105 protein-coding genes and 8 pseudogenes (2 of these 113 cut by a window edge) are annotated in these 115,343 nt (G+C 48.3%); 59 read left to right on the top strand and 54 right to left on the bottom strand.

What is annotated here, in order from left to right:
* Positions 1–81: the 5' portion of a type II toxin-antitoxin system RelE/ParE family toxin gene (locus PT300_10555; GenBank protein MDF7680995.1), read on the bottom strand. Its footprint begins 162 nt before the window's first position; the window shows 81 of its 243 coding nt (coding positions 1–81); the start codon lies at positions 79–81; its stop codon lies off the left edge, out of view.
* The gene (locus tag PT300_10550; protein MDF7680994.1) at positions 78–356 is read right to left on the bottom strand and encodes an antitoxin of toxin-antitoxin stability system; all 279 of its coding nucleotides are present in this window, start codon (positions 354–356) and stop codon (positions 78–80) included. The genes PT300_10555 and PT300_10550 overlap by 4 nt, the downstream gene beginning before the upstream one ends.
* A gap of 49 nt (positions 357–405) precedes the next feature.
* Here PT300_10550 and PT300_10545 point away from each other — a divergent pair, with 49 nt between their 5' ends.
* The 15 genes from PT300_10545 to PT300_10475 all read left to right on the top strand — a co-directional run bounded on the left by PT300_10545 (position 406) and on the right by PT300_10475 (position 18,417).
* On the top strand, positions 406–573 hold the full coding sequence (locus tag PT300_10545) for a hypothetical protein (protein ID MDF7680993.1): 168 nt from the start codon (positions 406–408) through the stop codon (positions 571–573).
* 1,253 nt (positions 574–1,826) lie between these two features.
* On the top strand, positions 1,827–2,378 hold the full coding sequence (locus PT300_10540; protein ID MDF7680992.1) for a type IV secretion protein Rhs: 552 nt from the start codon (positions 1,827–1,829) through the stop codon (positions 2,376–2,378).
* Entirely contained in the window at positions 2,372–2,872 is a 501-nt protein-coding gene (locus PT300_10535; GenBank protein MDF7680991.1) for a hypothetical protein, read from the top strand. The genes PT300_10540 and PT300_10535 overlap by 7 nt, the downstream gene beginning before the upstream one ends.
* A gap of 213 nt (positions 2,873–3,085) precedes the next feature.
* Complete coding sequence (gene vgrG, locus PT300_10530; protein MDF7680990.1) at positions 3,086–5,623, top strand: type VI secretion system tip protein VgrG; 2,538 nt, start codon at positions 3,086–3,088, stop codon at positions 5,621–5,623.
* A 5-nt stretch (positions 5,624–5,628) separates the two neighbouring features.
* On the top strand, positions 5,629–7,536 hold the full coding sequence (locus tag PT300_10525; protein ID MDF7680989.1) for a lipase family protein: 1,908 nt from the start codon (positions 5,629–5,631) through the stop codon (positions 7,534–7,536).
* Entirely contained in the window at positions 7,533–8,300 is a 768-nt protein-coding gene (locus PT300_10520) for a hypothetical protein (protein ID MDF7680988.1), read from the top strand. Before PT300_10525 ends, PT300_10520 begins: the two co-directional genes overlap by 4 nt.
* A gap of 67 nt (positions 8,301–8,367) precedes the next feature.
* Positions 8,368–8,571, top strand: coding sequence for a hypothetical protein (locus PT300_10515; GenBank protein ID MDF7680987.1), 204 nt, complete (start codon positions 8,368–8,370; stop codon positions 8,569–8,571).
* 309 nt (positions 8,572–8,880) lie between these two features.
* Positions 8,881–9,924 (top strand): lipase family protein, encoded by a 1,044-nt coding sequence (locus PT300_10510; protein ID MDF7680986.1) that lies wholly within the window; start codon positions 8,881–8,883, stop codon positions 9,922–9,924.
* Positions 9,917–10,495, top strand: coding sequence for a hypothetical protein (locus PT300_10505; protein ID MDF7680985.1), 579 nt, complete (start codon positions 9,917–9,919; stop codon positions 10,493–10,495). The genes PT300_10510 and PT300_10505 overlap by 8 nt, the downstream gene beginning before the upstream one ends.
* A gap of 240 nt (positions 10,496–10,735) precedes the next feature.
* Complete coding sequence (locus PT300_10500) at positions 10,736–11,542, top strand: hypothetical protein (GenBank protein ID MDF7680984.1); 807 nt, start codon at positions 10,736–10,738, stop codon at positions 11,540–11,542.
* Between the two features lie 497 nt (positions 11,543–12,039).
* Entirely contained in the window at positions 12,040–13,194 is a 1,155-nt protein-coding gene (locus PT300_10495) for a hypothetical protein (protein ID MDF7680983.1), read from the top strand.
* Positions 13,181–16,582, top strand: coding sequence for an ImcF-related family protein (locus PT300_10490; protein ID MDF7680982.1), 3,402 nt, complete (start codon positions 13,181–13,183; stop codon positions 16,580–16,582). The genes PT300_10495 and PT300_10490 overlap by 14 nt, the downstream gene beginning before the upstream one ends.
* A 275-nt stretch (positions 16,583–16,857) precedes the next feature.
* Positions 16,858–17,379 (top strand): DUF805 domain-containing protein, encoded by a 522-nt coding sequence (locus PT300_10485; GenBank protein MDF7680981.1) that lies wholly within the window; start codon positions 16,858–16,860, stop codon positions 17,377–17,379.
* Between the two features lie 505 nt (positions 17,380–17,884).
* Positions 17,885–18,142, top strand: coding sequence for a type II toxin-antitoxin system RelB/DinJ family antitoxin (locus tag PT300_10480; GenBank protein MDF7680980.1), 258 nt, complete (start codon positions 17,885–17,887; stop codon positions 18,140–18,142).
* The gene (locus tag PT300_10475) at positions 18,142–18,417 is read left to right on the top strand and encodes a type II toxin-antitoxin system YafQ family toxin (protein MDF7680979.1); all 276 of its coding nucleotides are present in this window, start codon (positions 18,142–18,144) and stop codon (positions 18,415–18,417) included. Before PT300_10480 ends, PT300_10475 begins: the two co-directional genes overlap by 1 nt.
* Before the next feature lie 282 nt (positions 18,418–18,699).
* Here PT300_10475 and PT300_10470 read toward each other — a convergent pair whose 3' ends face one another.
* Positions 18,700–18,924, bottom strand: coding sequence for a hypothetical protein (locus tag PT300_10470; GenBank protein MDF7680978.1), 225 nt, complete (start codon positions 18,922–18,924; stop codon positions 18,700–18,702).
* Between the two features lie 17 nt (positions 18,925–18,941).
* Between PT300_10470 and PT300_10465 the strand changes: the two are divergent.
* Positions 18,942–19,091 (top strand): annotated as a pseudogene (locus PT300_10465) (transposase).
* Between the two features lie 166 nt (positions 19,092–19,257).
* On the opposite strand, the gene PT300_10460 reads toward PT300_10465, so the two are convergent.
* Positions 19,258–20,099 (bottom strand): IS5 family transposase gene (locus PT300_10460; protein ID MDF7680977.1). Its coding sequence is split into 2 segments (ribosomal slippage): positions 19,258–19,778 and positions 19,778–20,099, totalling 843 coding nucleotides; the frame shifts between segments, so codons are not numbered across the junction.
* Between the two features lie 66 nt (positions 20,100–20,165).
* On the opposite strand from PT300_10460, the pseudogene PT300_10455 reads away from it, so the two are divergent.
* From PT300_10455 to PT300_10440, 4 genes and pseudogenes are all read left to right on the top strand, one after another.
* Positions 20,166–20,938: pseudogene (locus PT300_10455) on the top strand (IS5 family transposase).
* Between the two features lie 335 nt (positions 20,939–21,273).
* Positions 21,274–21,522 carry a hypothetical protein gene (locus tag PT300_10450; protein MDF7680976.1) on the top strand — a complete coding sequence of 83 codons (249 nt, stop codon included), beginning with the start codon at positions 21,274–21,276 and terminating at the stop codon, positions 21,520–21,522.
* 197 nt (positions 21,523–21,719) lie between these two features.
* Positions 21,720–21,919, top strand: a pseudogene (locus tag PT300_10445) (hypothetical protein).
* A gap of 170 nt (positions 21,920–22,089) precedes the next feature.
* On the top strand, positions 22,090–22,413 hold the full coding sequence (locus PT300_10440) for a PEP-utilizing enzyme (protein ID MDF7680975.1): 324 nt from the start codon (positions 22,090–22,092) through the stop codon (positions 22,411–22,413).
* 105 nt (positions 22,414–22,518) lie between these two features.
* Here the strand turns inward: PT300_10440 and PT300_10435 are convergent, their stop codons facing one another.
* Positions 22,519–23,397 carry a LysR substrate-binding domain-containing protein gene (locus tag PT300_10435; GenBank protein MDF7680974.1) on the bottom strand — a complete coding sequence of 293 codons (879 nt, stop codon included), beginning with the start codon at positions 23,395–23,397 and terminating at the stop codon, positions 22,519–22,521.
* A gap of 148 nt (positions 23,398–23,545) precedes the next feature.
* On the opposite strand from PT300_10435, the gene PT300_10430 reads away from it, so the two are divergent.
* Complete coding sequence (locus PT300_10430; protein MDF7680973.1) at positions 23,546–24,037, top strand: DUF4865 family protein; 492 nt, start codon at positions 23,546–23,548, stop codon at positions 24,035–24,037.
* 77 nt (positions 24,038–24,114) lie between these two features.
* Here the strand turns inward: PT300_10430 and PT300_10425 are convergent, their stop codons facing one another.
* Entirely contained in the window at positions 24,115–25,170 is a 1,056-nt protein-coding gene (locus tag PT300_10425) for an NAD(P)-dependent alcohol dehydrogenase (protein ID MDF7680972.1), read from the bottom strand.
* The gene (locus tag PT300_10420) at positions 25,161–25,412 is read right to left on the bottom strand and encodes a hypothetical protein (GenBank protein ID MDF7680971.1); all 252 of its coding nucleotides are present in this window, start codon (positions 25,410–25,412) and stop codon (positions 25,161–25,163) included. The genes PT300_10425 and PT300_10420 overlap by 10 nt, the downstream gene beginning before the upstream one ends.
* 143 nt (positions 25,413–25,555) lie before the next feature.
* On the opposite strand from PT300_10420, the gene PT300_10415 reads away from it, so the two are divergent.
* Together PT300_10415 and PT300_10410 are read left to right on the top strand one after the other, a co-directional pair.
* Positions 25,556–25,900 (top strand): nuclear transport factor 2 family protein, encoded by a 345-nt coding sequence (locus tag PT300_10415; GenBank protein ID MDF7680970.1) that lies wholly within the window; start codon positions 25,556–25,558, stop codon positions 25,898–25,900.
* 518 nt (positions 25,901–26,418) lie between these two features.
* Complete coding sequence (locus PT300_10410) at positions 26,419–26,652, top strand: Flp family type IVb pilin (protein ID MDF7680969.1); 234 nt, start codon at positions 26,419–26,421, stop codon at positions 26,650–26,652.
* 237 nt (positions 26,653–26,889) lie between these two features.
* On the opposite strand, the gene PT300_10405 is transcribed toward PT300_10410, so the two are convergent.
* From PT300_10405 to hrpA, 5 genes are all read right to left on the bottom strand, one after another.
* Positions 26,890–27,309 carry a hypothetical protein gene (locus PT300_10405; GenBank protein MDF7680968.1) on the bottom strand — a complete coding sequence of 140 codons (420 nt, stop codon included), beginning with the start codon at positions 27,307–27,309 and terminating at the stop codon, positions 26,890–26,892.
* 81 nt (positions 27,310–27,390) lie between these two features.
* Positions 27,391–29,544, bottom strand: coding sequence for a P-loop NTPase fold protein (locus PT300_10400; GenBank protein ID MDF7680967.1), 2,154 nt, complete (start codon positions 29,542–29,544; stop codon positions 27,391–27,393).
* A gap of 164 nt (positions 29,545–29,708) precedes the next feature.
* A complete protein-coding gene (locus PT300_10395) occupies positions 29,709–30,446 on the bottom strand; it encodes a carbonic anhydrase family protein (GenBank protein MDF7680966.1) in 738 nt (245 codons plus the stop codon).
* A 146-nt stretch (positions 30,447–30,592) separates the two neighbouring features.
* Positions 30,593–31,381: a YdcF family protein gene (locus PT300_10390; GenBank protein MDF7680965.1), complete on the bottom strand. Its 789-nt coding sequence runs from the start codon at positions 31,379–31,381 to the stop codon at positions 30,593–30,595.
* Positions 31,382–31,408: 27 nt separating this feature from the next.
* Positions 31,409–35,311 carry an ATP-dependent RNA helicase HrpA gene (gene hrpA / locus PT300_10385; GenBank protein ID MDF7680964.1) on the bottom strand — a complete coding sequence of 1,301 codons (3,903 nt, stop codon included), beginning with the start codon at positions 35,309–35,311 and terminating at the stop codon, positions 31,409–31,411.
* Between the two features lie 140 nt (positions 35,312–35,451).
* Between hrpA and PT300_10380 the strand changes: the two genes are divergently transcribed.
* A complete protein-coding gene (locus PT300_10380) occupies positions 35,452–36,057 on the top strand; it encodes an FMN-dependent NADH-azoreductase (protein ID MDF7680963.1) in 606 nt (201 codons plus the stop codon).
* A gap of 61 nt (positions 36,058–36,118) precedes the next feature.
* Here the strand turns inward: PT300_10380 and PT300_10375 are convergent, their stop codons facing one another.
* The 8 genes and pseudogenes from PT300_10375 to vgrG (PT300_10340) form a co-directional block, all read right to left on the bottom strand.
* Positions 36,119–36,442, bottom strand: coding sequence for a YdbL family protein (locus tag PT300_10375; GenBank protein MDF7680962.1), 324 nt, complete (start codon positions 36,440–36,442; stop codon positions 36,119–36,121).
* Between the two features lie 8 nt (positions 36,443–36,450).
* Positions 36,451–36,678: a YnbE family lipoprotein gene (locus PT300_10370; GenBank protein MDF7680961.1), complete on the bottom strand. Its 228-nt coding sequence runs from the start codon at positions 36,676–36,678 to the stop codon at positions 36,451–36,453.
* A pseudogene (locus PT300_10365) lies at positions 36,673–37,641 on the bottom strand (YdbH domain-containing protein). Before PT300_10365 ends, PT300_10370 begins: the two are co-directional and overlap by 6 nt.
* A gap of 205 nt (positions 37,642–37,846) precedes the next feature.
* Entirely contained in the window at positions 37,847–38,176 is a 330-nt protein-coding gene (locus tag PT300_10360; protein ID MDF7680960.1) for a hypothetical protein, read from the bottom strand.
* A 106-nt stretch (positions 38,177–38,282) separates the two neighbouring features.
* Complete coding sequence (locus PT300_10355) at positions 38,283–38,483, bottom strand: Tox-REase-5 domain-containing protein (GenBank protein MDF7680959.1); 201 nt, start codon at positions 38,481–38,483, stop codon at positions 38,283–38,285.
* 443 nt (positions 38,484–38,926) lie between these two features.
* Positions 38,927–39,793, bottom strand: a complete 867-nt coding sequence (locus PT300_10350; protein MDF7680958.1) for a DUF6402 family protein — start codon at positions 39,791–39,793, stop codon at positions 38,927–38,929.
* A 498-nt stretch (positions 39,794–40,291) separates the two neighbouring features.
* Positions 40,292–41,086: a hypothetical protein gene (locus PT300_10345; GenBank protein ID MDF7680957.1), complete on the bottom strand. Its 795-nt coding sequence runs from the start codon at positions 41,084–41,086 to the stop codon at positions 40,292–40,294.
* Positions 41,087–41,095: 9 nt separating this feature from the next.
* Positions 41,096–43,488: pseudogene (gene vgrG, locus PT300_10340) on the bottom strand (type VI secretion system tip protein VgrG).
* Between the two features lie 599 nt (positions 43,489–44,087).
* Here vgrG (PT300_10340) and sapA point away from each other — a divergent pair.
* The 8 genes from sapA (at position 44,088) to PT300_10300 (ending at position 52,930) form a co-directional block, all read left to right on the top strand.
* Positions 44,088–45,731, top strand: a complete 1,644-nt coding sequence (gene sapA, locus PT300_10335; protein MDF7680956.1) for a peptide ABC transporter substrate-binding protein SapA — start codon at positions 44,088–44,090, stop codon at positions 45,729–45,731.
* Complete coding sequence (sapB, locus tag PT300_10330; protein ID MDF7680955.1) at positions 45,728–46,693, top strand: putrescine ABC transporter permease SapB; 966 nt, start codon at positions 45,728–45,730, stop codon at positions 46,691–46,693. Before sapA ends, sapB begins: the two co-directional genes overlap by 4 nt.
* A gap of 97 nt (positions 46,694–46,790) precedes the next feature.
* The gene (gene sapC / locus PT300_10325; protein MDF7680954.1) at positions 46,791–47,681 is read left to right on the top strand and encodes a peptide ABC transporter permease SapC; all 891 of its coding nucleotides are present in this window, start codon (positions 46,791–46,793) and stop codon (positions 47,679–47,681) included.
* Positions 47,681–48,682 (top strand): peptide ABC transporter ATP-binding protein SapD, encoded by a 1,002-nt coding sequence (gene sapD, locus PT300_10320; GenBank protein MDF7680953.1) that lies wholly within the window; start codon positions 47,681–47,683, stop codon positions 48,680–48,682. The genes sapC and sapD overlap by 1 nt, the downstream gene beginning before the upstream one ends.
* The gene (sapF, locus tag PT300_10315; GenBank protein ID MDF7680952.1) at positions 48,675–49,484 is read left to right on the top strand and encodes a peptide ABC transporter ATP-binding protein SapF; all 810 of its coding nucleotides are present in this window, start codon (positions 48,675–48,677) and stop codon (positions 49,482–49,484) included. The genes sapD and sapF overlap by 8 nt, the downstream gene beginning before the upstream one ends.
* A 208-nt stretch (positions 49,485–49,692) precedes the next feature.
* Positions 49,693–50,481: an enoyl-ACP reductase FabI gene (fabI, locus tag PT300_10310; GenBank protein MDF7680951.1), complete on the top strand. Its 789-nt coding sequence runs from the start codon at positions 49,693–49,695 to the stop codon at positions 50,479–50,481.
* A 151-nt stretch (positions 50,482–50,632) separates the two neighbouring features.
* Positions 50,633–52,567: an exoribonuclease II gene (locus tag PT300_10305; GenBank protein MDF7680950.1), complete on the top strand. Its 1,935-nt coding sequence runs from the start codon at positions 50,633–50,635 to the stop codon at positions 52,565–52,567.
* Positions 52,568–52,774: 207 nt separating this feature from the next.
* Positions 52,775–52,930 (top strand): hypothetical protein, encoded by a 156-nt coding sequence (locus PT300_10300; GenBank protein ID MDF7680949.1) that lies wholly within the window; start codon positions 52,775–52,777, stop codon positions 52,928–52,930.
* On the opposite strand, the pseudogene PT300_10295 reads toward PT300_10300, so the two are convergent.
* Positions 52,927–53,259 (bottom strand): annotated as a pseudogene (locus PT300_10295) (integrase core domain-containing protein). The gene PT300_10300 and the pseudogene PT300_10295 overlap by 4 nt on opposite strands.
* 31 nt (positions 53,260–53,290) lie before the next feature.
* On the opposite strand from PT300_10295, the gene PT300_10290 reads away from it, so the two are divergent.
* Together PT300_10290 and PT300_10285 are read left to right on the top strand one after the other, a co-directional pair.
* Entirely contained in the window at positions 53,291–53,647 is a 357-nt protein-coding gene (locus PT300_10290) for an ABC transporter ATP-binding protein (protein MDF7680948.1), read from the top strand.
* Between the two features lie 284 nt (positions 53,648–53,931).
* Positions 53,932–55,482 (top strand): methyl-accepting chemotaxis protein, encoded by a 1,551-nt coding sequence (locus PT300_10285; protein MDF7680947.1) that lies wholly within the window; start codon positions 53,932–53,934, stop codon positions 55,480–55,482.
* A 156-nt stretch (positions 55,483–55,638) separates the two neighbouring features.
* On the opposite strand, the gene PT300_10280 is transcribed toward PT300_10285, so the two are convergent.
* A complete protein-coding gene (locus PT300_10280; protein MDF7680946.1) occupies positions 55,639–55,860 on the bottom strand; it encodes a hypothetical protein in 222 nt (73 codons plus the stop codon).
* A gap of 346 nt (positions 55,861–56,206) precedes the next feature.
* On the opposite strand from PT300_10280, the gene PT300_10275 reads away from it, so the two are divergent.
* Together PT300_10275 and PT300_10270 are read left to right on the top strand one after the other, a co-directional pair.
* Positions 56,207–56,350, top strand: a complete 144-nt coding sequence (locus PT300_10275; GenBank protein ID MDF7680945.1) for a hypothetical protein — start codon at positions 56,207–56,209, stop codon at positions 56,348–56,350.
* A gap of 87 nt (positions 56,351–56,437) precedes the next feature.
* Positions 56,438–57,055 (top strand): hypothetical protein, encoded by a 618-nt coding sequence (locus PT300_10270; protein MDF7680944.1) that lies wholly within the window; start codon positions 56,438–56,440, stop codon positions 57,053–57,055.
* A gap of 203 nt (positions 57,056–57,258) precedes the next feature.
* Here the strand turns inward: PT300_10270 and dcp are convergent, their stop codons facing one another.
* Positions 57,259–59,307 (bottom strand): peptidyl-dipeptidase Dcp, encoded by a 2,049-nt coding sequence (gene dcp, locus PT300_10265; GenBank protein MDF7680943.1) that lies wholly within the window; start codon positions 59,305–59,307, stop codon positions 57,259–57,261.
* A gap of 184 nt (positions 59,308–59,491) precedes the next feature.
* Between dcp and ydfG the strand changes: the two genes are divergently transcribed.
* Positions 59,492–60,241 (top strand): bifunctional NADP-dependent 3-hydroxy acid dehydrogenase/3-hydroxypropionate dehydrogenase YdfG, encoded by a 750-nt coding sequence (gene ydfG, locus PT300_10260; protein ID MDF7680942.1) that lies wholly within the window; start codon positions 59,492–59,494, stop codon positions 60,239–60,241.
* A gap of 165 nt (positions 60,242–60,406) precedes the next feature.
* A complete protein-coding gene (locus tag PT300_10255; GenBank protein ID MDF7680941.1) occupies positions 60,407–60,748 on the top strand; it encodes a DUF1283 family protein in 342 nt (113 codons plus the stop codon).
* A gap of 93 nt (positions 60,749–60,841) precedes the next feature.
* Here PT300_10255 and bioD read toward each other — a convergent pair whose 3' ends face one another.
* Both bioD and PT300_10245 read right to left on the bottom strand, forming a co-directional pair.
* Positions 60,842–61,537: a dethiobiotin synthase gene (gene bioD, locus PT300_10250; GenBank protein MDF7680940.1), complete on the bottom strand. Its 696-nt coding sequence runs from the start codon at positions 61,535–61,537 to the stop codon at positions 60,842–60,844.
* 110 nt (positions 61,538–61,647) lie between these two features.
* A complete protein-coding gene (locus PT300_10245) occupies positions 61,648–62,868 on the bottom strand; it encodes an ROK family transcriptional regulator (protein ID MDF7680939.1) in 1,221 nt (406 codons plus the stop codon).
* 476 nt (positions 62,869–63,344) lie between these two features.
* Between PT300_10245 and PT300_10240 the strand changes: the two genes are divergently transcribed.
* Both PT300_10240 and PT300_10235 read left to right on the top strand, forming a co-directional pair.
* Positions 63,345–64,595, top strand: a complete 1,251-nt coding sequence (locus PT300_10240; protein ID MDF7680938.1) for an MFS transporter — start codon at positions 63,345–63,347, stop codon at positions 64,593–64,595.
* Positions 64,596–64,729: 134 nt separating this feature from the next.
* Positions 64,730–64,969 carry an acid-shock protein gene (locus tag PT300_10235; GenBank protein ID MDF7680937.1) on the top strand — a complete coding sequence of 80 codons (240 nt, stop codon included), beginning with the start codon at positions 64,730–64,732 and terminating at the stop codon, positions 64,967–64,969.
* A gap of 134 nt (positions 64,970–65,103) precedes the next feature.
* On the opposite strand, the gene nhaA is transcribed toward PT300_10235, so the two are convergent.
* Entirely contained in the window at positions 65,104–66,486 is a 1,383-nt protein-coding gene (nhaA, locus tag PT300_10230) for a Na+/H+ antiporter NhaA (protein MDF7680936.1), read from the bottom strand.
* 272 nt (positions 66,487–66,758) lie between these two features.
* Between nhaA and PT300_10225 the strand changes: the two genes are divergently transcribed.
* A complete protein-coding gene (locus PT300_10225) occupies positions 66,759–67,568 on the top strand; it encodes a serine protease (protein ID MDF7680935.1) in 810 nt (269 codons plus the stop codon).
* Between the two features lie 4 nt (positions 67,569–67,572).
* Here the strand turns inward: PT300_10225 and PT300_10220 are convergent, their stop codons facing one another.
* The 5 genes from PT300_10220 to emtA form a co-directional block, all read right to left on the bottom strand.
* Positions 67,573–69,537 carry a U32 family peptidase gene (locus tag PT300_10220; protein ID MDF7680934.1) on the bottom strand — a complete coding sequence of 655 codons (1,965 nt, stop codon included), beginning with the start codon at positions 69,535–69,537 and terminating at the stop codon, positions 67,573–67,575.
* A 105-nt stretch (positions 69,538–69,642) separates the two neighbouring features.
* Positions 69,643–70,239 (bottom strand): tellurite resistance methyltransferase TehB, encoded by a 597-nt coding sequence (gene tehB / locus PT300_10215; GenBank protein ID MDF7680933.1) that lies wholly within the window; start codon positions 70,237–70,239, stop codon positions 69,643–69,645.
* A gap of 160 nt (positions 70,240–70,399) precedes the next feature.
* A complete protein-coding gene (locus tag PT300_10210; protein ID MDF7680932.1) occupies positions 70,400–72,052 on the bottom strand; it encodes a glucan biosynthesis protein in 1,653 nt (550 codons plus the stop codon).
* Between the two features lie 169 nt (positions 72,053–72,221).
* Positions 72,222–73,730 carry a carboxylesterase/lipase family protein gene (locus PT300_10205; GenBank protein ID MDF7680931.1) on the bottom strand — a complete coding sequence of 503 codons (1,509 nt, stop codon included), beginning with the start codon at positions 73,728–73,730 and terminating at the stop codon, positions 72,222–72,224.
* Between the two features lie 63 nt (positions 73,731–73,793).
* A complete protein-coding gene (gene emtA / locus PT300_10200) occupies positions 73,794–74,405 on the bottom strand; it encodes a membrane-bound lytic murein transglycosylase EmtA (protein MDF7680930.1) in 612 nt (203 codons plus the stop codon).
* Between the two features lie 107 nt (positions 74,406–74,512).
* Here emtA and ldcA point away from each other — a divergent pair, with 107 nt between their 5' ends.
* Positions 74,513–75,442: a muramoyltetrapeptide carboxypeptidase gene (ldcA, locus tag PT300_10195; protein MDF7680929.1), complete on the top strand. Its 930-nt coding sequence runs from the start codon at positions 74,513–74,515 to the stop codon at positions 75,440–75,442.
* Between the two features lie 14 nt (positions 75,443–75,456).
* Here the strand turns inward: ldcA and fadR are convergent, their stop codons facing one another.
* The gene (fadR, locus tag PT300_10190) at positions 75,457–76,158 is read right to left on the bottom strand and encodes a fatty acid metabolism transcriptional regulator FadR (GenBank protein ID MDF7680928.1); all 702 of its coding nucleotides are present in this window, start codon (positions 76,156–76,158) and stop codon (positions 75,457–75,459) included.
* A gap of 392 nt (positions 76,159–76,550) precedes the next feature.
* Between fadR and dsbB the strand changes: the two genes are divergently transcribed.
* On the top strand, positions 76,551–77,081 hold the full coding sequence (gene dsbB / locus PT300_10185) for a disulfide bond formation protein DsbB (GenBank protein ID MDF7680927.1): 531 nt from the start codon (positions 76,551–76,553) through the stop codon (positions 77,079–77,081).
* A gap of 4 nt (positions 77,082–77,085) precedes the next feature.
* Here dsbB and PT300_10180 read toward each other — a convergent pair whose 3' ends face one another.
* From PT300_10180 to PT300_10170, 3 genes are all read right to left on the bottom strand, one after another.
* The gene (locus PT300_10180) at positions 77,086–77,520 is read right to left on the bottom strand and encodes a YcgN family cysteine cluster protein (protein ID MDF7680926.1); all 435 of its coding nucleotides are present in this window, start codon (positions 77,518–77,520) and stop codon (positions 77,086–77,088) included.
* Between the two features lie 82 nt (positions 77,521–77,602).
* Complete coding sequence (locus PT300_10175; protein ID MDF7680925.1) at positions 77,603–78,262, bottom strand: fumarylacetoacetate hydrolase family protein; 660 nt, start codon at positions 78,260–78,262, stop codon at positions 77,603–77,605.
* Entirely contained in the window at positions 78,262–78,564 is a 303-nt protein-coding gene (locus tag PT300_10170; GenBank protein MDF7680924.1) for a YcgL domain-containing protein, read from the bottom strand. The genes PT300_10175 and PT300_10170 overlap by 1 nt, the downstream gene beginning before the upstream one ends.
* Positions 78,565–78,690: 126 nt before the next feature.
* Between PT300_10170 and minC the strand changes: the two genes are divergently transcribed.
* From minC to PT300_10145, 5 genes are all read left to right on the top strand, one after another.
* Positions 78,691–79,380, top strand: a complete 690-nt coding sequence (gene minC / locus PT300_10165; protein MDF7680923.1) for a septum site-determining protein MinC — start codon at positions 78,691–78,693, stop codon at positions 79,378–79,380.
* A 23-nt stretch (positions 79,381–79,403) separates the two neighbouring features.
* Positions 79,404–80,216: a septum site-determining protein MinD gene (gene minD / locus PT300_10160; protein ID MDF7680922.1), complete on the top strand. Its 813-nt coding sequence runs from the start codon at positions 79,404–79,406 to the stop codon at positions 80,214–80,216.
* A gap of 3 nt (positions 80,217–80,219) precedes the next feature.
* Entirely contained in the window at positions 80,220–80,489 is a 270-nt protein-coding gene (gene minE, locus PT300_10155; protein ID MDF7680921.1) for a cell division topological specificity factor MinE, read from the top strand.
* A gap of 224 nt (positions 80,490–80,713) precedes the next feature.
* Positions 80,714–81,256 carry a type IV secretion protein Rhs gene (locus PT300_10150; GenBank protein ID MDF7680920.1) on the top strand — a complete coding sequence of 181 codons (543 nt, stop codon included), beginning with the start codon at positions 80,714–80,716 and terminating at the stop codon, positions 81,254–81,256.
* A 462-nt stretch (positions 81,257–81,718) separates the two neighbouring features.
* Positions 81,719–82,099 (top strand): hypothetical protein, encoded by a 381-nt coding sequence (locus PT300_10145; GenBank protein MDF7680919.1) that lies wholly within the window; start codon positions 81,719–81,721, stop codon positions 82,097–82,099.
* Positions 82,100–82,132: 33 nt separating this feature from the next.
* Here PT300_10145 and rnd read toward each other — a convergent pair whose 3' ends face one another.
* The 4 genes from rnd to PT300_10125 form a co-directional block, all read right to left on the bottom strand.
* The gene (gene rnd / locus PT300_10140; GenBank protein ID MDF7680918.1) at positions 82,133–83,242 is read right to left on the bottom strand and encodes a ribonuclease D; all 1,110 of its coding nucleotides are present in this window, start codon (positions 83,240–83,242) and stop codon (positions 82,133–82,135) included.
* A gap of 216 nt (positions 83,243–83,458) precedes the next feature.
* The gene (locus PT300_10135) at positions 83,459–84,040 is read right to left on the bottom strand and encodes a Slp family lipoprotein (GenBank protein ID MDF7680917.1); all 582 of its coding nucleotides are present in this window, start codon (positions 84,038–84,040) and stop codon (positions 83,459–83,461) included.
* Between the two features lie 39 nt (positions 84,041–84,079).
* A complete protein-coding gene (gene tsaB / locus PT300_10130) occupies positions 84,080–84,772 on the bottom strand; it encodes a tRNA (adenosine(37)-N6)-threonylcarbamoyltransferase complex dimerization subunit type 1 TsaB (protein ID MDF7680916.1) in 693 nt (230 codons plus the stop codon).
* A gap of 58 nt (positions 84,773–84,830) precedes the next feature.
* A complete protein-coding gene (locus tag PT300_10125) occupies positions 84,831–86,750 on the bottom strand; it encodes an ATP-dependent DNA helicase (protein ID MDF7680915.1) in 1,920 nt (639 codons plus the stop codon).
* A gap of 136 nt (positions 86,751–86,886) precedes the next feature.
* On the opposite strand from PT300_10125, the gene PT300_10120 reads away from it, so the two are divergent.
* Positions 86,887–87,231: a RidA family protein gene (locus tag PT300_10120; protein MDF7680914.1), complete on the top strand. Its 345-nt coding sequence runs from the start codon at positions 86,887–86,889 to the stop codon at positions 87,229–87,231.
* On the opposite strand, the gene PT300_10115 is transcribed toward PT300_10120, so the two are convergent.
* Positions 87,232–87,414: a YoaH family protein gene (locus PT300_10115; protein ID MDF7680913.1), complete on the bottom strand. Its 183-nt coding sequence runs from the start codon at positions 87,412–87,414 to the stop codon at positions 87,232–87,234. It lies immediately after the preceding gene.
* A 273-nt stretch (positions 87,415–87,687) separates the two neighbouring features.
* Here PT300_10115 and PT300_10110 point away from each other — a divergent pair, with 273 nt between their 5' ends.
* Complete coding sequence (locus PT300_10110) at positions 87,688–89,052, top strand: L-serine ammonia-lyase (protein MDF7680912.1); 1,365 nt, start codon at positions 87,688–87,690, stop codon at positions 89,050–89,052.
* Positions 89,053–89,133: 81 nt separating this feature from the next.
* On the opposite strand, the gene PT300_10105 is transcribed toward PT300_10110, so the two are convergent.
* Positions 89,134–90,690 carry a TerC family protein gene (locus tag PT300_10105; protein MDF7680911.1) on the bottom strand — a complete coding sequence of 519 codons (1,557 nt, stop codon included), beginning with the start codon at positions 90,688–90,690 and terminating at the stop codon, positions 89,134–89,136.
* An 898-nt stretch (positions 90,691–91,588) separates the two neighbouring features.
* Here PT300_10105 and mntP point away from each other — a divergent pair.
* Positions 91,589–92,152 (top strand): manganese efflux pump MntP, encoded by a 564-nt coding sequence (gene mntP, locus PT300_10100; GenBank protein ID MDF7680910.1) that lies wholly within the window; start codon positions 91,589–91,591, stop codon positions 92,150–92,152.
* A gap of 53 nt (positions 92,153–92,205) precedes the next feature.
* Here mntP and rlmA read toward each other — a convergent pair whose 3' ends face one another.
* From rlmA to proQ, 7 genes and pseudogenes are all read right to left on the bottom strand, one after another.
* Positions 92,206–93,000, bottom strand: coding sequence for a 23S rRNA (guanine(745)-N(1))-methyltransferase (gene rlmA / locus PT300_10095; GenBank protein MDF7680909.1), 795 nt, complete (start codon positions 92,998–93,000; stop codon positions 92,206–92,208).
* 486 nt (positions 93,001–93,486) lie between these two features.
* Positions 93,487–93,696, bottom strand: coding sequence for a transcription antiterminator/RNA stability regulator CspE (gene cspE / locus PT300_10090; GenBank protein MDF7680908.1), 210 nt, complete (start codon positions 93,694–93,696; stop codon positions 93,487–93,489).
* 15 nt (positions 93,697–93,711) lie between these two features.
* Positions 93,712–93,841 (bottom strand): annotated as a pseudogene (locus tag PT300_10085) (DUF2627 domain-containing protein).
* Between the two features lie 710 nt (positions 93,842–94,551).
* A complete protein-coding gene (gene mgrB, locus PT300_10080) occupies positions 94,552–94,695 on the bottom strand; it encodes a PhoP/PhoQ regulator MgrB (GenBank protein ID MDF7680907.1) in 144 nt (47 codons plus the stop codon).
* Positions 94,696–94,995: 300 nt separating this feature from the next.
* Complete coding sequence (gene htpX / locus PT300_10075; protein MDF7680906.1) at positions 94,996–95,874, bottom strand: protease HtpX; 879 nt, start codon at positions 95,872–95,874, stop codon at positions 94,996–94,998.
* Positions 95,875–96,096: 222 nt separating this feature from the next.
* Positions 96,097–98,151, bottom strand: coding sequence for a carboxy terminal-processing peptidase (prc, locus tag PT300_10070; protein ID MDF7680905.1), 2,055 nt, complete (start codon positions 98,149–98,151; stop codon positions 96,097–96,099).
* Positions 98,152–98,170: 19 nt separating this feature from the next.
* Positions 98,171–98,851 (bottom strand): RNA chaperone ProQ, encoded by a 681-nt coding sequence (gene proQ, locus PT300_10065; protein MDF7680904.1) that lies wholly within the window; start codon positions 98,849–98,851, stop codon positions 98,171–98,173.
* Between the two features lie 558 nt (positions 98,852–99,409).
* Here proQ and rsmF point away from each other — a divergent pair.
* Together rsmF and PT300_10055 are read left to right on the top strand one after the other, a co-directional pair.
* Positions 99,410–100,843 (top strand): 16S rRNA (cytosine(1407)-C(5))-methyltransferase RsmF, encoded by a 1,434-nt coding sequence (gene rsmF / locus PT300_10060; GenBank protein MDF7680903.1) that lies wholly within the window; start codon positions 99,410–99,412, stop codon positions 100,841–100,843.
* Positions 100,844–101,107: 264 nt separating this feature from the next.
* Positions 101,108–102,058 carry a VirK/YbjX family protein gene (locus PT300_10055; protein MDF7680902.1) on the top strand — a complete coding sequence of 317 codons (951 nt, stop codon included), beginning with the start codon at positions 101,108–101,110 and terminating at the stop codon, positions 102,056–102,058.
* A 183-nt stretch (positions 102,059–102,241) separates the two neighbouring features.
* Here PT300_10055 and PT300_10050 read toward each other — a convergent pair.
* Positions 102,242–102,936 (bottom strand): IS1 family transposase gene (locus PT300_10050; GenBank protein MDF7680901.1). Its coding sequence is split into 2 segments (ribosomal slippage): positions 102,242–102,687 and positions 102,687–102,936, totalling 696 coding nucleotides; the frame shifts between segments, so codons are not numbered across the junction.
* Between the two features lie 64 nt (positions 102,937–103,000).
* On the opposite strand from PT300_10050, the pseudogene PT300_10045 reads away from it, so the two are divergent.
* The 3 genes and pseudogenes from PT300_10045 to purT all read left to right on the top strand — a co-directional run bounded on the left by PT300_10045 (position 103,001) and on the right by purT (position 106,511).
* Positions 103,001–104,481 (top strand): annotated as a pseudogene (locus PT300_10045) (IS3 family transposase).
* Positions 104,482–104,901: 420 nt separating this feature from the next.
* The gene (locus PT300_10040) at positions 104,902–105,132 is read left to right on the top strand and encodes a DNA polymerase III subunit theta (GenBank protein ID MDF7680900.1); all 231 of its coding nucleotides are present in this window, start codon (positions 104,902–104,904) and stop codon (positions 105,130–105,132) included.
* A gap of 200 nt (positions 105,133–105,332) precedes the next feature.
* Entirely contained in the window at positions 105,333–106,511 is a 1,179-nt protein-coding gene (gene purT, locus PT300_10035) for a formate-dependent phosphoribosylglycinamide formyltransferase (GenBank protein ID MDF7680899.1), read from the top strand.
* A 250-nt stretch (positions 106,512–106,761) separates the two neighbouring features.
* Here purT and zwf read toward each other — a convergent pair whose 3' ends face one another.
* Positions 106,762–108,237 carry a glucose-6-phosphate dehydrogenase gene (zwf, locus tag PT300_10030; protein MDF7680898.1) on the bottom strand — a complete coding sequence of 492 codons (1,476 nt, stop codon included), beginning with the start codon at positions 108,235–108,237 and terminating at the stop codon, positions 106,762–106,764.
* 491 nt (positions 108,238–108,728) lie between these two features.
* Between zwf and pyk the strand changes: the two genes are divergently transcribed.
* On the top strand, positions 108,729–110,171 hold the full coding sequence (gene pyk, locus PT300_10025) for a pyruvate kinase (protein MDF7680897.1): 1,443 nt from the start codon (positions 108,729–108,731) through the stop codon (positions 110,169–110,171).
* A gap of 72 nt (positions 110,172–110,243) precedes the next feature.
* On the opposite strand, the gene lpxM is transcribed toward pyk, so the two are convergent.
* The 3 genes from lpxM to znuA form a co-directional block, all read right to left on the bottom strand.
* Positions 110,244–111,218 carry a lauroyl-Kdo(2)-lipid IV(A) myristoyltransferase gene (lpxM, locus tag PT300_10020; protein MDF7680896.1) on the bottom strand — a complete coding sequence of 325 codons (975 nt, stop codon included), beginning with the start codon at positions 111,216–111,218 and terminating at the stop codon, positions 110,244–110,246.
* Positions 111,219–111,373: 155 nt separating this feature from the next.
* Positions 111,374–112,699: a murein DD-endopeptidase MepM gene (gene mepM, locus PT300_10015; protein MDF7680895.1), complete on the bottom strand. Its 1,326-nt coding sequence runs from the start codon at positions 112,697–112,699 to the stop codon at positions 111,374–111,376.
* Positions 112,700–112,714: 15 nt separating this feature from the next.
* Entirely contained in the window at positions 112,715–113,650 is a 936-nt protein-coding gene (znuA, locus tag PT300_10010) for a zinc ABC transporter substrate-binding protein ZnuA (GenBank protein ID MDF7680894.1), read from the bottom strand.
* Positions 113,651–113,729: 79 nt separating this feature from the next.
* Between znuA and znuC the strand changes: the two genes are divergently transcribed.
* Both znuC and znuB read left to right on the top strand, forming a co-directional pair.
* Positions 113,730–114,491: a zinc ABC transporter ATP-binding protein ZnuC gene (gene znuC / locus PT300_10005; protein MDF7680893.1), complete on the top strand. Its 762-nt coding sequence runs from the start codon at positions 113,730–113,732 to the stop codon at positions 114,489–114,491.
* A complete protein-coding gene (gene znuB, locus PT300_10000; GenBank protein ID MDF7680892.1) occupies positions 114,484–115,269 on the top strand; it encodes a zinc ABC transporter permease subunit ZnuB in 786 nt (261 codons plus the stop codon). Before znuC ends, znuB begins: the two co-directional genes overlap by 8 nt.
* A 38-nt stretch (positions 115,270–115,307) precedes the next feature.
* Here the strand turns inward: znuB and ruvB are convergent, their stop codons facing one another.
* On the bottom strand, positions 115,308–115,343 hold the 3' portion of the coding sequence (gene ruvB / locus PT300_09995; GenBank protein ID MDF7680891.1) for a Holliday junction branch migration DNA helicase RuvB. It continues 975 nt past the right edge of the window; the window shows 36 of its 1,011 coding nt (coding positions 976–1,011); its start codon lies beyond the right edge, outside the window; its stop codon occupies positions 115,308–115,310.

Below are 115,343 nucleotides of genomic sequence, written 5' to 3'. Positions count from 1 at the left end.
TGCAACCGGGTTTCTTTCTGCCAGGTAGTCCCATATGGCGGTACGATCCTCTATGACTTCTTTTGTCCAGATGACTCTCACATTTTACCTGCCAGCGCTGCCCGTCGTGCCGTGAATAGTTTTTCAACCTCGTCGTTGTCTGTACCTTCGCCTGAACGGACAGACTGCCGTCCTTTTTCCACTTTCTGCGCCACATACGCATCGTAAGCCTGAGCGTCGCTCTGACGCCGGATATACTCCCGCATCAGCTCACGCATCACCTGGGAGGCCGGTCTGTGACTGGCTTTTGCCGCCGCGATGAACCCTTCCCGCAGCGAGCTTTCCAGTTTCATCGTGAACACTGCTTCTTTCGGCATTACTTTTTCCTCGCATCTGCTTAAGTAATGACAAAATATATACCTTATTATGATGCTCTTCATAGTCAGTGGTACTGATACCGACCTCAAGGTGGATATCATTGTGCTGGCACCGCTGACCTTAATCACGGTGACAGCGTCACTTCTGAGCGCCACCTCGAAGATCTGGCCGGGGAGCAGCAGCACTGGCTTGCTCTGGCGGCATCTGAGCGGGTGAGTGGGGTGAGTTGATCATCCGGCTGGCTGAAGAATGATCTGCGGGTAAGAAGATCCCGGTGCCCAACATGATGGCCGATGATTTCAGCAATGTAAGGGGCGGCAGCCCCGGCAATGGCTCTGCGGTCACGCGACCACCATTTAGCCTCTGATGTAACGCTTTTAGATAATTTAAAAATAATTTCATTCTGGTAATGAATATCTTTTTTAAATTAATGGCGATGTCCGCTTAATATCGCAGCAAATCACCCATAAAAATAGCAGAGATAGCGTATGGGAAGGCGCGCTAATGGCTTAATGATGGCGGGCAGGACTTTATCGACCAGATGCCAGGTGAAGAGTTTCAAATATAAAATATCAGATCATTATTATTGGTATGATAGCAAAATATTTGTTGCGTGAATGTATTATACTAATATAGCAGATGCATCTGAACATGATGTCGATTGTGATTGCAACTTTCCCCTGCGGCTATGTAACGGATTATTCTTTAGTTTATAACCTTAACCTCTGTCATATCACGTTATTTAATTGTTATTTTTATGTATTTTTTGTTTTATGAAATCATCATTTTATTAACTTTTATGTACGACCACACAGATAAGAGCAGGCAGATCGGAAAAAAATGCTGAAAAACTCACAAAATTCGTTTTGTCTGTTTACAAAATAAAAAGGCGACTTAATAATAGCTGAGAAATTGTACGACCTGCCATTATATTATCTCTACGGGTAGAGCGTTCCGTAAGTCATCGAACTTAACGTGCTGGCAGATGCCGGAAATAAATAATTTATTACTGGAATAAATAACGGGAAATACTATTTATGCCTCTGTTAGTCAGTAACCAAATACAGGCACCAATATGGAAAGGTTCGCTGCATGATCCGCGGCTGTGCGAAAAGGTGAATTTCTATCAAAACGGCAATATGATTCATTCCGGTGCCAGGAGTGAACGAGCTACGACGTAAAAGCTAAACAGGCTGGCGGAAGCGAGCCTGTGAGGGCATTTCCGGCAACATCTGGGGCGGTGATGCCGGAAATGCTCTCTGCTATCTGACGATTTGCCCTTGTGCGCATGGAGACACCTGAATATCAGGAAATGGCGACGGGCGGTAGCGTACCCACAGGCTGAATGTGAGTATTTTGTTAAAAAAACAATCCATTACTGATCCTTGAAGTCGATGCCCAGTCAGTGTCGGGTATAACAGGGACGCTGGGCTGGAGTGATGACGAGGGGATAATCATGGAGTTCACTGATGACTGATACACAAAACACATTGCAGGATAAAGAAGGCGGATTGCGTTTACTGACGCCCGGCGAAATACGGCTGGCGGAGTCGGTTTTTTCCTCCACCATTGATTATCACAAAGTATGGATACACCACGGGAGCTATTTACCGTTAGGTCTACAAAATAAAGATACCGCGATGACACCCAATGGTGAACTCTGGTTTCGTAATCAGTATAAGGATGATTTTTCGCAGGCGCTATTCGATTATCAGCATCTGTTTATTCATGAAATGAGCCATGTCTGGCAGCGAGCGCGGGGAATGAATGTGATAGCCCGGGGACTGGTGAGCTGGCTGGTCAGTTATCGCTATACCCTGGATGGCAGGCTGTTAAGTGAATATCCAATGGAGCAGCAGGCACAGATAATTGCCGATAACTTTGTATTACAGACCTTTGACTATGATATCTGGCAACATCTGAAAACAAAAAAAAATCCTAATATTACTCTGGATGGTGATATCTCTGAGCCTGTTATTCGCCAGGGATATAAAAAAGCGCTGAGGGGGTTTCCATGGTAAAAACAATATCTTTCCGTATATCAGGAGCAATGCTTCTGACCAGTATCAGTCTGGTGGCGTTGACTGGCTGCCCAGGCCCCGGTGACAGAATGCGTTTTGATGAAACCACACAGGTTACTAAACAGGGAGAAAACGTCTGTTTTTATGTAAATAACGCTCAGGATTATCAACTAGCAGATATTGGCATTAATCCACGAGATTTACCGATAAAGGAAAGAGAATTTGATTTTTCGCCTGCTCTTCGTGTCGTTAATGGTATGTTATGCATTCCTCCTTCCTTTTATCATTTTCCGGAGAAAGGACAGTTTATTATTCAGTACATATTAAAATCCAAAAATCCCAAAAACGAACCCCGAAGTGTGGTTGTGACGGCAGAAGTCAGTGGTAAGTATATTTACAATGTCACACCAACCGAAATGGAAATTGCCCTGCCATATTGTCGTTTTATGGATAAACAATCTTCTCCGGTTATTACCGGAACCTGTCTGGAGTGATGGCAGTTACCTCCTGAATGATTAAGCGCCTGGCCCATCAGGGCAGTACCCGAAATTATGTGTCTGTTGCGGTTTCTCCGCGCTGTCCGTGCTGCGTCAATAACGAAGATGCTAAATATTCTCTGAATGAACGATTTCAATCACCTGAAAAAGCAGTGTAATGACTTTTTCAGACTTATCAGTTAAACCTGTTATTTCTGTGGGATCACTGTTATGAATCTACCCGGTATGATTAAAAATACCCTCTCCGCTATGACGGAGAATGGCCTGAACCGCTACCGGTTAACCATTCCTTCCTGCCCGTCGCTGCTGGATGTGGAGGAGTTCAGCGGTAAAGAGTTTCTGAGTGAGCTGTACCATTACACAATCCTGTTTACCAGCAGTGACCTGAATATCGATGCCCGCCAGATACTCAATAAATCGGCCACCCTGACGATGGGTACGGGCCTGCTGATGGCGCTCAGCGGGCATAAGCTGATTCACGGCGTGGTGACGCACTTCAGGCGCATCAGTGGTTCAGCCGACCAGGCGACTTACCAGATTATTCTCGAACCTTTTTTATCCCTGCTGGCTAATCAGTTCCGCACTCACCGCTTCTTTGTTAATAAATCGGTGCCGGAGGTGGTCAGGGAGGTGCTGAAAGACCACGGTCTGGAAGACTGGATGTTTACGTTCAGACTCCGGACGGAGTATCCGAAGCGCGAACAGATAAATCAGTACCGGGAGAGCGATCTGGCGTTTATTGAACGGCTGCTGGCGGAAGTGGGAATATTCTACTTCTTCACCCTGCAACCAAAGACGCAAACTGAAGTGATCAACTTCGCCGACGGGCAGTATGCCTGGACTCACGGCAAAACACTGCCACTGAACAGCCCGTCGGGAACCAGTGACAGCGGCATGGAATCGGTCTGGGGAGTCCATGTCCTGCACAACGTGGTGGAACGCTCGGTCACTGCCGATGATTACAACCACCGGGAAGCGCAAAACATTCTGACTTCCGTTTCGGCCGATATGACCCGTGGTGACGGCGAGGGCATCACCTACGGTGATGTCTACCACTATCGTGCACGCCACCTTGAGCTGGGAGACAAAATCAACCCGGCGGCAGAAACCGCTAACTTCTGGGCGCGGCTGGAGCATGAACGCTTTCTGACCCGCCAGACCACAGTGACCGGCAGCAGCAGTGACGCCGCTCTTGGCCCGGGACAGGTACTGACCATCACAGAAACAACGGTTCCGCCAACCCTGCCGCGGGAAACGGAAAACGGCCTGCTGATAACCTGTGCGAGCTACACCGCCAGCCGGAAGAATGCCCTGCGGGTGGAGTGGCTGGCGATGCCGTTTCGGGATAACCGCTGCTGGCGACCAGCGGCGAAAAAGCGCCCGGTGATAAGCGGCACCCTGACCGCCCGCATCACCAGTGCTAAACCGCAGGACATCTACGCCTGGCAGAATGAGGCGGGACTGTACCGGGTGCAGTTTGATGCCGACCGGGATGACAAATATAAAGGCATGGAAAGTATGCTGGTGCGGCTGGCGAAACCCTATGGTGGTGACAAATATGGCTTTCACTTTCCACTGGTTCAGGATACTGAAGTGGCAATCGCTTTCCACGAAGGGGATCTGGATCGACCCTATATTGCCCATGTTCTGCATGATTCGCGTCATATCGACCCGGTGACGGAACTCAACTCTACCCGCAATGTTCTGCGCACTGCCGGGCTGAACAAACTGCGGATGGAGGATAAACGTGGCGAGGAGCATATCAAACTCAGCACTGAATATGGCGGAAAAACGCAGCTGAATCTTGGTCATAATGTTGATGCTGAAAGGGTACTGCGCGGTGAAGGCGCAGAGCTGCGTACTGATGACTGGGTGTCAGTACGGGGCGGCAAAGGAATATTATTGAGTGCCGATATTCAGCCTGGTGCACAGGGTGTGATGCTGGATATGCATGAGGCTATCCAGCAGTTAGAACAGGCGCTTGATCTGGCCAAAAGCCTGAACCGGGCAGCTAAGATAGCAAAAGCTACGCCAGCAGAAACTGACAGCCAGTCGAGTCTGAACAGCGCTTTAATTGGTCTGCAAAAACCGGGCATATTAGCCCACTCTCCCAGCGGGATCGGTATTATCAGCCCGGAAGCTATAAGGATAGCGTCCGGACATCAGAGTGTAGGGATTGTATCGGGTCGCAATACGGATATCAGTGCGGCTCAGTCGGTGACGGTTGCCGCTGCGAATACGGTCAGCTTGTTTGCCCAGGGAGAAGGAATGCAACTGTTTGCTGGCCAGGGGAAAGTTGATTTACAGGCTCAGGGGGATGCACTCAATGTTCAGGCGCTGAAAGATGTCACGGTGACCAGTAATAACGGGAATGTGACAGTGAATGCCAGTCAGACGCTAACGCTGGTCTGCGGGGGTGCGTATATCAAAATCAGTGAAGGGAATATTGAGCTGGGATGTCCGGGAAATATTTTCCTTAAAGCAACAAATATACAAAAGATGGGAGCGGTAAATTTAAATCAACCTGCCCAGGAGCTCCCTTCAGGATTTAAAGGTGGATTTGATGTTACTGATAAGGAAACGGGTAAACCGCTGCCCTATACGCTTTATAAGATAACGACGGCTGAAGGTGAAGTGTATAGCGGAACAACGAATAAAGAGGGCAAAACAATGCCGATTTATACCGCAGTGCCATCATCAATCAAAATTGAATTTCCCTTCAGTAACACGGACAGTGAACAGGACTAACTATTATGGGTGAATCAAGAACATCGGCAGTAGGTGCTTTCGGCAAAGCTGAGGCGCAGGTACAACGAAAATGCTGGATTGAAATCCAGCTGGTTGATGAAAATAGTAAGCCGGTAGCTAATATGCCATGGCGGGTCGAAAATGAAGCGACCCGAGATAAATATCTCGAACCTTATCAGGGGATCACAGATTCAGAAGGGATATTACGGATTGATAATTTATATCATCCGGATCTGACACTTTTTGTTGCAGCTCAGCCACTGGCGGATGAAATGGAGCAGCGCCCTTTAAGTATTGAGAGAACAACGGTTTATGCCATGAAAATGGCATCGATGACGGTTGATAAGCAGACTAACTACATTTGTTACTATGTGGTTATTGGGCAATTATGTGATAAAGCGCCAGAAATACCTGACTGGGAAAGTGAAGCATTGCCTTTTTTTCATTTTCCTGATCCTGATTTTTCGGGGTTGACCATATCGAATATGCACTTTAATTCACGAGTAATAGTAAAAATTTGTCCGTTCAGAGCATGGAATCTGCTTCTTCATCATACAAAAGAGTATTCTATTATAAATGCATATAATTTAGGCTTATTAGCGGAATTTGCATATGAGTCTGAAGAAAAAATAACTAATTTTTTTAATAAAGAATGTCAGGATCTCTCCTGGGTGCCATCGTTACTGTATCAAACCATATCGGTTGATGTACCATTCAGACAGCGCTATATAGATCCAAGGTTTTTAGACACATCAGCAGGTTCTGCGGGTGAGGGGGGTACGCAACTTTTTTATGTACATAATAAAAAACAAATGATTATTAGCTGGCGGGGAACAGAACTCACAAAATGGAATGATATTAAGACCGACGTATCATTCAGGCCGGTTCCTTGTGGCGATATTATTTCTGGAGGTAGGGCGCATAAAGGATTTTTAGATGCTTATAGATTAGCAGTATATAAATTTAGTGTGAGATTTAATACGGATATACCAAGATTATGTAATGAACGTGAATTATTTATTTCCGGACATAGTTTGGGTGGGGCGTTATCATTAATCCAGGCAACAGTACTAAGAACTTATAACCCCCTGCTCTATACTTATGGCATGCCAAGGGTTTTTTGTGCCGCTACGATTGCACAATTAGATGATATTATCCATTTCAGGCATGTGAATGATTCTGATACAATAACGAGCGTTCCGCCAGAGAATGAACTGGAGAATAACCTGTACAATCTGTGGGGCCCTTTTGGTATCATCTGTGGTGTTAATATATCTGTTGCTGAATTAATCGCTCAGAATGTGGGCATTAAATTTGGTGATCCCTACTGGCATCATGGGAATATTGTTATTTTCTTTAAGGCAGAGCAATCTTTTGTAAAAAAAATAACATCTCTCCCTGCCGGATATAGTTTAGATGAAATGAATACAAATCCACTAGTCATTCGGAATATGTTTATTAAGAAAGCTAAGTTATTTGTTGTTCCTTTACTAAATGAACATGATTTTAAGGAGGCAACCAGACAGCAGGAGAGGTTTATTAAAAGAATAGATAAAAAAAGCCTGGAAAAGTACTTCCCTAAAAATACTAATCCTGAACTTGACTCATTCACAAACCTGCTTCATCATCTTATGACCGGCCAGTATATGCCATACTTGAAAAATCAATTGCTTGAGTTGGTTGATCCTGAGCGTAAAATGGAGCGAAAGCAAAAACGGCTTGAATTCGCTCAGCAAGTAGAGAAAGCTGCTACTACAGGAGAACACATATCAAAAGAAGAGGCCAGCAGGAATAAAATACTTCTGCTTCTTCAGGATATGTTACCGGAAACATTAGCTATCTCAAAATCAGCAGAGACATGGCAGAACTCTTTAATCAGGTTTAAAAATAGAGAGAAGGAAGAACATGAATGAAAATATCAGTTAAAATATTATGCCTGAGCGTCATTTTTGTTATTTCCGCATGCGATAGAGATAAATCCCTTTCTCCCCCCAGGGATACAAAACATATCACTATTAAAATACACTCGACTTCAGATATGGACATTCTGCCAGTTAATGTTATGTACCGCTCTGAGCCTTGCTCATTTAACCGACATGGTTCCGGAGGTAGAGAGTACAAAGTAGCTGGCCACAACTCAATGTTGTTACCGGTTGTAGAAAATAACAGTTTTTCTGTAGCATCAGTTCCTGTCGATGGCGGTGGTAGCTGTAACTGGAAGCTCAGTAATGTAACGGTTAAGTTTAAATATGATAAAAATAAATTTGATAAGTTGGTAGATGATAGTATTGAAAATGTGATCATTTTGATATTTGATGATCACTTACCTCAAGATTACAATGGTAATATTAAGAGCATTTTATCTGAACATGTTAATATTGTTCGGGAATATTTCCCATGGATACATACTGATTATTTTGGGAATCATGGAAAAAAAATTGACCTGAATGTGTTTGGAGATCTTCATTTATATAGTTATAGAGTTAAAACGGCCAGTTCTGTTACTGTCTGGCTAACTTCTAATTATGACAAAGTTATTTATTCCGAGGGACCGAAAGTAAGAAAGGAAATTGGTAGCAATCATATTATATTTAAATATCCAGATGGCTCTATTGATCCTAAAGGAAGAGATTTTCCTGATTTTAAAAAACTTCAGGCTATATCAAGAACGCAATGATTTTTAAAAGAAGCGGAGGGGTAATATGAAAAAAAGCGAAGCAGGTATTATTCCGGGAGATTAAGTAATGAAAAGATATCTGTCATTTTTTCTGTCGTTGCTGATCGCGATTGTTTATACAATTCTGCTGCTCTTCTCGTTCAATGGGTTTGCACGCAATAGTTTGCTGGAAAAGCTGATTACTGATCTCCATATTTCTCAGGTTGGTTTTTTTCTAGCGATCGTGTTGATTGTTTGTGCGCTGGTTAATATTTTCGTAATGATTTTTTAATAAAAAAGGGCTGGTACAGAACAGTAAATATTATTCTGTATCGCTCATTTATTTGCGGTTCTCTGATTATTCTGGTTATTACCTGCATTCCGGTTATTAATAGGGCTTGTTATAATGCCTACCTTAGTCTGTTTTATCATGGAATACTTTATCAAGGTGAGGATAAGTTTCAGCAGATTATCTCATATGTTGTCCGTCTGATGGCGTTCTGTTTTTTTACCGGCGCAGTGATGCCTGCTCTTTTTACCATAATGAAAAAAAGGAAATATTTTTCCTGTAACTGATACGTATCACATTAAATACCACTATATAGAGAGCTGTGATGAGAATAAAATGCAATGTACTACATTGCTTTCTACCGGGAAGGTGCATACCGGGTTCTGGAGTGGCTATTGTCGGGCTGAGAAGAAATTTAAAAAGGAATTAAGAGATCTTTCTAATTTATTCCAAGGTAGAAAATTATTTATTACTGGTCATAGCTTAGGTGGATCTTTAGCACTTATCCACTCAGCAAGTTTGAGAGAGTATAATCCTTTACTTTATACTTACGGTATGCCCAGAACCTTTACCCGTGATGCTATCGCTCAGTTAGCCGACATTCCCCATTTCCGTCATGTTAATGATAAAGATCTTGTGCCCGCAGTTCCTATGGATGCTAATCTTGATAACGAGTTATATCGCTTATGGGGAGTAATAGGTGGTACGCTGGGCTTTTTCTGGTCGGTGGGCGAGTATGTCGCTTATCAAGCGGTGCCGTGGGGGGATTGCTTCTGGCATCACGGTAATACCGTAGCCTTTCTTGCCACCTCCCAGCATCAGGAGTGGAAAGAGTGTAAAAGGGCATTGCCCGAACCCGCCAACTGTATTACAGTCAGAGCAAAACTGCCCATTAGCGTTAAACTTTATCTGGTGCCTGCTCTGGCCAAGCAGGAGATGCAGCAGGCAGGCCAGCAACAGCAGGAGTTTAAAGCATCATTAACGGCAGAGAATCTCAATGAATTTTTCCCGACAGGGAATAACCCGGCGCGCGGTTTTGTTTATTCGGTCTTTGATCACTCGATGACCGCCTATATCACCTTTATGAATAGCAAACTACTGGACTTGATTAATAGATCAGATATCGTGGCAGAACACGCAATCACCGAGTATCAACGCAAGCTTGGGGCATTCCAGGAGCAGATGACCAGAAATAGGGAGAGTATTCCGAAAAAAGAGTATGCCCGCAATGAACTGTTTCTCAAGGTGGAAAGTTTATTAAGCACCTCCCTGGCGCCCACTCTGGCAACTCAGCCGGGTAAAAATGCCCTACTGCGGTTTATGCAATTCAATAAAGAGGTAATGGCAGATGATTAAGCAATCAAAAATAGTGGTGCTTTCCCTGGTACTATTTTCAACAACGGGTTGCATTATAAATCGCCCTATTAATAGAACATTATCACCACCAGCAGATACGAAATGGGTTAATGTGGAAATCAAAAATCCCTCTCCCTATACCAGACCCATTCCACTGACAGCGAGGTATATTTCCTATGAATGTATGAAAACAGTGATCAGTGCGGCAAACGGCGAAATTGTTACCAGGCATACCTATAACCCAATAGCCATTGATATGGAACAAAAAGCGGGAGATATCTGGCAGACAAAAGTTGCCATGACCGGAGGGGGGGCTTGTAAATGGACATTAAGTGCAATTGAACTGGGTATTGAGTATACAGATGCCACGCATCTGGGTAAAGATTTAGTTTTAGGAACAGGTGTTGACGCACTGATTGCTTTTGATAATGCTGCCACAAGTAATGGGCAATTTAAATATTTTACCGGTGATTTAACTTTGTCACCTAACTATTATCCTTATATTATAGAAAGAAAAATTTCGGAGAAAAAAATCACTTTCTTTGTTTGGGGAAGATTATATCTCTTATAGAGTATATAATCTCAGTAATATCTATTATTATCCAAAACTTAATGAAGCTAAAATAGTTAGGTTTATAGAGCCAGAAAGAAAAATAAAAGGTGTGTACGCAAAAATAATCTACCCAGATGGCAGTATTGCCCCTGAAAAAACTCTTTTCCCTGATTTTAATGTGGTTGATAAGATGGAGATAAAGTAAGTCACATTATCTAATGATGGATTGCTTTGCTGTCTTTTGGGAGGGAGAAGAAAATGCGCTTATTCGTTTTAAATCGATCGCCAGAGAACTTATTGAATAATTTCATTAATGCTTTTATCGTGCTATTTTTCCTTAGTGGCTGTGCTGACTATGTTAATTACACACTGGAGCCACCGGAAAATACACAGTGGGTAAATGTGGCAATAAAGGTGCCGCCGGAAACCGAAATATTACCCTTGTCAGTATTGTACCGTTCAGAGCGCTGTCAGCGAAAAGAGTATGATCCGCTCAGTGAGTCACATGTGCGGATGGTGCGCTGGTTTAATCCCATGCAGATCTCACTCTCGCCATCTGACGGTGACGGGCTGCGCAGAGCGCGTATTGCACTGGATGGTGGTACACGTTGTCACTGGGTTCTCAGTGGTATTCGGGTTGGGCTGCAGGTGGCCAGCACATCCACGTTAGCAAGTGGAAAGGATATCATACCCGCAAATTATGTATTTGATTTTGATAATGAAGGGATGGGTAGTGGTTTTGGAAAAGGTAATCCCAGACCAGTCAGTGGCGATTTATTCTTTAAAACGGAATTTTTCCCGATGGAATACCTATATCATAATATTGATGAAATAGACTTGTATCTCTTTGCCGGAAATGAACGCTCCGAAAAGTGGAACAGATACTACCGGGTGAGCGGAATTAAAAATATAATTATAGCACCTGTTTTTTATCGGAATAAAGTTGTCAAAATAAAAGGATCTGGCTCATTATCAGAAAAGAAGACAATCATTTACCCAGATGGTAGCGAGGAAAAAACAAATGGAAAAATTCCTGACTATGATAAGTTGCTGCGGATGAAATAGCTGGCAGGTAAATATTTTAGCCCCGGATAGTGCTCAAAATCTCACGCACAGCTATATTCAGATGCTGATTGGGAGGCTCGTATGATTGCTGCTTTATTAAATTATAATTACGACAATGTTGTATATTCAAAAAGCTGAAAGTAAAAAAAGAGAAATCAGCAGTAGTTATGTTATATTTAAAAACTTTGGCGGCACTGCTGATCCTGGAACCAGGGATTTTCCTGATTTAAAAAATATCTGGTTTTGTCTGTGGCACAATAAACACCAATAGATCTGCATATGGCAAAAGAGCGTGTATCACCAGGTGATAAAATCACTCATAAGAACAACTTTATCACCTCGTTCGACAATGATAATAAGGGCGATTTGGTCAGGGATAATATCTGTTGTTCGCGGAATTGGCCTGATATTAATTCTCTTACGGTAAGACCGTGGAAGTGAATAATGCGGTTTATCAGGTTATCTCACATATACCAAAGTACACGACAGGATAAATCATGGTCTGGAAGCGTCAAAAATCATCAGTTACTCCGCTGCCGGAAGAGCCATCACTGCTGTTATGGCTTGTTGCTGGCTTTGCCGCACTGGTTGCGGGCGGTTTTATCTTTATCTTTCATGCCAATCAGTTACTGGGATCATGGCAACATCACAATATCTGGTTGTTATCAGCAGCACTCCCCGGTTTGTGGTTTGTTGCTATCTGTTTGCGCGGCTGGCGGTATAACAACAGGGTTGATAAGCATCAGTTTGAACTGAAAGAGGCCGATTATACCCAGCAGCAGTGGACGGCGTGGGGCGGACGTTATCTGGCCGTGCTGCACAGTGAAGTGATCCTGCCAGACTCCTTCACCGCTACCAGGCTGATCCCCGGTGATGCCAGTTTACCGATGTGCAGCGGACTGGTAAGACGGCTCCCCGCAGACAACGAGAAAACGTGGCTGTTAAAACAACTGGAGAGTGCCGAAGCTTCTCTGTTACAGCTGCCACCGGATATCACCCTGAATGTGTTTCTGCTGACGGATGCCGCGCAAGAAGCATCCCACTTGCAGGCCACTTTCAGAGAGTGCTGGCGTCAGGTCATGCCAGCAGAACGCCCGGCACCGGTTGCTGAAATTGTTCACTCATACTCTTTTGCGGCGGTTGAGCAGCGCATTAAAACAGCGGTCATCACCGCTGAACTGATTCTGGTGCAACAAATGAACGGGGGCGAACACTACAGCGATGCGGTGGCTACCTTATTGCTGACCACAGATGATGTCGCCAGCCGCTATGAGCTTAGTCATCCTGTGCGTCTGCTGCGCCCGATGGCGCTGGAAGAGGGCGATCTGAGTGATCAACTGGATCGCTATTTTTCCATTCAGCGCCAGGCCATTAATACGCAATACATTATCGCTGATACGGCGCAGTGGGGGCGCGCTTTCGCCGCACTCTATGGGGTCAGAGAACAATATCAGGCGCACCAGGAGACAACACAGCTTCATACGCTGGAGCGATATAGCGGGCTTTGTGGTCCCTTTTCTCCGTGGATAGTGACCGCGATGATCAGCGATGTCATCAAAATCCATCAGGCAGATTGTCTGATGTTATCGGAAAGTGAAGGGCAGCGTTTTATTAATACCATGACAACAGGGATTAACCATGAACACAGTTGAGAATTCAGTATGGCGTGGTGGCTTGTGGCGCACGGCCCTGTCTGCGGCGATAGTTGCGGGCGTCGGCTGGCTTATCTGGCAGTATGGTGATCGGCTGGGGCTGAATACGCCGGGTCTGAAGTGGCTGGGGATAGCCTGTGCGATAATGATTATTCTGTTACTCCGTTATGGTGGTAGCGTACAGCTGCTTATCCAGCAGAGCTGGCATCGCATACAGGCGAAACAGAAGAATGAAAATCCTGACGATGAAGCGCGCGTGGCAAAAATACCGCCTCGCCACATTACCGTTGGCGAAATCCGCGCTACCATGCGTCAGCTCTACCACTGGCGCTGGGGCAGCAAGGTGCGCATTCTGCTGATCATCGGGCAGGTCGCGGATGTTGAACAACTGACCCCAGGTCTCACTCGTCAGTTATGGCAAGAGGATGGAGGGACGCTGCTGTTATGGGGCGGCGACCCGGATATGCCCGCTGACCAGGCATGGCTGAAGGCGCTGCGCCAACTGCGCCACCGTCCGGCAGACGGGATCGTGTGGGTGACAGCCGCCTTTGATCAGCTTCCCAGTCTTGAACCGGCTCCCCCATCGCCGCCACCTTCTGCCGACAGGATGGACACGCTGGCGCAGGCGATTAATCAACGAATGGTGTTACTGGGCTGGCGTCTGCCGCTGTATGTCTGGTCGCAGCATCCCAGCGCCGGTTTGCCGCAGGGAAGGGTGGTGCAGGCGATTGGTTGCCTGTTGCCTGCCGGATGCCAGGAAGAAACGCTGATACAGCAGCTCGCCGCCCTTAGTGAAGAACTGATTGAACGTGGCGTACAGCAGATATGTGGCGATGTGAAACACCACTTTCTGCTGATGCTGGCTGACCAGTTATGCAGCAGTCCGCAGAGTATCAGCACGCCGCTGTCAATATTGCTCACTCCCTGCCGGGCACTACCACTGGCAGGGGTGATATTCAGCCAGCCCTCCGAAGGAACGGCTCGTCAGATCCCCCATCACTGGGGTATGGATCGGCGCTGGGAAATAATTCCGGATTCAGTACATATGCTGCCGGTGGCACTGCGTCCGCGTCAGCCAGGATTGCGTTGGCGTACAGCACTGGCACCGGCCTGTGCCACCCTGATGGTCGGCTGGGCGGTATGGATGGGATGTTCTTATTTCAGCAACCGCAACCAGATTATCGACAGTGGCACTGCCGTAGCCAGGGCGACACAGGTTAATCAGCCGCTGGCGGCGCGCTTACAGGCGCTGATGGAACTCCAGAAAACAGTCGCACAGTTACAGTACCGTGCAGAACACGGGGTGCCGTGGTATCAGCGCGCCGGGCTGAGTCACAATGATCGGCTGCTGGCCGCACTGTGGCCACAGTATCAGGCCAGCGCACAACCGCTGTTACGGGATGCGGCGCTGACCCATTTGCAGGTACAACTGAGAGCCTTTACCTCCCTGCCACCGGACAGCCCGTTACGGGATAAGCAGGCGAAAAACGCTTATGACCAACTGAAACTGTATCTGATGCTGACCCGTCCGGCACATATGAATGCTCCATGGTTCAGCAAAACCCTGCTGGCGGACTGGCCAGTGCGCGACGGCGTGAAGAATGGCGTGTGGCAGGGGGTAGCGACCTCGCTGCTGGCGTTTTATGGCGCGCAACTGGCCGCCCATCCTGGCTGGCAGGGGGCAGCAGATGAGGCGCTGATCAGCCAGACCCGGGCGCTGCTGGTGCGTCTGATAGGGATGCGCAACAGTGAAACAGGGCTGTATCAGAAGATGCTGGTGCGGGTGGCGAACCTGTACAGTGACCTGCGTCTGGAGGACATGACCGGCGATACCGATGCCAGGCGGCTGTTCAGCACCGATGAAGTGGTGCCAGGGATGTTTACCCGTCAGGCGTGGGAGCAGGCGGTTCAGCCCGCGATTGCCGAGGTGGTGAAAAACCGGCGCGATGAGCTGGACTGGGTGCTGACAGACAGCCAGCACCCACTTACCACCCAGGAGGATATCTCCCCCCAGGCGCTGCAACAGCGGCTGACCGAGCGCTATTTTGCTGACTTTGGTAATGCCTGGCTGGGATTTCTCAACAGCCTGCGCTGGCACCGGGCAGCTACCTTATCTGACGCTGTGGAGCAGTTAACCCTGATGGCCGATGTGCGCCAGTCGCCGCTGGTGGCGTTGATGAACACGGTCAGTGTGCAGGGACGCACCGGACAGCGTGGTGAAGCGATAGCGGATTCGCTGGTGAAGTCGGCGCAAAATCTGCTGCATAAACACCCGCAGCCGGTTATTGAGCAGAATGACGACGTACACGGGCCGCTGGACGCCACCTTTGGCCCGCTGCTGGCGCTGCTCGACCGCACCCGCACTGCCAGTGACGCGCAGAGTTTTCAGTCCTATCTGACCCGGGTGACCCAGGTGCGGCTGCGGCTCCAGCAGGTGACCAGTGCCGCCGATCCACAAGCGATGACCCGCACCCTGGCGCGTACGGTGTTTGAGGGCAAATCGGTAGACCTCACAGACACCCGGGACTACGGCAGTCTGCTGGCAGCGGGACTGGGGCAGGAGTGGGGCGGATTTGGCCGCACGGTATTTGTCGAACCGATGGAGCAGGCCTGGCAGCAGGTATTGGGCCCGGCGGCGGAGAGTCTCAATGTCCAGTGGCAGCAGGCGGTGGTTAGCGAATGGAATGCTGCTTTCGGCGGCCGTTATCCGTTTGCCGACAGTGCCAGCGACACCTCGCTGCCACTGCTGGCGCGTTATATCAGTAGCGACACCGGGCATATCAGCCGGTTTTTACAGACCCGGCTGAATGGTCTGTTGCACCGGGAGGGCAACCACTGGGTGCCGGACAGTATTAATGCTCAGGGACTGGAATTTAACCCGGCGTTTCTCAGCGCCATCAACACTCTGAGCCAGATAGCAGAAGAGGCTTTCATCGCAGGCAATGCCGGGATGAGTTTCGAACTGCGTCCGGGCACCGCTGAAGGGGTGATGCAGACGGATATGGTTATCGACAGCCAGAAGCTGCGTTACATGAACCAGATGCCGGAGTGGAAACGCTTCAACTGGCCGGGTGACAGCGAGGCTCCAGGAGCGGAATTAAGCTGGATAAGCACGAAAGCGGGAACCCGGCAGTATGCGGATATGCCAGGAAGCTGGGGCTGGATACGGCTGCTGGATCAGGCGCAGGTGAGCGCTTATCCCGGCGTGGAAAGCAGCTACCGCCTGAGCTGGCAGGCACCGGATGGAAGGTCGCTGAACTACATCCTGCGTACGGAAGCGGGTTCGGGGCCGCTGGCACTGCTGAAACTGCGTCACTTCCGGCTACCGGAGAAGATATTCAGTGGCACTACGCCGGTTGATGATATGATAGTCAGCGTCAATGAGTGATCTGACTCGTTACCAGTCAGAAATAGATTTTGTTCTGCATCAGAACGGTTATCGTTAATATTTTAACATAACAACCAGATTCGTTTCTTTGTAACCCACTATACTGGAGGATCGAATATTGATATTGAAAAACTGGCAACGAATATACTTATGAAACCTGTAACTCTGTCCGGGGATATTATATTGTTTCCGTTTTATCTGTTTACTATAGCTCATTAATAATACCTGTATATCATGACAGGAATTGTCCATCTATTTTTTATTCCGGAGGATATATGTCAGAGAGTTTTTGGCATTGTTACTGGCAGGGCTGGCGAAAGACCTTTGTTTACCGGGGGTGTGCTTCCCGGCAGGCGTTCTGGTCATTTATTATCATCAATATACTCATTATTCTCCTTCTTGCATCAGGTAGTTATCTGTGGCTGACCTCGCTCGCTGAACAGGGTGACGGCGGCATGGTGCTGGTGTGGGTTTATTATGTTTACTTACCGTTGCATGGACTGGCTCCGATGATTTTATTTCTGCCAATCCTTTCGCTGGGTATCCGGCGAATGCATGATATCGGTTATTCTGGCTGGTGGTTTGGCGGAATTGTATTAATCAATGTGCTGGTTATTCCAGTGGTTATGACGGGCTGTTTTTATCTGCTCCGTTCAATAACTGACGGGCAAACCGGGTATGAGATCATGTATAAAATCAGCAATATACTAAATATATTCTTCGCTGTGCCGCTTGTCTGGTTGTGCTGTAAACCCAGTAAATTAAAAGATAGCAAAACCCTCAGAAGCGTTGATTAAGAAGTTGAGCAGGGAAGAAAACCCTTGATCCGGCCAACGGTAAGCCATTGAACTAAAGCCAGGTGCGGAAATACCACACCTGGCTGACGACACCGGACAAAACAGACAAGATGTACCAGTTCACCATAGCATGCCCAACCAGAGCCTTCAGTGTCAGGATAGTTGTCACTCCCTCTGAAAAATCAGTCTAAGGGCATGGAGTGACAACTATCCTGATACTGAGAGCAGTGTAATTTGTTAAAAATTATTTTTATTTTTATTTCATTTTCGTATCAGGCAAAAACCCTTCTGGCTTGCTGAGGCATAAAAAATAACGCTTTTTTGTATATCAAAAACGGGCATGAGATGCAATTTTGATCGTTTGATGATTGAGTGGAGGTGGGGTAAAATTGATCAGGCGGTGAGCTGTTATGATTTTATAAAATCTTGACACGTGACCACAATGTATCCACATTCGATAACATGCAACCGTTGTCTACTTTTAATCGCTTCTGGAGTTATACAAATGAATGCAGATGCACTGGTAAAAGCCCGTATCCCTAAGGATACAAAGGAAAGAGCTGTCGCTGCACTTAATAAAATCGGTCTCAGCACATCAGACGTTATCCGGTTAGTCATGATACGCATCGCTGATGAGGGGCGATTACCTTTCGAGATAAATACACCAAACGCCATTACCCGTAAAGCTATTGAGGAGCTGGAAACAGGGCACGGTAAACGATTCGAATCTACTGAGGCTATGTTTAATGACCTGGAGATCTGATGCTAACACCGGTATATGCGAGTGCTTTCAAACGAGATGTAAAACGACTTAAAAAACGCGGTAAGGATATGGACAAGCTAAAGACGTTAATAACGTTACTTGTCGAAGAAAAGGAAATACCTCAGGAGTATGAAGATCACCTGCTACAAGGTGAGTGGCGGGGCTTCCGTGATGCCCATATAGAAGGCGACTGGATACTTATTTATAAAGTAGACGCTGAAGATCTCAAATTATCACGTACCGGAACGCATCAGGACATTTTCAGTAACTACTAATAATTGTACCTGACGGTGAATTTATGATATTCCTGCGGACATACTGGCCGCAGAAACCAGTGCTAACCAGAAGCTGGAAAGCACCACAACCGGAAATTCGGTAATGGATAACGCTGGGTTTAGCTGCATACTGAATCCAGCGTTTGTTAAAGATATTGACGCGATAGTTTTACTGTTATAATTTTAGTGCGCATAATGTACGACTCGTTATGTTGAAAATGCCGCTGCGAAAATCGAATCCCGCAGCGGCCTCTTTAGCATAACGTCATTGTGCGAACCAATTTATATAGAAACGAAAAACTCCTCTTCATTCCTTTTTTTATAATTATCATCCCATATGAGTTTTATTCGGTATTTTGTTTTACTTCCAAAACTTATCCCCGCTAAAATTTCAATTCCATGTTGCGGGTGTAATACCTCATATGGGAATTTATCTTCTACATCGTGCAGGCTTTGTTGAATAAATCGAACTTTCAGGTGACTGGCGGATCTGATAGCTACAGTCATTTCAATATCTGGTCACTATGGCAAAGCAAAAGTTTAAAATAACCAACTGGAATGCCTACAATAACGCACTCAGACAACGTGGCTCACTGACGATCTGGCTTGATGAGGCTGCCATTGCTGCATGGACTGACAGTGCAAAGCCTGAGGGGCGAGGCCGGCCACTTCACTAGGGTGTGTCCCGTAACTGTTTTTTGTACAATACAGCATCATTGTGAGGGTGAAAAATCGCCACAAAAAGTGCATTTATCAGCCAAAATTGCCTTTTTAGAGATAATTTTTGCTTTCAATTCTGACCTTCAAATAGGTTAAGGGACACAGCCTAGGCTGTGTCCCTTAACCTAACAACCGCCTTAAAAACAACCTGATTGCCCCCAGTTTTAGCATGCTCAGATAGTTTCTGGCTGTTTTTTCTGAGCGCGTGGCTATTCGACGGTTTTCTTTCAGTATTGCAAAGCAGCGTTCCACCACATTGCGCTTTTTATATAACTGACGATCCAGTGTTCGACGACCATCACGACTTGCTTTTTCGTTTGATTTGAAAGGAATAACTGCCTTTATTCCCTTCGTTTTTAAATAAATACGAAGATTACCGCCTGAGTATCCTTTATCCACCAGCACAGCTTTGGGGCGCGACTTCAGACAACCACTTTTTCGAATAACACCGATTTGTCTGAGTAAGGGTTTTGCGTACTGACTTTCGTGAGCCTGCCCACCGCTCAGGCAGAAACTTAAGGGTAATCCTGTACCATCTGTTGCCAGATGGATTTTGGTGCCAAAGCCGCCGCGTGAGCGACCCAGCCCATGGTCATCTGAGTCATCGGGATATTTTTTTGCACCCGCAGCCGCTTTCAGGCCCTGATGTTACTTCCGTCAAGTGCGATGACATCCCAGTCAATCAACGATTTTTCATCAAGTATCTGAAGTAATTTATTGAAAATACTGTTCATTACGCCACTTTTTGACCACCGGTTAAAACGGTTATATATCGTTTTCCAGCAGCCGTAACGTTCAGGTAAATCCCGCCATGGGGCACCGGAACAAAGGATCCAGAATATGCCATTCATGACGTGTCTGTGAGAAAAATAAGGGCGTCCCCCTCTGGAAGAGGCTTTTTCAGGTGGTAGCATGGGAGAAATCAGTGCCCACGCCTCATCCGGGAAATCGTAGCGAGCCATATCTAAAGGACTTTCTATAGTGAGACAGATACCAGATGGTACAAAAAATAGTTACGGGACACACCCTACACCGATATGGCAATTACCACGGTACTGATGATGAAACGCGTGTTCAACCTGTCGCTCCGGGCTTTACAGGGCTTCGTTGACTCGATTTTTAAGCTGATGGCTCTGCCGCTGCGCTGCCCGGACTACTCTCTGCTCAGCAAGCGGGACAGCACCGTTAACATCAGCATAAAAACGCCAGCCCGTGGCAAGATCTCACACCTCGTCATTGACAGTACGGGCCTGAAAGTCGCTGGTGAAGGTGAATGGAAAGTCCGGCAGCACGGGACTGACAAGCGCAGAGTGTGGCGCAAGCTTCATCTGGCCGCAGACAGTGCGACGCACGAGATAATCTGTGCTGACTTATCGCTCAGCGGAACGACGGATGCGCAGGCACTGGAGGGTTTGATAAACCAGACCCACAGGAAAACCAGGGAAGCTTCGGCAGACGGTGCTTACGACACGCATTACTGCCACGATGCCTTGTTGAGGAAAAAATCAGGCCACTGATCCCGCCACGAAGTGGCGCGCAATACTGGTCCGGGAAGTATCATGAACGTAACCATGCGGTGGCCAATCAGCCTCTGAGCGGCAGTAATGATGTCTGGAAAAAGAAAGTGGGCTATCACCGGCGTTCACTGGCAGAAACAGCGATGTACCGCGTCAAAACGTTGCTGGGTGGTCATCTGAGCCTGCGAGACTATGATGCGCAGGCGGGTGAAGCGATGGCGATGATCAAAGCGCTGAATCGAATGACGTCGTTGGGTATGCCGCATAGTGTCCGGATCGCATAACGGATGTATCCGAGGGAACCATAGACTCCATCGACTGCCTCTGATTTATTCAACAAAGCCCATAGTGGCCAGATATTGAAATGACTGTAGCTATCAGATCCGCCAGTCACCTGAAAGTTCGATTTATTCAACAAAGCCCAAGACTGATATTATGGTGATGCTTCAGGTCAGAAAGGTTGACCGGAGCAGGGCGACGCCCCGCAGCGCCGCGAGGGGCGGTGAACTGTTCCGGGACAACCTGAACTGATCGTATGGATTTTTATTATGGCGTTAACTTTTATGGGGTATGAACAGTACGACATCTTCTAGGTATTCAGTTACTTAGAGGATTTATTATGTCTGTAAAAAATAAGGCGCGTGACCGACTTCCCGGTGGTCGCCTTAAGTCTTATCGTCGTGTGGGTTCACATTTTGCCAGTTGTGCCAGATGGTTTGATAAATCGCCGTCCTGGTATCGCAATATGATGATGACCAGGCCTGAGCGCTGTGAAGTCAGAAGGCTTCTCAATCAGGTAATGCGTGGTCATGATGCTGACGGCATTGCTTTTCCGGTCAGTCATCGTCCGTTTGTTTATTGGTGGTGAATTTCGTACGCAGGAAATTTTACGCATAAACACCAGACAAAAAATCGTTAACTGTCTGTTTTGAAAGATAACGCCGGTCAGTGACAAAACTTGTTTTGTTGCTGTCCGGGGTTGGCCAAGCCGTACAGTTTCCATTTTCAGCGTTATGGCTGATTCGGCGCGGCAGCATTCATCGGGGGTTATTCATGAAAAAATTCATGACACATCAGGAGCTGAAAGTGATACTTCTCAAAGATCCAGCATTCCGGGCTGCTTATGAAGCTGAGAGGCAGAACCCGCAATCCGGTTACCAGATTGTCCGACATCATGGTGATGGCACTGAAGAAGTGGTGTTTGATTCTCGTGTATCAGGTACAGATTTACCAACTGCAACTGGATGAACAGGCCTGATTGGTGAGGTCAGGCCGTTCACTTACTGCTGACAGACATTTGATTCTGATTCGTTTGGAGAAACGGATGATTTTGAATCATTGTCGATAGTAGCCAGTTGACGGCAAGTGTCAACGATTCCCGCCAGATTCTGCCATCCTTGCCATTGGTGCGTATAATGTATATTATGTTAAATTAGTGCTGACAAAAGATGATGACCACCTCCCAATTGATGGCTTACTGGAAGGCTGGAAAGATCCGGTCATCCATGCTCCTGATCTTCCCCTTTTCCCTCAGGGGGCGATTCTCGTTGCCCGCACCACCAACCCGGCGTGGACGGCGCTGTTTTATCGCGCCAGCGGCGTTATCACTGAAAGTGGTAGGCCCCTTTCGCATGGTGCAGTGACCGCCAGGGAACTCGGCCTTCCTGCCGTCATGGGGATTCGTCGGGTAATGAGCAGGTTAAAAAATGGCCAGTGCGTTCGGGTTGATGGACAAAAAGGAACGATTGAGTTGCTTTAAAACGGCATTGCATGGGCCAGGTTGCGAACGCGCCTGGCCATCCGCCGATTTTGCTGGATGCACGATGCTGCAAAAAAAGGTGTCTGGACATGCACAAAAAAGCGCTTATTTTACACCTGATAACGCCTCTTCTATCAGTTGTCCCAGTCTTGCTTGAGCACTTTCATTCGTTGTGTTTCCCTGCGCAAGCATAATCCCAAGCTTCCCCGTAGAAGGCAGAATACTCCCCACCACGCGTAGGTTGTCGGGCATCCCGACACGCGTGCGCAGAGTGATGCCAAGCCCGGCCTGCACCGCCGCCCAGATACCGCTCAGACTCTGACTGACAAACATCACCCGCCAGGCAATGCCAGCCCGATTCAGGGAAGCGATGGCGCGTGACCTCATCAGACATGGGTTTTCAAACATCACCAGCGGCACCGGTTCCCCCTGCGTTAGCAGCCTGCTGATATCCAAATCCGGATGCTGTATCCACGCCAGCTGACACTGAGTGATAAGTTTCCCCTCGCGTGGATTGTTTTCCTGCTGCCACAGCAGTGCCATATCGAGCGTGTTGTCACCGAGCGCCGTGAGCAGCGCCTGATTGCGATCCACCCGGGCGATGATACCCAGTCCCGGATGCTGGCGCTTAAATTTGCCCAGAATACCGGGCATCAGCGACGCGCCAAAGTCCTCCTGCATGCCGAAGCGGATTTCTCCCTGTAACAGCTCGTCCTTCAGTGTCCGCAGCGCCTCATCATTCAGAGCCAGCAGACGATGGGCATAGCCCATCAGTATTTCGCCGTTTCGGGTCAGCGTCAGGTGTCGCCCTTTTTTCTCTACCAGTTCGGTCTCGCATTGTCGTTCCAGCTTTTTAAGCTGAGCACTCAATGCCGAGGTTGAGCGGCACAGGCGGGTCGCTGCATGTGTAAAGCTGCCAGATTCAATACCAGTCACAAAACCGCGAAGGGCATCAAGGTCGAGCGTCAGGGGAAGTTTGTTCATTATCATCCTGTAATACGGGATTGTTGATCGTAAATAATTTGATTTTCAGGATGAAACTATCGTAGCAGAATCATTTAACGGTTAATACGAAGACAGCAGCGCTCCGGAGCTGACTGAACATCACATTGGAGGAGATACTGTGATTGTCATGCAATACCGCTATACCCTACCCGCTGATTACGACATGGCGGTGATTGATACACGCATTCAGGAAAATGGTGCGAAGCTGGATGGTTTTCCGGGGCTGTTTTTTAAGACGTATCTCGTCTCCCGTAGTGATGATGCTTATTGCGCTGAGAATCGCTATGCACCGCTTTATCTCTGGAAAAATGCTAAAGCGATGGCAAATTTTTTACAGAGTCCCGGTTTTAAAAAGCTGACCCAGGATTTCGGATGGCCACAGATTGATACCTGGCTGGCGCTACGTCTGCCCGATATTGATGAAGTACGCAACGCAGCCTGGTTGTCGATGAGAAGGCGACCCATTGTCGCGCATAGTGTTCTTTCGGCCTTGCCACAGGAAGGACAACTTTGCGCGTGGGACGTAAGCCGCTGGCAGTTACTACAGGTGGATTTCGGCAGTGAGCCAGGCGCAGGACAAGAGAATTATCGTATTAAGTACGTGGCGAGTGGCGTGTAGTTAGCGCCTGGCCCATCAGGCGCTTAGTACCAACCGGGGTATCATAAAAAGGCGGTATATTCTACCGCCTTTTTTGATCACGCCTTCAGCGAAGCCATATCAATTACGAATCGATATTTAACATCGCTCTTCAGCATCCGCTGCCAGGCTGCGTTAATGTCCTGAATATTTATCAATTCAATATCAGACGTTATTTGATGCTCTGCACAGAAATCGATCATCTCCTGGGTCTCCGCAATCCCACCAATGACCGATCCGGCCACCGATTTTCGCCCTAAAATCAACGGCGCACTGTTCAACATCGGATTCAAATCCCCCAGATACCCCACAAGCACCAGTGTTCCGTTTAGCGCCAGCGTCGGAATATAGGGATTCAGGTCATGAACATAAGGCACCGTATCGATAATCAAATCAAACTGGTTATGCACGCTCTGCATCTGTTTTTCATCGGTTGAAATAACAATATGCGTGGCTCCCAGGCGGCGAGCATCGGCCTCTTTATTCGGCGAACGACTGAATAAAGTGACTTCCGCCCCCAGTGCCTTAGCGAATTTAATCGCCATATGCCCCAGGCCCCCTAACCCAACGACCGCCACTTTACTGCCTGGGCCAACATTCCAGTGGCGAAGCGGTGACCAGGTGGTGATACCCGCGCACAGCAAGGGTGCAGCGCCTTTCAGGTCCAGCGTATCAGGTACTTTGATGCCGAATTTTTCGGTGACCACAATCTTGTCCGAATAGCCGCCATAAGTTGGCATATGATCGTGTCTATCAACATCGTTATAGGTTAAGGTATTGCCCTCTTCACAGTACTGCTCCAGCCCTTGTTCACAGGGTTTACAATGCTGGCAGGAATCCACCATGCAGCCTACACCGGCATAGTCGCCTACGCGGAATTTGGTCACCGCCTTGCCAACCTGGGTGACACGACCAATGATTTCATGACCCGGCACCATTGGATATTTTGCGCCGCCCCAGTCATTAAATGCATTGTGGATATCTGAGTGACAAACACCACTGTATAAAATCTCGATAACTATATCGTTATCGCGTGGATCGCGACGGATAAAGCTGTGTGGCACTAAATCCTCTTTCGCGGCAAAAGCGGCATAACCTTTCACATTTAAAGCCATCTTTGAAACTCCGAATGAGAAGTGAAGCGACATGACGACCATACGGCAAGCATCATGTTGCGGAAAGAATAAATCCCGGCGCTGATAGAGTTAATTCGCCGACTGTCGTCGTGTTTACGAGAGGGATTATTTTCAGCATGCCGGCCATTTTCTGTTTTGATATCAGCCAGAAGAATATGTTTCCCGACGCTGACCCGTCGTGCGATAGCACCACTACCAATAGCAACAATAACATCTTTCATTTTTTTTATCTCTCTTTCATGATGCTAATGTCAAAAAACGAATCTTATTCATGATGAATTAAACCCTGGATTTTCCGGACTCAGCGCCTGATGCGTCCGGCGCTGAAGTAGACTTCCGACCATCACTCAGAAAGGAGAAGCAAATGCCGAGTGTTAAGCAAACAGTCATTGTAGCATTACAGACACTCATCACCGAGCCACTGCATGACGAGCATCAAATCGCAGCGTTTTTTGCGCCTGATTATCAACAGATCGTGGATGGTAAACAACTGGACTACTATGGCTTTATCGCCCATATGAAGGCCATCAAATCGCATACCAAACGGATGAGTATTTCTATTAAACGTGTCGTATCCGAAAATAATACGGTGTTCACGCATCACTATGTGAATGTGGAAAACCATCAAGGTGAGCAGAGCAGAGCGAGTTTGAAGTTTTCGCCTGCTTTACTTTGTCATCTGAAAAAATTATCCGCTGTGAAGAACTGACAAGAATGATTAACGGGCTACCCGGAGACAGCGATCTGGGGAGCAGAAGTTAACTTTTTGTTCAGTCTGTGATGTTCTGAATGGAGGCACTAAAGGTGACACTTGCGGGCACATTTGCCGCCAGCGTAGAAAGCAAGGCGCTGTCTTTTTGCCGTATACCATTAATCCATCATAAGCAATCCTGTTGCTGATAGTGAATATCGGATTATCACACTGGTGATGAACGCGCAGTGAACATCCGGCACAGACCATTCCTCTCTGCTCCCTCCGGAACGTGCCTGATATATTTTTATATAGCTGACATATTATAAAATTTTGTATTAAATTAACAATCTTTTATCACTTTAAAAATCTCCAAAATGGAAAGAGTCTCTTCGATAAAAAGGATATTGCTTTTATGTTAAATTCTGAAGTAAAATGCCACACAATAAATATAATATAAAAATATATCAGGCATATGTAGCCTGAAACTGAAGTATACGCATTTAACGCTGTTACTTTTTTGGTAAGGAGAAATAATGTTAACTAATGTTTATAATAAGTATCTGAAAGTTTGCACTAACCTTTCAATAAAGATTGATTTATTTAAAAAGAGTGAGCACGCTGTTACAACGATTGAATATGCAATCGTTGTTGCTGGTATCGCCTCTGTTGTTGCGTTTACCTTTGCTACAGATTCAGTTGTATACGATTTTTTTGATGATATCTATTATCCCATTTGGGATAAGATTGTTGATACCTTCTTCTCTTAATCAAAGATAAATTATCTATTATATTCAATGAATTAAGTGTGCAACAGTTGAGCTTCAAATTACATATTCATCTCGTGCCTGCACTGCTATTTTGATGTGTGGGCGATGGAGTGCCGTTACCAGTATACTATTCCAGAAGTATCTCCTCGCCATCAAACAGATGGCCGATTTCTCTTATCTTAAGCCAAAAATGATATCCCCTGGCTATCAGATAGCCGTATGATTGACCGATCAGGTTTAGTTCTGCCAGTTAATTATCTCGTTAAGACCGGACAGTAACGCCGGAAAGTAACTCTGGTCAAGGTAAAATATATCGGTGACGATAACGCTATCGGCATGATCCTCTGGCCGCAAGACTAAATTAACTTCGACATGTTCAGGATGTACTTTGCGCAAAGAAATACAGACCCTTCTTTCCATACTATCAAAGTTCGCCGGAGATGATTGACTGGATGAAATCATACTTTGATATATATTGGCAATGCCATTTTTTAATTCTGAAAGCTCCCAGCTTGTGAATGCTGTGTTAAACGCTGTTTTCAATTCTGGTAAAAAAAATTCAATCCAGACATGTATCCAGTCATCATAATCGAGATCACACTCTCTTTCGTAAGGTGTTAGTTGAAATTTTAGTACCCCCACTTCTATATCAATCATAATCACCCCTGAAATGTGTAATATCGTCCAGATTCTTTCTTTATCGTATATTCTTACCCCTATGATGATGCAGAATACCGTTTATACGTAATGTTTCCGTGTCTTATTATACTGGTCGATAGCGGATCGAATCGCTTTGATTTCGTCAGGGAAATGGCCATCCAGCTCAATGAGATCCAGCCTGTCCAGAAGCCTCTCCTCGCCATCAAACAGATGACCGATCTCTCTTATATTAAGGCACCAACGATATCCACTGGCTATCGTGTTCATCGGTGCACGGAGCCGTAGTAAGAATGCCAGGAAGTCTTTGTCACTTTCTGTATGCAGCTTTATCCAGTTCAGTAATGATTCCCGATCAGCAATATCCTGCCAGGCGCGGATTAATGCTCTCAAATCCCACTCGGCAGGAACAGGTGTACCCGCATGCATAAGGCGCTCGCAAAAATGCTGGCGAATGCTATTCAACTCATCATTACTGAGCATGTGCACCAGTCTCGATTCCGGACGATGGTTAAACTGAATGTTATGCCAGATCAGATAACGGATATAAAAAGCGATCCAGACGCAGGAGCGTCCAGCCTTTATGAGCAACAGCAGTATTTCCATCGCCCTTGTGCGATCATCCGCCAGGATTTTCTCCACCAGCCGATCAACCACACCGTTGACATCAAGATCATACCAGGCAACATAATGGCTTTTCTGTCGATAACGGGTGGTGATTTCATCGCCATGATTGAAAAAGAACATCAACATACCTTCACATTCCGCAAAGGTATGTTTATTTATCGTCGCTGGCGTTAACTGGCTCAGAATATGTTCAAACCAGGTATGTGAAGGGAGATTATGATTATTAATGGTACTCAGTAACGATTCTGCCAGCGCTGGTGCGGACTGTTTATCGGCAGCCGAATGGAACAGTTTGTTAATATAATCTGCCGGCAGAAGCTGTTGTGGCGCTGAGAAAGTGAAATAATAACGCCAGTAAGCAGTGCTGCCGAGACGACGATATTTTGTCATCAATGCTTTCACTTCATCCGTTATCGGATCGAACAGCATTAAATTATCGATTTTCTTGCCGGAGATACCGGGTATCCATAGACACAGCGCCGTTGCAGCCCTGGCCTCGGAAGCATGGAAACTGGACAGACACAGGCTCAGAGTATGAGTCCATTCGCTTTGCTCTTCTTCATGAAGATGGTCTTCCCCGGACACTATCATGGCGCGGGTGATCAGGTATTTTTCTATCCAGCTATACAGTGCCGGATTGAGCGTCTGGATTAACTGCAGAAAGAACAGATCCGGAAAATAGACATAATCACGAATACCTTCATATCGGAAGGTCAAATCATTGAGCACCATCTGTACTTCACGGAACACTTTTATCTCAGAGCCATAAGTTCCAACCACTCTCACCAGATCTTTTTTGATCTCTTCGTCAGGTTCGTTGCCATGGACGTCAGTAAACAACCGAATGACCCCGGCCAGTAACGTCTGACGTAAACGGGCGGATTCCGGGCGTGGCAGCGTGAAGGTAATCGGCACTATTCTGTGCAGATACTGTTCTCCATCGCTGATGGCAAACCCGGTTTCAATCGCCTGAACCAGTACAGCTTTGTCATAACACAGGATGTAGTGAAAACGAGGAAAACTGGCGACGGCGCTAATGATACGCATGACTTCGACGACCTGTTCCGGTTCCAGTCGGTCCAGATCGTCCAGCAGGATAATGAAATTCAGATCCAGTGCATCCATTTTTGCTGCCACTTCGCCGTATAGCTGTACGGTGGTTTTTGTTCGCGGCGCCTCAGATGTTCTTGCTGTCAATGGTGCTCTCGATGCTGGATGATGTGCCGTTGCCTGGATATATTCCATCATGACGCTGGTTGTTTTGCTGACATTTTTTTCGCGGTTTTGACTGACAGGCTTTTGAGGAAAAGAAGGACGCCCTTCTGCGCTGGAAATGATTCCGTCAACCGGCTGTAGCAACGATGCTACCAGACTGGTATCATTGCCATTGAGCCAGGGAGAAACACGTAATACAAAGGTTTTATCGCTTTTCTGTTTGATCAGAGCGAAATGTAGCAGATTGAGAAAATGGGTTTTACCCGTCCCCCATGCACCTTCGATACCTGTTACGGTACTTTCTTCACGTTTTGTTTTCAGAATAGATTGTGCAAGGTGGTTAGCAATATGGTGAAAGCCATAGCTGTCATTTTCTACATCAATGGTAGACATATTCTGGTTCATTGATTTATTTCGATTATATATTTAAAGGACAAAAATAATACTAAAACATAAGTCAGAATGAAAACAGAAATAATAATTGATATCATCACCATAGCGATAGCGCATTATTTACGATATCGCTATGGCATACTAATTATTAATGCGCAACTGATTTATTTAGCAATAATACGCCCATTTAATGGTTGTACCGGACGATTATTACTGTGTTTCAGTACACTCTGGAAGCGGGCAAGTTGTTCCGCCGATAATGTGACATTATCAGACATCACCAGCCAGCGAATACCTTCCGTGCAAGGTGGTGTAGTCAATGAGCCACTAAAACGATAGTAATCGAGTTTTTCCGGGAACAGGGTTCTCAGGTCAAGTTTCTTTTGTAAAGAGACCTCTTTATTCATTTGATCCGGAATCGCGTCCAGTATTGGATTCAGTGCACTATTTTCTTTACCCACTTCAAACATAACCGCTACAACGGCCACCGCGCCATCTTCCGCTGCATGAACGAAGTGTGCTTCCAGCGGATAAGATTTGCCATTAATATGGTTTTCACTGGGCGTATGGAAATGATACTGCATCAGCTGGAAAGTCTCGCCATCAAGTGTGAATTGATCTTCACTTTTGGCGCTGACCTGAATGGTATGACCATTGTTAACGACCGTTTCACTGGTATTTTTAAATACCAGATCGAGCGGTGGAAGTTGTGCCTGCAATACGTTATTAATATCGATGGGCGACTGAAATTTGCCATTATGGCAGGTGGCAAAATCAGTGCTAAGCTTTCCCCAGTTTTCCGGTGCGCCCTTACCTTCATAATCCCAGTGAGGTTGTGCAGGAGCTGCCTGAGTTAATGCCGGAATAACCATCAGTAGAGAAGCTAATAACGCTCGTTTCATAATAATTCCTGTGTTTCTGAAATAAAAAATAAACGATAGCAGGGGTATCATCCTCCTTATTATGGCAAATAGCTATTGAAATAATATATTATCAATTATGTTCACCCTGGCGCGTAGTACCCGGCTTTATTGTTACGTATTTGTTATTATCGCTGCACAATGTTTTTTAACAGCGGGTCTGTTATCAGCTGTTCGCCTGCCGCCATAATATCGGCGGGAATATCGACATGGGTAATAAAGTCTTTCCCGCGAGGGCCATAACCCTGCGGGTTATCCTGTAAGCGCGGTAGTTCACCCAGCAGTAAAGACAGATAGCGTTCCACCGGCCACAAACCGCCTGGGTTATCAACAAAAGTCAGTCCACTATCGGTATTAGCTAATTGTGGTGTGTAGCCAGGCAGACTGTACCAGCGTGGCGCAAAGGTTGCGTCTTGCCAGGCGCGGGCAAAGGTTGCCATCGTTCGCCGCTGCAGCGTCGGATCCTGGAGCACGACGCCACAACGCGGGATATCGCCCAGCGATGCCAGTTTTTCGCGCGTGAATCGCGCATTCTCGCCACAGTTCGTTGAGCGATCCTCAATCACAATTTTTTCTGCCGGTATCTGCCAGAACTGGCGGGCAATATCAGCGAGAATATGCGCTTCCGGGCGCATGGCGACCGCGAGCTGATGATAACGCGGATCATGGCGTACCGCATCATAGAGAAAGGGCGTTGAATGGCCAATACCGCCACTGATCAGCAGCGGCACAGCGCGCTCAGCCGCCAGTTGACAGGCGGCGTCAATCGTCGGGATCACCGCATTTCCTGCGAGGACGACAATATCTATCGGCGGTCGCGTGGCCTGGTCGCTAAAATCATCTTCGGCCAGCCACTGAGCTAACCGGTTAGCCGCATTGAGGCTGGCAATAGACAGCGCGGGAAAAGTGTTCTTCATCATTGTTTATCCTTAATTAGATGATGGTCAGGCCGTGATCTGCTCCATCGCCTGTAAAATACGTTTATCAGAGACCGGATAGGGCGTACCCAGTTGTTGGGCAAAATAGCTAACCCGCAGCTCTTCGATCATCCAGCGGATCGCCTGGATATCATCATCGTTACGGCGCTGAGGCGGCAGCTTGTTCAGCCATTGTCGCCAGGCTTGCTGGAGATGTTCAATCCTGAGCATCTGCGCGCGATCACGATGGGGGTCCACCGCCATTTTTTCCAGCCGTTTCTCAATCGCCTGCAGATAACGCTGGGTATCGGCCAGCCGCCGGAAGCCATTCGCGGTGACGAAACCACGATAGATCAGCCCGCTTATCTGCGCTTTAATATCAGCAAGCCCGAGCGCCATATTCATATCCACCCGCCCTTTCAGTCGTTTATTGATATTAAATACCCGCGTCAGGATCTGTTCAACCTGCTGAGCAATATCGACAACGGTATCGTTAAGTTCGCCGCGAACCTTGTTATGCAGCCGGGTAAAAGAGGCTTCACACCATACCGGGCCGCCTGCGTCAGCGATCAGTTTGTCCACGCCACAGGCGATGCAGTCATCAATCAGATCCAGCACCTTACCGTAAGGATTGAAATAGAGCCCCAGTTTCGCTTTGTTTGGCAGCTTCTCATGCAGATATTTAATCGGCGAGGGAATATTCAGTAACAACAGACGACGCAGCCCCTGCCACATCGCCTGTTGTTGTTCGGCTTGATTATCAAACAACTTAATAGCGACACTGTCACTTTCGTCAACCAGCGCGGGCCAGGCTTTTACCCGATAGCCGCCACGCTTTTGCTCATAACTTTGTGCCAGCTCACCGAAACTCCAGATATGCAGTCCCTGTTGTTCGATGCCATCATCCGCGATGGCCGACAGTGTCTCCTGTACCTTGTCCCTGAGCCGCTCTTTTAATGCTGCCAGTGAGCACCCTTCTGCCAGCTTGCGGTTATTCTCATCCACCACCCGAAAGGTGATCTTCAGGTGATCAGCGATCTGATCCCACTGCCAGCTTTCACGATCAACCGTGACTCCGGTCATCAGGCGCAGTTCGCGTTCCAGGGCATCGAGCAAGGGTAATGCCTGCGGGGTTGCCCGGCCGAGAAAGGCTTCGGCATAATTGGGTGCCGGGACAAAATTTCGCCGTACCGGTTTAGGTAATGATTTGATCAGTGCGATAATCAGTTCCCGGCGCAGGCCCGGGATTTGCCATTCAAATCCGTTTTCCGTGACCTGGTTAAGCAGTGGCAACGGAATATGTACCGTGACGCCATCTGCGTCGGTGCCGGGCTCAAACTGATAGGAGAGCGCTAACTTCAGATCGCCCTGATACCAGAAATTGGGGTAATCCAGCTTGTTGATTTGCTCTGCACCCTCTTTTATCAACATACTCTTTTCGAAGTTGAGCAAATCCGGTGTGTCATGGCGAGTTTGTTGCCACCATTTATCAAAGTGACGTGCAGATATAACTTCAGGGCTGATGCGCTGATCATAAAAAGCAAACAGCGTCTCATCATCGACCAGAATATCGCGACGACGCGATTTATGCTCCAGCGCTTCGATTTCGTTACGCAGATTAAGATTCTGGTGGAAAAAAGTGTGTCGTGTCTGCCAGTCACCTTCGACCAGCGCATGGCGGATAAACAGTTCCCGACACAGGGTCGGATCTATCTGACTGTAGTTGACCTTGCGCCCGCTGACGACAGGTAAGCCATATAGCGTCACCTTTTCGCTGGCCATGACCGCGCCTTGTTTTCGCTCCCAGTGGGGTTCACTGTATGACCGTTTGAGCAGGTGCAGAGCGATCGGTTCCACCCATTCCGGATCAATACGGGCGGCAATCCGCCCCCACAGGCGACGGGTTTCCACCAGTTCGGCGACCATGACCCATTTTGGCGGTTTTTTAAATAATCCCGAGCCCGGGAAGAGCGCAAAACGGGCATTGCGGGCTCCGCAATACTCCTGTTTTTCGCCCTCTTTATGACCTATATGCGATAACAAGCCGCTGAGCAGAGCGCTGTGAATTTCACGATATTCCGCGGGCTGGCTATTTACCGCTAATCCCAGTGCTTTCACTGCCTGGCGCAGTTGAGTATAGATATCCTGCCATTCACGGATCCGCAAATAGTTAAGGAAATCGCTGCGACACAAGCGACGAAATGCGTTTGTCGGTAATATTTTTTGTTGTTCATTCAGATAGTTCCATAAATTAATTATCGTCAGGAAATCCGAATCTTTATCAACAAAGCGGCGGTGTTTTTCATCCGATGCCTGTTGTTTATCCAGCGGTCGTTCGCGTGGGTCCTGAATAGACAACGCAGCGGCGATAATCATTGCTTCCCGCACACAACCCTGGGTTTGTGCCGCCAGTACCATCCGCGCCAGACGGGGATCGACTGGTAGCTGACTGAGCTGACGTCCCAGCGGAGTCAGGGCATAACCGGCCATGTTCCCGGCGTTGTGGATCGCTCCCAGTTCTTCCAGCAGCCGTATCCCATCCTGAATATGGCGTTTGTCCGGTGCTTCGACAAACGGGAATGCGGCGATATCACCGAGGCCAAGCGCCGTCATCTGCAAAATAACCGAGGCCAGATTGGTGCGCAGGATTTCCGGGTCAGTAAATTCGGGCCGTGACAGGAAATCCACTTCAGAATAGAGGCGGATGCAGATCCCCTGCGAGACGCGACCACAACGTCCTTTACGCTGATTAGCTGAGGCCTGGGATATGGGCTCAATCGGCAGACGCTGGACTTTGGTACGGTAGCTATAGCGACTGATCCGCGCCATACCGGGATCGATAACGTACTTGATACCAGGAACCGTCAGTGAGGTTTCCGCAACATTGGTGGCCAGCACAATACGTCGGCCGCTATGGGGCTGGAAGATACGATTTTGCTCACTGTTTGATAAGCGGGCATATAACGGCAACACTTCGGTATGGCGTAGTTCGCGTTTATTCAGGGCATCAGCGGTATCGCGAATTTCCCGTTCACCGCTCATGAAAATCAGAATATCGCCCGCACTCTCACGCTCCAGTTCATCGACCGCGTCAAAAATAGCCTGCAATTGATCGCGATCGCCATCATCCACCTCATCCACGATCGGACGGTAGCGCACTTCCACCGGCCAGGTACGGCCAGAGACTTCAATCACCGGTGCGTGATTAAAATGGCGTGAGAAACGCTGGGGATCGATCGTTGCCGAGGTAATAATGACTTTCAGATCCGGGCGTTCGGGGAGCAGTCGACGCAAATAACCGAGCAAAAAATCAATATTCAGGCTGCGTTCATGGGCTTCGTCGATAATGATGGTGTCATACTGGCTCAGTAAGCGATCCTGCTGGATTTCCGCCAGTAAAATACCGTCGGTCATCAGCTTGACCAGCGTCTGATCACTGACGTGATCGTTAAAACGCACTTTATAACCCACACAGCCACCCGGTTCACTGTTAAGCTCTTCGGCAATCCGGCTGGCAACAGTGCGCGCTGCGAGGCGACGCGGTTGCGTATGGCCGATAAGACCTTTTATTCCGCGTCCCAGTTCGAGACAGATTTTAGGTAGCTGCGTGGTTTTACCTGAACCGGTTTCCCCGGCGACAATCACCACCTGATGGTCACGAATCGCCTGCAATATTTGCTCTTTTTTCTGGCTGACGGGAAGGTTTTGCGGGTAGCTTATCGGCGGACACGCCGCTTCACGGCGGCGGACTTTTTCAGTCGCCTCTGCTATCTCTTGCGCCAGCTGCTGAAGAACGGCCTGCCGGGCGGCGGGATCTTTCACTTTTTTCGTCCCCTGCAGGCGGCGGGAAAAGCGTGTTTTATCACGCAGCATCAGGTCGTCAGTCGATTGAAATAGTTGCTGAAGAGTGAACTTTTGTTGTTCTGTCATAGCGTTATTGTATAAAGTGCTGCCTGAGAATATCTCTTCTGGTGTATGGATATTACCACATCTGCCTCACTGATGTTTCGGCAAAACGACATATCGTAGCCAAAGCAGTGTACTGTTCCTCACGTAAAAAGGAAAAAATGATGAGTCAAGTATTAGTGCTAAAATCGAGTATTCTGGCAGCGGATTCACAATCCGGGCAATTGTCGGACTATTTTGTTGCCCAATGGCGTAAACAACAACCAAACGACAATATCGTGGTCCGCGATCTGGCCGCCGATCCGATTCCGGTGCTGGATGGCGAACTGATGGGCGCACTGCGTCCCACTGGCGCACCATTAACGCCCCGCCAGCAGCAGGCACAGGCTTTGTCTGATGCGCTAATTGCAGAATTGCAGGCCAGTGATCTGATTGTGATCACCGCGCCAATGTATAACTTCAATATCCCCACACAACTGAAAAACTATTTCGACTTGATAGCGCGCGCTGGCGTGACTTTCCGTTATACCGAAAAAGGGCCTCAGGGGCTGATTACCGGCAAACGGGCGATTGTGCTGACCAGCCGTGGCGGTATTCATAAAGATACCGCTGCTGATCTGGTCACCCCTTTGCTAACCCTGTTCCTGGGTTTTATCGGCATTACGGATATGCAGTTTGTCTTCGCCGAAGGTATCGCCTACGGCGCAGAAGCGGCAGCGAAGGCGATATCGGCGGCAAAAGCTGAGATTGATACGATCGTCGCAGCCTGATCACATGGCAGATGGCGAGCGCGCTGATTAACGCTGTCGCCATCTGTTTTTGTATCGCAGGTTATTTACGTAACCACTGGCCGTCAACACCCTGGACATATTCCCCCGCCGGTGCCCGTGCCACCAGTTTTTGCCCGGCGATAGCGGCAATCTGCGCTAGCGGTAAATGATTTTTCTCCGCCAGCTGTTGATAGTCTGCGCGTCTGGCAGCATTGATTTGTGCGACCAGATCCCGTGTTTGCTGATCCTGCTGGCGCGCAGCGAGATAGCCGCTGAGCGTTTCCCTTGCCCGCCCCTGGCTGCGTGCTTCACCCAATGTTAATGACCATACGGATGAGCTGAACAGCGGCAGCAGCATTACTGCAACGATCTTCCATTTTTTCATTAATCACCTCAGAAGAGATCGCTACGCGATTTGAGTAACGCTTCGACATCCTTATCGACCGAAATATGAATTTCATGTTCGATTTTAACATTCATATTGATCGTAATCGGCTCCTTTGAGGCGGTGATTTCCAGCCTGGGTGGCAGCCTGTCAGTATGATCGCGGCCAGTATGGCCGTTAGCCCTTTTTTCATTCTTATTCCTTACCTGTTGCTTTTCCGCATGACCCGCAGGCAATCTGACATGTTGTTCAAACCAGGTCTGGACATTGTCGCCGAAACGCAAATTGCGCCATAGATCGAACATATTCTCCTGGTGAGCATAGTTAAGATGGACGGTGTTGCGCTTGTCGCCGAAACGACTGACCCCGCTGACATTGGCGTTGAGTGTCAGCCCGCCGCGATTGTCCATATTAATATGCGCCCATGAGCGGTTGATCTCCATATAGCGCAACCAGTTAATGGCGGCACCCGCGGCGATATTGTCGTTGACCAGCGCATCCGCCATATCTTTATCCAGACGTAAGGTCATCGGGCCGGGATTATTCAGCCAGCCATCCTGAATGATCCACTGATTATTATTCAGCCACAGTGGCAGCGCGCCGTTAAACGCACCGGACAGCGCAAATTGTTTAACATTGATGGCACTGATCAGTTCGCTACTGGAGAGCTGTTGCAGGCGCAGAAGTGCTGGCGTGTGCTGGGGCATACGCAGTTGCTGTATCATTACTTTGCCGCCCAGCACATCGACACTGACGTTACTCAGTTGCAGTGGTGACTGTTCGCTCCACGGCCAGGCCCCCTGTAAATCAGCGCTCAGATAACGGGCGGTAATTTGGTTGATGACTTCGTCAATCCGCAATGAAACCGGACGCCGGGTGCCCAGATGCCAGACCCCCTGACTGACGCGAAAGGGCAAAACGAAATTAACGCCATTGATTTGGTTATCTGGCATCCACGCTCTGCCACCGGCGAGTACCGCATGGCCACCCGCGGTAAATTCATGGGTCGTCGCCGAAAAAGCCACCTGTGCATGCAGCATTCCACTACGCAGCATCATTTTCCACGCCGGTGGGATCAGCGGCTGAAAAACCGTTAATGACTGTTTTGGCCACCAGGCTTTGCCACGTAAACGTTGATGATCGCGGCGGCCGGTGACCTGTACCGGCCCTATCTGCCCGGCATGAAGCGTGCCGCGAAAGGCTTTGTTGAATAATAGTGAACCATGCTGTTTTATCACACCTGTTTTGGTCATAAATGCTGGTCTCTACTGCGAGAAGCTTCCGACCCTGACCTTAACCTTCTGATTTTACGTCGAGGAAGACCGATGTTTTTGTAGGCACGCAGCATAATATCTATTTATTCAACAAAGCCGTGAAGATATCAAAAACAGGCAGATACACAATTTAAATTACAGGCTCCATTTTCCGGTAATCAATGGCATTACTATAATCACCTTTACCATCCCAGACACTTTCAACAAAAAGAGGATAGTCTCTCTTATATCTTTTTTCCCATTTTAGAAATGTATCGTTACTAATTTTATTGTTTTTAAACGCTATGTGTGATAATGCTTGCTTTTTTGAATAGCCAGTTTCAAACCATTCAAACTGATGGCCAAGTAAATTATTTAATTCCGAAACTAAAAACGATAACTGCTCAATGATTTCTGAAAATGGAATATCAGGCAAATGATTTCTAAAAGAGAAATTTACTGACATTTCAATATTCATCATTATAGCTCCCAACGTACAATAATATCCTTCATGTCCTGGAATATTACTGTAAAATATTTAGTACTGATTGGTTGCATGAAAATCCAAACGACTTTCAATGGTTGATTTACTGTTGCGACAGCCTGATGCCGGGCTGCCTGGTTAATCGCACTGTTATTGCCAGTCCACCAGTTTTTTTCTGGCCATCAGCCTTAAAAAACTGATCATACCGCGCCTTCGCCTCCTGGAACTGACATCGTTTATCTTTCCAGCTATCAAACGACACGCCGCAGTATTTAAACCCGAATTCTGAACACTCTCGTGCCATTCCTTTTTTAAGTATCTTACTGGAATGGCACAGAATTTATAGCATTCTCTGATAATCAGCTCAACTGTCTGTTAATAACCGTTATTTATCTAATTCATATGACTCGTAACCGCCGTCCTCCCCCGGGTAGAAAAGATAATGTTTTTCATTATAAACATATATAATTGCATCATATGCTGTAATATTCGCAGTGCCATAAAAAAATGATGGTCTGAATATAACACGCTGGTCTTTATCATACAAAATAAAATAATAATTTTCACCTTGTAGATATTTATAAAATGAATATGGAGATATAATTTTTGTACGATATATTACGGCTGTATATTTTTTGTCCGGACCAATATGTGAAGCTCTCTTATCACTATTACTCAGAAATAAAGTTGAGGGTAAAAAAAACCAGGCCACAAACAAGATAATCAGTATAATAACTGTTCTTATTTTCATAATTTTATTACCCTTTTTTTAGCTAATGGTTCCGTCCAGTATACATCCGAGAAAATCATAAAATCCCCTCCTGTGTTATGCTTGTTTTGCCATTTACGAAAATCAGCATTAAACACCGGAACAAAGCCTGAAAATTTACGGGCCAGATCGCCCCAGTCCGAATACAAGTAAGATGACATATATAATGTTGACTCCAGCTTGCTGAGAACTCGATCTTTACTCCAGATACCTAAAGGTTCTGGATATTCATCATCAGTAAAGTCGTAAGTATCTTTCAGATAATAGCCAACTGACTCAACATTAAAAAATGACTCTCCATTACGATTTTCAGTACTCCCACGAACGCAAATTTTTAGATTTGAAATGCCTATAGCTCCATACCATTCATTAACAGTATCTATTTTTGTTCCTATTTTTGTCACATTAACTTGCGCTGTATCTTCCAGTACTCGGATATCATCAGTATAACCAATTGATACATTATTTTTTAGATAATCACCTTGTTGTAAAAGCCGTTTTTTTAGCAAATCCCTGCCTTTTGGGCTATCCCATTTGCCACTCAGGTATTCGATTCCTTTAATGACCTGTTCAAACTGAATGGCCCAGGACATTTTTACAATATCACAATTAACTTCACCGTCAGGAATATCCAGCGCCTTTCCATTCTGATATTTATTTTTAGTCTCTTCAGTAAAAGCCAGTGCAGGTTTTGTGTTAAACCAATGCCTCATTAATTTTGCTGCAACAGGCCAGTTCATTTTATCCATCGCATCCGGGATCATATCAATATGAAAGAAGTCCACACTGACTTTCTTTTCCTGCTTTGCCTTATCTTTTGTCGTGGTTGTTGATGCAATTGCCATTATTTTGTCCCTGCTCAACCAAGTATAGCAGAATTTGCTGACATCCTGAATTAGCGATAATTTTCAGATAATAAAATCTTTAGTTTGAGGTTGAATGAGCATATATTGCGTTATTTTTGAGTAATGGGTGCACAGATCCATTAAATTTTAAATCATTCATTTTTGTTTTTTAACAATCTATAAAAAATAATTAATGTATATCCAGATAAACAAGAAACAAACATTAATATAACCCGGAGTGGATTGCTTTCATACCAACAATAAAACATAAATATAATGAATACACTAAGGATAGTTATTGAATACTTCACTCTTATAAAAGCTGAAAGGAATATAGCAGGGATCATAATATATCTCATGTATGCCATTATAAATCCCAGGGTAACTCCTTTACTTCGTGATGTAAAATGATCCATATACCAATCATGGCCAAAATCATGGACAATAACTACAAGGATGCAGCTAAGGATTGCAATTAATATATTTACTAAAGTGGCTTTATTTTTTCCAGATTCCATATTTTTCTAACTCGCTATTTTTTATTGGCTCGCCAAGAACTTCTGCTTTTATTAAATGATTTATTTCTTTCATGACAGCAGATGGATGTGATTTACCTGAAGGCTCTAATTTATATGTAAAACGCTTACTGGCAAATAATGCTCCTCTTAAAACGAAATAGTTATCATATTCATTAGAATAATCAACACCTCCTGTGAGCGTTCCATCCCACCAATCAATTCCAATTTGTACTGTCTTAGTTATACTATGATTGCTGCGGTAGGTATCGATGGCAAATGGAATCTGACCAACAGCATCTGTCCAGTAAGGGATTTCAGAGATTAATACCAAAAGATATCCCGCCCCTCCCTCTGGATTCTGCTTCCAGTCACCTTCCATATTTTTATAAAAGCTATAAAATGGCCTGTCAATTAAAGAAAATTTAACGACATCGTCCCATGTCAATATTTTATAAGCTTCTTTTACATAGCTTGCCTTGTTAATATATATCAACCTCCTATAATTATCAGCCAAAGGCTCAAACCATTGGTATTTTAATTTGTCATATAGATATTGAGCTGTCACTATTGCAAATTCATTCTCTTCGCCTCCTTGTAAAACAAACAAAACATCACCATTTCTTCTGGTTATAATTAAAATATTTGGCACTTCAACTTCATAAGGTGTAATGTCATGCTCTGGAGTTGTATTCCCTCTAATACCTAGTTCCGTTTTTCCATCTTTCGTCACAATAAGATAGGATTTCCTAGCGATCTCAATGTTAATTTCTTTCATTATTTATTCTCAACTTATAAAGATCCAATACTCAGATTCTGTTGTACTCTTGTCGATGTAACCACTGGTACCTGACCCAGAAAGTAATTCTTCTCCTTCCATTGATTCAACACGATAGTTAACATTAGAAGAAAATCTTATCTTTCTGTCAAAATACCGCGTAATCATTTCCATCTGTTTCAATGACTCAATTGGCAGGTCTCTTGCCCCGGCCGTCATCGACCTTTTCACCTTCCGCATATACGTTGCTGTCGTGCCGTACTCCACTTTCCCGGCCTCCAGCCGCAGATAACTGCCGCCGCCGATGAGCGTGATGCGCTTCTTTCCGGCAAAGGAGATGTCGCTCTCCGAGCTCAGCGTCAGCTTCTTTTCCGCAAACAACCGCAGGCTGTCATTTTGCGCCTGCATCTCCACCGGCCCTTCTCCGGATTTCAGGCTCAGCGGGCCGGTGTGGGCAAACAGTCCCGGCTTCTCCCCGGCCAGGGCCGTCATATTGCCCATCACTCCGATGCTGATATCCCCTCCGGCGTTGACAGCCACGTTTTGCGCGGCGGTCAGCTGCATATCTTCACCGCTGGTCAGCGCCACACCTTCCGGCGCCGAAAAAAGTATCGCCTCATTGAGCGGCTTCAGCCGCTGCTCAAACATCTGTATCTGACTGTCAATATCCGCTTTCAGCGCCTGTGCCTGTTCTGCTGCCTCTGTCAGCTGTTGCAGGTACTGACTGAGTCGTTCGATTTCCTTCAGCGCCGCATCCCTGTCCAGCGCTTCACCCTGTGCTTTCGCCTGAGCATCCGCACTGATAAACAGCCCTTTACCGGCGCGGATAACCCCGTGTTCATCGGTGCGCAGTTCACTCCCTGCGCCGCGGTATTTTCCCTGGCTGTCCACCAGGTGTCCGCTGTTGAGCTGGGTTTTGCCATATTCCGTGGTGAGTTTGATATGCTCCTCTCCGCGTTTGTCTTCCATCCGTAGTTTCGAATTAGCGGGCGTTCTGAGGATATTCCGGGTGTGGTTATGCCGGTTCACGGGGTCCGGATGTTCAGCATCGTGCAGGGCATACGCAATGTACGGCAGGTCAATATCACCATTGCTGTACGCAATCGCCACTTCAGTGCCGTCAGTCAGCGGTGTATGCCAGCCCAGGGTGTCACCGGCATACGGCTTCGCCATCCGCAGCCACAGATAACCAAATCCCCGCTCTGTTTCTTCGCGGTCGAAGTCCAGCTTTACCCGGTAGCGCCCCTGGTCATCCAGGTGGGCGTATATGTCGTTCTTTTCCCGGCTTTCAATCCGTGCTGGCAGCGTGCCCGCAATCACCGGACGCGGGATTTCCCCGGACGGTAACAGTAACGTTCGGTATAAGGCATACCCCATACCGAGACATGGAGACGGGAGTCACGGCTGCCCCGGAAGGTCACCAGCGTCAGAATGACTCCGTCCTTCAGCGCCCTGATGATGTTGCCCTGCGGCTCCAGCACCTGTCCCGGAGTAAGATGTGAGGCATTGCTGAACAGGTGTATCCGGGCGGTTTTGTTCAGCGCACGCTCATGGTGAAGCCGGGCGTAGAATGCCCCGCTTTCGGTTAACGGTTCTGGCTCAGTGTCATCTCCCGCCTCGCGATATGGCACAGCGTAGCGGTAATGCTCCCCGGTCGTTACTGCGTCATTACGTACACTGACCGCCGTATCCATCGGCGTGGAGGCGGTGCGATAGTTGTAGTCACGGCTCCTGACCGTGCCGGTGGCCAGATTATGCCAGCTGCGCACATCCCAGACTGACTCTGCTGCGCCATCAAACAGGCCAGATGGCTCGCAGTACGGCAGGCGCACATCAAACTGATAGTTGAGCGGGCTGTCGGCAAAAATATACGTATCCAGCTCGCGGGTGTGGTCCATCTCCGTGCGCCAGTAAATCCCCACCTCCGACAGAATGCGCTGGATGAACTGCAAATCCGTTTCCCGCCACTGGGTGATAACTTCACGCGCCGGGCAGGTGCGCTCCAGCCTGAATTCAAAATCTGGCCCCTCCAGCCCGTGTCTGCGCAACACCTGCTCCACCACCTCCGGCACCGACTGGTTCTGAAAAACAGCGCTCTGCCGGGTGTATTCCAGCAGCGCCAGGCGGGAGCTGAGCGTGACCCGGTAATGTGACTGCTCTTTTGAAGTGGAGAGCCATTCGAGGCAGGTGATAATGCCGTGAACATTTTTACCGCTGCGCATCCGGAAAGAGGCATATTTCATCAGCACCTGTTCCGGGGTGATATTCGCCTGCTGGCTTGTGAACTCAATCTCCCATCGGAACGGTTCGCTCAGGGCTTCCCGGCCGTGAAAGCGCAGAATATCCGGCTTTACCGGACTGTTATTAATATCCAGAAAGTAACGGCTCTGCCCGTTATGCATGATGTTACTCCTCTACCGGCTTCAGTAAGCCATACCGTAATAGCCTGGCCCATCAGGCTATTTTACTTGCCATTTTGGCCCTGGGCAGTGCTCGAAATCCTCACGTACTTCGTGTACGCTGCGGTTTCTCCGCGCTGTCCGTGTCCAGACTGGCTGCGCCAATAACGCCTGATGGGTCGGCTCTAAGTGCAAACCAACAGCAAAATAAAGAGATATCCGGTGGAACAAATTATCGGAATTGATCTGACAAAGCGAGTTTTTCAGATGCGTATCGTGTCCGGTAAGTGAGTACGCAAAACCCTTACTCAGACAAATCGGGCGCTCAATAGTAAAAATTCCATGTCTGGACACCCTGGATAACACCCGCTGCTGGAGAAAGCGACGAGAAAAAGATACCATACTTCATCTCTGTCATATTGCCTGCACAGGCTGAGAAGTGTGTAAAGTGATGGAATATACTCATCAGTCAGCATTTTGTTTTATCTCTCTGAGAACCCGATTTTACGGGCTATTCGGGCCGTGGGGAGCACCCGAAACTCTCACTGACGACAGGTTCGCTGCGATTTCGCACGCCTGGTGGGATGGACTCTAACTCTATTATGCGCTTGAAATTATCCTTGCTGTTAGCGACGGTATTATTCCTGTGCGATCAGGCTATCGCCACGGCACCATTACTGACCCATGCTGATATTCGTGATAGCGGATTTGTCTACTGTGTTAATGGCCAGGTCAATACCTTTAGTCCTCAGAAGGCCAGCAGTGGTCTGATCATCGATACCTTAGCTGCCCAGCTTTATGATCGTCTGCTTGATGTCGACCCTTATACTTATCGTCTGCGTCCCCAGCTGGCGGAACGCTGGGAGGTGTTGAATCATGGCGCGACATATCGCTTCCATCTGCGTGACCATGTCGCTTTCCATACCACTCCCTGGTTTAAACCCAGCCGAACCCTGAATGCTGACGATGTCATTTTCACCTTCAGCCGTATTATTCATCGCGATAACCCGTGGCATGAGGTTAACGGCAGTAGCTTCCCCTATTTCGATAGTTTGCAGTTCGCTGATAATGTGCAAAGCATACAGAAACTGGATAATAAAACCGTCGAATTTCGCCTGAAACAGCCGGATGCCTCATTCCTCTGGCACCTGGCCACCCATTATGCTTCCGTGATGTCTGCCGAATATGGTGAGCAACTTACCCGCCGTGATTATCAGCAATTGCTGGATCGTCAGCCGGTTGGCACCGGGCCGTTCTATCTCAGCGAATATCATGCGGGCCAGTATGTCCGTCTGCAACGCCATGGGGATTACTGGCGTGGTGTACCGAAGATGCCACAGGTTGTCGTTGATTTCGGCTCTGGCGGCATCGGGCGGTTGTCTAAATTATTAACCGGCGAGTGTGATGTTCTGGCGTGGCCGGCGGCCAGCCAGTTATCGATTTTGCGTGATGATCCGCGTCTGCGTTTAACATTGCGCCCGGGCATGAATATCGCCTGGCTGGCATTTAACACCGCCAGACCGCCACTGGATAACCCGGTGGTTCGCCATGCTCTGGCACTGACGATTAATAATCCACGCTTGATGAAATCCATTTATTACGGCACCGCAGAAACGGCGGCCTCCCTGTTACCCCGCGCCTCATGGGCTTACGATAACGAAGCGAAAGTTACCGAATATAATCCGGCACAGGCGCGTGAGGAGCTGAAAGCATTAGGACTGGAAAATCTGACCCTGAAGCTGTGGGTATCCACTCGCTCCCAGATGTGGAATCCCAGCCCGTTGAAAATGGCCGAGCTGATTCAGGCCGATATGGCACAGGCGGGGGTAAAAGTTATCATCGTGCCGATCGAGGGGCGCTTCCAGGAGGCCAGAATGATGGATATGAACCACGATCTGACGCTTTCGGGCTGGGCAACCGACAGTAACGATCCCGATAGCTTCCTGCGCCCGCAACTGAGTTGCGCCGCCATTGGTTCGCAAACCAATTTTGCCCACTGGTGTAATCCGGAGTTTGACGAAGTGCTCCAGAAGGCATTGCGTTCACAGCAATTAGCTTCCCGTATTGAGGCTTATAAAGAAGCACAACATATTCTTGCCCGTGAATTGCCGGTACTGCCGCTGGCTTCTTCATTACGTTTGCAGGCTTATCGCTACGATATCAAAGGGTTAGTGCTTAGTTCCTTCAGTAATACCTCTTTCGCCGGTGTCTGGCGAGAGAAACAGGATAAGGTGCCAGCACCATGATTATTTATACCCTGCGGCGTGTTTTGCTCCTGATCACCACGCTCTTTTTTCTGATGCTTATCGGCTTTAGCCTGAGTTACTTCACGCCCCATGCGCCGTTACAGGGAGCTTCATTGTGGAACGCCTGGCAATTCTGGATTATGGGTCTGCTACACGGGGATTTTGGCGTGTCCAGTATTAATGGCCAGATGATTTCCGCACAGTTAAAAGAAGTTTTTCCGGCCACGATGGAACTGTGTATTCTGGCGTTTAGCTTTGCCCTGTTGATCGGCATTCCCACCGGGATGCTGGCCGGGATGATGTATAATAAGTGGCCGGATACCCTGATCAGCGCGCTGGCATTGCTCGGTTTTTCCATCCCCGTATTCTGGCTGGCGCTGCTGTTGACGCTGCTTTTCTCCCTCACCCTCGGCTGGTTTCCCGTCGCCGGACGTTTCGATCTGCTGTATGAAGTGAAAACCGTCACCGGTTTCGCGCTGATCGATGCCTGGCTTTCCGATTCCCCCTGGCGTCATGAAATGATTATCAGCGCTGTCCGTCATATGGTGCTGCCGGTGCTCACTCTCGCTGTCGTACTGACGACCGAAGTCATTCGTTTAGTTCGTCTTAGCACCCATGAAGTGTATGATACCAATTACGTCAAAGCCGCTGCCACCCGTGGTGTTTCTCAGCGCAAAATTCTGTTTCGTCATGTTTTGCATAATGCACTGCCGCCGGTAATCCCTCGTCTTGGATTGCAGTTTTCCACCATGCTGACCCTGGCGATGATCACAGAAATTGTGTTTAACTGGCCCGGACTGGGACGCTGGTTGCTTAACGCGGTTCGTCAGCAGGATTATGCCGCTATCTCAGCGGTTGTGATGGTTATCGGCACACTGATTATTACCATCAACGTGATATCCGATATTTTAGGCGCCATGGCTAACCCACTGAAACACAGGGAATGGTATGCCCTGCGATAGCCGTTCTCCATCCGCGCCTCGTTGCGATTGATCATTCAGGCACGAGATACAACAAAAGGGATATCAGATATGATCAACAAAAATAAAATGAGCCCCTATGTTCGACGATAGCGTTTATCTTGAAAAACGACCGCCCGGCGCGCTGCGTATTGTATGGCGTAAGTTCTGTAGCGATACCACCGCGATGACAGGATTGTACGGTTGTGCCGGCCTGGCAATGTTGTGCCTTTTTGGTCACTGGCTGGCACCTTATAATATTAATCAGCAATTTCTGGGTTATCAGTTACTGCCGCCTTCATGGTCGCGTTACGGTGACGTGTTGTTCTTTCTCGGAACCGATGATCTGGGGCGCGATGAACTCAGCCGCCTGCTGAGTGGTGCGGCATCGACCATTGGCGGCGCGTTTATCGTCACCTGTGCGGCGGTCATCTGTGGTCTGATCATGGGGATTATCGCTGGTGCCAGTCATGGTCTGCGTTCTGCGTTGCTCAATCATATTCTCGATATTCTGTTATCGATTCCATCGCTTTTGCTGGCCATTGTGGTTTCCGCGTTCATCGGACCCAATCTGGGCCATGCGATGTTCGCGATCTGGCTGGCGCTGTTGCCGCGTATTGTGCGTTCAGTCTATGGCATGGTGCATGATGAGCTGGAAAAAGAGTACATCATTGCCACGCGCCTTGATGGTGCATCGACGCTAAATATTCTCTGGTTTGCGGTGTTGCCGAATATCGCCTCCGGCTTAGTGAACGAAATAACCCGCGTCCTGTCCATCGCCATACTCGATATTGCCGCGCTCGGTTTTCTCGGCCTGGGGGCCCAGCTCCCCTCGCCGGAATGGGGCGCGATGCTTGGCGATGCGCTGGAGCTGATTTATGTCGCCCCCTGGATGGTGATGTTGCCTGGGGTGGCGATTATGGTCAGTGTGCTGTTGATTAATTTACTGGGCGATGGTATCCGTCGCGCGATTATCGCCGGGGTGGCGTAATGCCATTACTTGATATCCGTAATTTAACCATAGAATTTAAAACCAATGATGGCTGGGTTAAGGCTGTCGACAGTATCAGCCTGATCCTCACCGAAGGTGAAATTCGTGGTCTGGTGGGTGAGTCCGGTTCGGGCAAAAGCATTATCGCGAAAGCGATTTGCGGTGTGACCAAAGATAACTGGCGGATAACGGCTGATCGTATGCGTTTTGATGATATCGAACTGCTGAATCTGTCCGCCCGTGAGCGACGTAAGTTGCTGGGTCATAACGTATCGATGATTTTTCAGGAGCCCCAGTCCTGCCTTGATCCTTCCGCGCGGATTGGTCAGCAATTAATGCAGAATATTCCACGCTGGACGTTTAAGGGTCGCTGGTGGCAACGTATTGGCTGGCGTAAACGGCGGGCGATTGAGCTGCTGCATCGCGTCGGAATTAAAGATCACCTGGCCATTATGCACTGCTTTCCCTATGAATTAACCGACGGGGAGTGCCAGAAAGTGATGATTGCCATTGCGCTGGCCAATCAGCCGCGGCTGTTGATCGCAGATGAACCCACCAACGCGATGGAACCGACGACGCAGGGACAAATTATTCGCCTGCTGTCACGGCTGAATCAAAATAATAACACCACGATTTTGCTGATCAGCCACGACCTGCAAATGCTTAGCCAGTGGGCAGATAAAATTAACGTGATGTATTGTGGCCAGACCGTAGAGACTGCCCCCAGCGCTGAGCTGATCACCACCCCTCACCATCCCTATACCCTGGCGTTAATTCGTGCTATCCCCGATTTTGGTAGCCCATTGCCTCATAAAAGTCGGCTGAATACACTACCGGGCGCCATTCCGTTACTGGAACAACTCCCGATCGGTTGTCGTCTTGGCCCACGCTGCCCCTACGCGCAACGTAAATGCATTGAGGCACCGGCGCTTATCGGCAGCAAAACCCATCTCTATGCCTGCCATTACCCACTGAACAGAGAGAAAGAGTGGCATGGTTGAAACACTGCTTGAAGTGCGCCAGTTGAGTAAAACCTTTCGCTACCGAACCGGGTGGTTTCGTCGCCAGACAGAAGAAGCGGTTAAACCGCTGAGTTTTACCCTGCGTGAACATCAGACCCTGGCGATCACGGGCGCAAATGGATCGGGAAAATCCACCCTGGTAAAAATGCTGGCCGGGATGATTGCGCCGACCTCTGGCGAATTGCTGATCGACGATCATCCGCTGCAATTCGGTGATTACTCTTTTCGCAGCCAGCGTATTCGCATGATCTTCCAGGATCCATCAAACTCACTCAATCCCCGGCAACGGATCGCTCAGATCCTCGATCTTCCGCTGCGTCTTAATACTGATCTTGCTCCCCAGGACCGCGAGAAACAAATTATTGAAACGTTACGTATGGTGGGATTGCTGCCCGATCATGTCAGCTATTATCCGCATATGCTGGCACCGGGGCAAAAACAGCGCCTTGGGCTGGCACGGGCGCTGATCCTGCGCCCTAAAGTGATTATCTGTGACGAAGCGCTGGCGGCGCTGGATATGTCGATGCGTTCACAATTGATCAATCTGATGCTGGAACTACAGGAAAAACAGGGGATTTCATATATCTATGTGACGCAGAATCTCGGTATGATCAAGCATATCAGCGATCAACTTCTGGTGATGCATCAGGGAGAGGTGGTGGAGCGCGGCAGCACTGCCGATGTGCTGGCGTCACCATTACACGACATTACCAAACGGCTCATTGCCGGCCATTTTGGCGAGGCACTGACGGCGGATGCCTGGCGTCAGGACAACAGATAGGGGTTGGTCTGGAAAGCGCAAAACAGCCTGTCCTGCGAGCAAAATCACCATTCCGGCTGTCTCCTGGCATCGTCAGATGAAAATAGCGTGACACAGAAGGCGGTCAGTGAGATATAATTCTCAGCCAAATCTGGGTTATTTTGAAACAACAAGCGTAACGCTATGATTGTTAAAGTAAAAATAAACAAAATGAATAAGGATTAAAACTATGGGTTTTCTTTCCGGCAAACGTATTCTGATTACTGGCGTGGCCAGTAAACTGTCGATCGCCTATGGCATTGCCCAGGCAATGCATCGTGAAGGGGCCGAACTGGCGTTCACCTATCAAACTGAAAAGCTAAAAGGTCGGGTAGCAGAATTTGCGACGGCGCTTGGATCAGATATTGTGCTGCCCTGTGATGTAGCAACTGATGAAAGCATTGCATCGCTGTTCACTGAGCTGGGTAAAGTCTGGCCGAAATTTGATGGTTTTGTTCACTCGATTGGCTTCGCCCCGGCTGATCAACTGGATGGCGATTATGTCAATGCCGTCAATCGTGAGGGTTTTCGTATCGCTCATGATATCAGTGCTTACAGCTTCGTCGCGATGGCGAAAGCCTGTCGTAGTATGTTAAATCCGGGTTCAGCCCTGCTGACACTCTCTTATCTGGGGGCCGAACGTGCAATCCCGAATTACAACGTTATGGGACTGGCCAAAGCGTCTCTGGAAGCTAACGTTCGCTATATGGCAAATGCGATGGGTCCGGAAGGTGTGCGTGTTAACGCTATTTCTGCTGGTCCCATCCGCACGCTTGCCGCATCCGGTATTAAAGATTTCCGTAAAATGCTGGCACATTGCGAAGCTGTTACACCGATTCGCCGGACTGTTACGATTGAAGATGTAGGCAATAGCGCGGCATTTCTGTGCTCGGATCTCTCGGCAGGGATTTCCGGTGAAGTGGTTCACGTTGATGGTGGTTTCAGCATCGCAGCAATGAACGAGCTGGAACTGAAATAAACGCTCTCCCCTCCTCGCGGCGGGTCAGGGGGGGAATTTCTGCCATGTATGCCATTCTTTAAATAACGAAAAAAGCCAAACTTCGCTTGCCGCCACTGACGGGATTGCGTAAAAATATCAGCCGATCTTTTAGCCACGAAAATACCTCATTATGTTTCAGGACAACCCGCTGCTAGCGCAGCTTAAACAGCAATTACATTCTCAGACTCCCCGCGTAGAGGGCGTCGTTAAAGCCACAGAGAAAGGTTTTGGCTTCCTCGAAGTTGATGCGCAGAAAAGCTACTTTATTCCGCCGCCACAAATGAAAAAGGTGATGCATGGCGATCGGATCAGTGCGGTTATCCACACAGAAAAAGATCGTGAAAGTGCGGAACCGGAAAGCCTGATTGAGCCTTTTCTGAGCCGTTTTGTCGGTAAGGTCCATAAAAAAGATGATCGTCTGTCTATCGTTCCCGATCATCCGTTGCTCAGAGAGGCTATCCCCTGCCGTGCGGAGCGCAACCTGAACCATAACTTTAGCGAAGGCGACTGGGCTGTTGCTGAAATGCGTCGTCATCCGCTGAAGGGAGATCGGGGATTTTATGCCGAACTGACCCGGTTTATCACTTTCAGTGATGACCATTTCTCGCCGTGGTGGGTCACGCTGGCACGTCACAATCTGGAAAAAGAAGCCCCTGATGGGGTGGCCAGCGAATTACTGGACGAAGAATTACAACGTCAGGACTTAACAGCCCTTGATTTTGTCACTATCGACAGTGCCAGCACGGAAGATATGGACGATGCCTTATACGTGGAAGCCGGGCCGGATAACAGCCTGTATCTGACGGTGGCGATCGCCGATCCCACCGCCTGGATTGCCCAGGGGAGCAAACTGGATGAGATAGCAAAAACCCGTGCTTTCACCAACTATCTGCCCGGTTTTAATATTCCGATGTTACCGCGCGAGCTGTCTGATGATTTATGCTCCCTGCGTGCTGGTGAAGTACGCCCGGCGCTGGTTTGCCGTATGATTCTGGCCAGTGATGGGGCGATTGCTGACGAAATCGAATTTTTTGCGGCAATGATTGAATCAAAGGCGAAACTGGCTTACGACAAGGTATCCGACTGGCTGGAAAATACCGGTAGCTGGCAACCTGAAAATGAAGCTATCGCGCAACAAATTAAGCGATTGCAGGATGTCTGCCTGCGCCGCAGCGAATGGCGTAATACCCATGCGCTGGTTTTCAGGGATCGCCCCGATTATCGTTTCGTCCTGGGTGAACAAGGCGAAGTGCTGGATATTGTTGCTGAACCACGGCGGATCGCTAACCGCATGGTTGAAGAGGCGATGATCGCCGCTAATATCTGTGCCGCTCGGGTTTTGCGCGATAAGCTCGGTTTTGGTATTTATAACGTGCATAGCGGGTTTGATCCGGCAAATACCGAGCAACTGGCGACATTACTGAAGAGTTACGATATTCATATCGATCCGGCAGAAGTCCTGACACTGGCCGGTTTCTGTAAGCTGCGTCGTCAACTGGATGCGCAGGATTTTGCGTTTCTCGATAGCCGCATCCGTCGTTTCCAGTCATTTGCCACGATCAGTATTGAGCCAGGCCCCCATTTTGGTCTTGGCCTCGAAACCTACGCAACATGGACTTCGCCGATTCGTAAATATGGCGATATGATTAACCATCGTTTACTGAAAGCAATAATCAAAAACGAAAGTGCCCCTCGCCCACAGGAGGAAGTAACGCTACAAATGGCCGAGCGCCGCCGCCTGAATCGTATGGCAGAACGTGATGTCGGAGATTGGTTGTATGCACGTTATCTGCATCCACATGCCGGTACAGATAACCGTTTTGTCGCTGAAATTATCGATATCAGTCGGGGTGGGATGCGTGTCCGTCTGATCGATAACGGCGCGATTGCCTTTATTCCGGCACCATTTCTGCACGCGGTGCGTGATGAGCTGATCTGTAGTCAGGAGAATGGCACAGTACAAATTAAAGGTGAGGTGGTTTACAAAATAACCAATGTGATTGATATTAAGATCGCTGAAGTCCGAATGGAAACACGCAGTATTATCGCGCGCCCGTTTGCCTGATGGCGTTATTGACACAACTCGTCTGGACATAGGCAGCACGGAGAAACCACTGCGTACAGGTAGTGTGTGAGGATTTCGAGCTCTGCCCAGGGCCAGAATGGCAAGCCAAATAGCCTGATGGGCCCGGCGCTTAGTCTCTTCTTATCCCTTTCCCGGCATAAGAAGGGATGTTTCTTTCACATTTCTTTTTATCCTCAGGATAATCTTATGCCCGATTTAGATGTTCGTTTGCTTGCGCAACGTATTGATACGATACTGGATATTCTGGTCGCTGGGGATTATCACTCAGCGATTCATAATCTGGAGATCCTGCAAACCGAACTCGGTAAGTGTCAAGGCAGTTGTCACCCCTGTTTAATTTAAACTGCCTGTTTTTCCCGTTCCGGATTTAATGTTACCGGACCCTCCGGCTGCCAGTTTCTTGTCTTCCCTGACCCGCGCTCCGGATGCGCTTTCTGTGCCTGACGATACAGTTCATCACGCTGTTTCAGCAGGGCCCTGTCTTCACCACGATGCCGTTCTGCTGGCGTGACATAGCGTATTCCACTGTGACGGTGCTCTTCGTTATACCACCGGGTAAATTTCTCCACCCAGGTACGGGCATCCTCCAGCGTCCTGAACCCCGATGATGGCCACTACGGCACATACTTCAGTGTCCGGAACAGCGATTCCACATACGCATTATCGTAACTATCCGGTATCGGCTATCCAGGTCGCCCGCTTTTGCACGATGTCTCTTTAACGTTACAGCGCGGCAAAGCCTATTGTCTGCTGGGAACCAATGGCAGTGGTAAAACCACGCTGATGCGCACGCTTTCCGGTCTTCTGCCCCTATTGGACGGCGATATGCAGTTCGATGGCCATGCTATTGTGACGTTGTCACCGGCTGAACGGGCGAAGCTGATTGCCTGGGTGCCGCAGGCGCATGAAGGAACGTTTGCCTTTACGGTGCTGGATATGGTGCTGATGGGGCTGAGCGCCAGTATGAACATTTTTATGTCACCTGCCGCCCGGCATCGTGAATGCGCACTTCTGCCACACGAGGATCTGAAGGGATATCGATTTCCATTCAGATCCTGATAATTAAGTAAACGTGTAAAATCATCATCTTATCAAACGATTAGCATCCATCTTACAACTGGCCGATCATTTAACCTGCCGTTTCTGACTCCGACCAGAAGCTGAAAAACACATGGATGCCGCGCTTTCTCTGCCCTGCCCGTTTCCAGGACGAGCTGAGCCTGATACACCGGGTAATTCAAATTCTAATTATCTGTTTCTTATTGATTTATATCAACGAAGATTAAGATTTATAGGTTAGTGCCGATAAATAAATTAATAACAAAACATAAAAAGAGGGAAAAATGAAATCGCTGACCAATAACTTATTGATGTTAATCTGTTGTTCACTGTTATTCACCGTATTTATTACTGCGGTTGCAATATACGGCGACAAACACAGCACGACACAAAACAATTTAGGGTTACAAGCGAAGGACTTAACGGCTGATATCATGCCGCCACCCATTTATCTGATTGAACTCCGGCTGGTGGTATCGCAACTGGTCGAGGGGTCTATCACGCTTGAGCAGGGAGAGGCTGATTTTATTCGCCTCAAGAGTCAGTGGTATGACCGGATCAATCACTGGCAAGGTATTCTTTCAGATGACCTGCTGGAGCACCTTAACGGCGAACAGTATCAGGCCGGCAAAAAAATGATTGATGATGCCGCCGCATTAATCAAGAAATTACACAGCGGGACGGCGATTTCTGGTAACGAGCTGGAGACCTTTAATCGGAATTACAATAGCCATCTTAACGGCATCCATGCTTTTGTTGGCAGTGCATCACAGTACGCCAATCAGGCTATCGAATCGGCGGAAGGCAGTTCTGAATTAGTCTTCAAGATCATGCTGCTCGCGGCGGCTATCTCCATTATCCTGCTGCTGGTGATCAGCGTCTGGATCCACCGTAATATCTTTCGTGCTTTGGGCGCGGAACCTGTCCAGGTTGCCGATATTGCCATCGCGGTGGCCAGTGGTGATCTCAGCCGCACCGTCTCTGTACGCCAGGATGATACCTCCAGCGTCATGGCCTCAATGAGCAACATGTGTAATAAACTGACGGAAATCATTCAAACCGTCAGCACCGCCAGTAATCAGATCTCCAGCAGTTCAGATGAAATCACCAGTAATAATCTCGCGCTGGCCGAACGTACCAGTCAACAGGCGAGCGCACTTGAGAAAACTGCTTCATCGATGGAAGAGATGACCGCCGCCGTTAAGCAGAATGCTGAAAACTCGTTGAGTGCCAGCCATCTGGCCAGCAAAGTGGCGTCCAGCGCTGAGCAAGGCGGGATGATGGTTTCTAAAGTGATGGAAACCATGGACGGTATATCCGCATCGTCGGATAAAATTACCAGTATCATTGGTGTGATTGACAGTATCGCTTTCCAGACCAATATTCTGGCGCTGAATGCGGCTGTCGAAGCCGCGAGGGCGGGTTCGGAAGGGCGCGGTTTTGCCGTGGTTGCCGGTGAAGTTCGCACTCTGGCAAGTCATTGTGCCAACGCGGCGAAAGAGATTAAAGGTCTGATTGAAGACTCTGCTAAGTTGATTTCCAGCGGTAACATGCAGGTCAACGACGCCGGGAAAACGATTGCCGAAGTTGTTGAGGATGTGAAGAAAGTGGCTGAGCTGATCGTGGAAATCACCGATGCCAGCAACCAACAAAGTATTGGTATCGAGCAGGTTAGCGTTGCCATCAGCCAGATTGACTCCGGTATTCAGCAAAATGGTGTTATGGTCAACCTCGCCACAGGCACTGCTGATTCGCTGCGCGCGCAAACGGATGGACTCAACGCCGCGATGTCACAGTTTAAGCTGAACAAACAGAGTGCGTTGCCACAGGCTTAAGCCACGTGGCTAAGTGCTCAGCTATACCCACAGTGCTGGAAACCGCAACATACAGGGTTTCTGGCACTGCCGGGGAGACAAGATTGGACAGGTATCCGACAAACAAGGCGTCAGAATCATCCGGGCAAGGCAAACAACCGCCCCGCCATGTTGTCATTACCGCGTCAGAGCAATAATGCCTAACGTCAGACCAGCGATAGCGGTCAGGCCGCCCGCGATGGCACCGGTGGTTTCCCAGTTATCCTGCGTGGTTCCTTTCATACAGGTATTGGTATGTACCAGTCGCCCTTGATCATCATAGACAGGAACACAGGGTGAATCCTGCGCACAACTTGCCAGTAAAGTTGCTAATATTGTGACGATAATAAAATTCTTCATCTTTTATCTTCTCATTAAAAATATACAGACCAGAAAAGTGAAATCAAAGTTATATTAATGTAGCATAGATTTTAAAAATCTCCGTGATAACATCAATGGCGATGGATCAGGTAATAAGCTACCGACGGTCGAACACAGGGTACTCTCCCGTAACAGGGGATACAAATATTTTTATTGTCCTCCAGGCAATATATTGTCACAGTGTTGCTGTTGATGAATTATCATGGCAGGAGATCCTTTTTATATTTCTGATCGCCTGCCCCCTTTCTGGGTAAATGAAATATAAAACAGATGATTGCTTATATAAAAAACATCAGTGCTGTTACTGCAATCAAGCACGCAGTAAATGCCAGCCTGTCAATATCAGCAAGTGGCATTGGCAATAATCGATCATCAGACCCGGTTAGTGCCGATGATCTTTGCGCCTGAGCGCTATGATGATGCCTTGTTATATAATTTTAATTATCAGTTATTGATCCTTAAGGAATGAATAAAACGGTTATTATATGATAATCTATTTTATTGTAGTATAGACTTATTGTCCTTAACAGGATAAGATAAAAAGGATTGTGACAGGATGCGTTTTATCTATTTATTAATGACAGGAGTCTATAATGAAATACAAATTATTCTTTTTTATCCTACTGTGTTTTCATCTTTCGGCATGTACAACTCTTTATTATCGGTAGGCTCTGTTTTGCAAAAATCATTATATCTGATAATTTTCCTGCTTTCTGGTTGTATTACGGTTTACGGCCCGGTGAAAACGGGAGGAGGAGCTGATAATACGCAACAAAGTGCTGCAGACGGTATGACGGAGAGCGCTCCGGTGCTTAAACTGACGAATCGAAAACCCGATGAGTTATTCAATGCTGTCGAGGTTTACTACCAGCGCAAGAGCTTGAACCCGACAGTCACCGATCAGGATAGTGGCATTATCGCTGCGACAGGTCATGATGACCAGCTGGCAGGACTGTTTCTGGACTGTTCAATGTTGCCACAGAAACAAAATATCCAGGAGCACTACCGTATTGTGACTCAGATATGGCCCGCTGAGGAAGGGAGCAATATCACTGTCTCTGTCTCAGGCATCGCCGGCGTTACGGCACCCGATGGCAACGATAAAGTGAAGCCCGTCGAGTGTAAAAGTAACGGTGTTTTTGAAAAAGATCTGTTTGCGTCTCTGCGGAAATAATCTTTTCTGCTGTTCGGGACGAGACTGAACACAGAGACTGCCACCCTCCCCTGACCAGCCGCCGCCAGCCGTGGACGGCTGAATACGGGTTCAATAGCGGTTGTCGTCAGTATCGCCCGATATCTCTTTTTCATTGGTGGCCGGGTAAAGGCGGGCTTATCAACCCCCTTTACCCGCTAACAGCCTGCCCTGACGTGCTATTCTTATCCTCGCGCTAAGCCACGATTTTTCAGCATCGGTGCAATGTGTGGATCTGCGCCGCGCCACTGACGGTAAAGCTCGGCCAAATCACAACTATTGCCGCGTGACAGGATCGCATCACGGAATCGCTGGCCATTTTCACGGCTTAATCCGCCCTGTTCAACAAACCACTGAAAACCATCATCTGCCAGCATTTGAGTCCACAGATAAGCGTAATAACCCGCACCATAACCACCGGCAAAAATATGGGCGAAATAGCTGCTACGATAACGCGGTGGTATCGCGGCCAGATGTAATTGTTCGGTTTTTAACGCCGCAGTTTCAAATGCATTGACATCCTCCACCGCTTCCCCGGCAGAGAGGCTATGCCAGTGCAGATCCAGCAACGCCGCCGCCAGCAGTTCGCTCATCTCATAGCCTTTATTGAACAGGGCGGCACGGCGCATTTTTGCCCGTAATGCTTCCGGCATGGCTTCGCCGGTCTGATAATGGCGGGCATAGTGGCTAAACACCTCGGGGTCACTGGCCCAGTGTTCATTGATTTGCGAGGGAAATTCCACAAAGTCACGGGGCGTATTGGTTCCCGACAGACTGGCATAACGCTGGCGGGCAAATAATCCATGTAACGCATGGCCAAACTCATGAAATAGCGTAATCACCTCATCCCATGACAACAGGGCACACTGCCCGGCACGCGGCTTCTGGATGTTACAGACGTTATAGATGGCCGGCCGTTGTGCCAGCAGCGTGGATTGCTCAACGAAAACGCCCATCCATGCACCGCCGCTTTTCGACTCCCGAGCGAAAAAATCACCGTAAAATAAGGCGATGCCTTCACCATTCGTATCAAAAATTTCCCATACCCGGACATCGGGGTGATAGACCGGAATATCGAAGCGCTCAACAAAGGCTAAACCAAACAGCTGAGTAGCACTCCAGAACACGCCATCGACCAGCACGCGCTCAAGTGCGAAATAGGGCCTGAGTTGCGTGTCATCAAGCGCAAATTTTTGCCGCCGTACCTGCTCGCTATAAAATAACCAGTCCCAGGAGGTAACAGTGGCTCCGCTCTCCTCTTCATCCATTCGTTGCTGGATCGCCCTTTGCTCCTCTTCTGCCCGCTGTTTTGCCGCCGGTACAATCTGGCGCATAAAGGTGAATGCCGTCTCTGGCGAGCCCGCCATCTGATCGGCCATCGCCCAGCTGGCATAACTGGTAAAGCCCAGTTGCTGTGCTTGCTGGGCGCGGATCGCGACCAGGCGCAGCAGTAAATCACAGGTATCGTTCGCGTCTCCCTGCTGGTTACGGTTCCAGCTCGCCGCGAATAACTGTTCCCGGCTCTGACGAAGCGATAATTCCTGTAAGGCAGGTTGTTGTGTGGTATTGACTAAAGATAACAGCCAGTGTCCGTCCAGCCCTTTGTCAGCCGCCATTTCAGCCGCTATCGCTATCTCATCTTCACTCAGTCCTGCCAGCTGTTGCCGGGTGTCAAACACCACCCCACCTGACTGGACGGCAGCCAGCAAACGATGCTGAAACTGACTCTGCAGCGCCGCCGCTTGTTTATTCAGCTCACGTAGCACCGTTTTTTGCTCTTCAGCAAGCTGCGCCCCGGCGAGCGTGAACCGTTGCCATGTGATGGTCAGCAAACGCTGCGCTTCGTCATCTAACGCCAGTGTTTCCCGTTGTTGCCAGACCTGTTTTACACGCTGAAATAGTGCGTCGTTTAGCCAGATCTGGTTTTCGTGTTCCGCCAGTTCAGCCGAGAATTGCTCATCCAGCGCCTGTAATTGCGGGTTGGTGTGTGCGTTCGTCATGGCAAAGAATACATGAGTCACGCGCGCCAGCAGTTGTCCGCTTTGCTCCAGCGCCTGTATCGTATTGGTAAAATCAGCGGGCTGCCGATGAGCAATGATCGCAGCGATCTCCTGACGTTGCTGTCGAATGCCTTCATCAAAAGCAGGCCGGTAATGGGCATCTTTGATGAGATCAAAACGAGGCGCCTGATAGGGCAGCGTGCTGGCACTTAAAAAAGGATTGTTTTCCATTATGATACTGTTTTCCTGGAACGGGCTGTCGTGTTAGCCTTGATAAGACCGTGATACAGATTAATCAACTCATTGATTAACAGCAATGACTTCCTTTTGCTGACGGTGACAGACTGAGAGCTTGATGAGCCAGGCCCATATTTATTCCGCTTCCATTTTTAATATCCAGAGAATAACAGGAGCCATCATGATTATTCTGGTGACCGGCGCAACAGCCGGCTTTGGGGAGTGTATCACTCGCCATTTTATTGCTCAGGGTCACAAAGTGATCGCTACCGGGCGTCGTGAGCAACGGTTAAAGGCATTAAAAGAGGAATTCGGTGATAATCTTTATCCCGCCGTCCTTGATGTGCGACATCGCCATGCGGTCGAAGAGATGGTAGCCGCTCTTCCTGCCGCGTGGCAGCAGATTGATATCCTGGTCAACAACGCCGGACTGGCGCTCGGTCTGGAGGTCGCCTGGCAGGCGGACCCTGACGACTGGGAAACGATGATTGATACCAATAATAAGGGGCTGGTCTACATGACCCATGCTGTACTACCGGGTATGGTCGCCCGTAACCGTGGTCATATTATCAATATCGGCTCTACCGCAGGTAGCTGGCCCTATACCGGTGGTAATGTTTATGGCGCAACCAAAGCCTTTGTTCATCAGTTCAGTCTGAACCTGCGTACTGATTTACAGGGCACCGCTATCCGGGTGACCAATATAGAACCGGGTCTGGTGGGCGGAACCGAGTTCTCTCATGTCCGTTTTAAAGGTGATGATGTGAAAGCCAGTAAAACCTATGAAAATAGCCAGCCACTGACGGCGGAAGATGTGACAGCCGCGGTATGGTGGGTGGCAACGCTGCCTGCGCATGTCAACATCAACACTCTGGAGATGATGCCGGTCTGCCAGAGCTTTGCTGGCCTGAGCGTGCAGCGCAAAAGTTAAAGTCGTGCGCCTGTACGCTTAATGTTACAGTATGGAAATAACATAATTTCATGATTCTAATAAAGAAAAATTAACATATTTCTGCATTTTTATTACCTGCAATTGCATCCAGGATCAAGTAGACTTGCAGTATTGAACGCAATGATTTTAAAAAAGGAAACAGTGATGAAGTTATTACCCCGGCAATATCGCTCTCTGGTTGCCTTATTCATGCTAAGTGCTATCGGTTTTTCCGCCCCTTCTGTTGCCAGAACAGAAAGATTAGTGATCGAATCTGGTGACAATACACTGAGCCGTCAGCAGGCGGCGATGGAAAAAGAACAGTGGGATGACACCCGATCTTTACGCCAGAAAATAAACCGGCGTAACGAAAAAGAGTGGGATAAAACGGATACCGCCTTTGATGCTAAAGATAATTGCCAGAAAAGCGCTGATCTTAACGCCTACTGGGAACCCAATACCCGACGCTGCCTGAACCGCCAGACCGGGCGCGTGATTACACCCTAGTGCCACGTCGGTTTATCGCGGGCAACAAACGGAAGGGCGGTCAGTGAAACTGACCGCCCTTTTTATCTTTGCGATCTGATCAAAACAGCGTGATTATGCCATGATCCGCTCAGCCGACATCACTTCATTCAGCATCGTTAATTTAATATAGTGACTCAATTCACGCTGTTCAGCGCGCGGTAAATAAGGCAGTTCGCCAATCAGCGGACAGGGGAGTTTTTTACTCAGAACATCAATAATTTCTGCGTAATGAGACAACCCCGGATTAATCCGGTTGGCGACCCAGCCAATCAGGGGCAGGCCGTCATTGGTGATCGCCTGAGCCGTCAGAAGAGCATGATTGATACACCCAGCCTGAATGCCCACCACCAGCAATACCGGTAGCTGCTCCTGAACAACCCATTCAGAGAGGGGGCGCAGATCATTCATCAGACTCCGCCATCCTCCGGTGCCTTCAATCACGACATAATCGACCTGAGCACTCAAATGCTGGAGTCCACCACTCAGCTTGCCATAATCAATCGGACAGCTATGCGCTATGCTGCTCTCATCTTCGCTAAAGGCGATGGGGTTAATTTCATCATAGGATAGCGCCAGCGTTGATACACTCTGTAATACCAGCGCATCTCTATTACGTAATCCTTCCGGGGTTTCCTTGCTGCCTTTGGCGACAGGTTTATACCCCGCTACGCTTTTACCGCTGGTTGCCAGCGCCTGTAACAGTGCGCGTGAAACGACTGTTTTACCAACCGCAGTATCAGTTCCTGTTATAAAGAAACGCTTAAACATTACTACTAACTCCACAGCTAATGAAACAGAATAATAAAAAGTAAAGTCTACGTGGTAGACGCGCAAACTAGCTTGCGATAACGCAATTTTTAGTACGACAATGAGAACGACTAACCTTGTAATAATCGAATAAGTAGCGAGCCGTTATAAAGGGCATCTTTAATCAGCGCTATTCCCATTGTCATTCCCGGATGAGCAAGTCGTGTCGCTGCAACAGGAATATGATTTCTGTAGTCCGGTAGTGCTTGTTGTCGAATACATGCTGAGATGGCCGGAAATAAGATCTCCGCCGCCTGGTTAAAAGGAGAACCCAGCAAAATTTTTTGTGGGTGAAATAAATTAACCATGATAGCCAGAATTCGTCCCATGTGCTGACCGATTCCATTGATAATATCCCGCGCCAGCTTATCCCCTTGTAGTGCCGCCTGGCAGAGCCATTCTACGCTTAATGGTTGCTGATGTAACACAGAATCCTGGGTCTGACGCATCTGTGCCTGCGCCCGTGCCAGAACCCGGTCAATACTAATGATCGTTTCAAGGCAGCCGTGATTGCCACAGTAGCAGCATTCGCCATCCGGATCGACCTGAATGTGACCTATCTCCAGCAGATTATGTCCCCCTGCCTGCAACAGATGACCGTTGGCGATAACCGATGCACCCACATGATGATTGATCACCACCTGAATGACATCCTGCGCACCTTTTGCGGCGCCAAATAATGACTCAGCCAGGGTCCAGGCACTAATATCATGCTGGATATAAACCGGTACACCAATATGGTTGGCTAAAAGCTCACCCAGTGGAAGATGGGTGACTTCAGCATAAAACGGCATACGGTGAATCGTCCCTTTTTTAGAATCAATCATTCCCGGTAATGTGATAGCAATCGCGGTCAGGCGTTCCAGTTTTTGCTGATGACGGATAAAAAACTGATCAATATGGTCGATGATCCGGGCAACAAAAGAAGGCTGGGGTTGCGATGTCAGATAACGGTGGTCTTCCGCTACCCGCTTACCGCTTAAATCACATAACGCGAGAACGATATGACCGGGGCGGACAGATATCGCTAAATAGTGCCAGGTTTCGGTTTCAATCATCAGCCCTGTCGCCGGACGCCCGCGACAAGCGGACTCCTGGATTTCGGTCTCCTGTACCAGATGCGCGTCCAGCATTTCACGCACAATCTTGGTGATACTGGCCGGAGCCAGATGGGCAAGCCGGGAGAGATCAATGCGCGATATCGGGCCATGTTGATCAATCAGACGATAGACTATCCTCGCGTTCATCTGTTTTATGTGATCAATATGACCCGGCTGACTGTCGGTTACCACCTTTAAACGCCCCTTGCTGATATATGACGAAAAATAATGCTGCATGAAGACTTAGAGCCTGATTGGCCAGACTCTAAGTCTTCTTATGGTGAAACAGTTCGCTATCTCACGTCAAATTTTTACTTAACCTTATAATAAACTGGTGATTTTTAGTCCTGATCGACCACATATCTGCGGTTATTGGCGTCATTTGAAAACAAACAGATTATTTGCAGAATAACAGGTATTGATTTTTTGTAAGCCATACCGGTCATCATGGCAAGATCGTAAGTCGTTATCACTGCGCCGACCCATAACGCCTCTCTGGAGAAACAAACCTTATCCCGATTCTGACAACCACGTATCGTCATTCTCATCCACGGTTATTGACGTCGTCTGAAAACAAGCGGATTATTTGCAGCATAACAGGTATCGATTTTTATACCTTTAAGCAATGGTCTGTGCTAACGCGATGCATTTTTAACAAGGATTTTTTTGTGAGCCGTACCTCTCACGTTGATAACGTAGCGGAAAGCGAAATCAACGACAACCTCCCTGCCTCTGCCAGTCAGTTTATTAAACGTGGTACGCCCGCTTTTATCCAGGTGACGCTGGCGCTGTTTTCAGCGGGACTGACGACCTTTGCCCTGCTCTATTGTGTTCAGCCGATCCTGCCAATATTGTCGCACCAGTTTGGTATTACTGCGGCAGCCAGCAGCGTTTCGTTATCAGTTTCTACCATTATGCTGGCTGTCGGGTTGCTGTTTACCGGCCCTTTATCCGATGCCATTGGCCGTAAACCGGTGATGATTACCGCGCTGATGCTAGCTTCATGTTGTTCTTTGCTGACCACGGTTATGTCTGGCTGGCATGAAATACTGATTATGCGTGCCCTGATTGGCCTGTCGCTCAGCGGTGTCGCCGCCGTCGGCATGACCTATCTGAGCGAAGAGATCCACCCCAGCTTTCTCTCTTTTTCAATGGGGCTATACATCAGCGGTAATTCTCTTGGTGGAATGAGCGGCCGATTGCTGACCGGTGTCCTCAGCGATTTTTTTAACTGGCGCATCGCTGTCGCGATTATCAGTTTTTTCGCGCTCATCTCCGCGATTATGTTCTGGCGGATCCTGCCGGAGTCGCGTCATTTCCGCCCGACCTCGCTGCGTCCCAAATCACTGATAATAAATTTTCGTTTACACTGGCATGATCGTGGCCTTCCCTTGCTGTTTGTCGAGGGGTTTTTGTTGATGGGATCTTTTGTCACCCTGTTTAATTACATTGGCTATCGCCTGATGCTGCCCCCCTGGTCGCTCAGTCAGTCGCTGGTGGGGATGCTTTCTGTCGTTTTTTTAATCGGCACCTGGAGTTCGCCGAAAGCTGGCATGATGACTGTACGTTATGGTCGCGGGCCGGTGATGTTACTGTTTATCGCGCTTATGCTGCTGGGTCTGCTATTAACGCTGTTTTCATCGTTATGGTTGATCTTTATCGGTATGCTACTGTTTTCATCCGGTTTTTTTGCCGCTCACTCCGTCGCCAGCAGTTGGGTTGGCGTGCGAGCCCACCGTGCACGCGGGCAGGCTTCGTCGCTGTATCTGTTTTGTTATTATCTGGGTTCAAGCATCGCAGGCACATCCGGCGGCCTGTTCTGGCACTATTACGGCTGGGGTGGGGTCAGTGCTTTTATTGCTTTGCTGTTAATCGTTGCCCTACTGACCGGACGATGGCTGAATAAACGCCTGCAATAAGCGCTGTTGACAGATCCATTATGGCGGCGCAGATATCGTTACATACTGATACTAAACACCACGGGAATCTCTGACGCGCTCAGCCTATAGTTAGGGTTAACAACCCCGTGGGGTTGAATATTAAGGATATCAGAATGAAAACAGTATTCACGCTGGTCGCTGCCGCCGCGATGGGAATATCGACCGTGTCTTTTGCCACTGAGGTAACAAAAGACACGCAGAGTCCAGCGCCTGTAACACAACATCAGACCATCACTAAAACAGCGGTAAAATCCTCTGTTCAGCAACATGCTCAGGCGGCGAAAGTGAAGAAACACCATAAAAAATCAGCCAGAAAACATCATAAGAAGAGAACGATTAAACCTGCCGACTAATCCGCTGGCCAGCCTGTTTGATGGATAAACCGGTACGATTTCAGCACCGGTTTTTTCTGACAGGCGGTGTGCGTGTTGTGCCTGGTCATACACCACAATGCGTTTTCGCTAACCGGGCTGGCAGGGAAAACCCTTCAGACGTGTATCGGCCGGGACCCCTTGCCTGTACGCCGATACACAACACCCCATAACAACCCAAGAATGGCAGCTATCAGCGATCCGGTCAGTACGCCAAGCCTTGCGCTATTAAGTAGCGCATCGCTGTCAAATGACAGCATGGCAGTAAACATTGCCATCGTGAAGCCAATGCCAGCCAGCAGCCCGATCAGTACAATTCCGCCCCAGGAAACGCCGTCAGGAAGCTGACATAAGCCGGAGCGAACGGCGATCCAGCTGACACAGAGCACGCCCAGTGGCTTACCGAACACCAGCGAAAGCATAACACCTGATATGACCCATTGTGTGGCAGAGTCCGACAAATTAATTCCGTTAAGGGTGACACCCGCATTAGCCAGAGCAAACAGCGGCATAATGCCAAAGGCAACCCAGGGATGCAGGATCGTCTGAACACGCATTACGGGGGGAAGCAGCTCACGCTGAGCCAGGCGCAACGTTCTCAGTGAGGCTGGCAGATGATGGAAGTGCCCGACACCGTAATAATCGCGCAACTTCTGCGCCGCCCTGGCCACTGTTTTTTCCGGTTCTTCCTGTAACGGTAACGACGCAAGCGGTGTCATCATGCCAGACAACACCCCTGCAAGTGCCGGATGAACACCGGTTATCAGTAAACCAGACCAGATCACCACACCTGGTAACAGGTAAGCGATAGCCGAGCTGATCCCAATCCGCTGAAAGATAAACGTCCCCACCATACCCAGCCCGGCGATAACCAGTCCATGCGAATCAAAACCGCTGTTATAGAAAATGGTGATGATCAGTACAGCAACGATGTCATCAATGATCGCCAGGGCCAGCAGGAAAATTCGTACACCAGAGGGAATACCTTTGCCCAGTAATGCCAGAACACCGACCGCAAAAGCGATATCTGTTGCGGTAGGGACAGCCCATCCATCAGCACCGGGGGTGGCTGCATTCAGGCTAAGATAAATCAGTGCAGGGACTATCACGCCGCCCAGTGCAGTCACGACAGGCAGGCTGGCTTTGCGCAGGTTACTTAACGCGCCGTTATGGATTTCATAACGGATCTCCATGCCGACAATTAAGAAGAAGAGGGTCATCAGCACGTCATTCACGATAAAGTGCAGCGACTGTGAAAAAACCAGCCCGCCGATACGGAAAGAGACAGGTAAGTGCCAGAGCGCATGATAGGTTGCGGCAAACGGCGAGTTGGCCCATATCATGGCAGATGCAGCGGCAATCAGCAGTACGATACCACTGACGGCTTCGATATGCATGAATCGTTCAACGGTGGAGAAGATGCGCTCAGCGGGCACCTGAGGACGTGATAAAGCAGGCTGGTTCATGGTTATTGCAACTCCGCGTGGCGGCCCGACCATCGCATATACCTGTTTCACTGCAACATGCAGTTAACACCCGAGTGAGCATTCTATATTCCGCAGAAAGCAAAGATCAACCCACGGATTTTCCAACGGATGTCGATACGAGACTTTTATTGCCGTATTGCAGCATGATGACACTGTTTTTTCAAATACCGCCCTTTATCTTCCGTTTTCCAGACGGAGCAGTAATATTGCACAATAATAGAGTACAGTGGATGATTTTTTTCCTGCTGACAGGGTGTCAGAACAACGTTACCTTCAGAGCGTATATGCGTAGAGACGTGCTGTTACTGTGTTTATTGTGCCTGTTATTATTGTGTACTGATACGGCCTGCGCCAGGATGAGCGCCAAAGAGATTAAAACCCTTTTTTTCGGCCATGATAATCGCCAGCCGGTGCCTGATCCCGCGATCCCGCCCTGGGAGGCGATTGGTCAGCTGGAAACTGCCAGTGGTCATTTCTGTACCGCGACGCTGATTTCGTCCCATCTGGCATTGACGGCCGGGCACTGTTTACTGTCACCGATCACCGGAAAAGCCGATAAAGCAGTAGCGTTACGTTTTATTTCCCGTAAGGGACTCTGGCGGTATGAAATTCATCATATTGTCAGCCGTGTCTCCCCCCAGCTGCGAAAACAGCTGCGCGCTGAAGGCGATGGCTGGATTATTCCGCCCGCCGCCGCGCCGTGGGATTTTGGTCTTATCATCCTGCGTTATACCCCCTCCGGTATCACACCATTACCGTTATTTAGCGGTAATAAAGCGGATATGAATGCCGCGCTCAAGGCCGTGGGTCGGCAGGTCACCCAGTCTGGCTATCCAGAAGATCATCCGCAGGCGCTCTATTATCATTCGGGTTGTCAGGTCACTGGCTGGGCTCAGACGACAGTGCTGTCACATCAATGTGATACCCTACCCGGCGATAGTGGTTCACCGCTATTGCTGAAAACAGACGCTGGCTGGCGGATCATTGCGGTACAGAGTTCAGCGCCGGGAGCAGCCGATCGCTGGCGCGCCGATAACCGGGCAGTGGCAGTGTTCGGTTTTTACGATAAGCTGCAGGCACTGGCGGGTAAGTAATACATCATCCCCTTTTTCGTTTCGGTAGCGTGCTGAGCAACGCTTCCGGTGTGATCGCCGCGACAATACGGCCTGGCGGTGGCATTTTGAGAACCGCATTTTTAATCCTGCCGGTAACATGCATTTCACAGGCACGACAATCAAATTTTAATGTCAGGACTTCATCATGATGAACTAACTGCATCGGGGTGGCTTTCCAGCTTTTGATCATGCCTTTGGCCTGTTTCGGACATAAATTGAAGGCGAAACGCAGGCAGTGTTTGGTGATCATCACGGATACCTCGCCCTTTTCTTGATGCGCTTCATAGGCAGCGTCAATCAACGTCACCCCATAGCGCTGATAAAAAGCACGCGCTTGCTGGTTATAAACATTGGCGAGAAACGATAAATGAGTTGTCGGGTAGCGTGGCGGCGGCACAGATACCGCTTTACGCTGACCACGCCGGAATGCTTTCAGGCGGGCATCGTCCAGTTGGGCGACCGTGTCACGACGTAACTGATTGAGTAAGCGGCCGGGAACAAATAGCGCATTCGGCAGATGGATCTGTACATCACGAGCAAAATAGCGCGTCTGCCCCAGTTTTGTTACGCTGTCACGCAACTGGTGCCAGGCTTTTTCGCCCTGCTCCGCAACCGCAAACTCACCGTCAAGATACTGGGTGACACTGACCCCCTCTTCGCTGGTCATGGTTAATATCAGCTGTTGCTGCCAGCCGCTGAGAACAATATCAACCGCTATCCGGCGCTCACTGGATGTCTTTTGCAACGCCTGTTGCCAGTGGTGATCCAGGTTGCGGTTCAGAACCTGAGGCAGAGGCATTTTGCGCAGTGCCAGTGGCATCTCATTCGGCCATATGCGATATCGATTTTCAGCCGTTTTTTCTACTTTATTCGCCCGAAAACCGATAATATCGCGCTTAATCATCACATTCAGGCCATCACCGTTCGCCAGGGTTTCATCGCTGGCAATATCCAGTGTCTCTTTACTGACAGCGAGCACCTCGCCTACCGGTAAGCCGATAAACTTTGGCGAATCAAAGGCTCCGATATCACCACGGCGGCCATTGACAAAATAATCACAACTGCCCCGATGAAAGGTTTTTTCTGTCGAGGGAATAAAGAAGTGTTCCGTATGCCCGAGGGAAGCACGCGCCAGATCGCTACGTTCCGCGATAATGGCATCCAGCGCCTGTCGATAGTGTGCGGTAATGTTTTTCACATAGCTCATATCTTTATAGCGGCCTTCAATTTTGAAAGAGCGCACCCCCGCATCGATGAGCTTTGCCAGATTAGCCGTCTGGTCATTGTCTTTCATGGATAACAGATGCTTTTCATAGGCCACCACGCGCCCCTGATCATCTTTTAGCGTATACGGCAACCGGCAAGCCTGAGAGCAATCCCCGCGGTTAGCACTACGTCCGGTTTGTGCGTGTGAGATATAACATTGTCCGGAATAGGCCACACACAGCGCCCCGTGGATAAAAAATTCAATCGTCGCATCAGTGTTGTCATAAATTTCGCGGATCTGGTGCAGATTGAGTTCACGGGCAAGCACGATCTGGCTAAAACCAACATCCGAAAGAAATTTTGCTTTTTCGACGCTACGAATATCACATTGGGTACTGGCGTGGAGTTCAATCGGCGGGATATTCAGCTCCATGATGCCCATATCCTGGATGATCAGCGCATCAACACCCGTTTGATACAATTCGTTAATCAGACGCTGCGCCGCTTCCAGCTCATCATCATGCAGAATGGTATTGAAGGTAATGTAGACCCTGGCACCATAGCTATGGGCAAAAGGCATCAGCCGGGCGATGTCGCTCAGGCTGTTGCAGGCATTATGGCGTGCGCCGAATCCCGGGCCGCCAAGATAAACCGCATCAGCACCATGCAGAATGGCTTCGCGGGCAATCTCGGTGTCCCGGGCGGGGCTAAGAAGTTCAAGGTGCGGGTCAGGCTGGCGCATACGCAGGTTATTGTCCGTCAATGAAGTGAAATGGCGGCTATTGTAGTCAGAAGTAAGGGGCGACGAAAATATTTTCCATCGCCCCGGCAGAAAGAATTAACGCCGTCAGGCCGGTTTTTGCGCCAGCATGGTGGCAAAACGCAATCTGATACGTTGACCACTGGCATCAGTACGGTGCAGTTCGCCAACATCTTCGTTGTATTTGAGCAATTGCCAGTCGGCATAATAACGCCGTAGCTCCCCGGCTTTAAAAGTAAAGGGAAAACCGACCGTACAGGGATAGTCATCGGTATCCATCGCCGCGACGATCAGATTGTAGCCCCCGGCTTTAGTACAGCGCTGCATATTGGCAATAAGACGCGGGATGGTGTCCGGCGCCAGAAACATCATCACCACGGTGGAGAGAATAAAGTCATATTCACCGTCAAAGTTCAGTGTATTGAGATCATTCACCGCTGTCTGTAAGCGAGTCAGTTGCTCCTGTTCGCTGATCGTTTGCAGGTTTTTAATGCTGGCCACGTTTTTATCCCACGCGGTAACATCAAAGCCGTTCGCCGCCAGATAGAGGCTGTTACGCCCGTTGCCGCAACCTAAATCCAGCGCCCTGCCTGGGGGGATAAGTGTTGCGGCATGCACCACTTCCGAGTGCGTTCGGGTCAGCCCGTATTTTTCACTGAAGTAGTTTTCATCACAAGCGGTCATGGCTGCTCCTTATCGTTAATCTACTCAATGATTGCCAAAAGACGATCAGTGAGCATTGAAAAAATTGAGAACGTTTAACACGGTTGCTGCAACCGATTCCATTGCTGATAGTTGTCAATATGGTGACAGTGTCACAGCAAGATAATATGAATTAGTCGGATTACATTACCCGGTCATCAATATAATGGCGTTTATCCGCTGGTGGCGGAAAGTATTGATACAACCAGGTTTCACTGATCGTATCGCCCTGGCAACGTAAAAACATTCTCATCTCTACCGGGTCGGTAGCGTCATTATCCGGATACCAGTCAAACAGAACACGATAACCGTCGAAAGGTTCGATATACAATATCCCGACCTGTTTTACTGTACCGCTTGAAAGCGTGATCACCGGCTCGATGCCTTTAGGGGCCGCTGTTTTCAGGTCGCCGCCAATAAAATCAACCGCAAAACGCCGCGCCCACTGTTCGGGGAAATGCTCACCAGGTGCCCAGCCTTCCGGGAAAGCACCCATGCCGCTATAGGTATCCATGATACGGGCCAGCGGCGTTCGCACCGGCGGCTCGGCACTCCAGTACAGACGATAGCTGAAATCGAGCTTATCACCAGCTTTGATTGTTTTCTCTGGCTGCCAGAAGCAGACAATGTTATCCAGGGTTTCTCCGGTGGTCGGGATCTCCAGCAGGCAGACCGCCCCTTTTCCCCAGCGACTGCGTGGCTCGATCCATAAACCGGGCCGTTTATTGTACCAGTCGATAACATCCTGATAGTGTGAAAAGTCACGATCCAGTTGTAATAATCCAAAACCACGCGGATTTTTATCCGCAAAGGCGTTGAACTGGAGTTTTTGTGGGTTATTCAGTGGCCGACAGATCCATTCACCGTTGCCACGCCACATGGCCAGACGATCCGTATCGTGAATTTGGGGATGGATGGTGTCACACATCCGCCGTTCATGTGTGCCACAGCTGAACATGCTGGTCATCGGGGCAATGCCTAACTGTTTGATATCCTTTCGAGCATAAATATAATTTTCAACATCCATCACCACCTGGGTCGGCTGACAATTGATGACGAATTTATAAGCTCCGGTGACACTCTGGCTATCGAGCAAGGCATAAACAGTAAAGATGGTTGCGCCAGGTTTGATCGTTTCGAACCAAAAGGCCGTGAAGTCCGGGAACTCTTCCACCGTATCGGCGAAAGTGTTTACTGCCAGTCCTCGCGCAGAGAGCCCATATTGATAAGTATCATCAACCGCCCGGAAATAACTGGCACCGAGGAAGGAAATGATGTCGCGTCGCGCTAGTTCCGGTGCCTTGAAGACACGGAATCCGGCAAATCCGAGATCCGGTTGTCCAATCAGTGAGTTGCTATCAATCCCGGCATCATGATAGTGAAAAAGATCCGGCCGAAAATGGATCTCCCGCGCTTGCTGACTGTCTGTATCCAGCGAATACATCCGCACATGACGACGGAACCCCATACCAACATGGAAAAACTGAATATCCAGCAGATGATCATGAACATGATTCCATAGCGAATATCTGGCATCGTACTGAATATTGTTATAAGCCTGTGGCGTGAGACTGGCCAGTGACGGCGGGAGCGCAGGCGGAGCGCCTTCCCAGGGCTGGCGGCAGAGATCCTGTGCCATTTTCTGTAAAACAGCGAAGTCGAAATGACGGGGAGCGCCATCAGCAAGGCTGGCGTTTTCGGCGTGTGCGGCGCGCGCGAAGAGTGATGCGATTCCTGAGGTTCCGTATACAGCAGCAGCTACCACGGAAGACTGGAGAAAACGTCTGCGGTTCATGCCTGAGTCAGCATCCTGTTTATAATAGATGAATCAATGTGCAATATGATAAATCAATGCGTTGTGAATTTTGCCCACTCTAGACAAAAATGTTTAATAATCCAACTTCTGTTAACCGGAAATGTGCGAAAAAATGGGTTTTATCACGCTGATCATACCTTGTCGCCATTCAATCAAGGTTCACAAAACGGGGCATCATGCGCTGAAATAGCGCCAGTCGCAGACGCATAAAATGTTTTTCCAGCTTAAATCCCGCGTGTTTATCCAGCCCGATACGCAGTAGCCACGTCTGATGATGCCAGCAGGCTGGCCAGGGTATCTTTCCGGGTAATACAGGCGGGGAGTTCTGTGCCAGGCGGGCAAAATTGACCCAGTAATCAGCAATCTGAGCAGCAAATGCGCGATCATCATCATTGGTATAATCGCGTAACGATTCAGTCAGTGAGAGGGTGTCGAAAACATAAGGGACTTCATCACCATGCCATGCGCCATGTGGGCTGCGCTGACGAAGCCCCCGCGGGACATAATCAAACCAGTAGCGCCAGCAAGGCTGATTAACGCGGCGCTGCGCCTGCATGATGATAGATCCCAGTACGGTAAAAGCCATATCACGACACACTGCACGCCCAAGCGCCTCGTCACCATTGGCTCCCGGATAGAGCAGTTTGATCAGTGCCAGCGCCAGTGGCGCATTACGGCGTAACTGGCCAATTTTTTCAGCGATATCAACACCAAATAGTGACATAACACTGGATTCATCGCTATTGGAGCCCACCATAACAGGCATCGCCTGCTGCCTGCCAGCGAGAAAGGTGGTCAGTGTCTCTTGTGGAAGTACCGCATCACCACTGATGGGGGTCGGGTCGAGGGTAAAAGGGGCTGGCAGCGACCAGAGAGAGGCGGCCGGAATAGCCCGCAATTGTTGCGCACTGGCATCCGGCAGGGAGAAAAACGCCGCCAGTTGTTGTCCTTTCTGCAGTGCTTTTTCGCGCGGCGTATCGGGCAGTGTATAGCTGCTTTGAATAATCGCTTTATGGAATAATCCTGCTGATTTTGGGGAAGCCATCAGCGACAGCACACTACGTGCCCCGGCCGATTCACCAAACAGGGTGATATTCGCCGGATCACCGCCAAATGCCGCAATATTATCCCGTACCCATTGCAGAGCGGCGATTTGATCCAGCAGCGCAAAATTATAGATCCGCTCGCCCTCTTCCCCTTCCAGTGCAGGATGGGCAAAGAACCCCAGGTGGCCGAGACGATAATTGACAGAAACCACCACCGCCCCCCGGGCTGCCAGCGCTTTACCGTCATAAAGTGACAGACTCCCCGCTCCGAGGGTAAAGCCACCCCCATGCAGCCAGACCATCACCGGCAGTGGCTGTTTTCGTGCTGCGGGAGACCAGACATTAAGATAAAGGCAATCTTCTGATAAGCGCCCCGGATCGCCACCGCCCAGTTGCCGACAATGTTCTGTATTCTGCCAGCAGGCAGCGGAGAATGTCGTCGCCGACCGGACGCCCTGCCAGCGGGCAGGCACACGCGGCGCCCGCCAGCGCAACTCGCCTGTGGGCGGTGCGGCGAAAGGAATACCGCGCCAGATATCAATCCCCTGTTCAGCCGTACCCGATAACAGCCCATAGCAGGTTTCGACCAGCGGCGCAGAGGCATTCAGCATAAGGCGTGTTCCTGTAGTAATAATGGCGATCAGGATATTAGTAGATGGAATGTATCATTGCCGCTACATTGCATCCATTGCCTGCTGGAATTTCCAGATATAACGTGGCGCCTGGGGTGCCGGGTGTTTCCTGACAATATGTTTAAAAAATGCGTCGGCATCCAGCTTATTGATTTTATCAATCGCCTGCTGACGATTGCTGGAAAAGGTGCGCAGTAATGCTCCGGCACCATTGACATAAGAAACGATGACCGCATAACGCATGACCTCAGGATCTTTAATTCCGGCGAGCGGGCCATTTTCGAGAATATTCAGGTAAGCGGCGCCCATAGAGATATTCCGCTCCGGGTTTTTGAGCTCTTTAACCGATGGCTCACCACGCCAGCCCATCCGGCGATAGACATCACGGCCAGAGGTCGAGGGCTTCAGTTGCATCAGACCGACCGCGCCAGATTTGCTGACCACAGTTGGATTACCGCCGGACTCAATGGCAATAATCGCCGTCATCAGTTGCGGGTCAACCTCCCATGCCGCACTGGCTTTTTGGGTTACCGGCATCCATTGCATCGCTCGTTTAACCGGGACTTTCGCATTCCAGGGTGGATGACGATAATCCTGTTTTACCTGACAACCAGCCAGCAGAACAAATAACACAACAAGCCATCTCAGTTTCACATCTTAATCCTTTATTGCTTTGTTAATACCTGAATTTTTCCGACCAGAGATGACAATCTGTCTTTCCGACGGCATGATAACCTTTTCGTTCTTCGCAAGGAATTATCATGTCGCAGTTTTATCTGATAGCCCCTTCAGGTTACTGCATTAACCAGCAGGCGGCAGAACGGGGGGTCCAGCGTCTGTTAGCCGCCGGTCATCAGGTGATGCATCAACAGGTCATCTGTCGCCGACAGCAACGTTTTGCTGGCAGTGATCAGCAACGACTGGACGATATTAATCAGTTATCCCATTTAAAGGGGCATGACCAGATTGTGATGCCAGTTCGTGGAGGATATGGTGCCAGTCGCCTGTTACCTGCTATCGACTGGCAGGCTTTAATCGCGCGCCAGCAACAGGAGCCGTTGTTAATTTGTGGTCATAGCGATTTTACCGCGATCCAGCTGGGACTGCTGGCAAAAGGTGGCCTCATCACTTTCAGTGGGCCGATGCTGGCGACTCATTTTGGTGCGCAAGTGGCGGATGCTTTTACGGAACATCACTTCTGGCAGGCGTTACGTTGTCCGGAATTGACCCTGACATGGTCAGGAGAAGGGAGCGAATGTGACGTCGAGGGAACCTTGTGGGGCGGTAATTTATCGATGCTGACATCGCTGATCGGCACGCCCTGGATGCCGCAAATAACCGGCGGTATTCTGGTGCTGGAAGATATCAACGAGCCGCCATTTCGGATCGAGCGGATGCTATTACAACTGCTGAATAGTGGTATCCTTCATCGCCAGCGGGCGCTTATTTTTGGCAGCTTCAGCGCGGCGAAGACCTCTGATAGTTATGATGCAGGCTATGGTTTACCGGTGATTTATGACTATCTCCGCACTCAGGTGGCGATTCCGCTGGTGAGCGGCTTGGCTTTTGGTCATCAGCCACAAACCGTCACCCTGCCCCTTGGCGCACAAGCATCATTGCGTCACCGTGCTGACACCTCGACCCTGACTATCAGCGGTCATCCGGTACTGCGGGAATCATCGCGGCAATAATGCTGAAGGTATGTTCAGTCATCAGGCATGGTTTTCTGCATTTGTTGCCAGATAGCAATACTTTGTTGAGCATACTGGCAAATAACATCATTCACTTGTTCATATTGCCCCGCTGCACAGATTTGTGCCAGATGTTGATAGAACTCACGCGCCAGGCAACGCGCCTGTGGGCTGGCGAAATAGTGGCGGTTGATACGGATATACAACCCCTTCATTCCGTTGATGATCAAACCATAAATCGGATTCCCGGAGGCAAAGGCCAGTCCGCGAAAAATATGGTAATCCAGGCGGGCAAACGCCTCGGCACACTCTTCTGTCTCATGCGCCTGAGCCAGCACTGCCTGTGATTTTTCAGGATATTTACGAAACGCGGTACGAATAAAGATCGCAGCGATACTGGTACGTACCGAAAGCAGGTTATGGATCAATTGCGGAACACTGTCATGATCAAGACGCGCCAGGGTTTCGAGAATATTCAGGCCGGAGGTTTCCCAGAAATTATTGACTCTGGTCGGTTTGCCGTGCTGAATCGTTAACCAGCCATCACGCGCCAGACGTTGTAACACTTCCCGTAACGTGGTGCGGGTCACACCAATCAGTTCAGAAAGCTCACGTTCAGCAGGAAGAAGAGTGCCGGGCGGGAAATGATTATTCCAGATGCTTTTTATCAGATACTCTTCCGCGAGGGCCGCCGGACTCTGCGCATTAATGACCATAGTTAGTTTTCCATTACACAGCGTTGCAGTTAACTCATCATACCAGAGCGGATATAGCACAGATAGCACTGTAATGTAATAAAAGAGCATCACTATGGGTGTTTATTTTTTATCTCAAATGTTGCCATCTTTCAGGGGCGCAATGAAGAACCTCGCCAGACCCATGTTTGAATATCCACAGTTGCAGAGAACAGGCGCGTTATTGACAATAATTTTTGCTATCTCCTCCCCCATTATGTGTGACGTTGTCACACATAATGGGGCTGTACAGCAATCTCTGTCTCAGACAGAGATATTCCCCACACTTTTATGCAAAAAATTGGCTTTGTTTACTGGTGCCAGCGCATTTTTCGTTTACACTGCCCCGGTGATGATTATTCAGAGACAGGGCTATGTTGCGATATTTAAATCAATGTTCACGTGGACGAGGGGCGTGGTTTCTGATGGTGTTGACTGCGGTCAGCCTTGAGGTAACCGCGCTATGGTTCCAGCATGGTATGTTACTGGCGCCTTGCGTATTGTGCATTTATGAGCGTTGTGCATTATTTGGTATTATCGGTGCCGGTCTTATCGCGCTCCTGGCCCCTAAATCCCCTTTACGCTATCTGGCATTGATTATCTGGCTATATAGCGCATTTCGTGGGCTGCAACTGGCGTGGGAACACACGATGATGCAGTTGCACCCCTCGCCGTTTCTTACCTGCGATTTTGCCGCGCGTTTTCCGACATGGTTACCACTGGATAAATGGCTGCCGCAAGTTTTCGTTGCCACCGGCGATTGCAGCACACGCCAGTGGCAGTTTCTGAGTCTCGAAATGCCACAATGGCTGGTGGGTATCTTCGCCGCCTATTTTATTGTCGGATTACTGGTGCTGATTGCTCAGCCCTGTAAACCGAAAAGACGCGCGTTGTTTGGCCGTTAACGACTCAATCCAGATTAATAATGTGTGCCTGCCAGTCGCGTACTGAGGACTCAGGCACCGCAAGATGGCGAACAGAAATGCGTTCGCCATGCATCGCGGCTTTCGACCCGGTTAACAGCGGGTGCCATGCCGGTAGCGGCTTTCCTTCCAGCAATAAGCGATAAGCGCAGGTCGGCGGTAACCACGAGAACGTGGGCAGGTTATCGCGGGTTAATTTAATGCAATCCGCTTCATATTCGAAACGACGTTCATAATGGCGACACTGGCAGGTTTTAATATTGAGCTGACGACAGGCGACATTGGTAAAGTAGATTTCATCACTCTCCGCATCCATCAACTTATGCAGGCAGCACTGCCCGCAACCATCACACAATGATTCCCACTGCGCATCACTCATTTCATCCAGGGTTTTGTACTGCCAGAAAGCTTGTTCGCTCACAGGATATATCCGTCATTGCTATTTAACAGGGCACGTTATAACCACTCTGGCATGCTGATGCAAGTTCTGTCATGAAAGCAGATTACTGTACGTGAGTCGTCAGTGTCAGATCGTTAAAACCAATCACCAGCTCATCGCCATGATTCAGTGGCCCGACACCGGCTGGCGTTCCAGTTAAAATGATGTCTCCGGCTTTCAGGGTAAAGAAATGTGACATGCAGGCAATCAAGGGAACGATTTTATGTATCATTGCCGATGTCGTTCCCTGCTGACGCAGGGTGCCATTGATGTGCAGGCTTAATGGTATATTCTGCGGATCACCATCAAATTCAGTTACCGGAACAAAACCCGAGATCGGGCACGCATTATCAAACCCCTTCGCTTTTTCCCACGGCTGCCCGGCCTTTTTCAGTCTGGCCTGCACATCACGCAGTGTCAGATCCAGTGCGACGCCATAGCCAGCGATCGCTGGCGATATCTGCTCTTCTGTCGCACGACACAATGGCTGCCCCAGTAATATCGCCAGCTCCAGTTCATGATGCACTGCGCCTGATCCGTCAGGCAGAATGATCGCCTGATGAATATCACAAAGCGCCGTCTCTGGTTTCATAAACAACAGTGGCTCTTCAGGTACGATACTTTCCATCTCTCTGATATGATCTCTATAATTACTGCCAACACACACAACTTTACCCACCGGGTAATCCAGTAATTCTCCCTGCCAGTTACGATGCTGGTACATTATTTTTTACCTCCACGGGGTTGTGTATAGTGATGCCGCTGTTGGGCCAGATGCTGTTTCAGCAGGTTCTCAGGCGCAGGCGGTAGCTGTAAATAGTACCCCTGTTCAGTGAGGGCCTGCTTGACTTTTTCCAGGTCCGCACCAACCAGTTTTTTACGCCCGTCAAGTGATAAAACCAGCGTGATTTGCGGTTGACCGAAGTGGGCCATCAGGGGGGCGGGTACACGTGAAAAATCATCTTTTTTGCTAACATATAAGTAGGTGTTTTCACGTTTAGGACTTCGATAGATAACACAAAACATAGTTTTACCTGGAATTAAGTGACTGTAACTTGCCTCAACATATGAGTGACTATAACATGCCTTTTAATCTTCGGAATATCACGGCGCTTGCGCAAAGTGATAAACAGTAAGTTGAGTAAGATCAGGATGTCAAATACGCCCATTGAGCTTAAAGGCAGCAACTTCACCTTATCTATCGTTCATTTGCATGATGCAAATCCCGAGGTTATTCGTCAGGCACTTATGGACAAGATAGCCCAGGCACCCGCTTTTTTACATCATGCGCCGGTGGTGGTGAATATCAGCCGTATTGAAAATGATATTAACTGGTGTGCGATGTATGAAGCGATCACCAGCACCGGCTTACATGTCATGGGGATCAGTGGTTGTAAAATTCCACAGCTCAAAGCGGAAATCAACCGTGCGGGTCTCCCGTTACTCACTGAAGGCAAAGAAAAAGCCGCTCCGCCTCCGGCTGTAGAGTTATCACCCCCGGTGAATCTGTGTGCCAGAACACGCCTTATCGATCTGCCCGTGCGTTCCGGTCAGCGGATCTATGCAACCAACGGCGATCTGATTGTCACCAGCCCTGTCAGCGCCGGGGCAGAGCTTATCGCCGATGGGAATATTCATGTTTATGGCATGATGCGGGGGCGTATTCTCGCGGGAGCAAATGGCAATCGGGAAGCGCAAATATTTTGTTCACACCTTGCGGCGGAACTGGTTTCCATCGCTGGAGTTTACTGGCTGAGTGATAATATCCCAGCCGAATTTTATGGTAAAGCAGCTCGCCTGAGTCTGGGAACGACGGCTTTAACTATTCAACCTTTAAGTTAGTCCTTTTATAACAAGGAATTTCTATGGCACGCATAATTGTTGTGACTTCAGGTAAAGGTGGCGTTGGTAAAACTACCTCCAGCGCGGCCATCGCCACCGGTTTAGCTCAGAAAGGCAAGAAAACTGTAGTTATCGACTTTGATATCGGCCTGCGCAATCTCGACCTGATTATGGGTTGTGAGCGGCGGGTGGTTTATGACTTTATTAATGTTATTCAGGGAGATGCGACTCTGAATCAGGCATTAATCAAAGATAAACGGACTGACAATCTTTATATTCTTCCTGCCTCGCAGACCCGTGACAAAGAGGCGCTGACCCGTGAGGGTGTCAATAACATTCTGGAAGAGCTGAAAAAACTGGATTTCGATTTTATCATTTGTGATTCACCCGCCGGTATCGAAACCGGTGCCCTGATGGCGCTTTACTTCGCTGATGAGGCGATTATTACCACGAATCCGGAAGTCTCCTCTGTTCGCGATTCTGACCGTATTCTCGGTATCCTCGCCTCCAAATCCCGCCGGGCAGAGAATGGCGAGGAGCCGATTAAAGAACATCTGCTGCTGACACGTTATAATCCAGGACGGGTGAGTAAAGGCGATATGTTGAGTATGGAAGATGTTCTGGAAATTTTGCGCATCAAGGTTATTGGGGTTATCCCGGAAGATCAATCGGTCCTGCGCGCGTCAAATCAGGGCGAACCGGTTATTCTGGATGACACATCAGATGCAGGTAAAGCCTATGCGGATACCGTAGATCGCCTGCTCGGAGAAGATCGCCCGTTTCGTTTTATTGAGGAAGAGAAGAAAGGTTTCCTCAAACGCCTGTTCGGAGGGTAACTTATGGCACTCATCGACTTTTTTCTCTCACGAAAAAAGAACACGGCCAACATTGCGAAAGAGCGTCTGCAAATTATCGTTGCAGAGCGTCGTCGCAGCGATGCTGAACCGCATTATCTGCCACAGTTGCGTAAAGATATTCTGGAAGTTATCTGTAAATATGTCCAAATCAATCCTGATATGGTTCACGTCCAGCTGGAGCAACGGGATGGTGATATTTCGATTCTGGAATTAAACGTCACGCTACCGGAAACGGAAGAGTCGAAAAACTGATATCTGAGTTACCCGCTAGCACTCTCCTGGCGGGGTAGGTATCAGATGGTACTTATCTGTCTGGCATTACGGGTATTGTTAATTTGTACCACTAATCCGCAGTACAGAGCATATATGATAAAATAACAATCAATCTCCGATTATTAATACAGATAAAATAATAGACTGTATGCAGAATAACTATTATGGTGATAATTATCTCAGTCACCATAGGTAGTTTATCAATGGCAGATGAAATTAAGGAAGGAACCCTTCGCCTTATGACATTGAGCGAAATCACTATGGCTAAACGACTCTATGGCCATTCAATAGCTTATAACCGTGTCTGGATCCATTGCGACAGCTATTTCCCCTTCGGCTTACAATCGAATGGCTATGCCATGACGCCAAATGGTGAGCTCTGGTACAGAAAAGAAATGTACAAAGCTGACTTTTCATTAGTTGATGTTGAGATTATTGATAAATATATCTTTATTCATGAGTTAGGGCATGTGTGGCAACACCAGCATGGACAATGGGTAAGATTACGTGGTGCATTCAGTTTTTTAGCTAATTATTACTATACACTGGATAAAGAAAAACTCACTGATTATTCGCTGGAGCAACAGGCGCCCATTCTGGCAGATTACTGGTTATTGATCTATTATGGCATCAGTGAATGGAGTTTCCAGAAAAATCATGGGAGAATAGTCAGATATCAGGGTAAAGATAACTTACGCGATATTCCTGCGCTTTATCATAAAATAGTGACGGGAAAGAAGTTATGAGTAAATATATTTTAATGGTTCTTATTTTTTTATTAACTGGCTGTCGTGGCCCGGGTGATCGGATGATTCCGCGTGAATTTATCACCGCTGTGATTAAAAAAATCAGATTTGTGTAATATCACCGTTACAGTTCGATGAACGAATCATTGCAGTAGAGATAAACAGTAATAAAAGCCGTCTTTTGCGTGAAACTTTTGCTGACAATTCTATTTATATTACCAAAGGTGAATGTTTACCGCTATTTAATATTACACCAAAACCTGGATTACAGTATTTTTTCTACTGGGATGTTATTGCCCCGAATACAGAGATTCGTTTGGTCGAAACAAGCTTCTCTGTGACTACAGATAATTCAGGTCAGCTACAAATTCAGTCACCTCCGGATCAATGACAAATAGAATAGCACTGATGTGCTTGCAGATAAATACAGTGGTAAAGGTAAGTCGTGACCAGGAGAAAGTCATGAAAAAATATAGTTTATTTATTGCGCTGTTTTTATTAACCGGTTGTCCAGGCCCTGGCGATCGGATGGTTGCAAGTGAACACGCAACAGCGATTATCAAAGATAATCAGGTTTGTGTGATATCACCTTTGCAACCCAGTGAACGGATCACTGCAGTGCAGATCTACAGTCATAAAAGCAGCCTTCTGATTAACTTTTTTGATGATAAGCCGATCTATGTCACGAAAGGTCAATGTCTGCCTTTATTTAATCTCATACCCCAGCCAGGGCTATATTATTTTATCTACTGGAATATCAGTGCCCCAAAGGTGGCAGATCATTTAGTCGAATCAAGCTTCTCTGTCAGCGTCGATAGTGCCGGTCAACTGCAAATCCACTAAGAGCCTGTAAAAAACGTTATCACCGGAGAGTTATTATGACTCCGCTAATAACTTTTTCAGGCGCTCAGCCAGTAGCTCGCCACGCCAGCCAGAAAGTAATTCCGGTAAAGTGTCCCGGCGTTTTAACTGCCAGTGCCAGTTAAGTAGCTGATTAATCTGTCGCCTTGATGCCAGTAAACCGCTACTCAATCCCTGTTCATCACTGACCGTCTGCACCAGTGTTTTAATGCCTTTGAATAACGAGCGATAACCGGCCATATCAGCGAGATTCTGGAGTGGTGGCGGCAGTGCCTCTTCCGGTAATGCCTGCGCTTTTGCCACCAGACTTAACAGAACCTTGCCGTGAAAACGGATCTCATTTCCGGATATCCCCAGGCTCGCCAGATCTCCCGTCGTGCGCGGCATATAGCGTGCGATACGCCAGAGATGTTCTTCACGAACGATAAAATTAACGGCGATATCGCGATCACGTGCGTTATGCAGCCGCCACTCTGCCAGCAGTTGCAGGCAGGCCAGCTGACGAGGACGTAACTGCCATGCACTGGCAATATCACGCCATGCCTGTGCCGGGTCCGGCACTTCCTGGCGACGTTGTTGCTGCAAATGACACTCATCCAGCGCGGCGGATAACCAGCCCGTTGCGCTGATTTCGTCCATTAACTGGCGGGCGACTGGCAACAGATACCAGACATCCGCTGCGGCATATTCGCACTGTCGCGCGGTTAATGGTCGGGCCAGCCAGTCGGTTCGTGACTCGCTTTTATCCAGTACGACACCGGAATAGGCCTCCACCATTGCGGCAAATCCCCATGACAGGGGATGACCACAAAAAGCAGCCAGTATCTGGGTATCAATCAACGGTTGTGGCATCAGACCGAGGGTATTGAGAAATACTTCTAAATCTTCACTCCCCGCGTGCAGATACTTAACGACGTCATTATTTAACAGCAAGTCGCGCATCGGCGCCCAGTCGCTAATAGCCAGCGGATCAATCAGTGAGACTGTTTGGCCGTCAAACAGCTGCAATAGTCCCAATTGCGGATAGTAAGTTCGGATGCGGACAAATTCACTATCCAGCGCAATGGCTGCCGCCTGACTTGCCGCTTCACAAACCGTGCGGAGGTCATCATCGGTGGTAATTATCTGATAATCCAAATTATATTCTCTTAGCTTCGCCTGGTAAAAACGCCAGCATCGCCAGCGTATCTGACACTCTGTCAGTATTTATTATTTCAGTCACCACCGCGATAGCGCCCCCTTGCGGTAATGAAGAACCTGGCCCATCAGGCTATTTTACCGGCCATTCTGGCGGCTGGCAGTGCCGAAACTGGCTATGTCTGATGGGATGGACGCCAGGCACTACTCCGTCACAACATCCCTGACTTCCGCTGGCCCCGGGTTATACCATCCCCATGCACCGTAACCATAATCCCACGGGCGTGAGCCATAGAGCCAGGGCATCATCGGCTGCGGTGGTATCACCACTTGCTGGACGACATTCCAGCGTTTATAGCCTGTGGCGTTAATCAGTATAAATGAATAAGGGGTATGGCCAATTGTCCCCGTGACAACACCGTTGATCGGGCCAACCACTGTCACTAACTGACCATTGAAATCGACCGGTTCAAGGAAGCCGTGGACATCGGCCATAATACGTCCACGTGAAGGTACATTCAGAACCGGTCTTGCACCACTGTCAAGAGGAAGTGTGGCAATTTCCAGACGTGTTTCGCCTGGCAGATTCTGCACACTGACGACCCGACCACCAAAACGGGACTCTGTCCCGGTATAACGCGACGGGTCGGCCATCACCTGGGCTAAATCCTGCTGTGGTGTTGGGCTGGAGCCTTTAATCACATCCGGCACAGATACGCAGCCACTTAATGCGGTGATAATCACGCCAGCCAGAAGCCAGCATCCTGTTTTGCTTTGTCTCGCCATCATGCTCTTTCTTTTCTCAGTCGATGTGACTGAAACTGATTACCGTCCTGGTAGTTTCTTCCACGCGACTTCGTTACGTAAATAAACGGGCTCAGCCTGCTCAACCGCTACGGCTTTGCCACTGGCAAACAGATGGCAGGCTAACGGCAACATCTCTTCAGCGGCCGGTAGCAATACTTCGCTCTCTGTTAATATCAGCGTAGACGCCTTCGCCAGTTCAGGCCAGGCCTGCCAGCCTGTACCCGCTATTGCCCACTGGCCGTCCAGTTGTTGCAGGCGCTGGCTAACGGCCTCTGGCGTCAGCACCGTTTCGCTCGCTTCGCCGTGCCAGATCCCCTGTTCATCGCGCTGATATTCTGCCCAGTAAACTTCGCCCATCCGGGCGTCAATCGCAGTCAGTACCCGGGGTATGCCGGTTTTTCGCCACGCCCCCTGAGCCAGCGTCGCCAGCGTCGAGACACCGATCATGGGGAGTTCAGCACCCAGCGCCAGCCCTTGCGCAATGCCAATGCCAATCCGGACACCAGTGAAACTGCCTGGCCCACGGCCAAATGCCAGCGCATCAAGCTCAGTGAGTGCAATATGGTTTTCTGTCAGAATATCCTGCACCAGCGGCAAAATACGTTGTGTATGTTCACGGGGACAAATTTCAAAGCGCGCCCCCTGGATACCTTCATTCCACAGTGCTACCGAACAGGCTTCAGTAGCAGTATCAAGCGCTAAAATTCGCATGATTTATTGCATTCCCGCTATCGCTGATTGCTAAAAATGGCGCATACCTTATCATATATTACGCCAGATTACCCGACGCGGAGATCGCGAGAAAGCGTGTCGCACGGTGAATATCGCGGGTTCGTGGCATCGGCGGCAGACTGGCCAGGAACACAGCACCATAGGGACGCATCACCAGGCGGTTATCACAAATAACCAGTACACCCCGATCATCAATATCACGAATCAACCGCCCGACGCCTTGCTTGAGAGTAATAACCGCATCCGGAAGCTGCACTTCATCAAAAGGATCGCCACCGCGCAAACGACAATCTTCCATGTGGGCTTTTAGTAACGGGTCGCCGGGAGAGGTAAAGGGCAGTTTATCAATAATGACCAGTGATAATGCGTCACCCCGAACATCAACCCCCTCCCAGAAGCTGCTGGTCGCAACAAGCAAGGCATTGCCCGCATTGATAAATTGTTGCAATAACTGCCCTTTGCTGGTTTCACCCTGCAGTAAAACCGGTAAATTCAGAATCGCACGAAAGTGCCCGGCCAGTTCGCGCATCATCGCGTGAGAGGTACAGAGCATAAAACAGCGCCCCTGGTTTGCCTCGATCAGCGGTTTCAGTATCGTCGCTAACTGACGCGCTGCCCCCGGCTGATTGGGTAACGGAAGATGACGCGGTACGCAAAGCAGCGCCTGATTCGCATAATCAAATGGGCTCGGCAACAACAGAGAAGCTGCCGTTTCGATGCCAAGACGACGGGTAAAATGGCCCAAATCATCATTCACCGAGAGCGTCGCTGAAGTAAAAATCCAGCTACCGGGTTTTTGCGCCATCACCTCTTTGAATTTTTCCGCCACTGTCAGCGGCGTTATCGCCAGAGTGAAATGGCGCGCGGTACATTCGTACCAGTAGCTGAAACCGGGCTGGTTAATCTCCTGTAAACGTTTCAGACGTGTGCGATAGGTGGTGGTACGCTCAAAAGCAGCGTCCAGCAAGGCCGAACGTCCGAGCGATAATTTTGCCACCTCGTAGCATAACTCCAGGGCGTCATCCAGCAATAAAAGGGATCGCTGGAGGGAGTGGCTGGCCAGTAATTCGCGCAGATTCCCCCGATATCCCGATTCGCCTAACTGTAAACGGAAATCCAGTGTACTTTGTGCCAGACGGTCAGCACATTTTTGCAATTGTTGGGTATCTTTCAGATCCGTGCACCAGGCCAGGGTGATATCTTTCGCCAGATCCAGTAACTGACGACTGGAAAGTGACTGACCAAAATAGTGGCTGGCGATATCCGGTAACTGATGAGCCTCATCAAAAACCATCACATCTGCATCCGGGATAAGCTCAGCAAAACCACGCTCTTTAACGACCATATCGGCAAGAAACAGATGATGATTAACCACCACGATATCAGATGCCATCGCTTTCTGACGCGCTTTGACCACAAAGCAGGCATCGTACCGCGGGCAATCGCCCCCCAGACAGTTATCGTTATTACTGGTCACCAATGGCCAGACCGGAGAGTCTTCAGCCACACAACTACAGGTGCTGATATCCCCCTCTTCGGTCTGATTCGCCCATGAGCGTAACAGAACCACATCACTCAATATGGCGGCGGGTAAATCTCCGCCGCTGATGACTTGTTGTTCCAGACGCTCGAGGCACAGATAGTTGGCCCGCCCTTTCAGAAGCGCCCGTTTGCCGGTGAAATGAAGTGCATTAGCCACCACCGGGAGATCACGGTTATAGAGCTGATCCTGTAAGGCTTTCGATCCGGTTGAGATAATCACTTTTTTTCCGCAACGCAGTGCCGGTACCAGATAAGCGTATGTTTTGCCCGTTCCTGTTCCCGCTTCCACCACCAGCGTTTGCGTAGTGTTTATCGCCTGAGTCACCGCCTGCGCCATCTGGCGCTGTGGCTCTCGCGGTTTAAATCCCCGGATGACGCTGGCCAACTGGCCATCTGCTGCAAAATCGTCGTTCACAATGCTCTCACCTGATTATCCGGACAGCGATTATGTCAGGGAGAACGGCATTTCACCAGCCCAGTGAGTGACAGGGTGAAAACATTGTGGCAGTCTTGCCGCAGTCAGCCCGTTATGTCGTGAGAGAGGAAAGAGAATGACGATTACCCGTATTGATGCTGAGGCCCGTTGGTCTGATGTGGTTATTTATAATCAGACTATTTACTATACCGCTGTGCCGTCCTGTACTGATGCTGACGCTTTTGCGCAAACCGCCGATACCCTGGCACAGATTGACGCGATACTGGCAAAACAAGGCAGCGATAAATCCCGTATTCTTGACGCCACCATTTTTCTTGCCGATAAACGTGATTTTGCGGCCATGAACCAGGCGTGGGATGCCTGGGTTATCGCCGGACACGCTCCGGTGCGTTGTACGGTGCAGGCAGCGTTAATGGACCCGCAATATAAGGTAGAAATTAAAATTATTGCTGCACAGTAACTATTCGTTATCATCATCACTAAAACGCGCCACCACCTGTTCGCCAGTATGCGTGGCGCGCAGTTCACGGGCGACCTGAGCAATGGCCTCGCCGCTACTCATACCGTTAGCCATGAGCTGCTGGATGCGTTCTACTGCTTTTTGTTGCTGCTCATGGTTCAGTGCAGGTAAACCTGAAAACATAATTCACTCCGGTTACAGGAAGGTGTAGTCTATTATTTCATGTTATCGCATCGATATACCAGCATTCAGCTTCTCAATTTTGGGCACGGCCAAAGGCCCAAATGGCCAGTAAATTAGCCTGATGAAATAACTCTTATTAACAGGCTTGTTTCATAGGGTTATTTTTTTATGCTTCATTAAGCAAAATCCGCTGCTCCATGATGCTGATGACAGGGATTTCTCTTACACTATGCGCAGTGATTACCTCTTTATTGCTATACCAGGAGTTGTACCTTGATTAGCCTGTTCGATATGTTCAAAGTGGGCATTGGCCCTTCATCCTCTCATACTGTTGGTCCGATGAAAGCCGGTAAACAGTTTGTCGATGAACTGATCGCAAAGGGATTACTGAATGATGTCACACGTATAGCGGTCGATGTCTATGGTTCCCTGTCACTCACGGGTAAAGGTCACCATACCGACATTGCGATCATTATGGGGCTGGCCGGTTATCAGCCAGACACTGTCGATATTGATGCCATACCCGCGTTCATTGAGGATGTGACAACACGTGGCCGTTTACTCCTGGCACAGGGACAACATGAAGTTGATTTTCCACAAGGCGATGGCATGCGTTTTCGTCACGATAATCTGCCGCTGCATGAAAACGGTATGACATTGCATGCATGGGCCAATGATAAAGAGATCTACTGTAAGACATACTACTCTATCGGTGGGGGTTTTATTGTTGATGAAATGAATTTTGGCAAAGAAAATACCGATCAACAGCCTGTCCCCTACCCGTTTCATTCAGCCCGAGAATTGTTGGCATATTGCAAAGAAAGCGGACTGTCAGTTTCTGGTCTGGTACTGCAAAATGAGCTGGCACTGCATAGCAGAAATGAGATCACCGATTATTTCAATCATGTCTGGCAAACCATGCTGGCCTGCATTGATCGTGGCATTAATACCGAAGGTATTTTACCTGGCCCCTTGCGTGTTCCGCGCCGTGCTTCTGCATTGCGTCGCCAGCTGGTCGCCAGCGATAAATTGTCCAGCGACCCGATGAACGTGGTTGACTGGGTGAATATGTTCGCGCTTGCGGTCAGTGAAGAAAATGCCGCTGGCGGACGGGTGGTCACCGCGCCAACCAATGGTGCCTGTGGCATTGTTCCGGCGGTACTGGCCTATTATGATCACTTTATTGAAACGGTCAGTCCGGATATCTCGATACGTTATTTTATGGCATCCGGTTCGATTGGCGCTTTATATAAAATGAACGCGTCTATTTCTGGCGCAGAAGTCGGCTGCCAGGGCGAGGTGGGGGTTGCCTGTTCTATGGCCGCTGCGGGACTGGCCGAAATCCTCGGTGCCAGCCCGGAGCAGGTTTGTGGTGCGGCAGAGATTGGTATGGAGCATAATCTTGGCCTGACATGTGATCCGGTCGCAGGCCAGGTTCAGGTTCCCTGCATCGAACGTAACGCCATCGCCGCTGTTAAGGCCATTAATGCTGCCCGTATGGCTATGCGTCGTACCAGCGAAGCGCGTGTCTCTCTTGATAAAGTGATTGAAACCATGTACGAGACAGGAAAAGACATGAATGCGAAATACCGGGAAACGTCTCGTGGTGGCCTGGCCATCAAAGTACAGTGTGACTAATTATCCCCCTGACAAAGGAAGAAAAAAGCGCTTTTCTTCCTTGTGTCATGCTGTCATGTAAACCTATTCATGGCAGCATATTTATTCATCTTCACCGCTATCGGGTTGCGCCCTGACAACACGTACCAGATCGACACGGTAGTCATTGGCTTCCAGAATAGTAAATTGCAATGCCCCTTGCTCCACTACATCACCAGTGCGCGGGATATGGCCCTTTATCGCGATAATTAATCCAGCAACAGTAGCAATATCCTCATCATCTTTGATGATGTTATCGAGCCCGGTTAATTGCTGTAAAGTATGTAAGTCTGTGGTGCCTTTAATCAGCCAGCCATCACCGTCAACAATGATTTCCGGGGTTTCATCGGCATCAGGAAACTCACCGGCGATCGCTTCCAGAACATCCAGCGGTGTTACTAATCCTTGTACGACACCAAATTCATTAGTGACAATCACGAAACTACCACGAGCACGACGTAATACACCTAACAGATTAATCGGCCCCAGAGTCTCTGGCACCACAATGGCGGGAGATGCTAAGGCCAGCGCGGCAATACTCTCTCCTGCTTCCAGTACTACCAGCAGATCTTTTGCCCGTACAATCCCGATAATTTCATCCAGTTCTCCCCGACACACCGGAAATAAACTGTGTGGTGAAGAGAGTAACTGACGGCGGATCTCTTCTTTACTTTGTTCAGCATCCACCCAGCTAATTTCTCCGCGTGGGGTCATCATCGTTCGCAACGAGCGCTGCGCCAGTGTCAGAACACCGTTAATCATATAACGTTCTTCTTCCGCAAAAGCATCTTCAGACACCAGAACTGGATTATCACCATCATAGCTATTGATGGCACTTTTTTTACTTCCCCCCATCAGACGTAAAATCGCGTCTGCGGTACGGGCACGCAGCGGTAATGTCGATTGATGACGAATAAAATTACGCCGCGCTATCTGGTTGAAAAATTCGATAATAATTGAGAAACCAATCGCGGCATACAGGTAGCCTTTGGGTATCGTAAAGCCCAGCCCTTCCGCCACCAGACTGAGGCCAATCATCAGCAGAAAACTCAGGCATAGCACGACAATGGTGGGATGCTGATTGACGAAGAGCGTTAATGGTCTTGAGGCCAGTAACATTAATATCATCGCAATGACTACCGCAGCCATCATCACTGGCAAATTATTCACCATTCCTACGGCGGTAATCACCGCATCCAGTGAAAAAATGGCATCCAGTACGACAATTTGTAGCACCACTATCCAGAAACTGGCGTAACCCTTGCCATGTTCAGCATCATGCTGGCGATTTTCCAGTCTTTCATGCAGTTCAGTGGTGGCTTTAAACAGTAAAAACAACCCTCCCAGCAGCATGATAAAATCACGCCCGGAAAAAGAGTGTCCAACGATTGTGAATAGCGGTTTCGTTAATGTCACCATCCATGACATGACGGATAGCAACCCCAGACGCATAAATAACGCCAGCGAAAGACCGCTCAATCGTGCTTTATCACGTTGTTTCGGCGGTAGTTTATCGGCAAGAATGGCGATAAAAACCAGGTTGTCAATACCAAGTACAATCTCAAGAATGACCAGTGTGAATAAGCCGATCCAGAGCGTGGGGTCGATTAAGAATTCCATATATGACTCCCGTTAACGACAGACAGCGTTATCACCTTGCCAGACATGGCAATTAGCATTGTGGTAAGTAAAAAAGCACAACCGCCTGCAACAGGAGTGGAATACCTGATGATGAAAAGCGTTCGATGGGGATCCATATCGTGGACTACGTCCTCTACTCCTGCATAATTAAACGAAAGTTAAATATAGCAAAGAACAACATTAAACTGGAAATATCTTTAGCAGCTTTGGTTAAAAATAATACTGCATTTCCTTATGGTGATTGGTTTCAGATGCATGATTAACCAACCTTCATCACGCTATTTATTTTTTACCACCCGAAATAATTTCCATCAGGTATCTTTTTCAGATCCAGTCCGCTCTCAAGCCAGTTTTATCTATCAACCATAATAGTCGGGAATAGATTATGGCCAGTGATAATCCCGTCATAATAAGATGCTACAGGCATAAACCATGACACCGTAGAAGGGTTATTATGGGCAATAAAGAATTAAAATATAACCCGTACTATTTTATCGCAATACTGTAAATGACTGATATATAGCCATGGTTATATATTGATCATCACTTCAGATATATCCGCAATTTGTAGATAGAAATAAAAATCGTTATCATCTGACTGATGAAATAAATACGCTTTTTGTTGTTTTATATTCTAAAAATATGTTAGAGTTGGCCTCGTCATTGGGGAGTAGCTAATTTTCTGTTAATCAGAAAATGTCCGTGTCAACATACTCGTTGTCAAAACGTGGCACGTACAGGTTGAAGAAATAATTCAATCAGGCAAGACCATAGACATATTACTACTGTACGTAGCGCCTGATTACGCAGGTGTATTACGTCTGCTTACTGGGGGTAGTGATGTGTCATTGGTAAATTCCCCGGTCAGGATCTACGCATGAATTTTTTAGCGACACTTCTTCTTGCCTTCGGCATGTCTATGGATGCATTTGCTGTTTCTGTCAGTAAAGGCGCCACGCCCAATAATCCCAGGTTTTCCGAAGCATTGCGTACCGGTTTGATTTTCGGCGTGATTGAGACACTTACCCCGCTTATTGGCTGGAGCATGGGAGTCTATGCCAGTCAGTTCGTTCTGCAATGGAATCACTGGATCGCTTTTCTGTTGCTGACCTTTCTGGGTGGACGTATGATTATTGATGGTGTTCGCAGCAGCGATGATGATAAATGTGAAGTGCCATGTCGCTATGGATTTTGGCTGCTGATAGTGACTGCCTTTGCTACCAGCCTTGACTCAATGGCCGTTGGTATTAGTCTGGCATTTCTGCAGGTCAATATTATTGTCACTGCTCTGACGATTGGAGGTATGACATTAATAATGTCAACCTGTGGAATAATGCTTGGGCGTTTTATTGGCCCGTTATTAGGTAAGCGAGCAGAAATTCCCGGCGGTCTCGTGCTTATAATCATTGGCTGCGAAATTCTCTGGAGTCACTTTGCTTAAACGCCTGGCCTTCCAGGCATTATTAGCACAGCCAGTCTGCGCGGAGAAACAATTCAGACGCTACGCTGCCAGAAGCGAAGAATAAAGTCACTTTGACAACAAAATAGTCTTTGTTCAGATAATATCTGATAAACAGATGGTTTAGCTCGCCATGCAAAGGGGGTCATTTGTAATAATGTTTGCGCTTCTTTGCCATTTAATTGCATTGGATAAGTTAACTGTTGCTGATGACGTAAGACAAATCCATTCATCTCATCACAGTTTTGCTCATGCAGCCGTACCTGGTCATAAATTAACGCTTTTAATTCCTGTAAATGTGCGGGGCCAGGCGTTACCGTAATCAGCCAGCCTCCAGGCTTGATGACCCGAATCAGTTCTTGTATGTTACAAGGTGCATAAATTCGGATTACCACATCAAAACAGCGATCAATAAAAGGTAATCGCTGGCTGGAAGCAACACAGAAACTTACCTGTGGATAGCGTCTGGCAGCGATACGGATCGCAATTTTCGATATATCAAGCCCCTGACAAGAGGAGGCAATATTGGCAAAGGCATGAGTATAGTACCCTTCCCCACAGCCTATATCGAGAAGATTAGCGGGCGCGATAGTCTTAACAAAAGCGCATAAAGCATCACGCAGTGGCTGATAATGACCCGCCTCAAGAAACGCACGCCTTGCCAGCATCATGTCCATGCTATCGCCTGGTTCACGCGAGCGTTTAAATTGTACAGGCAATAAATTAACGTATCCCTCTTTTGCCCGATCAAAATGATGTTGCTGCGCACAAATATAGCTGTTATCGCGATGTTCCAGCGGCGTGTGGCAGAGTGGGCAACAATATAGCATGAAAACTCCGGTATTATTGAGCAAGTCAGCCGCATGATTGACGCTGTTCAGTGCTATCACCGGCATCATGAAGATCGAAAGCGAATGATAACATCGCTTTATTGTAAAGATTATCAGGGTATTATACCACCAGCTGCCGGGGTTAATCAGATATTACTGCTGCGATCACGTTGAGCACAAATGATGCAAAAGCGTCAGATTGTACAAGTCATATGTGAAAATTTCCCATGTTGACTGGGCGCAAAATGGCCAGCAGCTGACACAGGCAGGCTTCATGCTGTCATATGGTGTTGTTGATAAATGATTTGGCTCATCCCTGAGCATTAATCTGCAAGCCGTCATAGATGGTACGCAAACTGGCTCCCTGCAAACTTACTACTTATCCAGCGACATAACGCTATTATGTGTCTGGATTTTCGCTATTTTTCTGCAATTCGAGTTTAATATACAGAAGCGATTTTTTATTACAAATAATGCACGTGTAAATCAGATAGCAGTCACGTTCACTGCAGCGGGACCTTTCTGTCCATCCTGAATTTCAAATTCAACCGTCTGGCCTTCAGCTAGCGTTTTAAAACCATTACCCTGGATAGCAGAGAAATGCACGAACACATCTTTGCTACCATCAGCAGGAGTAATAAAACCGAAGCCTTTAGATTCGTTGAACCACTTAACTTGACCTTTAATCTTTGCCATTTGAAAAATTCCTTCAACTGTTTTCTTCGCCAACAGGCGTATACATAGATAAAACTGACACATTACTGCATGAGACACGAATATAAGGTTCGGCAGAGAAGCGGTATTCAACAACGTGTTTACTCAGAACTTCTTTACTGAAGATGCCTTACACAAACAGAACAGTACCATGTTTACCCTGAATGGGTTTATTACATACAATGTAAATAATGGCAAGCCATTTTTTATGTGTATTCCGAACCTTTGCACAAACAATAAGATAATTATTTAGTCAGTCACACACTCATATATCACTGCTATAAAAAATAAAAGCAGATCACTATGCTTAATAGCAACACCCATTATATATAAAAAACAATTAGTAATGTCAATATTTTCATTAGATCATTAAATCACAAAGCAATTAATATTACTAATTATCACAAAAAATACATTAAGTTATAAAATAAACATATAATACAGACAGATATGCAACAATATCGACTTACTTATCGAACATTTCTGACTGACAAAAGCGATAAGATAACTCTTATTTTCATTATTCATATATTTTAAAATTTCAATAAATTTTATATCACCAGATTTATCAACTTTAAAAATGATAAATAGCAGGGTATTTATTTGTTATAATCAATTAATAATAGATATAACAACTTAATCTATTGGTAAGTAGATTAAGTGATTAATAAATGGTCATAGCGCTACCCTATCAATAACAGAAAGATGCAAGCAGATAACGACGCAGGTCACCGTTTCTGGCGCAATGTTATAAATTCACTTCAATATTTTAACAAAAATTTTTCATTCAGTGCTTCACAGAGGAAAACAGAATCGTTCGTCAGCAAAATGAATGTGTTACCAGGGAATAAACGCATTAATCGTACAAACACCATTGAAGAACGGTACATCCTGATCACACATAACATTAATCATCTGTATCCACAGCAATATGCAGCTTATTATGCTAATTATCAGCAATATCCAGTGAATTTTTTTCACTCCCTTCTCCGTATTAACATCCGATGACGCCAGGATACCATGAGTATCTTAAACTGGGGTTAACTGTAAACTGAATAGCTGTTTTTATTTGTATCAAGGCTGATATCAGTTGATGGTATATCGGACTATTAGTATGTTGTAACTAAAATGAGAAAACATACTTGTCTTTCTGGTTTTTACCGATGATAAACAAACAACCGGTGTATTATTGAACGATACCCTGTCGCATCAGACTTTGTTGTCAACAAGAAAAAACTGGCAGCAATGACCCCTGCCGCCAGTAAAAACGATGATAATCAATTATTTCAGGTATTCCCCACTGCGCAAGGCAGTGATGCGTCTATCGAGTGAGGGATGTGTCATAAACAATTCGCTCATGGACTTCGTTTTGCCATTGATACAAAACGCCATCATACTGCTACTTTCCTGCGGTTCATAACTGGTTTTTAGTCGTTGCAAAGCAGCAATCATTTTTTCCCGCCCTACTAATCTGGCCGATCCAGCATCAGCATGAAATTCACGATAACGGGAGAACCACATTGTGATAATACTGGCCAGAATGCCGAATACGATTTCCAGTACACTGGCAACGACAAAATAGATATACGGATTGCCATGATGGCTTTCTTCGTTGTCATTACGATTAAGGAATCCAGCGGCAATCTGGGCAACGATGCGCGAAAGGAAAATAACAAAAGTATTCATTACTCCCTGGATAAGTGACATTGTCACCATATCGCCATTCGCTATATGACTGATTTCATGAGCAAGAACCGCTTGCGCTTCATCACGATTCATATTTTGTAGCAGTCCAGTGCTAACAGCAACTAATGATGCATCGCGTCGCGCCCCGGTCGCGAATGCATTAATATCAGGCGCATGATAAATAGCGACCTGTGGCATACCGATATTAGCCTGTTGCGCAAGCTGCATGACGGTGTTTATCAGCCAACGTTCCATATCATTTCGCGGTTGTTCAATGACCTCTCCGCCTACTGATTTGAGCGCCATCCACTTTGATAGCATCAGTGAGATGATGGAACCTGCAAACCCAAATAGCAAAGCCATAATCAGCAATCCAGTCATCCGTTCTGGCTGAATGTTGAATATACTTAGCACGATCCCAAAAACAACCATGATAGCCAGGTTAGTCAACAGGAAGAGCGCAATTCGCATCATAATTCTATTTTAACCTCCATTTAACACCCTATTTCTCTCTATCGCTTCTATCTTAGGGATCAGTTGTTAATTCTCAACCTTTTCCTTCTGCTCACTCCTCAAAAAGACACAACTTTACACCTGATATGAACTATTCGGGGTATACATTGACATTATGAATCGCTAACCAGAGGATAATGCAGAAAAGGAAACAACAGGCTCCTCTCCGACCCCGTCATCTCCTTATTTACCCGCCGAAATTACCGGTTGTTCTGCAGGCTGTCCCTTCTCAAGACGCGCTAAATCGAGCGCAATTTGAACCGTTTCATCAAGGTATGGATCGGGATCGCGGTAATCTTTTGGCAGATCCTCCAGTCTCTTCAGTGGAGGATGACCATGACGTTGCAGCCGATCATTGACGCGCATCAGACGTGTTGCATCTTCGCTTTCATTCTCTTTTTCGCGCTGTATATAATTCAATGAAACAATATAATGCTTATCTTTCATCGTATTATATTTAGCAATATCCTTCATGATGTACTGAAACTCAGGATCTTTAGCAATGCGTTCGTCATGCTGTTTCTGCAAAACTGGCACCAGGAGTTTAAAATCGCCGATTTTCGTATAATTTGCAGCATTAATACTATCCCAGGGCAGCGCATTATCTTCATATTGCTCACCCGTTTCACGCTCTTCGCTGCCGGTTGGCATCATAATATCTGGCGTGACGCCTTTACGCTGGGTACTGCCACCATTAATACGGTAAAACTTCTGGATAGTGTACTGAACAGAACCCAGTTCAGGCCAGTCTGGCCCCAGCATTTGATCGTAAATACGGCTCAGCGAGCGATATTGCTGAACAGTGCCTTTACCAAAAGTGGATTCACCCACGATTAAGCCACGACCATAATCCTGCATAGCCGCGGCAAAGATCTCAGAAGCGGAAGCACTGAAACGGTCGACCAATACCACTAAGGGGCCTTTATAATAAATAACCCCATCAGTATCGCGATCTTCACGGATTTTTCCATTATTATCACGCACTTGTACTATTGGACCGGCGGGAATAAACAGACCAGATAGTGATACGGCTTCCGTCAATGCTCCACCACCATTACTGCGCAGATCAATAATGATGCTGTTGACATTCTGCTTTGCCAGTTTCTGGAGTTGTACCTTGACATCGTTGGTCAATCCAACATAAAAACCGGGGATATCCAGCACGCCGACTTTCTCTCCACCGACGGTTTTCACCGACATTTTCACGGCCCGATCTTCAAGACGAATGCGTTCACGAACAAGCGTTACAATACGGGTTTTCATCCCTTTACCCGCAGGCAGGATCTCAAGGCGAACTTTACTTCCTTTTGGCCCTTTTATCAGGGCAACAACATCATCAATACGCCAGCCGATAACATCAACCATATTTTTCCCCGACTGCCCAACCCCTACGATACGATCGCCGATAGAGATTGATTTACTTTTCGCCGCCGGGCCACCAGCAACCAGTGAATTAATCACCGTGTAATCATCATCCATGTTCAATATCGCACCAATGCCTTCCAGGGACAGGCTCATTGCAGTATTAAACTGTTCCGTACTGCGCGGTGATAAATAATTGGTATGCGGGTCAATTTCTCGCGCGAAAGAGGTCATGATCAGAGAGAAGACATCTTCGCTGCTTGATTGCGTCAGGCGACGAATCGCAGATTTATAGCGGCGGGTCAGTGTATTACGAATTTCGTTATCATCTTTACCAGTAAGCTTCAAACTCAGCTGATCGAATTTGACTTTATCATCCCACAACGCATTCAGTTCAGCTTTATCTTTCGGCCACGGTGACTTGCTGCGATCCAGATTAAAACTTTCATTACCGGAAAAATCCATCGGGCGCCTTAGAACTTCGAGGGCATATTGATAACGTTCGAACCGACGTTTTTGTCCGAGATTATATAAGTCATAAAAAACATCCAGTTTTCCTGTGCGTAATTCGTCACCGATTTGATTTTTATGGGCGGAAAACTGCACGATATCACTGGCCAGCAACACGTTATGGCTGTAATCCAGCAAGTTCAGGTAGCGATCAAAAATTTTTGCTGAAAAGGCACTATCCAGGTCAAATTGCCGATAGTGCGAATGAGTAAAACGTGATGTGATACGTTCACTGACCGTTGCATGCTGAACTTGCTCCTGCAGGACCGGAAGTTGATCAACATCAGTAATATCATCTACAGCAAACGTATGCCCTGCTATCACCAGTAATCCAGCCAGTGTAGTGAGCTTAAAAGTTTTGTTCATGCCTGACCTGACCTCCGTTTCAGAACAACACGTGTTCTGCGCGTACAATCATGAACATGCCAGAAGTCAGACGTACACGAACACCATCTTTGTTAATTTCCATAACCGTGGCATCCATTGCGCTATTGCCAATTTTCACTTTCAGTGCCTGACCCACATTTAATGTTGCCAGGTCGGAAACAGATGCCCGTTGCGTTTTATCCGGCGCTTTAGCGGCAACAGCACGTGATTTACGCTGATCACTTCCCTGCTTTTTACGGCGTTCCTGAGCACGAGGTTTACGATCAGGTCGGACATCCTCTTTTTTTTGTTGATCCGCTGCTATCGCCGACTCACGTTGTTTAGCTTGCTGATTTGCACGCTTCGCCTGGACTCGTGCTTTTGCTACTTCGAGTTGTTGCCGGGCATGAGCAATATGCTCCTCCTCCAGTTCACCACAAGGGTTGCCATCAAGATCTATACGGCTTGCCCCCGGCTTGACACCATACAGATAGCGCCAGCTGGAAGTATAAAGACGTAAAGCGGCACGAAGCTGGGTTTTACTGAGAGTGATCTCGTCACCAATACGCTCAACAATGTCCTTAAAAATACCCACTTTCAGCGGGCGAGCTTCACCGTCAGTGCTAAAACACTGGGGGTAACGTGTAGCCAGAAATGCGATAACTTCTTTACTGCTACTCAACTTAGGTTGATTTTCCATGAACTTTCCTGATTACAATGACAACGGGCGTAGCCAACAAACCGCAGGCATGAACGGAAGCCATTATAATGACACTATCGCTAAATGCTACGTTATCCGCTGATTATCCTGTGCTGTAATGGAAAAATTTTTATCGCTGACAGGGCAATATCGGTCAGCAAGCTGAATATTCCACTGTGGATAAACATCGTGTAACATGCTGACTTAATTATGATATCGTTACTTAATTAGCGGATGGCTCCCCCCTGAATAAACCTGATTAAATCATTTAAAAAAAACAGTCATATTGATCCCAGACAAACGCTGAAATCTTCATATATTTCGGACAAACCAGTTATTCACGCCATAGTAATACTCCCTGTATTCAACCGTATATTAGCGCCTGATGGGATAGACTACCGCTTATATGCGCAACTATTGACATCTGAAGCGTCATCGCCGACGACGGGAAATCAATGGCACAAGTGGCGTATCTGCGGTATCAATCTAATGCCAGGCTGTTCCTGGCGTCAGCATTTATGCTAGAATGCGCATCCATTTTCCAGGTGGTGTACATCCGTGACTGAAAACGCAATCTGTTTCCCTGAGCAATTTCTCGCTCATATGCGTGAAGTGATGCCAGCACATCTTTCTTTCACCGATTTTATCGCCGCCTGTCAGCGTCCATTGCGCCGCAGTTTACGTGTTAACACGCTAAAAATCAGCGTCGCTGATTTTCTGAAACGTGTGAGTCCTTATGGCTGGCAACTGACTCCCATTCCGTGGTGTCAGGAAGGTTTCTGGATTGAAAGAGATAATGAACAATCTCTGCCACTCGGGAATAGCGCTGAACATTTGAGTGGTTTGTTTTATATTCAGGAAGCAAGTTCAATGTTGCCTGTTGCAGCCTTGTTTGCTGATGGTAACAGGCCACAAACAGTCCTGGATCTCGCCGCTGCGCCAGGATCGAAAACCACCCAAATCGCTGCCCGGATGGACAATAGCGGTGGTGTTGTCGCGAATGAATTTTCGTCCAGCCGGATAAAAGTACTACATGCCAACATCAATCGCTGTGGGATCAGTAATGTTGCCCTTACGCATTTTGATGGCCGGGTATTCGGCGCCGCTTTACCAGAATGCTTCGATGCTATCCTGCTGGATGCCCCCTGCTCTGGCGAAGGCGTAATACGTAAAGATGCCAGCGCATTGAAAAACTGGTCACTGGAAAGTAATCAGACTATTGCGCAAACTCAGTGCGCATTGATTGACAGTGCTTTTCATGCTCTGTGCCCAGGCGGTACGCTGGTTTATTCAACCTGTACGCTTAACCGACAGGAGAATGAGGAAGTCATATACCAGTTAATGTCACGCTACCCGCAAGCCGTGGAGATATTACCGCTTAATACTCTGTTTCCTGAGGCTTATCAGGCATTAACAACGGAAGGTTTTCTGCATGTCTTTCCACAGATTTTCGATTGTGAAGGTTTTTTTGTCGCGCGTTTACGCAAAACTGCCGCCATCGCACCATTACCGCCAGTCAAGTATAACGCCGGAAAATTTCCTTTTACCCCGCTAAGCCAGCGAGATATCACCGCTGTCTCCGCTGCGGCTGGCGTTGTCGGATTACACTGGGAGGCTAGTCACCGCCTCTGGCAACGTGACAAAGAGATTTGGCTCTTTCCTCAGGCGCTGGAATCCCTTATTGGCCAGCTGCGTTTTTCACGCCCGGGTATTCGTCTGGCTGAAATGCATAATAAAGGCTATCGCTGGCAACACGAAGCCGTCATCGCCCTTGCCAGACCGAATGCCTCTTCATCTTTTGCTTTAACCGAGACGGAAGCGGAAGAATGGTATCAGGGGCGCGATATCTACCCTGCTACATTACCATCACAGGAAGAAGTGATTGTCGCCTTTGCCGGTATCCCGCTTGGCCTGGCTAAAAAAGTGGGTTCACGACTAAAAAATAACTATCCCCGCGAACTGGTTCGTGACGGAAAGTTATTTTCTAAGTAAGAGCCTGCGCACCAGGCGCAGCCAGTCTGGATATGGATAGCGCGGAGAAACCACAGTATACAGGTAAGGATATACTTTGGTACATTTTTTATCCCGCCGACACATTTATTCAACTATCTTTATTGACAGCAATCTGTTTTTCTGAGTGAAAATCACTATACCTCAATACAGTTTAAACAAATCCAGAATATCATTTATCAGAATATTAATCTTATTATTTCCAGGACATAAAATAAACGCTGAATGATAATGAGACATTGCGCCATGACAAATGATATTCAGAACGCCAGCGGTAATATCCAGTCATATGAAAATATTATCACCGATTTGATCACCGGGAGAGTGATCCCTGGCCCGCTCTGGCAAAAACACAGTTATCGACTTAAATTCCTGTTGCGGACAATTTTATTTTATAGCCCAACGCTTAACATGCTGAATAATCTTTCTGCACGTCCTGACTTTAATCAACTTCTTTATGCACAAGTCACTCTGCCGAGCAAAGTTCATCGCCAGTATCTGACCCGTAAATTAAACGCAAAAGAACGTGCCCAGGCCATCATCGATCACTATCAGTTTATTGATTCACTACCGGCCCGCTTTCTGATTAGCGCAATGACATCTGCCCATAGCGTACCTTTGCTACAACTACATGGTAAGGATGATACCTGTTTCACCTTATCTGTTTCTGCTGCCGGTAAATCTGAACGTGAAGGAGAAACAACAATATGGCTGCATGATGACAAGCAAACCTTACTGGCCAGTGCAACCTTTAGTGTCATACGGCAAGATGAACAATGGCAATTAATCATTGGTGGCTTGCAGGGACCACGGCGTCATGTCCCCCATGAGACCATTAAGCTGGCAACCCGCGCCTGTTATGGCCTGTTCCCTAAACGTCTGCTTGTTGAATTTATCTGGGCTTTCGCTAACAAGAGTCATATTCAGTCTATTTATGGCGTCAGCGATAATGGTCATATTTATCGCGCATTGCGCTATCGGTTCAGTAAAGGGCGGCACTTTCATGCCAGTTATGATGAGTTCTGGCACGCTATCAATAGTGTAGCTGATGGCCCCTGGCGCTGGCGTTTACCATTACAATCTTCCCGAAAACCACTGGATATGATTGCCAGTAAAAAACGCGCAGAATATCGCCGTCGCTTTCAACTCCTTGATGATCTGATCACACAGGTCAATCATCACTTTGCCTGCCGGTAACGTTCTATTTATTAAAGACCATCAGATACTATCATTCTGATCCCAGGCTGTCCCCGAAATCCTCATGTATTACCTGTATGCTATAGTTTCTCCGCGTTACCCGTGCCCAGACTGCCTACACCAGGGATACCTATAGAATAGATGCTCAATGATGGGTGATGTATTCAATGTGTTTATTTCGTCTCAAACATAATATTCGCGCTCAATAAAAGTACCGATGATCCTGTCATGCATTTCAAAAGATTTTGAGTACCCCAGAGTCTTACGATTCAGTCGCTTTAATCGGTTACGCAAATTCAGGTTTTCCCGTTCAATCCGCTGTGTATAAAGCTTACCCCTGATATGTTTTTCATCCGGCAGCAGATCATAAGCACTGAAGTTATCTGTACACCAGAAGGCAACATTAAAACCTGACAATAATTTCAGTAACCTGCGCAGTGTCTTTTTGCTTCTGCGTCCAAAAGTATGAGCAATAATTCGTTTGAGGCGAGGCTCCCATGCATACCACAGCCAGCGTTGCTGCTTTTTACTGCCAGCAAAAGACCACATCTCATCCACTTCACAGATAAGCTGGATTTGCAGATTATCCAGCGGCAATGTGGTTACACATCGTGGCGCGAGTTTTTTAAAGTGCGGACAACGGCATTAATGCTGATATGCAGAGTCCTTGCGGTATCGCGGATACCCGCATTATTCATGGCAAGGTCAACAATTTGTTCTTTCATGCCGGGCAGGCAGGCACGGTAAGCGTAATCGACCTGGAAAGTACGGCAGCATGACTGACAGCGATAGCGCTGAAATCCAGCTTTGCCCAGACCATGCTTTTTAACGGGTTCAGTTTGTTGACAAAACGGGCATGTTACATCAATTTTAGCCATCTGGCGCACCTGTTAAAAAGAGTGATTATACAACATGATAAACACGTTGAATACATGACCAGCGATACTGGCTAAATTATTGCCCCCCTACAACATGTCGGTTTCCACCGTTGCACAAATGGAAGGAATATCCGAAGCTACCCTCTGTAACTGGCGTAATCAGGCCAAATCAGAGGGGAAGCCCGTGCCCGGCGCAGAGAAAACAACCGACCAGTGGTCAGCAGAAGCACGCTTCGCCGTGATAGTCGAAACCGCCACACTCAGTGAGGCTGAAGTGGCAGAATACTGCCGTAAAAAAGGTCTTTATCCGGAACAGATTATTCAGTGGAAGCAGGCTTTTTTACAGATTTCCGCACCGGAAGATAAAGCAGCCCTGAAGCAGAGCCAGAAAGAGATTAAACAGCTGAAGAGAGAGCTGGTGCGTAAGGAGAAAGCTCTGGCGGAGGCGGCAGCGATACTGGTACTGCGAAAAAAGCTCAGGGATTACTACGGGGAAACGGACGGGGACGACTGACACCTGCACATGAGCGCCAGCAGCTCATCCGGTGGATTAATGAGGCCGTCGCGGCAGGAGCCCGGCGCAGGGTTGTCTGCCGTGAAGTGAACCTGAGCCTTCGCACCTGGCAGCGCTGGCAAAAGCATCATGAAGATGGCCGTCTGACAGCCGTCAGGCCGGTACCGGTTAACCGCCTGAGTCCTGAGGAAGAGCAGCAGATACGGGAGGCCTGTCATCAGCCTGAATATGCCAGTCTGCCGCCGTCGCAAATCGTGCCGCGTCTGGCAGACAAAGGCGTTTATCTGGCGAGTGAATCGACCTTTTACCGCATACTGCGTCGTTCCGGTGAGGTTCACCGGCGGGGACGTCAGGCCCGGCGGCAGAAGGTGGCTGCCCCGACGACCTTTACGGCGACAGGTCCCTGCCAGGTGTGGACATGGGACATCACCTGGCTGCCCTCTGTGGTGAGTGGCCGCTGGTATTATCTGTATCTGATAACCGACCTGTACAGCCGAAAAATTACGGGTTACGAAGTGCATGAGACAGAAAGCGGTGAACAGGCAGCCGCCCTGATGCAGCGCAGTGTGATGCGGGAAGGCTGCTGGCGACAGCCGCTGGTCCTGCACGCCGATAACGGTCCGGCGATGAAATCGCAGACGCTGTAGGTGAAACTGCATGAGCTGAATATCACGCCATCCCACAGCCGGCCACGGGTGAGTAATGATAATGCGTATGTGGAATCGCTGTTCCGGACGCTGAAGTATGTGCCGCAGTGGCCATCATCGGGGTTCAGGACGCTGGAGGATGCCCGTACCTGGGTGGAGAAATTTACCCGGTGGTATAACGAAGAGCACCGTCACAGTGGAATACGCTATGTCACGCCAGCGGAACGGCATCGTGGTGAAGACAGGGCCCTGCTGAAACAGCGTGATGAACTGTATCGTCAGGCACAGAAAGCGCATCCGGAGCGCGGGTCAGGGAAGACAAGAAACTGGCAGCCGGAGGGCCCGGTAACATTAAATCCGGAACGGGAAAAACAGGCAGTTTAAATTAAACAGGGGTGATAACTGTCTTGACACTTACCGGATGCCTGAGACAGCAAAATCTTATAAAACAAGCTCAGATACATTGGTAATAAAAAAAGACCGAGCACAATTCCTGTGTTCGGTCCAGGGTAATGGCTCCAGGGAGAGAGCCGTGCGCTAAAAATTGGCATTGAATAGAGACAAAAGATATGGCTCAATTGCCTCGCTTTATAAGCATAGTTGACGGCAATACTTTTTCCAGTTCGTGATGAATAAAGTTAAAGCATGATACGGATAGCACGGCAAAACCGTAGCCTACACGTAGCAGGTGAGGATTTCGAGCACTGCCCAGAGCCAGAATAACAGGGTATAATATGACCATCCGGGGTCACAGACCGGTCTGATATTGTACTTTTTCATTTTCAGCGCATGCAGGAGAAAAGAGTGGAAAAAAATCTGGCTAAACTGTCGCAACATGAAATGGACAAGGTTAATGTGGATCTTGCTGCTGCGGGAGTTGCTTTCAAAGAACGCTACAATATGCCGGTTATCGCAGAATCCGTTGAGAAAGCACAACCAGAGCATCTGCGTGGCTGGTTTCGTGACCGTCTGATCGCCCATCGTCTGACATCCGCCTCACTCTCTCGCCTGCCTTATGAAGCCAAAACTAAATAATATACGCCACTCACGAACAGCAGCCACGCGCTGCATCCGGCACATTTAACGTTGCTTCCATCAGGCGTTGCTGGCGACACTGGCCGCGTCAATAACATCTGATGGGCCAGGCGCTAAATTAACGAAATGATGAATAATAAAGACAGGCGCAAACGTTTTCCTTTACAATACAACGTAATTTATAACTACGGAAATCCGTTATGACTCTATTAGGCACAGCACTGCGCCCTGCAGCAACTCGGGTAATGTTATTAGGCTCCGGTGAACTGGGTAAGGAAATCGCGATTGAATGCCAGCGACTGGGGATAGAAATCATTGCGGTAGATCGTTATCGCGACGCGCCAGCGATGCATATTGCTCATCGTTCATACGTCATCAATATGCTGGATGATAACGCATTGCGGGCGTTGATCCTCAAGGAAAAACCTGACTTTATCGTACCTGAAATCGAAGCCATCGCCACCGATATCCTGCCAGAGCTGGAACGAGCCGGGCAAAAAGTAGTTCCTGCCGCCCAGGCGGTCAAAATTACGATGAACCGGGAAGATATTCGTCGGCTGGTCGCCGAAGATCTACGGTTACCGACTTCTGTTTACCGCTTTGCTGACAGCGAAGAAAGCTTCCGTATTGCTGTGAGTGATATCGGTCTGCCCTGTATTGTCAAACCGGTCATGAGTTCTTCAGGTAAAGGACAAAGCCTGATTCGTCATCATGGGCAACTGATCGATGCCTGGAATTATGCACAACAAGGCGGGCGTGCAGGGAGTGGCCGGGTGATTGTCGAAGGTGTGGTCAGATTCGATTTTGAAATTACCCTGCTCACTATCAGTGCCATTGATGGTATCCATTTCTGCCCTCCTATCGGTCATCATCAGGAGGAGGGAGACTATCGCGAATCATGGCAACCACAACATATGAGCGAGGCGACATTAGCACGCGCCCAGGATATTGCGCGTCAGGTGGTGCTAGCTCTTGGCGGTTATGGCCTGTTTGGCGTCGAATTTTTTATCTGCGGCGATGAGGTTATTTTTAGTGAAGTGGCCCCACGCCCCCACGATACTGGCCTGGTGACCCTGATTTCTCAGGATCTCTCCGAATTTGCGCTGCATGTTCGTGCTTTTCTTGGTCTGCCTATCGGTACTATTCGCCAGTACGGCCCGGCCGCCTCTGCGGTTATTCTGCCACAGTTAACCAGCCAGAATATCACCTTTGATAATATTCAGGCGGCTGTCGGTGCAGGTTTGCAAATACGTTTGTTTGGTAAACCAGAAATTGATGGTTCCCGGCGGCTGGGCGTGGTTTTGGCAATAGCAGAAAATATTGATGACGCGATTATGCGAGCGCAGCTGGCTGTATCATCTGTTCAGGTTCTGGGATAATCGAGTGATATTTGATCTTATTTTAGCCGATCGGGTCATCTGATAAGACCCGCGGTTATCTGTGACTGGCATCCCGTATCAATATTCAGCCGACCAAAATGTGACACCGTCACCTTAATTAGCAAGTGATCTATTATCACTTCTCGAAACAATCTATACCGATGTCGCAAACCCCAGCAGTTTCCTTCTCCTGGGGTCAGCAGTTCTGTCATCCTGATCTGTTACTGAACGCATTCACGTCAGATTACGATCACTCAAATTCACTCCATGAATGACCATCGCGGGTGATCATCGCGACAGAGGCCATCGGTCCCCAGGTGCCTGCCTGGTATGGTTTTGGCAAATCATTATCAGCCGCCCAGGCGTCGGTAATAGAGTCAACCCAGCGCCACGCGGCTTCCACTTCATCACGGCGAACAAACAGCGCCTGGATACCACGCATCGCCTCCAGCAACAAACGTTCATAAGCATCAGCCAGATGTGAATGATTGAAAGTTTGTGAATAGCTCAGATCCAGCTTCGTCGTTTGCAAATTATGTTTATGATCAAGTCCGGGGACTTTATTAAGGATCTGGATATCAACACCTTCATCCGGTTGCAGGCGTATGGTTAACTTATTTTGCGGTAATTCAGATCGGTTATCTTTGAACAGATTCAGTTCAGGTGTTTTGAAGTAGACAACAACTTCTGAGCATTTAGTGGGCAAACGTTTTCCCGTCCGTAAATAAAATGGCACATCAGCCCATCGCCAGTTGTCAATATCAACCCGGATAGCCACAAAAGTCTCCGTGCGACTGGTACTATTCGCCCCTTCTTCATTAAGATAACCAGGTACTTTTTTGCCCTGCACAAAGCCTGCGGTATACTGACCACGCACCGTTTTCTCATGTATATTCGAACGATCAATGCGCCGCAGCGATTTCAGTACTTTGACTTTTTCATCACGGATGCTATCGGCACTGAGATCGGCTGGCGGGGACATGGCGATCATACACAGGATCTGCAACAGATGATTCTGGATCATATCGCGCATTTGTCCGGTTTTATCGAAATATCCCCAACGCCCCTCAATACCGACCTCTTCGGCAACAGTAATTTCAACATGATCGATCGTACGACAATCCCAGTTATTGACAAACAGGGCATTCGCAAAACGTAACGCCAGAAGATTGAGTACAGTCTCTTTTCCAAGATAATGATCAATACGATAAACCTGATTCTCGTCGAAAAACTCCGCAACCTGATTATTAATTTCGCGGGAAGTCTCCAGTGAGGTGCCGAGCGGCTTTTCCATCACCACTCGCGCGGGGTAAATATTCATTTTCGCATGACCCAGACCTTTACAAACTGCACTAAACGTCGCTGGAGGCATGGCAAAATAACTGAGCGTGACACGTTTTTTCTGATCAACCATTTTACTCAGGCGAGTAAAAGCGGACGTATCATTGACGTCAAGATTACAGAAGTCCAGACGTCCACTCAGGGTTTTCCATAAATCTTCATCAATTTCTTCCGGCATAAAGGTTTCAAGCGCTTCACGTACAACACGGGTATACGCATCTTTATCCCAGTCTGCACGCCCAACCCCAATAATGCGTGTTTCAGGGTTAATCTGACCCGCCTTTTCAAGCTGGTACAAAGATGGCAGCAATTTACGTCGAGCCAAATCGCCTTTCGTACCAAAAATAATCAGATCACACGCCTGGGCCGTTTGCGTTACCGCCATGTCTCTCTCCTCAGTTGATAGTCTGTTACTTATGCCAGACTACTTTTATAATTTTATTACATTACATCTTACTATTTTTAGCTATTTCTGAAATACAGCATGGCTTCTGATGCGCTTTCAGGGGGCATAAGTCAGCTATATCATAAAAAAAACCGCATTTTTATGCGATGACTCTCCGGCAAACATTCGTCATAAACAGATATTTTTAGCGTCCCTCTCACCAGGCGTTGCTGGCAGCGGTGATGAATGTACAGAGCGACACTTCGTACCCTGAAACAGCAGATAAAATTCAGAGATAACATGAGAAAAGTCAAGGAAGTATTACAGAGATTGCACTTTGATAATCCGTTGCTGATATACCAGCGATAACGCACAAACCGGTCAGAAGCACTCATTTTTAGCGTTGCCTGACGCAACCATTCTGCCGGTTTACCATGATTGTTTTTTTATTCATTGCAACACCCGCGTTGCTTTAGCCACTGGAGTATGAGATGTCCAGCAGATTGCGCAGAACCAAAATCGTGACAACCTTAGGTCCGGCGACCGATCGCGATAATAATCTTGAAAAAGTGGTTGTTGCCGGTGCTAATGTCGTACGAATGAATTTTTCTCACGGTAGCGCAGAAGATCATCAAGCCCGCGCCAGTAAAGTCCGGCAAATTGCCGCAAAACTGGGACGCCATGTTGCTATTCTTGCCGATTTACAGGGCCCTAAAATTCGCATATCAACGTTCAGGGAAGGAAAAATTTTCCTCAATACCGGTGATAAATTTTTGCTCGATGTTGGCCTGGCAGAGGATGAAGGCGATAGCGGAAAAGTCGGTGTTGATTATAAGAATTTACCCGCTGACGTGGTTGCTGGCGATATCCTGTTGCTGGATGATGGCCGCGTGCGGTTGAAAGTTGACGAGGTGCAGGGACTGAAGATCTTTACCGAGGTCATTACTGGCGGGCCGTTATCTAATAATAAAGGCATCAATAAACAGGGAGGGAGGCTGTCCGCCCGCGCACTGACAGAAAAAGATATCGCCGATATCGCTATCGCGGCCAAAATTGGTGTTGATTATCTGGCCGTCTCTTTTCCACGCTGTGGCGAAGATCTGCGCTATGCGCGTCGTCTCGCTCGTGAAGCCGGTTGTGACGCGCAGATTGTCGCAAAAGTAGAACGCGCGGAAGCGGTTCGCGATCAGCAGGCAATGGATGATGTGATTATGGCCTCTGATGTGGTCATGGTCGCACGTGGTGATCTCGGTGTGGATATCGGCGATCCGGAACTGGCTGGTATCCAGAAAACATTGATTCGTCGCACCCGTCAGCTAAACCGTGCAGTGATCACTGCGACACAAATGATGGAGTCGATGATCACGAATCCTATGCCAACCCGTGCAGAAGTGATGGATGTTGCTAACGCCGTTCTTGATGGGACTGACGCGGTTATGCTGTCAGCAGAAACAGCAGCTGGTCAGTATCCATCAGAAACCGTGGCCGCGATGGCTGAGGTCTGTCTGGGGACAGAAAAAATGCCGAACCTGAATGTTTCCCGACATCGTCTCGATGTCCAGTTTGATAATGTTGAAGAAACTATCGCGATGTCGGCCATGTATGCCGCCAATCATCTGAAGGGCGTGACCGCCATCATTACCATGACGGAATCCGGTCGCACTCCCCTGTTCACCTCGCGCATCAGTTCTGGTCTGCCTGTTTTTGCCCTCTCCCGTCATGAGCGTACACTGAACCTGACTGCCATGTACCGTGGTGTGACGCCGGTCTATTTCGATAGCCATAATAGTGGAATTGCTGCCGCCCATGATGCAATAACGCTGCTCCGTGATAAAGGTTATCTGGCCTGCGGTGACCTCGTTATCATCACCGAAGGCGATATGATGAGTATCGTCGGTAGCACGAATACCACCCGCATTTTGCGGGTCGAATAAAAGGATTCCGCAAAGGCGTGCCGTTTTCTGTCAGCATGATGCTGGCAGAAGACACGTTATAATAAAAAACGATTATTTTTTTCCGCTAAAGAGCTCTTTACGTCGATAAGGCTCGATTTCACCGGGTTTGCGCGTCTTCAGCAGTTTGAGTATCCAGGTGTATTGTTCGCTGTGCGGTTTGACGAAAATCTCGACCTCTTCATTCATTCGCCGCGCAATGGTGTGATCATCGGCGGTCTGCAAATCATCCATCGGAGGGCGTACCAGCACCGTCAGGCGATGCGTTTTACCGTTATAAACCGGGAACAATGGCACCACACGGGCATGACAAACTTTCATCAGACGACCAATCGCCGGTAATGTTGCTTTATAAGTCGCGAAAAAATCAACAAATTCGCTGTGCTCTGCGCCATGATCCTGATCAGGCAGATAATAGCCCCAGTACCCCTGGCGCACTGACTGGATAAAAGGCTTGATACCATCATTACGCGCGTGCATACGCCCGCCAAAACGGCGTCTGACGGTATTCCAGACATAATCAAAAACGGGATTTCCCTGATTATGAAACATCGCCGCCATTTTCTGGCCGCCAGACGCCATCAGCATCGCTGGAATATCAACTCCCCAGCCATGTGGCACCAGGAAAATCACTTTTTCATTATTGCGTCGCATCGCGTCAATGATCTCTTTACCCTGCCAGTCGACACGAGAAAGGACGCGCTGTGGATCACGCAAGCCAAGTTCAGCCATCATGGCCATTGATTGCGGTGCAGAGGTATACATGTCATCAATAATCGCCTCCCGCTCCTGCTCGCTCTTTTCCGGGAAACAATACAACAAATTGATTTGTGCCCGGCGACGCGCACTTTTTGCTACTCTGCCCACCAGACGTCCCAGTTTACCGAGCAGCGGATCGCGAAAGGCAGGAGGAGTCAGCGCACATGCAGCAAAAGCCAGCACCCCCAGCCATGACCCCCAGTAGCGAGGGTGTAAAAAAGACTTTTTAAATTCCGGGATATATTCAGGATTGTTCTTTTTTGTTTCCATGCCTGATTCACATCTGTTTTGCATAAGAAAATACGGGCGTAATCGCAGGTGATAATCGGATTGCCATAACCCGACTTATCCCGATCGCTTTTGAGTGACCGGGATTGTCACTGGTCAGGCTCAATACTGACGCACCGGTTTTTATCGATAACTAGCTAATCAAATTGTAACTGCGGGAGCATTTCTTTCACCTGTACCAGATAACTGCTACGATCAGCACCACTGAGTCCTTCCGTGCGTGGTAACTTCGCTGTCAGCGGATTAACCGCCTGCTGATTGATCCAGACCTCATAATGCAGATGGGGCCCGGTCGAGCGACCTGTATTACCAGAAAGCGCAATACGATCACCGCGTTTCACTTTCTGTCCTGGTTTCACCAGCAACTGATTCAAATGCATATAGCGCGTGGTGTAGCTGCGACCATGACGAAGAGCAATATAATTTCCCGCCGCACCACTGCGTTTGGCAACGACGACTTCACCATCACCGACAGCCAGCACTGGCGTTCCTGGTGGCATAGAGAAATCAACGCCGCGATGCGGTGCAATACGTCCCGTCACTGGGTTCAGGCGACGCGGATTAAAATGTGATGAAACGCGATACTGGCGTGCTGTCGGAAAACGCATAAATCCTTTTGCTAACCCAACACCGTTGTGGTCATAAAATTTTCCATCTTCAGCACGGAATGCATAGTAATCCTTGCCCTCCGACTGTAGCCGAACCCCCAATAACTGGCTTTGCTCGCGCTTACCATCCAGCATTTCACTTGACATCAATACAGAGAATTGGTCACCTTTGCGCAGTTTGCGAAAATCCATCTGCCATTGCATTGCTTTGATCACTGAACTCACTTCGCTGCTGGTGAGACCCGCTGCCCGTGCACTCGCGACAAAACTACCATCGACAACCCCTTTCAATACACTATTTACCCACTCCCCTTTTAACAGTTCGCTACTCATCTTAAAGCCATTCGCGATACGATCATAAGTGCGGGTTTCACGGCGTGACACTTCCCAGGTGAGGCGTTGTAAATTACCTTCTGCGGTGAGTGTCCAGGATAGCTGTTGACCTATTTTCAGATTATACAATGCCTTATCAGTCGAAGAGAGCCGGGAGATATCGCTCATATCAATACCATACTGGCTCAGGATACTACTTAGCGTATCCCCGGTAGACACGACATACTCATAACTGTTTACGTCACTTTCCGCTTTCTCATCCAGTTCATCCTGGGGAATCGCCTCTTCTTCCTGCGGTGTTTCATCAATCGGTTCGGAAGCCTCCGGTAACAGCGTATGCAGTTCTGTACTTTCTGGTGAAATAGCGCTGATACCCGCGACAGATATTGATTCCGGATAGTAAATATAGGGACGCCAGGAGGCGACCGCGATGGTCAGTACGCTCAGTGACCCCAGCATAATACGGTGGGGTCGTGGTAAATTATTAAAGGCCTGTGTGACAGCGCGAGCTATCTGTTGCACGTATTCACTTCCTCATTAATTTTCTTTCAGGCAATCTGAATACTGTTTCGCCAGTTGCTGCAGGAACTGCATATAACTCTCTTTACCCAGCTTGATTTTTATTCCAAGAGGGTCCAGCGTTCCCATACGCACAGCAGTACCCCGGGCAACAGCTTCAATAACCGTTGGCCTGAATTGTGGTTCAGCAAAAACGCAGACTGCTTTTTGCTCAACCAGTTGTGTTCTGATTTCATGTAACCGCTGCGCACCCGGCTGTATTTCCGGGTTGATCGTGAAGTATCCCGGTGGCGTCAAGCCATAGTGTTTCTCAAAATAGCCATAAGCATCATGAAACACGAAATATTTTTTCCCTTTCAGCGGTGCCAGCTCTTTTTCGATCTGCGTATTAGTGGCAGATAAATTTGCCTCAAACTGTTTCAGATTTGCATCAAGCAAAGATCGATTCTGCGGCATAAGTTCCAACAATTTATCATGAATTGCAACTGCTGAAAGCTGTGCTATTTCCGGTGATAGCCATAAATGCATATTGTAGATGCCATGATCATGATTGTGATCATGATTTTTAGCGCTGGAATGATGATCGTCATCACCGTCCTCTTCCCCTTTTATGAGTAAAGGTTTTACCCCCTCCAGTTCGGCAATCGTGACTTTTCTGTCTGCAGCAATGCGCTGCATCGGCTTAGCCATAAACGCCTCCATTTCCGGACCAACCCATACAACTAACTCTGCGTTCTGTAAGCGTTTTATATCGGAAGGACGTAATGCATAATCATGCTCTGAAGTACCATCTGGCAGCAGAACCTGGGTCTCGGTGATGCCATTGGTGATCGCGGAAGCAATAAACCCAAGGGGCTTTATTGACGTGACAACAGCGGCATGAGCCAGCCCGCTTTGGCTGAATAAAAGAAAAGCACCTAATCCTGCGCAAAGAAGCGTTTTTTTATGTAACATAATAATTAGTTCCAGCATGATACCTGAGAGAATTGTGATATTATAACATTAAACTTCTTTATGTAATCTCTGACTTGATATGACAACGCTGGTCACACTGGAAAATATTTCTGTCGTCTTTAACCACCGACATATCCTGTCCGATATTTCGCTGACGCTTATATCTGGCGAAATCCTGACCTTACTGGGCCCTAATGGCGCAGGTAAATCAACCCTGGTGCGTGTCGTGCTGGGTCTGGTGACACCGACTAGCGGTACGATTAAGCGCCAGCACAATCTGCGCATTGGCTACGTTCCACAAAAAATCTACCTCGACGCTACCATGCCATTAACCGTCAGTCGTTTTTTACGCCTGCGCCCGGCGACCCGGGAACGAGATATTTTACCCGCCCTGCAACGGGTACAGGCCGGGCATCTGATCGATGCACCAATGCAGAAGCTCTCCGGCGGGGAAACTCAGCGAGTCCTGCTCGCCCGTGCGCTGCTCAATCAACCACAATTGCTGGTGCTGGATGAGCCCACTCAAGGGGTCGATGTTAACGGCCAGGTGGCACTGTACGACCTGATTAATCAACTCCGCCAGGAGTTTCACTGTGCGGTATTAATGGTTTCTCATGACCTGCATCTGGTGATGGCAAAAACCGATGAAGTGCTGTGTCTGAACCAACATATCTGCTGCTCGGGTACGCCAGAGGTGGTCTCCTTGCACCCGCAATTCATCTCTATGTTTGGTTCTCACGGCGCTGAACAGTTAGGTTTCTATCGACATCACCATAATCATCGCCATCACCATCGACAAGAACAAGAAATCTGCAACCAGGGAACCCGCGATCATGATTGAAATACTGTTACCTGGCTGGCTGGCTGGCGTCATACTCGCCTGTGCTGCCGGGCCACTGGGGTCGTTTGTCGTCTGGCGCCGGATGTCCTATTTTGGTGATACTCTGGCACATGCCTCTTTACTGGGTGTCGCTTTCGGTTTATTGCTGAATATCGATCCATTTTATGCCGTGATTGCCGTCACGCTGTTACTTGCCGCTGGCCTGGTATGGCTCGAAAAACGCCCTCACCTGGCGCTGGATACATTACTGGGGATCATGGCACACAGCGCGTTGTCTCTGGGTCTGGTGGTTGTGAGTCTGATGGCCAATGTTCGTATCGACCTGATGGCATATCTGTTTGGTGATCTGCTGGCAGTCACACCACAGGATTTGCTCGTTATTACCATCGGCGTGGTTATTGTACTGATCATCATGCTCTGGCAGTGGCGTAATCTGTTATCGATGACCATCAGTCCGGATCTGGCATTTGTTGATGGTGTAAAACTACAACGTGTGAAATTACTGTTGATGCTGGTCACCGCGCTGACGATTGGTATCGCGATGAAATTTGTTGGTGCGTTGATTATTACTTCGTTGCTGATCATCCCCGCCGCCACCGCACGCCGCTTTTCCCGTACACCAGAGCAAATGGCGGCCATTGCCGTTGGCGCAGGAATAATAGCGGTCACCGGGGGACTGGCCTTCTCCGCATGTTATGACACCCCTGCGGGCCCGTCCGTCGTCCTGTGTGCCACCGCACTGTTTATCATCAGTATGATGAAAAAAAACACCGCCTGAGCTTTTCTCTGGCCATGAGACGGGTTAGCCGGAGTGGATCATGGCGTTGTTGGTGGCGTGATACCAAAGTGTTC

The organism is Enterobacteriaceae bacterium ESL0689, from assembly GCA_029433525.1.
Lineage (GTDB): Bacteria > Pseudomonadota > Gammaproteobacteria > Enterobacterales > Enterobacteriaceae > JAQTIF01.
This window is presented reverse-complemented; position numbering and strand designations above follow the sequence as displayed.

Excerpts from the sequence above, each read along its gene's own strand:
- PT300_10540 (MDF7680992.1), top strand. The coding sequence starts at position 1,827 with ATGACTGATACACAAAACACATTGCAGGATAAAGAAGGCGGATTGCGT.
- PT300_10475 (MDF7680979.1), top strand. The coding sequence starts at position 18,142 with ATGCTAACACCGGTATATGCGAGTGCTTTCAAACGAGATGTAAAACGA.
- PT300_10150 (MDF7680920.1), top strand. The coding sequence starts at position 80,714 with ATGGCAGATGAAATTAAGGAAGGAACCCTTCGCCTTATGACATTGAGC.
- PT300_10470 (MDF7680978.1), bottom strand. The coding sequence starts at position 18,924 with ATGACTGTAGCTATCAGATCCGCCAGTCACCTGAAAGTTCGATTTATT.
- prc (MDF7680905.1), bottom strand. The coding sequence starts at position 98,151 with ATGAACAAAACTTTTAAGCTCACTACACTGGCTGGATTACTGGTGATA.
- znuB (MDF7680892.1), top strand. The coding sequence starts at position 114,484 with ATGATTGAAATACTGTTACCTGGCTGGCTGGCTGGCGTCATACTCGCC.
- minC (MDF7680923.1), top strand. The coding sequence starts at position 78,691 with ATGTCAAATACGCCCATTGAGCTTAAAGGCAGCAACTTCACCTTATCT.
- PT300_10550 (MDF7680994.1), bottom strand. The coding sequence starts at position 356 with ATGCCGAAAGAAGCAGTGTTCACGATGAAACTGGAAAGCTCGCTGCGG.
- PT300_10205 (MDF7680931.1), bottom strand. The coding sequence starts at position 73,730 with ATGCTGAATGCCTCTGCGCCGCTGGTCGAAACCTGCTATGGGCTGTTA.
- hrpA (MDF7680964.1), bottom strand. The coding sequence starts at position 35,311 with ATGACAGAACAACAAAAGTTCACTCTTCAGCAACTATTTCAATCGACT.
- PT300_10520 (MDF7680988.1), top strand. The coding sequence starts at position 7,533 with ATGAAAATATCAGTTAAAATATTATGCCTGAGCGTCATTTTTGTTATT.
- PT300_10145 (MDF7680919.1), top strand. The coding sequence starts at position 81,719 with ATGAAAAAATATAGTTTATTTATTGCGCTGTTTTTATTAACCGGTTGT.
- PT300_10375 (MDF7680962.1), bottom strand. The coding sequence starts at position 36,442 with ATGAAAAAATGGAAGATCGTTGCAGTAATGCTGCTGCCGCTGTTCAGC.
- PT300_10420 (MDF7680971.1), bottom strand. The coding sequence starts at position 25,412 with ATGAAAGATGTTATTGTTGCTATTGGTAGTGGTGCTATCGCACGACGG.
- cspE (MDF7680908.1), bottom strand. The coding sequence starts at position 93,696 with ATGGCAAAGATTAAAGGTCAAGTTAAGTGGTTCAACGAATCTAAAGGC.
- PT300_10405 (MDF7680968.1), bottom strand. The coding sequence starts at position 27,309 with ATGATTGATATAGAAGTGGGGGTACTAAAATTTCAACTAACACCTTAC.
- PT300_10495 (MDF7680983.1), top strand. The coding sequence starts at position 12,040 with ATGGTCTGGAAGCGTCAAAAATCATCAGTTACTCCGCTGCCGGAAGAG.
- PT300_10285 (MDF7680947.1), top strand. The coding sequence starts at position 53,932 with ATGAAATCGCTGACCAATAACTTATTGATGTTAATCTGTTGTTCACTG.
- zwf (MDF7680898.1), bottom strand. The coding sequence starts at position 108,237 with ATGGCGGTAACGCAAACGGCCCAGGCGTGTGATCTGATTATTTTTGGT.
- PT300_10345 (MDF7680957.1), bottom strand. The coding sequence starts at position 41,086 with ATGAAAGAAATTAACATTGAGATCGCTAGGAAATCCTATCTTATTGTG.
- PT300_10170 (MDF7680924.1), bottom strand. The coding sequence starts at position 78,564 with ATGTTTTGTGTTATCTATCGAAGTCCTAAACGTGAAAACACCTACTTA.
- mntP (MDF7680910.1), top strand. The coding sequence starts at position 91,589 with ATGAATTTTTTAGCGACACTTCTTCTTGCCTTCGGCATGTCTATGGAT.
- PT300_10425 (MDF7680972.1), bottom strand. The coding sequence starts at position 25,170 with ATGGCTTTAAATGTGAAAGGTTATGCCGCTTTTGCCGCGAAAGAGGAT.
- PT300_10120 (MDF7680914.1), top strand. The coding sequence starts at position 86,887 with ATGACGATTACCCGTATTGATGCTGAGGCCCGTTGGTCTGATGTGGTT.
- PT300_10380 (MDF7680963.1), top strand. The coding sequence starts at position 35,452 with ATGAGTCAAGTATTAGTGCTAAAATCGAGTATTCTGGCAGCGGATTCA.
- vgrG (MDF7680990.1), top strand. The coding sequence starts at position 3,086 with ATGAATCTACCCGGTATGATTAAAAATACCCTCTCCGCTATGACGGAG.
- PT300_10350 (MDF7680958.1), bottom strand. The coding sequence starts at position 39,793 with ATGGCAATTGCATCAACAACCACGACAAAAGATAAGGCAAAGCAGGAA.
- fadR (MDF7680928.1), bottom strand. The coding sequence starts at position 76,158 with ATGGTCATTAATGCGCAGAGTCCGGCGGCCCTCGCGGAAGAGTATCTG.
- PT300_10055 (MDF7680902.1), top strand. The coding sequence starts at position 101,108 with ATGACAAATGATATTCAGAACGCCAGCGGTAATATCCAGTCATATGAA.
- PT300_10525 (MDF7680989.1), top strand. The coding sequence starts at position 5,629 with ATGGGTGAATCAAGAACATCGGCAGTAGGTGCTTTCGGCAAAGCTGAG.
- PT300_10305 (MDF7680950.1), top strand. The coding sequence starts at position 50,633 with ATGTTTCAGGACAACCCGCTGCTAGCGCAGCTTAAACAGCAATTACAT.
- sapD (MDF7680953.1), top strand. The coding sequence starts at position 47,681 with ATGCCATTACTTGATATCCGTAATTTAACCATAGAATTTAAAACCAAT.
- PT300_10235 (MDF7680937.1), top strand. The coding sequence starts at position 64,730 with ATGAAAACAGTATTCACGCTGGTCGCTGCCGCCGCGATGGGAATATCG.
- PT300_10485 (MDF7680981.1), top strand. The coding sequence starts at position 16,858 with ATGTCAGAGAGTTTTTGGCATTGTTACTGGCAGGGCTGGCGAAAGACC.
- PT300_10415 (MDF7680970.1), top strand. The coding sequence starts at position 25,556 with ATGCCGAGTGTTAAGCAAACAGTCATTGTAGCATTACAGACACTCATC.
- PT300_10115 (MDF7680913.1), bottom strand. The coding sequence starts at position 87,414 with ATGTTTTCAGGTTTACCTGCACTGAACCATGAGCAGCAACAAAAAGCA.
- PT300_10270 (MDF7680944.1), top strand. The coding sequence starts at position 56,438 with ATGCGTTTTATCTATTTATTAATGACAGGAGTCTATAATGAAATACAA.
- minD (MDF7680922.1), top strand. The coding sequence starts at position 79,404 with ATGGCACGCATAATTGTTGTGACTTCAGGTAAAGGTGGCGTTGGTAAA.
- nhaA (MDF7680936.1), bottom strand. The coding sequence starts at position 66,486 with ATGGTCGGGCCGCCACGCGGAGTTGCAATAACCATGAACCAGCCTGCT.
- PT300_10430 (MDF7680973.1), top strand. The coding sequence starts at position 23,546 with ATGCAATACCGCTATACCCTACCCGCTGATTACGACATGGCGGTGATT.
- fabI (MDF7680951.1), top strand. The coding sequence starts at position 49,693 with ATGGGTTTTCTTTCCGGCAAACGTATTCTGATTACTGGCGTGGCCAGT.
- PT300_10400 (MDF7680967.1), bottom strand. The coding sequence starts at position 29,544 with ATGTCTACCATTGATGTAGAAAATGACAGCTATGGCTTTCACCATATT.
- PT300_10255 (MDF7680941.1), top strand. The coding sequence starts at position 60,407 with ATGAAGTTATTACCCCGGCAATATCGCTCTCTGGTTGCCTTATTCATG.
- PT300_10505 (MDF7680985.1), top strand. The coding sequence starts at position 9,917 with ATGATTAAGCAATCAAAAATAGTGGTGCTTTCCCTGGTACTATTTTCA.
- PT300_10300 (MDF7680949.1), top strand. The coding sequence starts at position 52,775 with ATGCCCGATTTAGATGTTCGTTTGCTTGCGCAACGTATTGATACGATA.
- dsbB (MDF7680927.1), top strand. The coding sequence starts at position 76,551 with ATGTTGCGATATTTAAATCAATGTTCACGTGGACGAGGGGCGTGGTTT.
- PT300_10480 (MDF7680980.1), top strand. The coding sequence starts at position 17,885 with ATGAATGCAGATGCACTGGTAAAAGCCCGTATCCCTAAGGATACAAAG.
- PT300_10390 (MDF7680965.1), bottom strand. The coding sequence starts at position 31,381 with ATGAAGAACACTTTTCCCGCGCTGTCTATTGCCAGCCTCAATGCGGCT.
- minE (MDF7680921.1), top strand. The coding sequence starts at position 80,220 with ATGGCACTCATCGACTTTTTTCTCTCACGAAAAAAGAACACGGCCAAC.
- PT300_10360 (MDF7680960.1), bottom strand. The coding sequence starts at position 38,176 with ATGATGAATATTGAAATGTCAGTAAATTTCTCTTTTAGAAATCATTTG.
- sapA (MDF7680956.1), top strand. The coding sequence starts at position 44,088 with ATGCGCTTGAAATTATCCTTGCTGTTAGCGACGGTATTATTCCTGTGC.
- rlmA (MDF7680909.1), bottom strand. The coding sequence starts at position 93,000 with ATGCTATATTGTTGCCCACTCTGCCACACGCCGCTGGAACATCGCGAT.
- ydfG (MDF7680942.1), top strand. The coding sequence starts at position 59,492 with ATGATTATTCTGGTGACCGGCGCAACAGCCGGCTTTGGGGAGTGTATC.
- ldcA (MDF7680929.1), top strand. The coding sequence starts at position 74,513 with ATGTCGCAGTTTTATCTGATAGCCCCTTCAGGTTACTGCATTAACCAG.
- PT300_10535 (MDF7680991.1), top strand. The coding sequence starts at position 2,372 with ATGGTAAAAACAATATCTTTCCGTATATCAGGAGCAATGCTTCTGACC.
- PT300_10225 (MDF7680935.1), top strand. The coding sequence starts at position 66,759 with ATGCGTAGAGACGTGCTGTTACTGTGTTTATTGTGCCTGTTATTATTG.
- PT300_10105 (MDF7680911.1), bottom strand. The coding sequence starts at position 90,690 with ATGGAATTCTTAATCGACCCCACGCTCTGGATCGGCTTATTCACACTG.
- znuA (MDF7680894.1), bottom strand. The coding sequence starts at position 113,650 with ATGTTACATAAAAAAACGCTTCTTTGCGCAGGATTAGGTGCTTTTCTT.
- PT300_10355 (MDF7680959.1), bottom strand. The coding sequence starts at position 38,483 with ATGGCACGAGAGTGTTCAGAATTCGGGTTTAAATACTGCGGCGTGTCG.
- PT300_10490 (MDF7680982.1), top strand. The coding sequence starts at position 13,181 with ATGAACACAGTTGAGAATTCAGTATGGCGTGGTGGCTTGTGGCGCACG.
- sapB (MDF7680955.1), top strand. The coding sequence starts at position 45,728 with ATGATTATTTATACCCTGCGGCGTGTTTTGCTCCTGATCACCACGCTC.
- PT300_10135 (MDF7680917.1), bottom strand. The coding sequence starts at position 84,040 with ATGGCGAGACAAAGCAAAACAGGATGCTGGCTTCTGGCTGGCGTGATT.
- htpX (MDF7680906.1), bottom strand. The coding sequence starts at position 95,874 with ATGATGCGAATTGCGCTCTTCCTGTTGACTAACCTGGCTATCATGGTT.
- PT300_10515 (MDF7680987.1), top strand. The coding sequence starts at position 8,368 with ATGAAAAGATATCTGTCATTTTTTCTGTCGTTGCTGATCGCGATTGTT.
- proQ (MDF7680904.1), bottom strand. The coding sequence starts at position 98,851 with ATGGAAAATCAACCTAAGTTGAGTAGCAGTAAAGAAGTTATCGCATTT.
- PT300_10435 (MDF7680974.1), bottom strand. The coding sequence starts at position 23,397 with ATGAACAAACTTCCCCTGACGCTCGACCTTGATGCCCTTCGCGGTTTT.
- sapC (MDF7680954.1), top strand. The coding sequence starts at position 46,791 with ATGTTCGACGATAGCGTTTATCTTGAAAAACGACCGCCCGGCGCGCTG.
- PT300_10410 (MDF7680969.1), top strand. The coding sequence starts at position 26,419 with ATGTTAACTAATGTTTATAATAAGTATCTGAAAGTTTGCACTAACCTT.
- pyk (MDF7680897.1), top strand. The coding sequence starts at position 108,729 with ATGTCCAGCAGATTGCGCAGAACCAAAATCGTGACAACCTTAGGTCCG.
- bioD (MDF7680940.1), bottom strand. The coding sequence starts at position 61,537 with ATGTTTAAGCGTTTCTTTATAACAGGAACTGATACTGCGGTTGGTAAA.
- PT300_10545 (MDF7680993.1), top strand. The coding sequence starts at position 406 with ATGATGCTCTTCATAGTCAGTGGTACTGATACCGACCTCAAGGTGGAT.
- PT300_10395 (MDF7680966.1), bottom strand. The coding sequence starts at position 30,446 with ATGAAACGAGCGTTATTAGCTTCTCTACTGATGGTTATTCCGGCATTA.
- PT300_10220 (MDF7680934.1), bottom strand. The coding sequence starts at position 69,537 with ATGCGCCAGCCTGACCCGCACCTTGAACTTCTTAGCCCCGCCCGGGAC.
- tehB (MDF7680933.1), bottom strand. The coding sequence starts at position 70,239 with ATGACCGCTTGTGATGAAAACTACTTCAGTGAAAAATACGGGCTGACC.
- PT300_10450 (MDF7680976.1), top strand. The coding sequence starts at position 21,274 with ATGTCTGTAAAAAATAAGGCGCGTGACCGACTTCCCGGTGGTCGCCTT.
- PT300_10280 (MDF7680946.1), bottom strand. The coding sequence starts at position 55,860 with ATGAAGAATTTTATTATCGTCACAATATTAGCAACTTTACTGGCAAGT.
- PT300_10500 (MDF7680984.1), top strand. The coding sequence starts at position 10,736 with ATGCGCTTATTCGTTTTAAATCGATCGCCAGAGAACTTATTGAATAAT.
- PT300_10175 (MDF7680925.1), bottom strand. The coding sequence starts at position 78,262 with ATGTACCAGCATCGTAACTGGCAGGGAGAATTACTGGATTACCCGGTG.
- tsaB (MDF7680916.1), bottom strand. The coding sequence starts at position 84,772 with ATGCGAATTTTAGCGCTTGATACTGCTACTGAAGCCTGTTCGGTAGCA.
- purT (MDF7680899.1), top strand. The coding sequence starts at position 105,333 with ATGACTCTATTAGGCACAGCACTGCGCCCTGCAGCAACTCGGGTAATG.
- sapF (MDF7680952.1), top strand. The coding sequence starts at position 48,675 with ATGGTTGAAACACTGCTTGAAGTGCGCCAGTTGAGTAAAACCTTTCGC.
- lpxM (MDF7680896.1), bottom strand. The coding sequence starts at position 111,218 with ATGGAAACAAAAAAGAACAATCCTGAATATATCCCGGAATTTAAAAAG.
- PT300_10210 (MDF7680932.1), bottom strand. The coding sequence starts at position 72,052 with ATGAACCGCAGACGTTTTCTCCAGTCTTCCGTGGTAGCTGCTGCTGTA.
- PT300_10275 (MDF7680945.1), top strand. The coding sequence starts at position 56,207 with ATGCCAGCCTGTCAATATCAGCAAGTGGCATTGGCAATAATCGATCAT.
- znuC (MDF7680893.1), top strand. The coding sequence starts at position 113,730 with ATGACAACGCTGGTCACACTGGAAAATATTTCTGTCGTCTTTAACCAC.